Origin of the sequence: Shewanella aestuarii (genome assembly GCF_014647215.1) — a bacterium.
In the GTDB taxonomy this organism is placed as follows: Bacteria; Pseudomonadota; Gammaproteobacteria; order Enterobacterales; family Shewanellaceae; genus Shewanella; species Shewanella aestuarii.
Genome location: NZ_BMOT01000001.1, coordinates 575,862 through 691,204 on the forward strand (window position 1 = coordinate 575,862; position 115,343 = coordinate 691,204).

91 protein-coding genes and 4 tRNA genes (1 of these 95 only partly in view) are annotated in these 115,343 nt (G+C 41.1%); 48 read left to right on the plus strand and 47 right to left on the minus strand.

Features of this window, described 5'->3' with window-relative positions:
• The first annotated feature begins 35 nt into the window (after positions 1-35).
• The 12 genes from hyaA (at position 36) to IEY03_RS02595 (ending at position 12,215) form a co-directional block, all read left to right on the plus strand.
• The gene (hyaA, locus tag IEY03_RS02540) at positions 36-1,172 is read left to right on the plus strand and encodes a nickel-dependent hydrogenase small subunit (protein ID WP_188839756.1); all 1,137 of its coding nucleotides are present in this window, start codon (positions 36-38) and stop codon (positions 1,170-1,172) included.
• Between the two features lie 2 nt (positions 1,173-1,174).
• Positions 1,175-2,878 (plus strand): nickel-dependent hydrogenase large subunit, encoded by a 1,704-nt coding sequence (gene hyaB / locus IEY03_RS02545; RefSeq protein ID WP_188839757.1) that lies wholly within the window; start codon positions 1,175-1,177, stop codon positions 2,876-2,878.
• A gap of 31 nt (positions 2,879-2,909) precedes the next feature.
• On the plus strand, positions 2,910-3,575 hold the full coding sequence (gene cybH, locus IEY03_RS02550; protein ID WP_188839758.1) for a Ni/Fe-hydrogenase, b-type cytochrome subunit: 666 nt from the start codon (positions 2,910-2,912) through the stop codon (positions 3,573-3,575).
• A gap of 5 nt (positions 3,576-3,580) precedes the next feature.
• A complete protein-coding gene (locus IEY03_RS02555) occupies positions 3,581-4,147 on the plus strand; it encodes a HyaD/HybD family hydrogenase maturation endopeptidase (RefSeq protein ID WP_188839759.1) in 567 nt (188 codons plus the stop codon).
• Positions 4,125-6,008 (plus strand): NiFe hydrogenase, encoded by a 1,884-nt coding sequence (locus tag IEY03_RS02560; protein ID WP_188839760.1) that lies wholly within the window; start codon positions 4,125-4,127, stop codon positions 6,006-6,008. Before IEY03_RS02555 ends, IEY03_RS02560 begins: the two co-directional genes overlap by 23 nt.
• Positions 6,008-8,401 (plus strand): carbamoyltransferase HypF, encoded by a 2,394-nt coding sequence (gene hypF, locus IEY03_RS02565; protein WP_188839761.1) that lies wholly within the window; start codon positions 6,008-6,010, stop codon positions 8,399-8,401. The genes IEY03_RS02560 and hypF overlap by 1 nt, the downstream gene beginning before the upstream one ends.
• Positions 8,402-8,505: 104 nt before the next feature.
• On the plus strand, positions 8,506-9,255 hold the full coding sequence (hypB, locus tag IEY03_RS02570; protein ID WP_188839762.1) for a hydrogenase nickel incorporation protein HypB: 750 nt from the start codon (positions 8,506-8,508) through the stop codon (positions 9,253-9,255).
• A gap of 2 nt (positions 9,256-9,257) precedes the next feature.
• Positions 9,258-9,497 carry a HypC/HybG/HupF family hydrogenase formation chaperone gene (locus IEY03_RS02575; protein WP_188839763.1) on the plus strand — a complete coding sequence of 80 codons (240 nt, stop codon included), beginning with the start codon at positions 9,258-9,260 and terminating at the stop codon, positions 9,495-9,497.
• Between the two features lies 1 nt (position 9,498).
• Positions 9,499-10,620: a hydrogenase formation protein HypD gene (hypD, locus tag IEY03_RS02580; protein ID WP_188839764.1), complete on the plus strand. Its 1,122-nt coding sequence runs from the start codon at positions 9,499-9,501 to the stop codon at positions 10,618-10,620.
• Complete coding sequence (gene hypE / locus IEY03_RS02585; protein WP_188839765.1) at positions 10,613-11,623, plus strand: hydrogenase expression/formation protein HypE; 1,011 nt, start codon at positions 10,613-10,615, stop codon at positions 11,621-11,623. The genes hypD and hypE overlap by 8 nt, the downstream gene beginning before the upstream one ends.
• Positions 11,623-11,967, plus strand: a complete 345-nt coding sequence (locus tag IEY03_RS02590; protein WP_188839766.1) for a hydrogenase maturation nickel metallochaperone HypA/HybF — start codon at positions 11,623-11,625, stop codon at positions 11,965-11,967. Before hypE ends, IEY03_RS02590 begins: the two co-directional genes overlap by 1 nt.
• An 83-nt stretch (positions 11,968-12,050) precedes the next feature.
• Positions 12,051-12,215: a hypothetical protein gene (locus IEY03_RS02595; RefSeq protein WP_188839767.1), complete on the plus strand. Its 165-nt coding sequence runs from the start codon at positions 12,051-12,053 to the stop codon at positions 12,213-12,215.
• A gap of 352 nt (positions 12,216-12,567) precedes the next feature.
• Here IEY03_RS02595 and pgm read toward each other — a convergent pair whose 3' ends face one another.
• Entirely contained in the window at positions 12,568-14,211 is a 1,644-nt protein-coding gene (gene pgm / locus IEY03_RS02600; protein ID WP_188839768.1) for a phosphoglucomutase (alpha-D-glucose-1,6-bisphosphate-dependent), read from the minus strand.
• A 21-nt stretch (positions 14,212-14,232) separates the two neighbouring features.
• The gene (seqA, locus tag IEY03_RS02605; RefSeq protein ID WP_188839769.1) at positions 14,233-14,928 is read right to left on the minus strand and encodes a replication initiation negative regulator SeqA; all 696 of its coding nucleotides are present in this window, start codon (positions 14,926-14,928) and stop codon (positions 14,233-14,235) included.
• A 307-nt stretch (positions 14,929-15,235) separates the two neighbouring features.
• On the opposite strand from seqA, the gene IEY03_RS02610 reads away from it, so the two are divergent.
• The 9 genes from IEY03_RS02610 to IEY03_RS02650 all read left to right on the plus strand — a co-directional run bounded on the left by IEY03_RS02610 (position 15,236) and on the right by IEY03_RS02650 (position 22,893).
• Positions 15,236-16,000 (plus strand): alpha/beta fold hydrolase, encoded by a 765-nt coding sequence (locus IEY03_RS02610; protein WP_188839770.1) that lies wholly within the window; start codon positions 15,236-15,238, stop codon positions 15,998-16,000.
• A 111-nt stretch (positions 16,001-16,111) separates the two neighbouring features.
• Positions 16,112-16,333, plus strand: a complete 222-nt coding sequence (locus IEY03_RS02615) for a DUF2788 domain-containing protein (RefSeq protein WP_188839771.1) — start codon at positions 16,112-16,114, stop codon at positions 16,331-16,333.
• A gap of 8 nt (positions 16,334-16,341) precedes the next feature.
• The gene (gene ybfE / locus IEY03_RS02620) at positions 16,342-16,614 is read left to right on the plus strand and encodes a LexA regulated protein (protein ID WP_188839772.1); all 273 of its coding nucleotides are present in this window, start codon (positions 16,342-16,344) and stop codon (positions 16,612-16,614) included.
• Positions 16,615-16,665: 51 nt separating this feature from the next.
• A complete protein-coding gene (gene fldA, locus IEY03_RS02625) occupies positions 16,666-17,193 on the plus strand; it encodes a flavodoxin FldA (protein WP_188839773.1) in 528 nt (175 codons plus the stop codon).
• Between the two features lie 156 nt (positions 17,194-17,349).
• A complete protein-coding gene (earP, locus tag IEY03_RS02630; protein WP_283103306.1) occupies positions 17,350-18,537 on the plus strand; it encodes an elongation factor P maturation arginine rhamnosyltransferase EarP in 1,188 nt (395 codons plus the stop codon).
• A gap of 51 nt (positions 18,538-18,588) precedes the next feature.
• On the plus strand, positions 18,589-19,149 hold the full coding sequence (efp, locus tag IEY03_RS02635; RefSeq protein WP_188839774.1) for an elongation factor P: 561 nt from the start codon (positions 18,589-18,591) through the stop codon (positions 19,147-19,149).
• A gap of 237 nt (positions 19,150-19,386) precedes the next feature.
• Positions 19,387-20,601, plus strand: a complete 1,215-nt coding sequence (locus IEY03_RS02640) for a pyridoxal phosphate-dependent aminotransferase (protein WP_188839775.1) — start codon at positions 19,387-19,389, stop codon at positions 20,599-20,601.
• Between the two features lie 105 nt (positions 20,602-20,706).
• Complete coding sequence (gene yfbR / locus IEY03_RS02645; RefSeq protein WP_188839776.1) at positions 20,707-21,309, plus strand: 5'-deoxynucleotidase; 603 nt, start codon at positions 20,707-20,709, stop codon at positions 21,307-21,309.
• 171 nt (positions 21,310-21,480) lie between these two features.
• On the plus strand, positions 21,481-22,893 hold the full coding sequence (locus IEY03_RS02650) for a TonB-dependent receptor (protein ID WP_188839777.1): 1,413 nt from the start codon (positions 21,481-21,483) through the stop codon (positions 22,891-22,893).
• 180 nt (positions 22,894-23,073) lie between these two features.
• On the opposite strand, the gene IEY03_RS02655 is transcribed toward IEY03_RS02650, so the two are convergent.
• The 7 genes from IEY03_RS02655 to IEY03_RS02685 all read right to left on the minus strand — a co-directional run bounded on the left by IEY03_RS02655 (position 23,074) and on the right by IEY03_RS02685 (position 37,905).
• The gene (locus tag IEY03_RS02655) at positions 23,074-24,753 is read right to left on the minus strand and encodes a glycogen synthase (RefSeq protein ID WP_188839778.1); all 1,680 of its coding nucleotides are present in this window, start codon (positions 24,751-24,753) and stop codon (positions 23,074-23,076) included.
• Between the two features lie 9 nt (positions 24,754-24,762).
• Positions 24,763-26,028 (minus strand): glucose-1-phosphate adenylyltransferase, encoded by a 1,266-nt coding sequence (gene glgC / locus IEY03_RS02660; protein WP_188839779.1) that lies wholly within the window; start codon positions 26,026-26,028, stop codon positions 24,763-24,765.
• 66 nt (positions 26,029-26,094) lie between these two features.
• Entirely contained in the window at positions 26,095-28,641 is a 2,547-nt protein-coding gene (locus tag IEY03_RS02665; RefSeq protein ID WP_188839780.1) for a glycogen/starch/alpha-glucan phosphorylase, read from the minus strand.
• Entirely contained in the window at positions 28,628-30,793 is a 2,166-nt protein-coding gene (gene glgX, locus IEY03_RS02670; protein WP_229778174.1) for a glycogen debranching protein GlgX, read from the minus strand. The genes IEY03_RS02665 and glgX overlap by 14 nt, the downstream gene beginning before the upstream one ends.
• Before the next feature lie 40 nt (positions 30,794-30,833).
• Entirely contained in the window at positions 30,834-33,116 is a 2,283-nt protein-coding gene (glgB, locus tag IEY03_RS02675) for a 1,4-alpha-glucan branching protein GlgB (protein WP_188839782.1), read from the minus strand.
• 38 nt (positions 33,117-33,154) lie between these two features.
• Entirely contained in the window at positions 33,155-35,497 is a 2,343-nt protein-coding gene (gene malQ, locus IEY03_RS02680) for a 4-alpha-glucanotransferase (RefSeq protein WP_188839783.1), read from the minus strand.
• A 392-nt stretch (positions 35,498-35,889) separates the two neighbouring features.
• Entirely contained in the window at positions 35,890-37,905 is a 2,016-nt protein-coding gene (locus IEY03_RS02685) for an oxidoreductase (protein ID WP_188839784.1), read from the minus strand.
• A gap of 163 nt (positions 37,906-38,068) precedes the next feature.
• Here IEY03_RS02685 and sppA point away from each other — a divergent pair, with 163 nt between their 5' ends.
• Positions 38,069-39,913, plus strand: a complete 1,845-nt coding sequence (gene sppA, locus IEY03_RS02690) for a signal peptide peptidase SppA (RefSeq protein WP_188839785.1) — start codon at positions 38,069-38,071, stop codon at positions 39,911-39,913.
• 112 nt (positions 39,914-40,025) lie between these two features.
• Positions 40,026-41,039 carry an asparaginase gene (gene ansA, locus IEY03_RS02695; RefSeq protein ID WP_188839786.1) on the plus strand — a complete coding sequence of 338 codons (1,014 nt, stop codon included), beginning with the start codon at positions 40,026-40,028 and terminating at the stop codon, positions 41,037-41,039.
• An 851-nt stretch (positions 41,040-41,890) separates the two neighbouring features.
• Here ansA and IEY03_RS02700 read toward each other — a convergent pair.
• The 5 genes from IEY03_RS02700 to IEY03_RS02720 all read right to left on the minus strand — a co-directional run bounded on the left by IEY03_RS02700 (position 41,891) and on the right by IEY03_RS02720 (position 46,540).
• Positions 41,891-42,172, minus strand: a complete 282-nt coding sequence (locus tag IEY03_RS02700) for a YeaC family protein (RefSeq protein ID WP_188839787.1) — start codon at positions 42,170-42,172, stop codon at positions 41,891-41,893.
• A complete protein-coding gene (locus IEY03_RS02705; RefSeq protein ID WP_188839788.1) occupies positions 42,169-42,486 on the minus strand; it encodes a zinc ribbon domain-containing protein in 318 nt (105 codons plus the stop codon). Before IEY03_RS02705 ends, IEY03_RS02700 begins: the two co-directional genes overlap by 4 nt.
• A 23-nt stretch (positions 42,487-42,509) precedes the next feature.
• Positions 42,510-43,634: a M14 family metallopeptidase gene (locus IEY03_RS02710; RefSeq protein WP_188839789.1), complete on the minus strand. Its 1,125-nt coding sequence runs from the start codon at positions 43,632-43,634 to the stop codon at positions 42,510-42,512.
• Between the two features lie 115 nt (positions 43,635-43,749).
• Positions 43,750-44,412, minus strand: a complete 663-nt coding sequence (locus IEY03_RS02715) for a response regulator transcription factor (protein ID WP_188839790.1) — start codon at positions 44,410-44,412, stop codon at positions 43,750-43,752.
• Between the two features lie 343 nt (positions 44,413-44,755).
• Entirely contained in the window at positions 44,756-46,540 is a 1,785-nt protein-coding gene (locus IEY03_RS02720) for a DUF885 domain-containing protein (RefSeq protein WP_188839791.1), read from the minus strand.
• A gap of 774 nt (positions 46,541-47,314) precedes the next feature.
• On the opposite strand from IEY03_RS02720, the gene IEY03_RS02725 reads away from it, so the two are divergent.
• Positions 47,315-47,545 carry a hypothetical protein gene (locus IEY03_RS02725; protein WP_188839792.1) on the plus strand — a complete coding sequence of 77 codons (231 nt, stop codon included), beginning with the start codon at positions 47,315-47,317 and terminating at the stop codon, positions 47,543-47,545.
• A 77-nt stretch (positions 47,546-47,622) separates the two neighbouring features.
• Here IEY03_RS02725 and IEY03_RS02730 read toward each other — a convergent pair whose 3' ends face one another.
• The 3 genes from IEY03_RS02730 to IEY03_RS02740 all read right to left on the minus strand — a co-directional run bounded on the left by IEY03_RS02730 (position 47,623) and on the right by IEY03_RS02740 (position 49,901).
• Positions 47,623-48,981: a DEAD/DEAH box helicase gene (locus IEY03_RS02730; protein ID WP_188839793.1), complete on the minus strand. Its 1,359-nt coding sequence runs from the start codon at positions 48,979-48,981 to the stop codon at positions 47,623-47,625.
• Positions 48,982-49,066: 85 nt separating this feature from the next.
• Positions 49,067-49,154: transfer RNA gene (locus IEY03_RS02735), tRNA-Ser, on the minus strand.
• Between the two features lie 123 nt (positions 49,155-49,277).
• Positions 49,278-49,901 carry a YchE family NAAT transporter gene (locus IEY03_RS02740; protein WP_346055601.1) on the minus strand — a complete coding sequence of 208 codons (624 nt, stop codon included), beginning with the start codon at positions 49,899-49,901 and terminating at the stop codon, positions 49,278-49,280.
• 379 nt (positions 49,902-50,280) lie between these two features.
• On the opposite strand from IEY03_RS02740, the gene IEY03_RS02745 reads away from it, so the two are divergent.
• Positions 50,281-50,448 carry a hypothetical protein gene (locus IEY03_RS02745; protein ID WP_188839795.1) on the plus strand — a complete coding sequence of 56 codons (168 nt, stop codon included), beginning with the start codon at positions 50,281-50,283 and terminating at the stop codon, positions 50,446-50,448.
• Positions 50,449-50,508: 60 nt separating this feature from the next.
• Here IEY03_RS02745 and IEY03_RS02750 read toward each other — a convergent pair whose 3' ends face one another.
• Both IEY03_RS02750 and IEY03_RS02755 read right to left on the minus strand, forming a co-directional pair.
• Positions 50,509-52,554, minus strand: coding sequence for a S9 family peptidase (locus tag IEY03_RS02750; protein ID WP_188839796.1), 2,046 nt, complete (start codon positions 52,552-52,554; stop codon positions 50,509-50,511).
• 137 nt (positions 52,555-52,691) lie between these two features.
• Positions 52,692-54,239: a fumarate hydratase gene (locus IEY03_RS02755; RefSeq protein WP_188839797.1), complete on the minus strand. Its 1,548-nt coding sequence runs from the start codon at positions 54,237-54,239 to the stop codon at positions 52,692-52,694.
• A gap of 156 nt (positions 54,240-54,395) precedes the next feature.
• Here IEY03_RS02755 and pabB point away from each other — a divergent pair, with 156 nt between their 5' ends.
• Positions 54,396-55,835 carry an aminodeoxychorismate synthase component I gene (gene pabB / locus IEY03_RS02760; RefSeq protein WP_188839798.1) on the plus strand — a complete coding sequence of 480 codons (1,440 nt, stop codon included), beginning with the start codon at positions 54,396-54,398 and terminating at the stop codon, positions 55,833-55,835.
• Positions 55,836-55,954: 119 nt separating this feature from the next.
• Here the strand turns inward: pabB and IEY03_RS02765 are convergent, their stop codons facing one another.
• The 4 genes from IEY03_RS02765 to zwf are packed head-to-tail and all read right to left on the minus strand — an operon-like array spanning position 55,955 to position 60,632.
• Positions 55,955-56,596 carry a bifunctional 4-hydroxy-2-oxoglutarate aldolase/2-dehydro-3-deoxy-phosphogluconate aldolase gene (locus IEY03_RS02765; RefSeq protein ID WP_188839799.1) on the minus strand — a complete coding sequence of 214 codons (642 nt, stop codon included), beginning with the start codon at positions 56,594-56,596 and terminating at the stop codon, positions 55,955-55,957.
• 18 nt (positions 56,597-56,614) lie between these two features.
• The gene (gene edd / locus IEY03_RS02770) at positions 56,615-58,441 is read right to left on the minus strand and encodes a phosphogluconate dehydratase (RefSeq protein WP_188839800.1); all 1,827 of its coding nucleotides are present in this window, start codon (positions 58,439-58,441) and stop codon (positions 56,615-56,617) included.
• A 12-nt stretch (positions 58,442-58,453) separates the two neighbouring features.
• Positions 58,454-59,152, minus strand: coding sequence for a 6-phosphogluconolactonase (pgl, locus tag IEY03_RS02775; RefSeq protein ID WP_188839801.1), 699 nt, complete (start codon positions 59,150-59,152; stop codon positions 58,454-58,456).
• Between the two features lie 10 nt (positions 59,153-59,162).
• Positions 59,163-60,632: a glucose-6-phosphate dehydrogenase gene (gene zwf / locus IEY03_RS02780; RefSeq protein WP_188839802.1), complete on the minus strand. Its 1,470-nt coding sequence runs from the start codon at positions 60,630-60,632 to the stop codon at positions 59,163-59,165.
• A gap of 324 nt (positions 60,633-60,956) precedes the next feature.
• On the opposite strand from zwf, the gene IEY03_RS02785 reads away from it, so the two are divergent.
• Both IEY03_RS02785 and pyk read left to right on the plus strand, forming a co-directional pair.
• Positions 60,957-61,811: a MurR/RpiR family transcriptional regulator gene (locus IEY03_RS02785; protein WP_188839803.1), complete on the plus strand. Its 855-nt coding sequence runs from the start codon at positions 60,957-60,959 to the stop codon at positions 61,809-61,811.
• Between the two features lie 308 nt (positions 61,812-62,119).
• Positions 62,120-63,559 carry a pyruvate kinase gene (pyk, locus tag IEY03_RS02790; protein ID WP_188839804.1) on the plus strand — a complete coding sequence of 480 codons (1,440 nt, stop codon included), beginning with the start codon at positions 62,120-62,122 and terminating at the stop codon, positions 63,557-63,559.
• A gap of 495 nt (positions 63,560-64,054) precedes the next feature.
• On the opposite strand, the gene IEY03_RS02795 is transcribed toward pyk, so the two are convergent.
• Both IEY03_RS02795 and psrA read right to left on the minus strand, forming a co-directional pair.
• On the minus strand, positions 64,055-66,331 hold the full coding sequence (locus IEY03_RS02795; protein ID WP_188839805.1) for an acyl-CoA dehydrogenase: 2,277 nt from the start codon (positions 66,329-66,331) through the stop codon (positions 64,055-64,057).
• An 18-nt stretch (positions 66,332-66,349) separates the two neighbouring features.
• Positions 66,350-66,994 carry a TetR family transcriptional repressor PsrA gene (gene psrA, locus IEY03_RS02800; RefSeq protein ID WP_188839806.1) on the minus strand — a complete coding sequence of 215 codons (645 nt, stop codon included), beginning with the start codon at positions 66,992-66,994 and terminating at the stop codon, positions 66,350-66,352.
• Positions 66,995-67,185: 191 nt separating this feature from the next.
• Between psrA and IEY03_RS02805 the strand changes: the two genes are divergently transcribed.
• Positions 67,186-69,057, plus strand: coding sequence for a M2 family metallopeptidase (locus IEY03_RS02805; protein ID WP_188839807.1), 1,872 nt, complete (start codon positions 67,186-67,188; stop codon positions 69,055-69,057).
• A 77-nt stretch (positions 69,058-69,134) separates the two neighbouring features.
• On the opposite strand, the gene smrA is transcribed toward IEY03_RS02805, so the two are convergent.
• On the minus strand, positions 69,135-69,737 hold the full coding sequence (gene smrA / locus IEY03_RS02810) for a DNA endonuclease SmrA (RefSeq protein WP_229778175.1): 603 nt from the start codon (positions 69,735-69,737) through the stop codon (positions 69,135-69,137).
• Positions 69,738-69,848: 111 nt separating this feature from the next.
• On the opposite strand from smrA, the gene IEY03_RS02815 reads away from it, so the two are divergent.
• Positions 69,849-70,427, plus strand: coding sequence for a nuclear transport factor 2 family protein (locus IEY03_RS02815; protein WP_188839808.1), 579 nt, complete (start codon positions 69,849-69,851; stop codon positions 70,425-70,427).
• A complete protein-coding gene (locus tag IEY03_RS02820) occupies positions 70,424-70,933 on the plus strand; it encodes a YchJ family protein (protein WP_188839809.1) in 510 nt (169 codons plus the stop codon). The genes IEY03_RS02815 and IEY03_RS02820 overlap by 4 nt, the downstream gene beginning before the upstream one ends.
• Positions 70,934-70,976: 43 nt before the next feature.
• Here IEY03_RS02820 and IEY03_RS02825 read toward each other — a convergent pair whose 3' ends face one another.
• The 3 genes from IEY03_RS02825 to IEY03_RS02835 form a co-directional block, all read right to left on the minus strand.
• On the minus strand, positions 70,977-73,193 hold the full coding sequence (locus IEY03_RS02825) for a putative bifunctional diguanylate cyclase/phosphodiesterase (protein WP_188839810.1): 2,217 nt from the start codon (positions 73,191-73,193) through the stop codon (positions 70,977-70,979).
• Between the two features lie 195 nt (positions 73,194-73,388).
• On the minus strand, positions 73,389-73,676 hold the full coding sequence (locus tag IEY03_RS02830; RefSeq protein WP_188839811.1) for a DUF406 family protein: 288 nt from the start codon (positions 73,674-73,676) through the stop codon (positions 73,389-73,391).
• Positions 73,677-73,823: 147 nt separating this feature from the next.
• Positions 73,824-74,318, minus strand: a complete 495-nt coding sequence (locus IEY03_RS02835; protein ID WP_188839812.1) for a VC2046/SO_2500 family protein — start codon at positions 74,316-74,318, stop codon at positions 73,824-73,826.
• A 125-nt stretch (positions 74,319-74,443) separates the two neighbouring features.
• Between IEY03_RS02835 and IEY03_RS02840 the strand changes: the two genes are divergently transcribed.
• The 4 genes from IEY03_RS02840 (at position 74,444) to IEY03_RS02855 (ending at position 76,019) form a co-directional block, all read left to right on the plus strand.
• Positions 74,444-74,528, plus strand: a tRNA-Tyr gene (locus tag IEY03_RS02840).
• Between the two features lie 39 nt (positions 74,529-74,567).
• Positions 74,568-74,652 (plus strand) — tRNA-Tyr (locus IEY03_RS02845).
• Positions 74,653-74,680: 28 nt separating this feature from the next.
• Positions 74,681-74,765 (plus strand) — tRNA-Tyr (locus IEY03_RS02850).
• A 180-nt stretch (positions 74,766-74,945) separates the two neighbouring features.
• Positions 74,946-76,019, plus strand: coding sequence for a PLP-dependent cysteine synthase family protein (locus tag IEY03_RS02855; RefSeq protein ID WP_188839813.1), 1,074 nt, complete (start codon positions 74,946-74,948; stop codon positions 76,017-76,019).
• 179 nt (positions 76,020-76,198) lie between these two features.
• On the opposite strand, the gene queE is transcribed toward IEY03_RS02855, so the two are convergent.
• Positions 76,199-76,867, minus strand: coding sequence for a 7-carboxy-7-deazaguanine synthase QueE (gene queE / locus IEY03_RS02860; RefSeq protein ID WP_188839814.1), 669 nt, complete (start codon positions 76,865-76,867; stop codon positions 76,199-76,201).
• A 171-nt stretch (positions 76,868-77,038) separates the two neighbouring features.
• Here queE and queC point away from each other — a divergent pair, with 171 nt between their 5' ends.
• Complete coding sequence (gene queC / locus IEY03_RS02865) at positions 77,039-77,755, plus strand: 7-cyano-7-deazaguanine synthase QueC (RefSeq protein WP_188839815.1); 717 nt, start codon at positions 77,039-77,041, stop codon at positions 77,753-77,755.
• A gap of 9 nt (positions 77,756-77,764) precedes the next feature.
• Positions 77,765-78,388 (plus strand): rhombosortase, encoded by a 624-nt coding sequence (gene rrtA / locus IEY03_RS02870; protein WP_346055410.1) that lies wholly within the window; start codon positions 77,765-77,767, stop codon positions 78,386-78,388.
• A gap of 1 nt (position 78,389) precedes the next feature.
• Here rrtA and IEY03_RS02875 read toward each other — a convergent pair whose 3' ends face one another.
• A complete protein-coding gene (locus IEY03_RS02875) occupies positions 78,390-79,277 on the minus strand; it encodes a hypothetical protein (protein WP_188839816.1) in 888 nt (295 codons plus the stop codon).
• 261 nt (positions 79,278-79,538) lie between these two features.
• Here IEY03_RS02875 and trhA point away from each other — a divergent pair, with 261 nt between their 5' ends.
• The 3 genes from trhA (at position 79,539) to IEY03_RS02890 (ending at position 81,962) form a co-directional block, all read left to right on the plus strand.
• On the plus strand, positions 79,539-80,219 hold the full coding sequence (gene trhA / locus IEY03_RS02880) for a PAQR family membrane homeostasis protein TrhA (RefSeq protein ID WP_188839817.1): 681 nt from the start codon (positions 79,539-79,541) through the stop codon (positions 80,217-80,219).
• Positions 80,220-80,567: 348 nt separating this feature from the next.
• Complete coding sequence (locus tag IEY03_RS02885; RefSeq protein ID WP_188839818.1) at positions 80,568-80,921, plus strand: MGMT family protein; 354 nt, start codon at positions 80,568-80,570, stop codon at positions 80,919-80,921.
• Between the two features lie 27 nt (positions 80,922-80,948).
• Positions 80,949-81,962, plus strand: coding sequence for a DUF3108 domain-containing protein (locus IEY03_RS02890; protein WP_229778176.1), 1,014 nt, complete (start codon positions 80,949-80,951; stop codon positions 81,960-81,962).
• Between the two features lie 50 nt (positions 81,963-82,012).
• On the opposite strand, the gene IEY03_RS02895 is transcribed toward IEY03_RS02890, so the two are convergent.
• On the minus strand, positions 82,013-82,795 hold the full coding sequence (locus tag IEY03_RS02895; protein ID WP_188839819.1) for a class II glutamine amidotransferase: 783 nt from the start codon (positions 82,793-82,795) through the stop codon (positions 82,013-82,015).
• 248 nt (positions 82,796-83,043) lie between these two features.
• On the opposite strand from IEY03_RS02895, the gene fadE reads away from it, so the two are divergent.
• The gene (gene fadE, locus IEY03_RS02900; protein ID WP_188839820.1) at positions 83,044-85,491 is read left to right on the plus strand and encodes an acyl-CoA dehydrogenase FadE; all 2,448 of its coding nucleotides are present in this window, start codon (positions 83,044-83,046) and stop codon (positions 85,489-85,491) included.
• Between the two features lie 63 nt (positions 85,492-85,554).
• The gene (locus tag IEY03_RS02905; protein WP_188839821.1) at positions 85,555-85,986 is read left to right on the plus strand and encodes a PaaI family thioesterase; all 432 of its coding nucleotides are present in this window, start codon (positions 85,555-85,557) and stop codon (positions 85,984-85,986) included.
• Positions 85,987-86,346: 360 nt separating this feature from the next.
• Here IEY03_RS02905 and IEY03_RS02910 read toward each other — a convergent pair whose 3' ends face one another.
• The 4 genes from IEY03_RS02910 to dapA all read right to left on the minus strand — a co-directional run bounded on the left by IEY03_RS02910 (position 86,347) and on the right by dapA (position 92,834).
• Positions 86,347-89,439: an efflux RND transporter permease subunit gene (locus tag IEY03_RS02910; RefSeq protein ID WP_188839822.1), complete on the minus strand. Its 3,093-nt coding sequence runs from the start codon at positions 89,437-89,439 to the stop codon at positions 86,347-86,349.
• Positions 89,436-90,518: an efflux RND transporter periplasmic adaptor subunit gene (locus IEY03_RS02915; protein WP_188839823.1), complete on the minus strand. Its 1,083-nt coding sequence runs from the start codon at positions 90,516-90,518 to the stop codon at positions 89,436-89,438. Before IEY03_RS02915 ends, IEY03_RS02910 begins: the two co-directional genes overlap by 4 nt.
• Before the next feature lie 327 nt (positions 90,519-90,845).
• Positions 90,846-91,946: an NlpB/DapX family lipoprotein gene (gene bamC, locus IEY03_RS02920; RefSeq protein ID WP_188839824.1), complete on the minus strand. Its 1,101-nt coding sequence runs from the start codon at positions 91,944-91,946 to the stop codon at positions 90,846-90,848.
• A 3-nt stretch (positions 91,947-91,949) separates the two neighbouring features.
• On the minus strand, positions 91,950-92,834 hold the full coding sequence (dapA, locus tag IEY03_RS02925) for a 4-hydroxy-tetrahydrodipicolinate synthase (protein ID WP_188839825.1): 885 nt from the start codon (positions 92,832-92,834) through the stop codon (positions 91,950-91,952).
• 351 nt (positions 92,835-93,185) lie between these two features.
• Here dapA and IEY03_RS02930 point away from each other — a divergent pair, with 351 nt between their 5' ends.
• A complete protein-coding gene (locus IEY03_RS02930) occupies positions 93,186-93,725 on the plus strand; it encodes a glycine cleavage system transcriptional repressor (protein WP_188839826.1) in 540 nt (179 codons plus the stop codon).
• Between the two features lie 96 nt (positions 93,726-93,821).
• A complete protein-coding gene (gene bcp / locus IEY03_RS02935; protein WP_188839827.1) occupies positions 93,822-94,286 on the plus strand; it encodes a thioredoxin-dependent thiol peroxidase in 465 nt (154 codons plus the stop codon).
• Between the two features lie 75 nt (positions 94,287-94,361).
• On the opposite strand, the gene IEY03_RS02940 is transcribed toward bcp, so the two are convergent.
• From IEY03_RS02940 to IEY03_RS02965, 6 genes are all read right to left on the minus strand, one after another.
• Entirely contained in the window at positions 94,362-96,512 is a 2,151-nt protein-coding gene (locus IEY03_RS02940; RefSeq protein ID WP_188839828.1) for a cation:proton antiporter domain-containing protein, read from the minus strand.
• Positions 96,513-96,959: 447 nt separating this feature from the next.
• Positions 96,960-98,132: a 2-methylaconitate cis-trans isomerase PrpF gene (gene prpF, locus IEY03_RS02945; protein WP_188839829.1), complete on the minus strand. Its 1,173-nt coding sequence runs from the start codon at positions 98,130-98,132 to the stop codon at positions 96,960-96,962.
• A gap of 87 nt (positions 98,133-98,219) precedes the next feature.
• Complete coding sequence (gene acnD, locus IEY03_RS02950) at positions 98,220-100,814, minus strand: Fe/S-dependent 2-methylisocitrate dehydratase AcnD (RefSeq protein ID WP_188839830.1); 2,595 nt, start codon at positions 100,812-100,814, stop codon at positions 98,220-98,222.
• 73 nt (positions 100,815-100,887) lie between these two features.
• On the minus strand, positions 100,888-102,012 hold the full coding sequence (prpC, locus tag IEY03_RS02955) for a bifunctional 2-methylcitrate synthase/citrate synthase (RefSeq protein WP_188839831.1): 1,125 nt from the start codon (positions 102,010-102,012) through the stop codon (positions 100,888-100,890).
• 211 nt (positions 102,013-102,223) lie between these two features.
• Positions 102,224-103,102 (minus strand): methylisocitrate lyase, encoded by an 879-nt coding sequence (prpB, locus tag IEY03_RS02960; RefSeq protein WP_188839832.1) that lies wholly within the window; start codon positions 103,100-103,102, stop codon positions 102,224-102,226.
• A gap of 58 nt (positions 103,103-103,160) precedes the next feature.
• Positions 103,161-103,817: a GntR family transcriptional regulator gene (locus IEY03_RS02965; protein WP_188839833.1), complete on the minus strand. Its 657-nt coding sequence runs from the start codon at positions 103,815-103,817 to the stop codon at positions 103,161-103,163.
• 280 nt (positions 103,818-104,097) lie between these two features.
• Between IEY03_RS02965 and IEY03_RS02970 the strand changes: the two genes are divergently transcribed.
• Genes IEY03_RS02970 through IEY03_RS02980 form a run of 3 tightly spaced genes read left to right on the plus strand, consistent with a single transcriptional unit; the run spans position 104,098 to position 106,860 of the window.
• On the plus strand, positions 104,098-104,841 hold the full coding sequence (locus IEY03_RS02970) for a (Fe-S)-binding protein (protein WP_188840031.1): 744 nt from the start codon (positions 104,098-104,100) through the stop codon (positions 104,839-104,841).
• Positions 104,842-104,852: 11 nt separating this feature from the next.
• The gene (locus IEY03_RS02975) at positions 104,853-106,247 is read left to right on the plus strand and encodes a lactate utilization protein B (protein WP_188839834.1); all 1,395 of its coding nucleotides are present in this window, start codon (positions 104,853-104,855) and stop codon (positions 106,245-106,247) included.
• Positions 106,237-106,860 (plus strand): LutC/YkgG family protein, encoded by a 624-nt coding sequence (locus tag IEY03_RS02980; protein WP_188839835.1) that lies wholly within the window; start codon positions 106,237-106,239, stop codon positions 106,858-106,860. The genes IEY03_RS02975 and IEY03_RS02980 overlap by 11 nt, the downstream gene beginning before the upstream one ends.
• 55 nt (positions 106,861-106,915) lie before the next feature.
• On the opposite strand, the gene IEY03_RS02985 is transcribed toward IEY03_RS02980, so the two are convergent.
• Positions 106,916-107,812, minus strand: a complete 897-nt coding sequence (locus IEY03_RS02985) for a LysR family transcriptional regulator (protein ID WP_188839836.1) — start codon at positions 107,810-107,812, stop codon at positions 106,916-106,918.
• 193 nt (positions 107,813-108,005) lie between these two features.
• The gene (locus IEY03_RS02990; RefSeq protein WP_188839837.1) at positions 108,006-109,652 is read right to left on the minus strand and encodes a methyl-accepting chemotaxis protein; all 1,647 of its coding nucleotides are present in this window, start codon (positions 109,650-109,652) and stop codon (positions 108,006-108,008) included.
• Positions 109,653-109,936: 284 nt separating this feature from the next.
• Between IEY03_RS02990 and IEY03_RS02995 the strand changes: the two genes are divergently transcribed.
• A complete protein-coding gene (locus tag IEY03_RS02995) occupies positions 109,937-110,686 on the plus strand; it encodes an SDR family oxidoreductase (RefSeq protein ID WP_188839838.1) in 750 nt (249 codons plus the stop codon).
• A 114-nt stretch (positions 110,687-110,800) separates the two neighbouring features.
• Here IEY03_RS02995 and IEY03_RS03000 read toward each other — a convergent pair whose 3' ends face one another.
• The 3 genes from IEY03_RS03000 to IEY03_RS03010 form a co-directional block, all read right to left on the minus strand.
• Positions 110,801-111,334, minus strand: a complete 534-nt coding sequence (locus IEY03_RS03000; protein ID WP_188839839.1) for a cell division protein ZapC — start codon at positions 111,332-111,334, stop codon at positions 110,801-110,803.
• Between the two features lie 170 nt (positions 111,335-111,504).
• Positions 111,505-112,524, minus strand: coding sequence for a quinone-dependent dihydroorotate dehydrogenase (gene pyrD / locus IEY03_RS03005; RefSeq protein ID WP_188839840.1), 1,020 nt, complete (start codon positions 112,522-112,524; stop codon positions 111,505-111,507).
• A 62-nt stretch (positions 112,525-112,586) separates the two neighbouring features.
• On the minus strand, positions 112,587-115,343 hold the 3' portion of the coding sequence (locus tag IEY03_RS03010) for an NAD-glutamate dehydrogenase (RefSeq protein ID WP_188839841.1). 2,088 nt of this gene lie beyond the right edge of the window; only the last 2,757 of its 4,845 coding nucleotides appear in the window; the start codon falls outside the window, past its right edge; the stop codon is at positions 112,587-112,589.

Consider the following 115,343-nt stretch of genomic DNA (forward strand, 5'->3'; position numbering starts at 1 on the left):
TTATGCAAACCCGACAACAATAAGAAGGTTACGTTATGGATACTCATGCAGCCCTATATGCGCAAGGCCAGCAGCGTTTAGCTTATTTACGCGCTATTGCGCCAAGGCAATCAGTCAGTCTTGAACAGAAAATGGCTGATAACGGCATTACTCGCCGAGACTTTATAAAATGGAGTGCGGCCATGACAGCCATGCTCGCATTACCCCTTCCCTTTAGTAATTTGGTCGCAGAAGCTGCTGAACTTGCAGATCGTGTGCCGTTAATTTGGCTACACATGGCTGAATGTACCGGCTGTTCTGAATCCTTGATTCGAACTGACTCTCCGAATTTAGACACCCTGATTTTTGACCATATTTCATTGGAATACCATGAAACCCTAATGGCAGCCTCAGGTTGGCAAGCAGAAGAAAATCTTGAACATGCACTGGCACAATACAAAGGTCGCTATTTATTAGCCGTAGAAGGTGCAATTCCAACAGCCAATAATGGCGCTTTCTTAACCGTAGGTTGTAAAGGTCATACCGGACTTCAGATTGTAAAAGAAGCCGCAGAAGGCGCAGCCGCAATCATATCAGTCGGCACCTGTGCGGCTTTTGGCGGTGTTCAAGCTGCATACCCAAATCCTACAGGAGCTAAGGGTGTGCATGAAGTTGTCGATAAAACCGTGATTAACTTAGGCGGATGTCCGCCGAGCGAGAAAAATATTGTTGGCACGCTCATGTACTTCATCATGTTCGGTAAGTTACCTGCTCTAGACATGTTTAACCGCCCTAAATGGGCTTATGGCGCTCGGGTGCACGATAATTGTGAGCGTCGTGGTCGTTTTGATGCCGGTGAATTCGTTGAAACCTTCGGCGACCAAGGCGCAAAAGATGGCTACTGTTTATATAAAGTGGGTTGCAAAGGCCCATACACATATAACAACTGCCCAACAGAAAGGTTTAATCACCACACTAGTTGGCCTGTATTGGCAGGTCATGGCTGTATGGGCTGCTCTGAGCCTAACTTCTGGGATGATATGGCAGATTTTGAAAAACCACTCGGACGTCAACTTCTACATGGTATTGATGCCACAGCAGACACAATTGGCGCCGTCATACTCGGTGCAACTGTTGTTGGGATCGGCGCACATGCCGTTGCAAGTGTATTTGCTAAGCCATTGGAGGATTAATCATGAACAAACGCGTAGTTATCGACCCTATCACTCGTATCGAGGGTCACTTACGTATCGAAGTTGAAGTTGATGAGAATAATGTCATCACTAAGGCTTGGTCATCATCAACATTATGGCGTGGCATAGAAGTTATTCTTAAAGGCCGCACTCCTATGGATGTTGGTTTAATAGTTCAAAGAATTTGCGGAGTCTGTACTTATTCACATTACCGATGTGGTACTGAAGCTGTAGAAAATGCATTAGGTATGACAATTCCTGTTAATGCCAAGTATTTACGCAGTCTTATGCAGTCGTCATTATACATGCATGACCATATCGTACATTTCTATCATTTACATGGATTAGATTGGGTTGATGTCGTCTCAGCACTGGGTGCAGATCCCGCTAAAGCAGCTCAAGATTCACTAAAGTATACTGACAAACCGATTGCAACCGGCGAAGGCGAACTTCGAGCAGTACAAGAAAGGGTCAAAGGCTTAGTTGAAACAGGTAAGTTAGGTCCATTTGCCAATGCTTATTGGGGTAATGGTACTTATCGTTTTACCCCTGAACAAAATTTAATTGCCCTATCACATTATCTTAAAGCACTTGAAGTACAACGTGTAGCGGCTGAGATGTTAGCCATATTTGGTGGTAAATCACCTCACCCACAATCATTAGTTGTAGGGGGTGTTACATCAGTACGCGATATGTTGAGCCCTGCTCGTCTTCAAGAATGGAAGCAAAAACATGCCATAGTGCAAGACTTCATTGAAAGAGCTTATCAAGCTGATATCGTTATGGCAGCAGATGCATTTGGTACTGAAGCGAGTGTATTAGGTGGCGTCAATGTGAAGAGCTTTTTATGTACTAATGACTTCTTAATGGGCGATGGTCAATACCTGTTTGAACAGGGCGTCATCATGCACGGCGATCTCGCTAACGTGACTGACATTAATCCAGACTTTATCAAAGAAGATGTCACTCATGCATGGTACAAAGCCGATGGCGCTCAACACCCCTATGATGGCACAACCGTGCCCGACTATACCGGTTTTGTCGAACGCGACACTGTTTATGGCAAATTACCGACTCTAGATGGTGATGGCAAATACTCCTGGGTTAAATCACCCAGATATCAAGATGAACCTGTTGAAGTGGGTCCCTTATCTTGTTTGCTAGTTAACTACGCCAAAGGCAACCCAATTGTTGTTGATGCGGTTAACGGATTACTTGCCAGAACAGGTTTACCTATTGAAGCCTTATTCACTACATTAGGGCGAACCGCAGCACGTATGCTTCAAACCGTCCTTGTAGGCCAAGCCAGTTTAAAAACATTCGATGCTTTGATCACCAATCTCAAGAGTGATGAATCAACCTACATCACCCCAGAAATTGATTCAAACAAAGAATATGTTGGCCATGCGATGAATGAAGCGCCAAGAGGCATGTTAAGCCATTGGATACGGATTAAAAATGGCAAAGTAGAAAACTATCAAGCGGTTGTACCTACCACATGGAATGCTGGCCCAGTAGATGCTAATGGCAAAATGGGCCCTTACGAAGCTTCATTAATAGGTTTAACACTCGAAGACCCAACCAAACCATTAGAAGTGATCCGAATTATTCACTCATTCGACCCATGTATGGCGTGTTCGGTGCATGTGATGGATTATAAAAAGCAGACCTTAGGCCAATTTAAAATTGATCCCAACGGTTTTTAATGTGAGTGAACATATTCAGGAGGGATGACTTATGCAACATCAAGCAACCCATACCAGGCATTATATTTTTACCCCAGCAATCAGAATATTTCACTGGTTAAGGGCGTTATCAATCTTTGTCTTGATTATCACAGGGTTTTACTTAGCTTGGCCGTTTTTAGTCGCACCAAGCTCAACTGACGTGCTCGTTCAAGGCTGGCTGCGTTTTGCCCATATTATATTTGGTTTTGGATTAACTGCGGTCACTATTGCTCGATTCTATTTGTTCTTTTTCAGTAGACACGACATTGAAAGACGCTCTTTCAAAGACGTGATGAGTGTCTCTAGCTGGATAAGCCAATTAAAATCGTATCTTTGGGTAGGCCACCTTAATAAAGCTGGCGTTTATGGGCCATTGCAATTTGTTACTTACGTTGCGATTTCCATAGTGGCTTTGTTTATCTGTATCACAGGGCTCGTGTTATATGCCAATGTATATCACCAAGGTTTAGGCGGAGCATTGTGGGAAATATCGGCTTGGATCACAGCACAGATGGGTGGTTTAGCGTACGTTCGTGTTATACACCACTATTTAATGTGGGCATTTATCATCTTTGTCGTGATCCATGTTTATATGGCGGTGTGGTCAGGAATTCGCTTTAAGCATAATTCGGTTGACTCAATAGTATCCGGTTATGATTATCATAAGGATCATTAAACGCCGTGAAAAAAATACTCATATTGGGTATTGGCAATGTGTTGTACGCCGATGAAGGTATCGGCGTACATTTTGTCAATTACATCCAAGATAAATACCAGTTTAGCCATCCTAGCTATCAGTTAGACTTAATTGATGGTGGCACCTTAGCCCAAAGCTTAATTCCCTTAATTAGCCAATATGATCAGCTGATTGTTGTCGATACCGTTAACAGTAACCTTGCTTGTGCTGGTGATGTGTTCTTTTTTGATTTTGACCATGCTCCTGCGGAAATAGACTGGCAAGGAAGCGCGCATGAAGTTGAAATGCTGCAAACACTTACCATGATGGATATGGTTGGCGACCGCCCTGCCACTCAGGTTCTTGGGGTAATTCCCACGGTAATTGTACCTATGACTTTGGGGCTCACACCTGCGCTAATTAAAGCCATCCCAACGATGGAAAAAGCGTTAATCTCCTATTTATCAGCACTCGGTTTGATTGTAGAACAAAAAGCTTCAATTCAGATTGAGGATGTGATCCCAGATGCCTATAAGCGTGGAGTTAACCATGAAGCACTTTATTCAGTTTGAATTTATTTGCTTAAAGTCGGTACCGCTGTATGAACACCTGTGTCAGCAATATGCCCTCGACACCGCGTTATCCATTAACTTCGGTATCATTACCGATGAACAGCAGCATATTCATTATATTATTGAAGCGTGTGCCGAGCAGGCTGAATTAGAACAGCTTGCGGATAAAATTGCGGCCGATTTTTTACTCTCTGTGTGGTTAGTTGATACTAATATTCAGCGCATGTCTGAGCCACAATTCCCAATATCAGCGACACAGAGGAAAACTGATGCTGCGCCTTTGTTATTTTGCCAACATTGCCAACCCCTATTTGGCGATAATCAAAGTCCACAGTTCGGTAAAATCAACCTTGTTTGCCATCATTGTCATGGTGAAACAAAACTCACAGCGGCACAACAAGGTTTAACCCAGCATGATATTCATGCCTTGGTTGATACCTTATTACCCAAAGGAACATTAGCGCTTAACAGTGAAGCACTGATGCTTTCTATTAAAGAACCGCTACAACCAGTAATTAACCAGAATCAAGCAAGCTATGTTCGACCCCATATTCTGATTTGTAATCCAAACACCTTAAACGCACAATTAACCGTGAATGATTATCAAATTCTGGCATTATCAAGCATAGAGAAACCGATTCTGACTCTTGCAAGCTGCGATAAGCAGCATAGCCTAGAAAATTGTACCCATGCCGTGCGCTATGATGTGCAATTTGCCTATAACCGTTTGCTACAAGTAATATGCGAACGTTTACGTCAAAAAGGAATTAACTGGGTTTACTTAAGTCCATTAACAGACTTCTCAAATTCAAACCCAGAGTTACGTTTGGCCAGAGTCAATCAACAATGGATTGAAATCGGTAAAACCTCAACGACTGAAGTAGATATTGCCACTCCTTGTTTGCATCAACAATCAAGATTTTCCAATTCGACTAGACAGTATATTGCCGAAGATAAATCAACCTCAAATAGGCTGCCTCATCAAGTACACTTAAGCTGTGCACCCCAGCAACATACCGATTTTGAGTCATTGTCCAGTGAGCCAATTACGCATAAAAACATGGAACAGCATTTAGGTTATCGCGCCCTGCTTGGCAGTTTGTCTAATTATTCAGATAAACCTAAACATGCTGCCGTGTTATATTTTAGCCAGCAGCAAATCAGTGAAATTGCAACCATTGACGGCCAAAGCCAGTTTGAATGTTTTTTCAAATTTGCTGAAATACCGCAAAACGGTTATGAAATATGTCACCAGTTATTATCCAGTAAACAAGCGCCTTTACTGGTTAAATATAAACAACAATTTCCGAAAAGTTATCTGCGTTTACTTGATCTAAAACTGCATAATGAAACCGCTAATTTAAGCAGTTTATTAACGGTTGCCGCGATCATTATTGGCTGCCCGGTAAACGAAAACGCTCAACATGCTGTCCATCAACAATTATTAGATGGCATCATCAGCTCTGCTGAATGCTACCGAGGCAATAATGCGCCAAGAATTGATTTCCCTTTGATTAAAGGAGAAGCGGTAAGAAGTCTCAATTGGTGTAAAACACTGGGTACCTTGATGAGTTTTAAAATTGCTGGCGAAGAAGATAAAGCCAAACTCGCTTATGGTTTTTTTGACTCTTTCGCTGATTTTTTAAGTAATTGGTTAGAACATTTAGATCAGAATATTGGCATCAAACAAATCGTATTAGCGGGAACTGAATTTAGCTATCCCCCTTTAGCGAAACAAATACAGCTGAGAATAGGTAAAAACTTTCCATTAACCGTTAATCCTCAGTTAGATTTAGAGGGCGCCAATATTGCAATTGGCGGTTTATTACTGCCAATTCGTCGACGCGGAAACCACGCTTAATGAAGCAAAAATCAGCCTTGTTACTACAAAAACAAATCACCGCGAAAGGGATAGTTCAAGGCGTAGGATTTAGACCTTATGTTTACCGTTTAGCTGATGCGCTAAAACTTAAAGGCACAGTGTTGAATGACAGCAGAGGTGTTGAAGTTGTATTACAAGGCGCTAAGGAGCAAATTGATGCGTTCATCTTTGAGCTACAAACCACCCCACCACCGCTGGCTCGCATTGATGAACTAATCTGTATACAACAAGATATCATTGAAGTATTTGAACAATTCAATATTTTAAAAAGTGAAGCGAATGATATCCAGGCCATTGTTGCGGTTTCAGCCGATAAAAGTACCTGCCAAGATTGTCTGGATGAAATAAACAACCCGGCTAATAGACATTATCACTACCCTTTTACTAACTGCACTAATTGCGGACCCCGTTATACTATTATTAACCAATTGCCATACGACCGTCATTTAACTTCAATGGCAGCGTTTTCCATGTGTGATGACTGCGCTAAGGCCTATCATGATCCGCTAGATAGGCGTTATCATGCTCAACCCGTTAGCTGCCCTGTCTGTGGCCCACAATTACGCGTATATATCGATAACGAATTTGTAGATTGTCCATCACAGCATGTCATTGCCATTACGGTAAAATTATTAACCCAAGGCAAAATCATTGCCCTTAAAGGTTTAGGTGGATTTCATTTAATTTGTGATGCCACAAATGAACATGCAGTCTCTACATTAAGGCAACGTAAACACCGTCCAGCTAAACCCTTAGCCGTTATGGTGCCTAATATAAAGCAGGCTAAACAATTCGCGAAAGGCACTGATTTTGAATGGCAAGTGTTAACCAGTGCCGAGAAGCCGATTATATTATTAAACAAATTAACTCAAGATAAGGGTGAAACGCCTTTTCTGGCAGCGTCAGTTGCACCAGGCATAGATCGTATTGGATTGTTTTTGCCCTATACACCGTTACATCATTTATTACTTGAGGCATTTAACAAACCCATTGTGGCGACAAGTGCCAATCGCAGCGGTGAACCTATCATAGGAGATATAGCTGGAATTTTTGCATGTTTAGGTGACGTCGTTGATGCGGTTGTTGACCATAATCGCCCAATAGCCAATGCCTGTGACGACAGTGTGGTGCAAGTGATCAATGGCCAGCTGCAAGTGATCCGTCTTGCCAGAGGTTATGCTCCGTTGACACTTAGCCATGGTTTAACCACATCAAGTATTAAGCCAATACTTGCTGTTGGTGCGCAACAAAAAAATACCATCGCATTGGCATTTAACCGCAATATGATTTTATCACCGCATATTGGCGATTTATTTAGCATTGAAGCTGATCAATATTTTAAAGACAATTTAGCGACCTTTAAGCGGCTTTATCAATTTAGTCCTAGTGCCATTGTCAGTGATCATCATCCAGATTATTCCCCCAGTAAATGGGCTCAACAATTTGTTCAACATCATCACGGCGTCGATTTAGTGTCAATTCAGCATCATTATGCACATATTCTGGCAGTAATGGCCGCTAATCAGTATCAACACCAGGTGATTGGGTTTAGTTTTGACGGCACAGGTCTCGGAGAAGATGATGAGCTGTGGGGCAGCGAGGTAATGCTTGCCGATACCAGCCAATTTACAACTCTAGGCCATTTTAGTTCGTTTAAATTAATTGGTGGAGAGCAAGCCATTAAGCATCCTGTGCGGATATTGCTGTCATTGTTATTCGAAACATTTTCCCTAGAAGACATCAAAAAGTTACCCATTAAGGCTATCCAGCAATTAAGCGATACAAGTCTTAACAATCTACACAAGTTATGGCTCAGTCATCATCACTGTATGCCTTGCCGCTCTGTTGGTCGTCTGTTTGATGCATTAGCCGTAGCGTTAGGGCTGATTGACAGTAACCAATTTGAAGGACAGGCCGGCATGATGATTGAATCACAAGCGGCCAAGATGGATTTGAATGGCAATAATCCCTCGATTAATTTGCCTGAATTATCGATAACGTCAATATTGGTGGATAATAAAACCGTCTGGCAAAGCCATGACTTGTTTAAGCAAATAATTAACCTTATCTCCCAAGTTGAAACGCCAAACAAAACATTAGTTTCATACCTTTGCCATCAGTTTATCGAAACAATTGCTAATGCAGTTAATGATGTAGCTCAGCAACACCCTCAATATCCATTGGTATTTACTGGTGGCGTATTTCAAAACAAACGCTTATTACATCGCTGTTTAACCAATGCTGAATCCAACCAACATCAGGTTCTGCCATCTAAATATGTACCAGTGAATGATGGTGGCATTGCTTTAGGTCAACTTTGGTATGGGTTAAATAATCAGCAAAATGAGAACTGGGTCACAAACTCGAATTAACCTTTCATTAACAGTAAAACAATTCAATAAAACTGATTTTCATCAAGGTTTTAAACGCCAAATTATCGCAGACTGTGTTTATTGACATCTAGTTAGGAAAGATTATGTGCCAGGACTGCGGCTGTTCAATTACTCATGACCATCACGATCATTCATTGAAAACTAACCCCCAATTGAATGATAAAAAAACCTTGTCTGTTATTCATAAAATACTCAGTAAAAATGATCTCGAAGCACAACATAATCGCAATCATTTTAATCAGCACCAGGTGACAGCATTCAATATTATGAGTAGCCCAGGAAGTGGCAAAACCACACTTTTAGAGCATCTTTGCCAATACTCAAACTTACGTTATGCAGTGATTGAAGGTGATTTAGAAACATCACGAGATGCGGACCGATTAATTGCTAAAGGCATTCTTGCTTACCAAATACAAACAGGTTCAGCCTGCCATTTGGATGCGTTTATGGTGCACGGCGCCTTACATCACATCAAGTTAGATGAATTAGATATTTGTTTTGTTGAAAATGTCGGTAATCTTGTTTGCCCAGCCAGTTACGATGTGGGTACACATAAAAACATTGTCTTGCTATCAGTACCTGAAGGTGATGATAAAATTGAAAAATACCCTGTTATGTTCCGTAAAGCCGATGTGGTTGTGATCACTAAAACCGACTTACTGCCCTATTTTGATTTTAATCTTGAACACGCTAAAGCCGAGCTATATAAACTCAATCCCCATGTCGACTTAATTGAATTATCGGTTAAAGATGCAGCAACATTTAATCCATTGGTAAACTGGCTTGCCACTGCACACGACAATAACCTCACTGCAAATATTCAGGAGGCATAACTATGTGTTTATCTGTGCCTTCACAAGTTGTCAGTATTCATGATGACGCCAGTGTAACGGTTGACACCATGGGTGTGAAACGCCGTGTCAGTAGCCATTTAATGTCAGAACCATTAGCCATTGGTGATTACGTTCTCATCCATATTGGCTTTGTGATGAACAAAATTGATCATGACGATGCACAACAAAGCTTGGCGTTATACCAAGAAATTGTTGCATCAATGAATGAGCATGGTGAATAGCATGCAATTATCCTATCTTTACCAAGGTTTCAGAGATCCAGCAACGATTCATTCGTTGGCTACCGAAATTAAAAAACTGGCATCCGGATTAGACACTGATGTGAATATCATGGAAGTCTGCGGCGGTCATACTCATACCATAATGAAATATGGCTTACTGCAGTTATTACCAGAAAATATTAAATTTATTCATGGGCCTGGATGCCCAGTATGCGTAATGCCCAAAGAGCGTATCGATCACGCCATTGCGTTAGCTAATCAGCCTAATGTTATCTTAGTGAGTTTAGGTGACATGATCAGAGTGCCTGGTTCAACGGGGAGTTTGGCAAATCACCGTGCAAAAGGCTGTGATATCCGGCCAATTTATGATCCACTCGATACCCTCAAGATTGCTGAGGATAACCCAGATAAAACGGTGATATTTTTTGCGATCGGCTTTGAAACTTCCACCCCCATGACCGCGGCACTCATTGAGCAAGCTGAACAGCAAGGGGTTAATAATCTATTGTTTCACATTAACCATGTGCTAGTACCGCCGGCGATCGATGCCGTTATGGCAGAGAAACATGCCAAAGTGAATGCTTTTATTGGTCCTGCACATGTCAGTGTTATTTCTGGTGCAAAAATTTATCAGGCAGCGGTTGACCAATACTCAACCCCAGTCGTGGTATCAGGTTTTGAACCCGTCGATGTGATGCAATCAATTTTATCTATTGTTAAGCAAAAATCGGCCAATGAAGCCAAACTTGAAGTCCAATATACCCGTTCAGTCACTTTTGATGGCAATGTTCACGCCCAACAATTAGTTAATCGCTACTTTGAGCTAAGAGACGAATTTAGATGGCGCGGACTAGGGCCAATTGCTAAATCCGCGCTCAAGCTTAAAGATGAATTTATTCAAAGAGATGCAGAACATCATTTTAAATCAGTGTTACCTACAGAGCCAATTGATGATCACAAAGCATGTCAGTGCGGTGATATTTTACGCGGTCTTGCCAGCCCGAAAGAATGCAAAGTATTTGGCCGTGGTTGCAGTCCGCAAACACCACTAGGAAGTTGTATGGTGAGTTCTGAAGGCGCATGTAACGCTTATTATCGTTACGGAGAAATACCCCATGCTTGATGCTAATAAAACAATCCAACTCAGTCACGGTGGTGGTGGCAAAGAAATGGACCAATTAATTAAGTCGCTTTTTTTTAAAGCATTTGATAACCCCATTCTTCGTGCCGAAGAAGATGCTGCCAAATTACAGCTTTCTGGCCCTGTTGCGTTTACAACCGACTCTTTCACTGTATCACCCCTTTTCTTTGCCGGTGGCAATATTGGCAAATTGGCTATTGCTGGCACAGTTAACGATCTCGCCATGATGGGAGCACAGCCTGAGTACCTCAGTTGTAGTTTTATCATTGAAGAAGGATTTTCAATAGCCGAACTCAAAATCATAGTCGAAAGTATGGCTGAGGAATTACAACAATCGGGCGCACGTATTGTCTGTGGGGATACCAAAGTGGTTCCGCGGGGTTGTGCAGATGGCTTATTTATAAATACTACAGGCATTGGCAGAATCATCATGCCAAATATCTCCACCCAAAACCTATCAACAGATGATGTCATCATTGTTTCTCGGGATATTGGTCGACATGGCGCAGCAATACTCATGGCACGAGAAGGACTTGAACTTGAGTCTGATCTCACTAGTGATTGTGCCAGTCTATGGCCTATGGTTGAGCAATTAATTGCAGCAAACATCCCCATTCATGCTATGCGTGATGCAACCCGCGGTGGACTTGCCGCCGTGTTGAATGAGTGGGCTAAAGCTTCCAATGTGGGTATTAATTTAATTGAAAAAGCGATTCCCATTGCAGATGAAGTTAAGGGCTTATGTGAGCTATTTGGATTTGAAGCACATGATCTTGCCAATGAAGGTACTTTTGTCATTGCGCTCCCCCGTGAAGCCGCCGATGGTGCGGTAGAAATTTTACAGCGCTACGGCCACTGTGAAAAAGCCTGCATCATTGGCAATGTCGTCGAAACACATTTAGGCAAAGTGGTATTAACCACCCCGTGGGGAAGTCATCGCTATTTAGACTTACCCCAAGGTGAATTACTGCCAAGGATCTGTTAATGCACGAATACTCTATCGTTATGGCGCTCATCGAACAATGTGAAGCTTTAGCAAAGCAGCATCAAGCGATTGCGGTTGAACGCGTGGACATTAAAGTGGGCATATTAAGTGGTGTTGAACCAAGTCTATTAGCGCAAGCGTTCAATACGTTCAAATTGGACGGGATTTGCGCCAAGGCCAGTTTGGACATGCATATTCAACCATTAGTGTTGCAATGTAATCACTGTAATACACGCTCTGAGCAGATGCATCGTGTGGTGTTGTGTCCAGATTGCAATTCAGCAGATACCCGTGTTGTTGACGGTGAAGACATGATGTTAATGCAATTAGAAATGGATACTTAGATTTCAAGCAACAACGTCATCTTAGCGGTGATGTAATTATAAAAACAATGTTTTACTAATACATATAAATTAAGGAAATAGTAATGAATAAATTCATCTGGTCTCTCTCTTTAATGGCTATTTCTGGAGCAGCTTTAGCCCATGAAGGTCATGGTGCGCAGGGTTTGTTTCATCATTTTGAACAAATGGCACCAGCAATCATATTAGTGGCTGTTGTTGCAGGCATTATTTGGAAAATGAAAAAATAGCCAGCCAAAACAGTATGGCGGGATAAGCTATAAAGCGATATTGACTAACTCATTACATTCAAGATGTGATGCTGTACATATTTGCGAGTTAATTAACACTCGCTGCAAACAAAACGCACTCAACAGAGTGCGTTTTTGTATATAACATTAATGCTTTAGTGAACCTAAAACCAGGATATACGATGAGTCACAAAAGTATAAAACTATGCAATTCATTGGTCTGACAGTCAAACTTTAACCTTGTGCCGATAACTTTGTAAATTTACTCGCCAGTTGCGGGTCTATTGCAAGTCAACACCGCCAGCGGTGCAAACAGCGGTTTGATTTGCATTTGCCATAGCGCTAAAATTAGTTAGCCTTTCAGTGCTGCATCAATCATTTGCTGTGCTTGGGTAATAATGTCGTCTAAATGTTGTTGGCTGATAAAGCTTTCGGCATAAATTTTAAACAAAGCTTCTGTACCCGACGGGCGTGCAGCAAACCAGCCATTTTCAGTAGTCACCTTAATACCACCAATGGCCGCATTGTTCCCCGGCGCGTGTGTCAAAATAGCGCTAATAGATTCACCTGCAAGTGTTGTATCGGTAAAGCTTTGGCTATTTAATTGCTCAAATTTAGCTTTTTTCTTTAAGCTGATTGGGCTATCAATTCTGCTATAGAAGCTTTCGCCAAACTCAGCCGTTAACTCTTGATATCTTTGCGCGGGTGTTTTGCCTGTTACAGCCGTCATTTCAAGGGCGAGTAGCGCTAATATAAACCCATCTTTGTCAGTGCACCAAGTACTCCCATCACGTTTCAAAAATGCCGCACCGGCACTTTCTTCACCACCAAATGCAATTGTACTGTTCGCCAAACCATCCACAAACCATTTAAAGCCAACAGGCACTTCCAAACAAGCTCGATTCAAGCTCGCGCACACTCTATCTATCATGGCGCTCGATACCAGAGTTTTACCTATTGATAAAGTCTCGGCCCATTGTGGACGATGACGAATTAAATAATCTATCGCTACCGATAAATAGTGATTAGGATTCATTAAACCAAATCCAGGACAAACTATACCGTGGCGGTCATAGTCGGGATCGTTACCAACACATAAATCAAAACTTTCGCTGTGTTGCAATAAGCCGGCCATAGCATAAGGTGATGAGCAATCCATGCGAATTTTGCCATCTTTATCTAATGTCATAAATCCAAAAGTAGCATCGACCTTATTATTTACTAAAGTGATATCTAAACCATAGCGCTGGGCAATAGGTTGCCAGTAATAAATACCTGAGCCCCCTAAAGGATCGACACCCAAACGCAGATTCGCTTTTTTAATGGCGTCAAAATCAATCACCTCAGCCAAAGACTCAACATAAGGCGCAATAAAGTCGGTTTCTTGTACCCAACCAGAAGCCAGCGCAACGCCGTAGTTAACTTTTTTAACACCACTTAATTGCTGTGCTAAATACTCATTGGCTTTATCTTCAATTTGCTTGGTAATTTCGCCCTCGGCAGGTCCACCATGTGGTGGATTGTATTTAATCCCGCCATCTTGGGGAGGATTATGCGAAGGGGTAATAATGAGACCATCGGTTAAGGCAATAGGCTTGCTTTGGTTGGCACTAATAATGGTTTGTGACACAACGGGTGTCGGTGTATAGCCATCATTGGCTTGGATAAGCACTTTGACTTGATTCGCTGTCATGACTTCAACAACCGACATGAATGCCGCATAAGATAAAGCGTGCGTATCGTAGCCGACAACCATAGGACCTGTAATGTTAGCGGCTTTGCGATAATCAACCACCGCCTGAGCAATTGCCCAAATATGATTCTGATTAAAGCTAGACTTTAAAGCGCAACCACGATGACCCGAAGTGCCAAAAGTCACTTTTTGTTGAACATCTTCAACATTAGGGATCATTCGGTAGTAGTAACTCATTAACTTAGGAATATTCACTAAATCTTCTGCTAATGCTAACGTCCCTGCTCGCTCATGAATTGCCACGCCGCGTCTCCTTGTTATCGATTAAATGTATTTTGCAATAGTAGAAGCTTGTTGGGCATCACACCCAAGATGGATAAGTACTTCAGATAAAATGGTTTGTTTTTTTGCGGTGTTATTATTAGTAGTGACCCAATAACCGCTTTGGCCGATTTCTTTCGGATTTGCAGATTGGCTTGCATCTAATAGTGCTTGTTTAGAGCGGGCAAAATAAAGACGCCCTTTTCCTTGAATTTGTAATACCTGATCAAAATGACTACCAGCTTGGTTGGCCAATGCATCAAGCAAAAACATGAAACGACCTACCGCACCCTTTTGCTGACTGATTAAGTGCTCATTAATCACCGCTTTAAAGTCCATGGTTGCTGACACGGCATTAGCATCTTTAGCTTCTGCAGCTACAGGCGCAACAGGAGATGTCGGCATAGGTTCTGGGGTAACGGCTGCATTTACCTGAGTTGACGATTCAGCTTTCACTTGGGCGCGATGATTAACTAATTGCTCAACAATGGTCTTTGCTTTATTAAATAATGCATCTCTTGCATTCGCGTCAAGGGCATCAAGACCCGGTTGGCTAATAGATTCAGGTGTGTGATCGGCAACATATTCAACGGGAAGACCTAACAAACGACGTAAAATTTCTGAAGCACTCTCACCAATTCTTTCAGTCTTGCTTGCAATAAAACGGTAAAGTTCTTCATCAATTTCAATGTATTTCATTTCAATCATCCTTTTGTGTGTCGAAGATATAATCACAATAGTGGTAAAGACCAGCCCATAAGACCATACCTTGCGAATTCAATTTATTCTTTTAGATCGATTGCGATCGTTTATCGTGCCAGTTTAAGCTAAGCCTCGGGCAAGAATAAAGCCCCAAATTGATTAATTGATAGATAATCAACATTAACTGACAAGTTTATTTAAAAATCGCTGTCGTGTTGCAGATTAAATCAGCAACAAAACTTGATTTGCTCCCCGTCATAACGCAAAATTCGCCGCCATCAGAGTTAGATAGTTAGGCAAGTACATGCATTACGTCACCTCAGGCAATGGCGAACCCGTTATTTTAATCCACGGTTTGTTTGGTAACTTAGATAATTTAAAGTCATTAGGCATATCCCTTGAAGCTGATTTTCAAGTCATTCGTGTCGATGTACCTAATCATGGATTAAGTGAACATTGGCATACCATGGATTATCCTACCTTAGCCAAAGCCGTTTTAGACTTAATCGACCAACTTGGATTTGATTGCGTTAAACTTGTGGGTCACTCAATGGGCGGTAAAATCGCCATGGCTGCGGCTCTACTATATCCTGAGCGGATTAGCAGTTTAGTTGTTGCCGACATTGCCCCTGTTAGTTATCAACCTCGACACCAACTAGTATTTGCAGGGCTAACTTCTTTGCCTCTCAATCAACAAACAAGCCGTAAATCGGCGTTGACCCATCTTATTGATGCTGGAATTGATGAAGGTACGGCGCAATTTCTGTTGAAAAACCTACAACGCACTGAGTCAGGTTTCGAATGGAAAATGAATTTAGCAGGACTGATAGATTGTTATGATCGTATTATCGATTGGCAATTAACTGAAGATAATCGCTCGCTGCAATACAATAAACCTTGCCTGTTTATTCGTGGTGGAGAGTCGAACTATGTTACCGCTGATCATCGTGAAGCCATTATGCAACAATTTCCCAACGTCACGGCGAAAACACTTAACGGTACAGGTCATTGGTTACATGCACAAAAGCCTGAAATATTTAATCGAATTGTCGGTGATTTTTTACGCTAAACTGGCGACTATTTTTCAAGCATTTACACTACGACAGATAGCCGTTGCGAGTATGATGTGATATATTCGCGCCTCTTTTTTGCCGTAGAAGAAGTCTTTAAAAGGTAAAGTATGCTGAATCAATATATGGAACAAATAGAAAGCCTCAGTTTGGATTTCTTTTTTGCAGCAATTTTCTTTTTTATTGGTATGGCCATCAGGGATGTGCTCAAACAAGGTAATGTACCAAAATTCGGCCGAGTAATCGTCTGGGGTGTATTATTTTTAGGGTGTGCAGGTTTTGTGGCAAAAGGCATTATTCAAATGACCTGGGAAGGTTCAGGTATTGGTTAATAAGAGATATGGCAAAAGAAACAGCAGATAGAACGACCATTGACCTTTTTGACAGTGAAAAACGACGTGGAAGACCTAGAAGTAATCCACTCACTCGTGAACAACAATTAAAGATCAATAAACGTAACCAAATTCAGCGTGATCGCGCTAACGGTTTAAAGCGAATAGAGTTAAAGGTGTCACAAGATTTATACGACGCCTTGAATCAACAGGCTTTGGCCAGTAACATCAGTCGTAGCCAGTTAATCGAGCATATTCTGCAACAGCAAGTCGACAACTGATTCATTTTTCGAACATCGCACAAAGCGAAATTGATATTGAAAGGATACCCCATGGCAACTGTAGGTCTATTTTTCGGTAGCGACACTGGTAACACCGAAGCTGTCGCCAAGATGATCCAGAAGAAACTGGGCAAGCAAATGGTTGATGTAAAAGACATCGCCAAAAGCACTAAAGAACAAATCGCAGAATATGATTTATTATTATTCGGCATTCCAACTTGGTATTACGGTGAAGCTCAATGTGATTGGGATGACTTCTTCCCAGAACTTGAACAAATCGACTTTAACGACAAGTTAGTGGCCATTTTTGGCTGTGGTGATCAAGAAGATTACGCTGAATACTTCCTTGATGCTATGGGAATGGTGCGTGACATAGTTGAAGCTCGTGGCGGTATCATTATTGGTCACTGGCCTACCGAAAGCTACGATTTTGAAGCTTCTAAAGGCCTTGCTGATGCTGACCACTTTGTTGGTTTAGGCATTGATGAAGATCGTCAGCCTGAACTCACCGAAGAACGTGTTGACGCTTGGGTTAAACAAATTTACGAAGAAATGTGTTTAGCGGAACTAGAAGGTTAATTTCCTGACACGTTATCCAATTTAAAAGCGGCTGTTTGATAGCCGCTTTTTCGTTTTATTAATTTGAATAAACCCATTTACAAATAAACACCGACAAGGTTTAACTAAACTCGATTCATATCGAGCATGTATCTTGTATGGCTATAGGAGATAATTTTGGATTTAGACTCAACTCCTATCAATGCTAATCACTGGGACATTTTTTGCGTTGTTGTTGATAACTATGGTGACATTGGTGTTACCTGGCGTTTAGCTAAACAATTAGCAGCAGAATACGCAATTACGGTTAATTTATGGGTAGACGATCTCAACAGCTTCTCTCACATTTTACCTAAGCTCGACCCTTGCAGAACTTATCAAACATTCTATGACGTTAATATTATTCACTGGAATGAATCATCAACTGAAAAATATGTTTCAGGCTCTTGTTTAATTGAAGCTTTTGCCTGTGAAATCCCTTCATCGATAATTCAAAAACTGACTAAATTAAAACAAGACTCCCCCGCAAAGCTCCCCATTTGGTTAAATTTAGAATACTTATCTGCTGAAGATTGGGTTGAGGGTTGCCACGGTTTACCGTCATGTCAAACCAGTGGATTGCAGAAGTACTTTTATCTCCCAGGCTTTACAGACAAAACAGGTGGACTAATTTGCGAGCAAAACCTGTTTAGTTTACGTGATAGTTGGCAAAGTGATAAAGCCAACAAGTTGGCATTGTTTGCCGAGTTAGGCTTAAGCGGCATAGAGGCAGAACATCGGGTTATTTCAGTGTTTAGTTATGAAACACCATCATTGTTGGCATTAATTCAATCATGGCAAACACAGAATGACCCAATTCATGTTCTTATTCCAAAAGGAAGAAGTTTAAATAGCCTAACAAGCATTTTGCCATGCTCAGTAAATGAGGTTGTCGCGGGCCAACAAATAACCCTAGGCAATGTCACACTGCACATACTGCCCATGACAGATCAGCAAGGTTATGATCGATTATTATGGAGTTGCGATTTTAACATTGTTCGCGGTGAAGATTCCTTTTTGCGCGCCCAATGGGCAGCAAAACCTTTTATTTGGCACATTTATCCGCAAGAAGATGATTATCACCTAATAAAATTAGAAGCTTTTATGCAAATTTACTGCGATAATCTAGCGCCTGATTTAGCTAAGCCATGGTGTGAATTGAACCTGTCGTTCAACCAAGGTGATCAAATTGACACAGTCAATCATTGGCAAAAACTCGAATTTAATCATTTGCCATTGCTGCAACACGCAAAAAAATGGCCGATGACTGCATTAAATAGTGCAGATCTTGCTTCGCGACTAGTTCAATTTATGAAAAGTCGCTAAGATACTGCTCGAAATAGAAATCGACATCGATAAATTATAGGAAATAGTGTAATGAAAACTGCTCATGAAATCCGTCCTGGTAACGTGATCATGTTAGATGGCAGCCCATGGGTTGTGCAAAAAACTGAAACAACTCGTTCTGGCCGTAACGCTGCAATCGTTAAGTTAAAACTAAAAAACTTATTGCTTGATTCTGGTACTGAACAAACGTTCAAAGGTGAAGACAAGTTAGACGATATCATTCTAGAACGTCTTGACTGTACTTATTCTTACTTCGCAGATCCTATGTATGTATTTATGGATGAAGAATACAACCAATACGACGTTGAAGCTGATAACTTAGGTGATGCTGCTGCGTATATTGTTGATGGTATGGAAGATCAGTGTCAAGTGACTTTCTACAACAGCAAAGCAATTTCTGTTGAGTTACCTGTTCATATCGTTCGTGAAGTTATCTACACTGAGCCATCAGCTCGTGGCGATACTTCAGGTAAAGTTATGAAACCAGCTACCATTACAGGTGGTGGTACTGTGACTGTTGCTGATTTCGTTAAAGTTGGCGACAAGATTGAAATTGATACTCGTACCGGTGAATTTAAAAAGCGTGTTTAATCACATTTTGTAAATTAGCCAAAAGCCAGCTTAATCGCTGGCTTTTTTGTTATCGGGCAGCATAAAACACTAAATTGATTGCGTTTGCCCCCATTAAATAAGATTTAAACGCTATTTGTTCTTAACAAAACAGCGCAATCAACTAAAAACTAACCAAAATTTCATTATCAAACACTTCCACAAAGCCAATTAATTCGTTATGGTTCGCCCACTTAGTTGTATTTTAACGAGAGCGGTATGCGTCCAATCATCAAATCCAATAAATTAGATACTGTGTGTTACGACATTCGTGGACCAGTTCATAAAGAAGCACGTCGCTTAGAAGACGAAGGCCATCGAATTTTAAAGCTGAATATCGGTAACCCTGCACCGTTTGGATTTGAAGCCCCTGAAGAGATCGTTCGTGATGTGATTTTAAACTTACCGAGTGCACAAGGTTATTGTGAATCAAAGGGATTATTTTCAGCTCGCAAAGCCATTGTGCAACATTACCAATCACAGGGGATCTTCGGAGTCGATATTGAAGATATCTATATTGGCAATGGTGCTTCTGAGCTGATAGTGATGGCCATGCAGGGCTTACTAAACCCTGACGATGAGATGCTAATCCCCTCACCTGATTATCCACTTTGGACCGCGGCGGCAAATTTAGCGGGCGGTAAAGCTGTGCATTATCGCTGCGATGAAGAAGCCGATTGGTTTCCAGACATTGAAGATATCAAAAGTAAAATCAGTCCTCGTACCCGTGGCATTGTATTAATTAACCCTAATAACCCAACAGGCGCGGTATATTCAAAAGAATTAATCTTGCAGGTGATTGAGCTTTGCCGTCAGCATGATTTGATTTTATTTTCAGATGAAATTTACGATAAAATTTTATATGACGAAGCGCAACATGTGCCAGCAGCCCTGCTTTCTGATGACATTTTAACTGTTACATTTAATGGACTTTCTAAAGCCTACAGAGCGGCTGGATTTAGAGTGGGTTGGATGATGCTAACCGGCAACTTAAAAGCGGCAAAAAGCTATATTGAAGGCTTAGAAATGCTCGCTTCTATGCGTTTGTGCTCTAATGTACCCAATCAACATGCGATCCAAACCGCACTGGGTGGTTATCAATCGATTAATGAGCTGATCTTACCCAATGGCAGACTGACAGTACAACGTGATGCCTGTTATGAAATATTGAACTCTATCCCTGGCGTGAGTTGCAAAAAACCCAAAGGCGCTTTATACGCGTTCCCGAAACTCGACATGAAAAAGTTCAATTTACGTGACGACGAGCGTCTGGTGTTCGAACTGCTTAAACAAAAGAAGATTTTGTTAGTGCAAGGCAGCGCGTTTAATTGGCCTGAACCCGATCATTTAAGAGTGGTTTTCTTGCCGCATAAGGAAGATTTGACTAAAGCATTGCATGAATTTGGCAATTTCCTAGAAGATTACCGCCAGTAAACAGCGGCGATAATGTAAATCTGAAAAATGGGCTGATTGATTCAGCCCATTTTGCTTTCTAAGGTATGATAAATTATTAATTAGCAATAATAGATAAGGAAAACAATGAAACAAAGTACATTTATGGCCTGGATAACCCGATTGCCATTGCTAAAACGATGGGCATTAATGCACTGCTTTCAAGAGGAAAATGTTTCTGAGCATTGTCATCAAGTTGCCGTAATTGCCCATTTATTGGTAGTGATTAAAAACACCCGCTTTGGTGGCACCTTAAATCCTGAAAAAGCCGCAACTTTAGCTCTTTATCATGAAGTATCAGAAACCAAACTACAGGACATCAACTCAAATACTAAATACCATAATCCAGAGTTCACTAAAGCGTTTAAGCGATTAGAAGACTTAGCTGAAAAAGAGTGTCTAGCGACCCTACCAGAAGACTTACGCGCAGCAATGGAGCCATTAATAGTACAAGCTGAAGTCGATCCTGAATACAAAGCCATTGTGAAAGCGGCTGATATATTACAAGCCTATGTGAAAACTAAAAATGAACTCAGATTTCACAACAATGAATTTGAACATGTGAAGCAGAATTTAGACCGTAAACTGGCAGAGCTTGAAGCCAGCATGCCGGAGGTAAAATGCTTTATCGAAATTTTTCTCGATAGCTGTACCACTACCTTAGATAAATTAAGCGAAGTGCAGTATTAATCAGCAATCAATACTCTGCCTGTTTCATCGATAGCGCCAACACGGATAGCAATTGCCGTTTATAGCGAGTAATCAGGGTTTAATTTAGTGAACACGTATTCAAAGCATTTAAAAAACTTGTTATTTACACTATGATTAGCCAGCAAATTTATTATTCAGATCGGAAGTAATATGGACAAGCAAGTAAGCTCTCGCAGTACCAAAGAAAAAGCCCTTAGACTTAATTTGGATGACAAAAAATACGGCACAATTGTAGAGATTGGTGCAGGCCAAGAAGTGGCGCGTAATTTTTTCGTAGCTGGAGCTGCCGCTGGAACGATTGCTAAAACCATGTCCGCATACGACATGAAGTTTTCCGATGCGATTTATGGTGTGCAGCAAAACGGCCGTTATGTCAGTAAAGGTCGGGTACTTGCCATGATGGAGCAAGAATACGACTTAGTGGTTGAACGGGTTGCCGATGTGCGCTCTCGCTCGTCGCGCTACTTTAGTTATGCTGCCACAGTTGCGGCTAAAAGTTTCAATCGTGACAATGAGTGTCACGCCTGGTGTGGTGTGAGAGTACAAATGTATCCAGGTGCAGAGCCATCAAATATTGTGGTTCATGTACGCATGTTTGATGACAACGCTGAGGCTCAGCAGCATGCACTAGGCATTCTTGGTGTGAATTTAATTTATGGCAGTTACTATTATTTCGAAGATCCTAAAAAATTAATCGATTCGCTTACCGATAACATGAAAGCCAATCGTATTGAGATTGACTCGATTGAGTTTCAGGGTCCCTATTTTGAAGATATAGATAATAAAGCCAAGAACATCCATTTAATCCGCAGTTGGAAAACCCGCGCTGTAATGTTTAAACCCGATGGCAGCATTGGTGTGCCAGCAGAAATGCTATACAAGAAAAACGTGCTGACTATTCGTGGATCATTTAAGCCCGTCACCAAGTTAAATGTAGACATGATTGAACAAGGTCAAAAGGCGTTTTCGGAATTAGAAGGTGTTGATATTGATAACACCATTTTAATCGCCGAAATATCCTTAAATGACTTGCAAGGCCATGATGCCAATATGTCTGAAAAAGACATTCTTGAACGTGTACGCTTACTGAACTTGCTAGGCTATAACGTATTAGTGTCGGATTACACCCGTTACTTCTCATTACGCGCCTACTTCCGTCAGTTTACCAATCATCAAATCGGTATTGTTGTGGGAATGATCAACATTAAACAAATTTTTGATGTTGAGTTTTATCGCGGTCTTGAAGGCGGAATTCTAGAAGGTTTTGGTAAGTTATTCCCCGATAATACCCGCTTATTTGTCTACCCTGAACTGGATGATAAAGGCGTATTAAACGACTTATCTAATGTGACTGTGCCTTCAAATCTGCGGTACTTGTACCGTCATCTGGTTGAAAACGATTTCATTAAAGGCATTGAAACCAGTAATATTGATCTATTCAGTATCTATTCACGCGAAATTCTTAAGCAGCTTGCCCGCGGCTCGGACGAATGGCAGCAAGCATTACCCGACACTGTGGTTGCAGAAATTATTAAGCACAAGTTATTTGGATACCGTGGTTAGCAATGAGTATTGGGTTGTGTATTAGCCCATCGCATTGAGGCTCTACACCATGTAAATTTAACAAGGCCATTTACTTAAGGTAAATGGCCTTGTTGTTTGTGGTTCAAATGGCCCCCACTTTGCTTCCAATTGAACTTGTATTGTGTTGATAACAAAGTGAATTACGCGGCATTATCTGGCCTATATTCGATAAAGCTGCTCATCATAACATTGCGCTACCCTAGCCCATTCAAAGCGAGCCTCGGATGCCGCAAGCTTAATACTTGCTAAGGTCTCAGAATCGTATGCAAGACAAAGGTTAAACTGCTCAACAAAGTGTTTAGCTTGCTGCGCTGCATCAGTTCCAGCAAATAACCAACCATTTTGTTGATGCTTCACAGTATCCTTTAATCCACCTACCGCATGCACCAAACATGGCTGTCCGTGTTTCATGGCCAACATTTGGCTGATCCCACAGGGCTCAAAACTGCTTGGCATCAAAAACAAATCACCTTGCTGATACAAATCTTCAGACAGGGCTTCATCATAACCGTTTAAGAAAAGGCAATTAGGATGTTGCGCAGCAATGATTTTAATTTGGTTCGATAAATGCTCATCGCCACTGCCAAGAATGACCATTATGGCATGAGGTTCATGGGCATATAAATCCAAGAGTATTTGCGTCAATGCTGCCTTGCCGTTGGCCAGTTTTTGTAAAAACAACATCACTTTTTGCGAGGTTAAACGGCCAACGGATGTAATCAGTAAGCTCGCATTGGCTGTTTTACGCGCGGATGATAACTGGGTAATGTATTGTTGTAATCTTTGGCTGGCAACAAAATCAGCAGCACTGACAGATGTTTTATGCGCCTGCCATTTAATCAAAGCATGCTGCGCGTTATTAAGCAGAGACAACCTTTGTTTAATTTGAATAGATTTACCATTAAAAGCCTTTACCTCAGGGTAATTACAACCATTGATAATTCCGACAAGTTGATTCAGCTCAGCTTTAGCTTGTAAATCCAGCTCTAAGCCCTCACCACCAATAAAACCTGTTTGTGGATCTGATGTGCGTAATACCTCTTTTGCATAGCTAGGTGATACCACATGCACCATATCACTCAACACTATGCCCATCCGCATCGGATTAACGCAGCTGGTGTAACGCGGATCCAAAATCGCTTTGGATAACGATTGATTTTGAAGTAATGAATCATTCGAGAACCATTGTGCAAACCAATGGCAAAAAGAGGATTGATCACCGCAGAAAGGTCTTATGCCCTGTAAGGCAAGATTGTGGATCGTAAATACACATTTTATGGCTTTTAACGGGGAGAACTGGGCTACAGACTCCCTTAACATGGCAATCATCGCACTATGCCAATCATGTAAGTGGATGACCTGATAATCATCCAACTTGCCCTCTAACAATGCCTGAGCGACGGCTAAACTAAACAAGGCAAACTTATTAGCATCATCAGCAAACGGTCTGTCTGCGCTTCCCTGTGTGTAAATACTGCCATCGTCTTGGTTAAACAATGGATGAGCAAACAAGTACACCCAATTTTGCTGCTGAAACGAGTTATCCTGATTTTCTGTAATCGATTGATTAGCCTCAATCACAGTGTATTTTGTTGCTGGCCGCAACATTTTATAAATCTTCACACTCTCAGTTCTATTACCATAAGGTATTAAGACTTCAGCCGTTTTTTTTGCAGCGTAATAATCTTTTAAAAAGCCGTATTCTGGCATCGCCACATCCGCAAGGATAGAACAGCTATTCAACGCCAAGGGCAGATCGCGAATGACATCGCCCATTCCGCCCACTTTGGCATTAATAAGCGCATCATTTTCGGCGGCAACTAATAACACTTTTTTCATTCACAATCCTTATTCATAGCCAACAGCCAGCCCGAGCATTTTGCGCGTTACCAAAGTGATGCCTTTTTCTGACACCCTAAAACCTCTAGCGATATCATGTTCATGGTTATAACCAATCTCCATGCCCTCTGGAATAATACAGCCGCGATCGAGTATCGCATTTTTGATTTTGCAGTTTTTCAGTACCACAACATCAGGCAATAACACCGAGTCTTTAACCAATGAATATGAGCAAATACGCACTTCATCAAATAACACACTGCGTTTGACTTTAGCGCCGGAAATAATGCAGCCTCCCGAAACGATGGAATCAACAGCCATACCGCGACGGTCTTCATCATCAAATACAAACTTCGCCGGAGGTAATTGTTCCTGATAGGTCCATATTGGCCATTTAGCATCATAAAGATTTAATGCGGGCGTAGGTGACAATAGCTCCATGTTGGCCTGAAAAAATGAATCTAACGTCCCTACATCTCGCCAATATGCAGGCTCATCCTCAATGGCACTAACAAATGGAAATGCATACACATTATGTTCTTTAATGATCTTGGGAATAATATCTTTACCAAAATCACGCTCAGAACCTTCACTCACGGCATCTTTTTTCAATTGGTCAAATAAAAACTTAGTGTTAAAGACATAGTTGCCCATCGAGGCTAAACATTTATCAGGCTTGCCTGGAATAGGCTTAGGATGCAGCGGTTTTTCTTCAAATCCGATAATACGATTGTTCTCATCAACTTCCATAACCCCAAAAGCGCCTGCGGCTTCTTCTAAAGGGACTTCTAGGCAACACACTGTCATATCAGCTTTAGATTCTGAATGTTCAGCCAATAAGCCGGCGTAATCCATTCGATAAACATGATCGCCTGATAAAATCATTACATACTTCGGAATTTCATGGCGAATAATGTCAATGTTTTGAAAAACAGCATCGGCAGTGCCTTCATACCAGTTTCCTGAGGTTTGTTGTGATGCAGGTAATATCTCAACCGACTCGCCTAATTCCTTTTTAAAATGTCCCCAACCTCGAGTCACATGGCGGATCAATGAGTGTGATTTGTATTGGGTTACCACACCCACTCGCCTGATCCCTGAGTTAATGCAATTCGATAAGGGAAAATCGATAATTCTAAATTTACCCCCGAAATACAATGCCGGTTTTGCACGCCAATCGGTTAATTCATGTAAACGTGATCCTCGGCCACCAGCTAAAATGATTGCATAAGTATCACGCGTTAAATTACTAATATAACGAACACTTTTATTCATATACTCTCTCCGTGAAAATCATTGTTAAATTGGGTGTTTACGTCCCTGTGTTATGCAATGTCCAGTCTACTCTTGGCCATAATTCGCTTGAGTTGTCGATACTGGGTTGAATGAATCCTTAAACCAGATATGTTGTTGATATCCTTCGATAGTTTTATCACTTGAAAACCTGCCACTGGCCGCGGTGTTGCGTATACTGGTTTTTTGCCATTGGCTTGGTTTGGCATAAAGCGCGCAAACCTCAGCTTGGGCTCGACAATAATCATCAAAATCTGCGGCTAGCATCCATTGATCGTGGGGATCACAAATCGCATTAATGATGTTGTCGAAAATACCTGGCTCAACTAAGTTAAAATGCCCTCCGCGCAGCATATTTAATACACTTTGTAATGCCGGTGATTTATCGATATAGGTTTGAGGGTTGTACGTGGCTTTTAGCTGCTGAACTTCGGTGGTGGTCAATCCAAATAAGAAGAAATGCTCTTTACCGACTTCTTCTATCATTTCCACGTTAGCGCCATCTAAAGTGCCTATGGTGAGTGCGCCGTTCATCATAAATTTCATATTGCCAGTGCCTGAGGCTTCTTTACCCGCTGTTGAAATTTGTTCCGATAAATCGGTACCCGGACAGATTTTTTCCATCGCACTGACGTTATAATTGGGCAAAAATGCCAATCTAAGATAAGGCGTGACTAAGGGATCGTTATTGACCATATGTGCAACGTTGTTGATTAATTTGATGATTTGTTTCGCCATGGCATAACCCGGCGCGGCTTTCCCGCCAATTAATACACAGCGCGGCGTCATGTTGGCGGTATCACCATTAAGGATCCTTTGATACAAATGGATCACGTGCATCACATTGAGCAGTTGGCGCTTGTATTCATGAATGCGCTTAACTTGGACATCGAACATCATGCTCGGGTCAAAACTTACGCCGCTTTGCTCTAATACAAAATCAGCTAACACTTGCTTATTCGCTTGTTTAACTTGGGCCCATTTTTTAACAAAGGCTTTATCTGCGGTAAACGCATTCAGTGCCGTTAGGTGCGATAAGTCATGGATCCAATCGGTGCCTAAATGTCGGGTAATGAGTTCGGTTAATTGCGGATTACAATTCACTAACCAGCGTCTTGGGGTAACGCCATTGGTACGGTTATTAAACTTATGTGGCCATAACTGGTAGAAATCACTAAACAGCCCAGCTTTCAGTAACTGAGTATGTAGCCCTGCAACACCATTGACCGAAAAACTGGCAACAATAGCCAGATAAGCCATTCTCACCTGTTGCTGCTGGCCCTCTTCAATAATCGACATTGCCGCTAACTTGTTGATATCTCCTGGCCATTTATAGGCGACTTGCTCCAAAAATCGCGCGTTGATCTCATAAATGATCTGCATAATGCGTGGCAACATGTGCTGTATTAACGACACAGGCCAACGCTCAAGCGCCTCGGGCAGCAAGGTATGATTTGTGTAAGCCAAACATTGCGAGGTAATTTGCCACGCGTTATCCCAACCTAAACCATAAACATCCATCAACAAGCGCATCAATTCAGGTACCGCAATGCTGGGATGAGTATCGTTAAGCTGAATAGCGTTTTTAGCGCTAAATTGACTAAAGTCATCACCATTTACAGCCACATATCGAGCAAGTAAATCTTGTAAGCTTGCAGAGCTTAAAAAGTATTGTTGGCGTAATCGCAATTCTTTGCCATTTTCACTGGCATCATTGGGATACAGCACCATGGTAATTTGTTCAGCAAGGTTTTTATCTGCAACCGCTTCGGCATAATCACCATCATTAAATTCAGCGAGGTCAAAGTCATCATTGGCCTCAGCTTTCCATAGCCGTAAGGTATTAATGCGCCCATTTCGGTATCCGGGAACGGGCATATCATAGGGTACGGCTAATACATACTGACAATCCTGCCAAACATGCTGAGTGTGACCCGCTTTATCTTGGTAACTGGTGCATTGACCAAAAAAAGGTACAGATACAATGCGATGCGGCATTCTCACTTCCCAAGGGTTACCTTGACGAAGCCAGCGATCGGGCTTTTCCACCTGATACCCATTAACAATTTTCTGGGCAAACATGCCGTATTGATATCGAATACCATATCCGGTCACCGCGAGATCTAAACTGGCGCAACTATCAAGAAAACACGCGGCTAAACGTCCTAAGCCTCCATTACCTAAACCTGCATCATGCTCAAACTCTTCAATCGTTTCTAAATCAACCGCATAGTCAGTTAATAGTTTTTTGGTGTCTTGGGTTAAATCTAAATTCAACAGAGCGTTGCCTAAAGTTCGGCCCATTAAAAACTCTAACGACAAATAGGCAACTTGCTTTTGTCCATATTGATTGTCTTTAAGACGCGTATCCCGCCATTGATCTAGCATTTGCTCTTTAACCCCAAATGCTACGGCATCAAATATTGCCGAGTTGGCCTGTTCGTTATGACACAATCCATAGCGAATTTGTCGGGCAACGCTGGCGGATAATGTGTCACACGGCTCGCAGGGTTGTGTTCGAGTATCAACAGGGTCACTTTTTTTAGGTGTTGGTTTAACGGGCTTGTTTGCACTAGCACTTTTAGTGGCTGTCATGTTCAACTCCTTGAAAATTGCTATGAAATATCATTAAACTGCGAGACGGTAAGCGATATTGGTCATCTGGGTTATCCGCCATCGATTGTTCATCAATATGGGTTTGGGTGTGCAACAGGCACACCCAAGTTTGAAAGTGAGTTAACTCAGGCAAATTAAAGGTGTGCTGAGTGTCATCGGCATTAAAGAGCAGTAATAAGGCCTGGGTATTTTCTGGCACCGCGCCGATGTCACTCTCAAGTAAATTGCCCGTCACAATCACACTTAAGGTTTTGCAGTGAAACTCGCCCCATAACACCTTGGTCATCGGCTCACCCAATTTATTGAACCAAGCAATGCCGTTATCAAATAACGCCTCAGGTTGATGAATAAATTGCTTATGACACAGCAGCGGAAATTGCTTTCTTAGCTTGATTAATTGACGCGTAAAGCTCACCAGCTGCCAATCTATTTTTTGCCAGTTAAACCAGTTATTAGGCGTATCCTGACAATAAGCATTGTTGTTGCCCTGCTGGCTGTGACCCGCTTCATCTCCCGCCAATAACATAGGCACGCCTTGAGACAGTAATAATGTCGCCAGAAAATTGCGCTTTTGCCTTGAACGCAGGGTGTTGATAGCCGCATTATGGGTTTCACCTTCAACCCCATAATGGCAACTAAAATTCTCTTGATGACCATCGCGATTATCTTCGCCATTGACCTCGTTATGTTTTGCTTGATATGTCACCAAATCATGTAAGGAGTAACCATCATGGCTGGTGATAAAATTGATACTTGCTGAAGGCCCGCGGCCGTTATGTTCAAATACGTCACTGGAACCATGAAATCGTTTGGCAAACTCAGATAGCATGGCATCGTCTCCGCGCCAGAACTTCCGCATTGTGTCGCGGTAACGGTCATTCCACTCACTAAACACCACTGGGTAGTTACCTAATTGATATCCTCCAGGGCCAATATCCCAAGGTTCTGCGATTAATTTCACTTGGCATAACACTGGATCTTGCATCAGGGCATCAAAAAAACCACTACAGGGATCAAAACCATAGTTTTCTCGACCTAAGCAACTGGCTAGATCAAATCGAAAACCGTCAACCCCCATCACTTCAACCCAGTAGCGTAACGAGTCCATTACCAACATCAGCACTTGAGGGTGATTTATATTAAGTGTGTTACCGCAACCCGTATCATTAATGTAATAACGCGCCTCATTAGGCATTAGACGGTAATAGCTTGCATTATCTATGCTTCTGAAGTGATAACTTGGGCCAAGATGATTGCCCTCGGCGGTATGGTTATAAACCACATCTAAAATCACTTCGATACCAGCCTGGTGCAGACTTGATACCATGTGCCGAAACTCGCGAATATCATTTGAGGTGAGATAACTAGGATGAGGAGCAAAAAAGCCAACCGTATTATAGCCCCAGTAATTGGTGAGCTTTTTTTCTATCAAGAAAGGTTCATCAACAAAAGCATGCACAGGTAATAGCTCTATGGCGGTTACGCCTAGTTGGCTAAGATAATCAATCACCTCAGGACTGGCTAGCCCAGCAAATTTACCGCGGTTTTGCTCACACACCTGGGGATGCAATTGTGTAAAACCTTTGACGTGCGTTTCATAAACAATGCTGTGGTTAAGCTCGCGCTTTATCGGTGCAATCTTTATCGCGGCAATGGATTTAGTGTCAACCACTACAGATTTAGGGACAAAAGGTGCGTTATCTTTGATACAAAGGCTCAAATCAGCATTCGCATCATCAATATTGTAGGCATAAATGGCTTTATCGTATTTAAGCTCCCCCACTAGCTGTTTGGCATAGGGATCCATAGCCAGCTTATGGTGGTTAAATCTGTGGCCTAATTCTGGCTGATAAGGGCCAAACACCCGATATCCGTAAATTAACCCCGCCTTTGCGCCGACCAACTTAGCATGCCAAATATGATGGGTTTTGTGAGTCAATATGTACTGGGCAACTTCAACATGGTTATATTGATCGAACACACATAACACCACCTTAGTGGCATTTGCCGAAAATAATGAGAAATTGACCCCATCAGCGGTAATTGTGGCGCCAAGGGGATAAGGCTCACCCGCCGTCAGCCGTAGATCGCTAATTACCGCAGGTTGTGATCCAGTTGTTTGTATACTCATCGCCATCACTCCCTTTGCCTAAAACCGATTAATGATTTCACTATTTTGCTAAATCATCAGTCAAGACAATGTCCACAGGCAAAACAGTGTTAACATCCATTGGTGTCAAAAACAGACAAGCCAATGGCGGCACAGTGATAAGCGCGCTACAAGGCTGGCCTTGCCAAGGAAGAGCTTGAGGCTTGATAGGGTTGTCATTAACCACATTAGAGCCGTTATAGCAGGCTTTATCGCTGTTTAATGACTCTTCATAGATAACATCTTCAGGTAAGCCAATACGAAAGCCGTGATGAACTTCAGGAGTCATATTCACCACAACCACGACATGTTGATCAGCAGCTTGAGCGAATCGAGCCAACACCAACACGCTGTTGGCATCGTTATGGCAATCTAACCAACTAAAACCTGTGTGTTGATGGTCTAAAGCAAATAAAGCGGGAGTCGCTTGATAGAAATGATTCAAATCACGCACCCAATCTTGAATGCCTTGATGTGGACTATATTCAAGTAAGTGCCAATCTAAACTTTGATTATGATCCCACTCGTTACGCTGAGCGAACTCACTGCCCATAAAGAGCAGCTTTTTACCCGGATGCGCCCACATGAATCCAAAATATGCACGTAAAGTGGCAAATTTCTGCCAATCATCACCAGGGATCTTAGCAATTAACGCCCCTTTGCCATGCACCACTTCATCATGGCTAAGTGACAAGATAAATTGCTCGGTAAAAGCATAAACCAGTCCAAAGGTCAGCTCGTTATGATGGTATCGACGATATAAAGGATCGCGGCGCAGATAAGTTAATGTGTCGTTCATCCAGCCCATATTCCATTTATAGCCAAAACCTAAGCCATGATGCTCAGTACTTTGGGTGACACCGCTCCAGGCTGTAGATTCTTCAGCGATCATATCGATACCCGGAAATGCTGCGTACATGGCGCGGTTTAAACGTTTCAGAAAGGCAATGGCGGCTAAGTTTTCACGCCCACCCTGTTCATTAGGCAGCCATTGATCATGGGCGCGGGAATAATCTAAATACAGCATCGAAGACACCGCATCTAGCCTTAAACCATCAAAGTGAAACTCACTTAACCAATAATGGGCATTACTGAGCAGAAAGCTTTGCACTTCTGCTCGGCCATAATTAAAAATTAACGTATCCCAATCTGGATGCTCACCCAATCGGGGATCGGCATGTTCATATAAACAGGTACCATCAAAATGGGCTAAACCATGAGGATCTTTGGGGAAATGTGCTGGCACCCAATCTAAAAGCACCGCCAGCCCCTGTTGATGACACTGATCAATAAAGGCTTTAAGTCCACTAGGTTGGCCAAAACGATACGTCGGTGCATATAAACCTACTGGCTGATATCCCCACGAGCCATCAAACGGGTATTCGCTTATCGGCATTAACTGCAGATGAGTAAAGCCCATTTCTAATACATAGGGAATGAGCTCATTAATGAGTTGTTGATAATCATAGTAATCTTGACCTAACTCCCCACACCGACGCCATGACGCTAACTGCACCTCATAGATGGACATAGGTTGTTGATGGCTTTGACTGGTGAGGTGATTATTTTTAGTCTTTCGCTGGGTTAACCACAAGTCGTCTTGCCACTGATAAACCTCTTTTTCAGCAATCACCGATGCGTTACCCGGCGCGGCTTGCATCATAGTGGCATAGGGATCTGATTTTTCAATTCGATGTCCGTTAGCTAATTCAATACTGAATTTATAGTGCATCAGCGGTTTGGCATCAGGGATGAAAATATCCCATAAGCCACTGGCGGGATGACGACGAAGCCGGTGCCGACGCGCGTCCCAATGGTTCATGTCGCCTACTAACGAAACCTGTTTTGCATTGGGCGCCCATAGACAAAAATGGACTCCTTCAATTCCCTGATGGCTTGCCCAGTTAGCGCCTTGAAATTGATAGCCACTCAGTTGATTACCTTCATTAAATAAATACACATCCTTGTCGTTTAACAATGAAGCAAACTGATAAGGGTCAATAATTTCTTCAACGCTCAACGGATAAGTCACCCGAAGTAGGTAAATAAACGGCTTTTTACGTCTGGGAATAGCTGCTGAGTAAAACCCATTTGAGTTAAGTTGTTCTAAACTGGCAAGCTTACGATTAGTTTTTAAATCAATAACATCAACACTTATAGCTTGAGGTAAAAAACAACTTACCACTAAGGTTGTTGAATCTGCTTGACGATGCATTCCTAGTACAGAAAAAATATCAATATATTGTCCATGACTTATCGCATCTGCTATTGCAGCGTTAATTTTAGGGGCATTCGTGGTCATCATATTGGCTTCCATAAAATGAACTTTTGATGTTGAACGGGTTAAACAACTTTGTTGAAACATGCCGTTTTATGCCGCACAGCAGTAATTAACTGGCATCGTTGAGTAACTTGTTTATCTTGCTTTAAATGATCAATTGTTTTGGCTAAGCGTCGCTGCCAATTGGGAAATGACTTCCAGGTGCCAGGAATGTTGATACAGTGTTTATCAGCCATCAAATCGCTAAGTTGTACGCAAAACAGGCTCGCTTCACTTGTTGCCGCCACCATTAACCAAGCATCTAACAGTTGATCAAAGGGTAAGTCTTCCAACATCTTCATTGCTAAGGCATTATCTGGGCTTAACGCAACTAGGCTGGCTATTTGGGCAGATAACGCATTAAGTTCTGAGGGGATGGCAAAATCCGCGGCCATGAATGTTTTAAACCCCATATCAATCCATTGCAGTAATTGATAGCGCTCTTTTTCACGCAGGCGCAGCTCATCTTGGTATTGCTGCGGATGGGGGTATAACGTAAGGCGATCTCTGATATGTAAATCTTCGCCCTGCCACCAGCCTTTTAAAGGGGCGACATCGTGGTTGGCCAGCATCATCAAACTGTGTGACTTATGCTGCTGCGGAGCAATAAAGCCATCATGGTTTTGACTGAAGTAAAACAACTGGTTGGATAACAAGCGACTTTGTTGCATTGCTGCACTGATTTCAGGCGGGACAATCCCCAAATCTTCACCAATGACAATGCATTTAGCACGTTGACTCTCTAAACAGACAATTGCCAATAAGATGTCTAATGGATAATAAACATAAGCACCATTGCCTAAGGTTTTATCGAGCGGCCACCACCACAAACGCAGTAAGCCCATAACATGATCGATGCGTAAAGCCCCATACAACTGCATATTGCAACGCATCAGATCAATAAAATGACTAAAGTTATGTTGTTTAAGCTTGATTGGGTCAAGTGGTGTTAAGCCCCAGTTTTGGCCGGATGGAGAAAACCTATCTGCAGGCGCGCCGATACTGGCATGCGTACAAAACTGATCAGCGTGACTTTGTACCTCATTACCCTGCAAGATGGCACCAATAGCCAAATCACCAATCAGGCCAATCTTCATTCCTAACGACAAACAATATTGTTGGCAGTCTCTCAGTTGCGCTTCCGCAATAAATTGCAAATAGGCATAAAAATCAGCAGGCATAGCTAGCCATTCAGGCGCCTGTTTAATTTGGTCTTGACAAAAAGCACTTAACGAATGGCCCTGTTGGGCTTTAAAGGCAATAAATGAGGCATATCGTGCAGTCGAGTTAGCCTGCTCTTTTGAGCAAAATAATTCATACAACTTTACAAAAATCTTATATTTACACTCAAAAACTCTCTTATAATTGATTAATTTTGCATGATTTAAATTCATATCAAAACCAGCCAACTTATTATCTCTATCATCAACATCGTGTAGCTCATCTATATTGATATACAAGGGATTAAGGCGACGTCTGTCACTAGGACTATAAGGACTACAGTTATCAGGATTAGCGATATCAAGGGCGTGCAATGGGTTGAGCATGATAAAATCTGCTCCCTGCTGTGCACTATATTCAATCAGTTGCTTTAACGCTTTGAAGTCACCCATTCCATCATGGGTATCAACCGCACTTTTTAAACTGTAAAGTTGAATGCTTATTCCCCACGGCTTGTTATTGGCAGACTGGGTATTGGCAGGCTCTGCATTATCATTAGCTGGTTTTATTAGGCTTTGTCTGTTATCCATAATCTCGCCTTGATAACAGCTCTTAGGCGCAACCATTAATATACCCGCAGCGGGTTCAGGCTCATTGACGGCCAAATTGTGATTGAATTTTTTCGCAGAAACCTGATGGTAGCCTATTGGCAATGTCTCACTAATATAATCAGTTAAGGTAACTTGATAACGGCAATAGCGGATATTGTTATGGTGATAATCGCCAATAATTTGCAAGTTTTGAGTATGACATATCCACTGAAATGCTGTTTGCCCCGATGAAGTGACCGCGCCCTCTTCTAAAGTTAGCGTAAAGGCAATTTCTACAGACTGTTCGGGTAAATAAATTAAGATGACCGGGTGAGTTAAATGACAAAATTGAAATGAGGGTAATAAGGATAACCAGGGAGCCACATCAAGAGAAAATGTTTTGTCATTAAGGCTCGACTCAGTGATATCCAAAGCGGCTGATGGAGCAAGAGGGTTTAACGGCTCGGCATTTAAATTGGGCTTGGCCAACATAGAGGCTAAAATACCCAACCTGTCACTTGAGGCTATTTGAGCATGATGACCATGACAGTCAATATACTCTGCCCCTACACCTTGTAGATATAGTAACTTCTCCAGCCCCATATTTGTCTCCATGCCAATCACTCTCCAGTATGAGAGCAGTTACCATGCCAGCATTAAATAACAGTAAGAAGACAGATTAATGACAGTTATAAGACAATATTTATGACCTATTACAATAGGTTATAGCTTTACCATCATTTATGGCGACAACTGTTAAGTTGTAAGCTATGGCTGATTTGCACAATTTCAATGCAATAAATGCGCGATAAACGAGCATGAGAGTTGAACCTTGAATCTTGAATCTTGAATCTTGAATCTGTAGATAAGATCTGTAGATCAAAAAATAAAAAACCGCCTAACATATCAATGCTAGGCGGTTTTTATGAGACAGAGTTAACACCAACGCTCAATTTTATCTAAATGATTTAGGTTTACTCAGCGTCACTGGTGTCAAACAACAAAGGTTAAATTGACATAGCCAGTTCTGCACCTTGTCTGATAGCCCTTTTGGCATCTAACTCAGCAGCAACATCAACGCCACCAATTAAGTGAACGGGTAAACCCGTGGCTTTCATCTCATCCACTAAGCTACGATTTGACTCTTGTCCGGCACATAACACCACATTATCAACAGCAAGCACTTGAGATTCCTCGCCCACTTTGATGTGCAGCCCTTCATTGTCAAATTTTTCATAACTGACACCGGTCATCATATTCACTTCATGCTGCTTTAATACTGAACGGTGGATCCAGCCTGTGGTTTTACCTAAGCCTTTGCCCATTTTTGACGTTTTGCGTTGGAGCAGATAAATTTCACGGCTTGGGTGATGCTCGGCTTCGTCAGTCAGTCCACCCGCTTGTTGATATTCTTTATCTATGCCCCATTGCTTTAACCACTTATCAGGTTGCAAGGTTGAAGATTCTTTCTCACATAAAAAATGCGCCATATCAAAACCAATACCGCCTGCGCCAATTAACGCAACCTTTTGACCGATTTCAACTTCACGATTTAACACCTGTTGGTAATTCACAACTCGTGGATCATCAAAACCAGCTAACTTAAGATCACGGGGAACCACACCCGAAGAGATGACCACTTCATCAAATTTTTCTTGCTTTAACACTGCGGCATCTAACTTAGTGTTTAAACGTAAATCAACCTTGTGAAGCTTAATCTGATTGGTAAAGTAACGGATAGTTTCATTAAACTCTTCTTTACCTGGGATCTTACGTGCAAGGTTAAACTGGCCACCTACTTCGCTTTTGGCTTCAAATAACACCACTTCATGCCCGCGTGAAGCTGCATAAACTGAAAACGCCATGCCCGCAGGGCCAGCGCCCATTACAGCAATGCGTTTTTTATTGGTGGTAGGAACAAAATTAATCTCTGTTTCATAACAAGCACGAGGATTGACCAAACAGGTAGCGCGCTTCATTGAAAAAGTATGATCAAGACATGCCTGATTACAGCCAATACAGGTATTAATTAATTCACTTTGGTTAGCCGCAGCTTTATTAACAAATTCAGCGTCTGCTAAGAATGGACGCGCCATTGACACCATATCGGCTTGACCTGAGGCAATGATATGTTCAGCAATTTCTGGCGTGTTAATACGGTTAGTTGCCACTAAAGGCACCTTAACTTCTGTTTTCAGTCTTTGTGTTACCCAGGCAAACGCGCCTCTTGGTACGCTGGTCGCAATCGTTGGTACACGCGCTTCATGCCAACCAATACCCGTATTGATAATACTCACACCAGCCGCTTCTAACGATTTAGCTAATTCAACCACTTCATCCCATGTTGAGCCATTATCGACCAAATCCAACATAGATAAGCGGAAAACAATAATGAAGTCTTTACCCACTTTGTCACGAATGGCTTTTACAATCGCTAACGGAAACTTAACTCTATTTTGATAACTTCCGCCCCATTCATCGGTACGCTTATTGGTACGCGAGCTGATAAATTGATTAATCAGGTAGCCTTCAGAACCCATCACTTCTACACCGTCATAGCCGGCTTTACGGGCCAAGTTTGCACTGCTGGCGTAATCTTTAATGGTGTTATTGACTTGCCTTGCAGACATGGCTGAAGGAGTAAAAGGCGTGATAGGCGATTTAACTTTACTGGGTGCTAAGCTAAAAGGATGGTAACTGTAACGACCTGCATGCAAAATTTGCATACAGATTTTACCGCCAGCCTCGTGCACGGCATCGGTAACGATTTTATGTTTACTGACTTGCCACGGAAAACTCAATTGGCATGCATGTGGCGCAAGACGCCCGCGCATATTAGGTGCGATACCACCGGTAACAATTAAACCGACTCCGCCTGCAGCTCGCTCTTTATAAAACGCTGCCAGTTTCTCAAATCCGCCTTTTTCTTCTTCTAAGCCAGTGTGCATTGAGCCCATTAACACACGGTTTTTCAACTGTGTGAAGCCTAGATCTAAAGGTTCTAGTAGGTGTGGAAACGACATTCAAACATCCTTTTTAAACAAGTGATTGAAACCAGCATAACCTTAACGTTGTAAAAGCTCAATCTCTGAACGAGTAGATTGTCAAAATCGTTTACAATTCAATTTACCATTTGTTTGCATTTTCAGTTAGGATGACATCATTAGAATGTTAAAGGAGTGGCTGATGTCCGCTAAACCCCCGTTTTTACAAAGATTATTCACCTTACTTTGGAATATAATTAATACCACACGTAAGTTGATCATTAATTTCATTTTTTTCACTGTATTAGCAGTAATTATTATTGCCTTAGCCACATCAGAGGATGAAATTGTCGTCGAAAATGAAACAGCATTAGTGCTCGACCTCGCGGGTAATATTGTTGATCAAAAACGCTTTGTCGATCCTTTCGAAGCGATTTTGTCTCAAAGCAATAATGACAATCCCGATGCAGAAATACTGCTAGCTGACATTCTTTATGTTATTCAAAATGCCACTCAAGATACCCGCATCAGCACCATAGTACTGAATTTAAGTAACTTACGTTCAGCCGGTGTGAGCAAAATGACCGCTATCGGCAATGCCTTAAATGAATTTAAAGCCGCAGGTAAACAGGTTATTGCCATGGAAAATGGTTATAGCCAAAATCAGTATTTTTTAGCCAGCTATGCCGACACGGTTTTTTTAAACACCAAAGGCATGGTCAGTTTAGACGGATTAAGTCGCTACCGCCTATTTTATAAATCAGCATTAGAAAAACTGAAAATTAATACCCACGTTTTTCGTGTCGGCACCTTTAAATCGGCTGTTGAGCCATTTATCCGTGATGACATGTCGGACGCCGATAAAGAAGCCAGCAACCAGCTATTGGCCGATATCTGGGAAAGTTATTCAAGTATTGTTGCCAAAAACCGTGGCATCAGCCCTGATCAACTGGTGCTTGATACCGATGCTTATTTAGCACAGTTAGATAAAGCCGAAGGCGACAGCGCCCAAATGGCCATGAACATGCACTGGGTAGACAAATTAGTGTCGGCTGAACAATTCCGTCTAGCCATGATAGAACAAGTTGGCGCGAATAAAGACGGTGACTCATTCCGTCAAATTGGCTTTAATGATTATTTGTCGCTAACCGCGCCATTACCGCAATTTGTTGAAAAAGACTCTGTGGGTATTGTTGTCGCAAAAGGCAACATTCTTAATGGCGCCCAACCTGCGGGTCAAATTGGTGGTGAAACCACTTCAGAGTTTTTACGTAAAGCGCGTTTGAATGACAAGGTTAAAGCTGTTGTTTTACGTGTAGACAGCCCTGGTGGCAGCGCATTCGCATCTGAACAAATTCGTCAGGAAGTATTAGCCCTTAAAAATGCAGGTAAGCCAGTCGTTGTTAGTATGGGCAGTTTAGCGGCATCAGGTGGATATTGGATATCAGCAAGTGCCGATTATATTTATGCCACCCCGACCACATTGACAGGTTCTATCGGTATTTTTGGCATGTTCGCCACATTTGAAGATGCCCTAACCCATTTTGGGGTGAACTCTGATGGCGTAGCAACGTCAGATTGGGCCGGATTATCGCCAGTCCGCAGTTTGAACCCTAATGTTAAAGCCGTTATTCAGCGCCATATTGAGCGTGGTTATCATGAGTTTATCTCTCTGGTTGCCACCGAGCGTAATATGTCACTTGAGCAGGTAGACAGTATTGCTCAGGGACGTGTTTGGACGGGTACGCGGGCGCTTGAGTTGGGTCTTGTTGATGAAATTGGTGATATGAAGCAAGCAATAGCAAAAGCGGCTGAGTTAGCTGAAATGGACCAATTTGATACTAAGCTCATTGAACAGGAATTAACCACTGAGCAGCAATTTATTCAACAGCTTGTGGGGGCTTCTGCAGCCTATATTCCACAATCGGTACATAAATCTTCCATCCTTGAAACCATGTTAATGCAGTGGAGTGAAGTCATAGCAGACTTTGCTAAGTTTGATGATCCACAGGGAATGTACTTATATTGTGAGCAGTGTGATTTCTAAACCATAAATTAAACATTTGATAAAAAAAGCCTGCATTGCAGGCTTTTTTATATCGATTAATCAATATAACTCGTATAATTTACACAATTCGTAAAACTTCATGAGTAACACAATGACTAAGCGCGCAATTTACGTCGCCTATACAGGCGGTACCATAGGCATGCAAAAAACCGCTAATGGTTTTGCCCCTGTTTCAGGTTTCTTAACGGATTGCGTTCAATCAATGCCAGAGTTTTATCATGAAGAGATGCCCAGTTTCGTTATTCACGAATATAGCCCGTTAATCGACTCATCAAATATGGCCCCAACCGATTGGCAATTAATAGCTGACGACATTAAAGCCAATTACGAAAAATACGACGGCTTTGTGATCTTGCATGGTACAGACACCATGGCCTACACAGCATCGGCACTATCTTTTATGCTACAAGGGTTATCAAAACCTGTTATCGTCACCGGTTCACAAATCCCGCTGGCGCAGCTTCGTTCTGATGGCCAAACCAATTTATTAAACTCTTTGTATATTGCAGCCAACTACCCTGTTGCTGAAGTGTGTTTATTCTTTAACAATAAATTGTTCAGGGGCAATCGCTCAACCAAGGCCCATGCCGATGGTTTTGATGCGTTCGCATCGCCTAACTTCCCTTTGCTACTTGAAGCAGGGATTAAAATTAATATAAAAGCTGGCAAGATATCTGAGCCAACCAATTACCCATTAGACGTAGTAAGAATTAAACCCCAGCCAATTGGGGTGGTGACTTTATACCCAGGTATTTCCACTCAAATTTTTGAAAACATGCTCCAGCAACCGGTAAAAGCACTCATTTTACTCACCTTTGGTGTCGGCAATGCACCGCAAGATCCACAACTATTACAAGCCTTAAAAAAAGCAGATGAACGCGGTATCGTGCTAGTTAACCTCACCCAATGTTTTCAAGGTAAGGTGAATATGGGCGGATATGCAACGGGTAACTCACTGGCAAAAGCCGGAGTCATCAGCGGTATGGATATGACCATAGAAGCCGCCTTAGCAAAATTACACTATTTATTATCAAAAAATTTAACACCAGAAGAAATTAAAAAATCGATGCAATTAAACCTAATAGGCGAGCTATCCATCGATTAATAAATCACTTAATACTTTATATCAATTCATTGCTAAAATAATCAGCTCATCACTTGATGGGCTTTATTTTTGCTATCAATTTAATTGCTGTCAAAAACATCAGCTAAACTAACCTCCAACCTACCCACCTCAAAATTAACCTTTGCTCATATCTTGGAATGGATTCTGCCAAACGCATTCCAACCGAGACGGTTTTTCAAAATTGGATTGTAAGTCAATCACAAACCGAGCATTGATCTAGATTGCCTGCACTTGTTTTTTACAATGGCGCCTATTAGCGCGTATGCATTAATCACATTAACACAGTCGTTTACACCTTAAAATGCCTGCATCTCACTGTGCAAAAGCGCCTCTGACTTGAATAGTGCCATCTTAGTGTTAACCGATAAATGTTTTGCCGTGGGCATCCGCCTCACCTGCATTTGATGGCGCCTAAACACATTGAGTCGAAGTGCCCTGACATTTCAAAACAATGAAAATGTCAGGCAGCATTGTGATTTTTAGAAAGTTAGAACTCAGTTAGTACTAAGTAAGCCGCAACATATCTTCGTATGCTTTGAGATAACAACACTCTGGTTTTACTGCTAAATGACAGACGCAGCCGATGAAATTGTTGCTTGATTTAAATTTGACTACAAAAGCAGTCAACTTCCTAATACTTAACAAAATGACCCGCCTATTGATAGGTTCGAATTGAACCTAGATATATAATGTAAGACATTGAATTCAAGATATTTAAAACAATGAATTGTGAGTGAATCAATCGAGTATTGATTCATTAGACGTAAAAAAAGCGAGCCATTGGCTCGCTTTTATCAAATTGACACTATCATCAACAAGTCAGTAAATGACTAAATGTCAGCTTCTTTAAACTCAGCGATAGCTTCGCCTTTAAACTGCTTTTTTAATTCAGTTTTTGATAGTTCATTTATACCGCCACCCGCTGCAATGGTGAAATGGTCGGTCTGTTGCAGTTTGCGGGCTTGGTAAAGCATGATCACTTGCAATGTATGCTCGCGTTGGGCTTCAGACAACACAGTACCATCTTCCCATTTACCTAGCTCTGTGGCTGACACGAGTCTGAGATAAACTTCCTCTGGCATTTCATCAATGACTTTGTTGATATCATTCATACCGATTTCCGCTTATGTAGTACGAGTCTGACTCGTGTGATTAAATAACCTACAAAACCAATCACAAAACATGACACAGCTGCAATGGCTTGTATGCCTTGTGCTTGCTCTCCGCCCCAAAACCAGGCAACGGCTCCACCTATAAACAGTGTTAAACAAAACAAGCTATGGTTCATCAGCTTATTCGAATGTTGAATATGGCTGATTTTAGATAATGTTTCGGTATTTCCCGCCAAACTCACTTTGCAATGACTGCATTCTTTTGCTTGACTGGAAATCCGTTTTTGACACTTAGGACATTCAATTAACGCCATTAATGAAAACCCTTCTTAACTCATTATAAATCGTCAACTACGGCTAACATTGCCAGTAAAGACGCTTCACCTAGATAGATACTGCGCTCAGGTGACCAACCCACAAATGGATCTGATAAATTAGCGTTATCTTTAAATGGCATCTCTAGGGTGTTAGATAAACATTTAAAGGTATTGGCAACCCAATTAGAACCTACAGTTAAATTGGCTTTGCCTGGCTCATCTTTGTCGTAGCCATACTGAGTTTGAAAATCAGCACTGGCTAATTGTAATGAAGCAACAAATTTAGTTTGCAACTGCGCCATTTTATCTGTGTAGTTTGGTACACCTTCACAGCCAGCTAAGAATACGTAAGGTAAGCCTTCATCACCATGCACGTCATAAAATAAATCTACGCCGGTTTCTTTCATCTTATTAACGACGTAATACACTTCAGGGCTTTTTTCTAAACTTGGCGTTTGCCACTCGCGGTTTAAGTTAGTGCCTACAGCATTAGTACGAAGATGACCACGAACACTACCATCCGGGTTCATGTTGGGTACAACATAAAAGTTGGCTTTATCCAGTAAAGATTTTGACGTTGGGTTATCACCATCTAGCAGTTGGCTTAATAAACCTTCGACTAACCATTCTGCCATGGTTTCCCCCGGGTGCTGTCTTGCTGTGATCCAGATGTTTTTCTTGTCTTCGTCACCATCACCGATTTTCAATAATGTCATGTCACGGCCATCTAAGGTTAAACCAAGATGTTCTAGGCTAACCGATGGGTGTAATTGCACTTCGCTGATTAAATCTAAATGACGTTCATAGCTGTACGGTGCAAAATAGGCTATTTGAATTGCTTCGCAGTCTAGTTCAACTTCAATGGTTAACTTGCCATCTTGATAAGATGTAGGCACGCGAAACCACTGTTGGCGGTCGTAACTTGCTACCGCTTGGTAATCTTGCCAACCTTTAGGATAAGATGCGCTGCCAGCGTTATTAATATGCATGGTGTAGGTTTGGCCTACTGCACCTTCTAAACGAAAATTAAACCACTGATAAAACTCACCACCAAAATCAGGTTTGATCGCAAGTTGAATATCATCGTGTTTGTCGATATTAATGACTTCAATATTGCCGCCATCAAAATTTGCACTGATCCGCATAGATAATCCTTTAGTAAGTTGTACCGCTTATGCCGACACCTGATTGCAATTATTGCTGTTGTGTTGGCTATTTTTATCGGCATAGCTTACCAAATACGGTTATTTGTGTGAACTGTTAAAAGTTAAAGCTGTAACCTTGCCCTCTTACGGTGTTGATCAAATCACGCGATAAATTACGATCCGCTAATTTTTTACGTGTATTACTAATGTGCATATCCAGATTACGGTCAAATTTACCGAGTTTTTTATGTAATACCCGTTGTTGCAATTCTTCTTTGGTTACCACTTCGCCCTGACGTTCATAAAGGTATTTAAACAGTCGGTACTCGGTATTAGTTAAAGTAATTTTATGGCCGCTGCACGTTAATGAATACTCGGTATCATCAAATTCGATAATGGTTTGCCTAATCGCATTTTCGGTTAACTTACCGCGGCGTTTAATGACATTCATCCGCAGTTGTAGCTCTCGTATATTAAAGGGCTTAGATAAATAGTCGTCGGCGCCCATTTCAAAGGCATTTAACTTTTCTAGCACATCATTGGTATTGGCTAATGTGATAACCGGAGTGTGGCACTTACGGGCAACAAGCAGCCAAAAAGAATCCATTTTGGGAATGGCCAAATCGACTAATACTAAGTCAAATAATTGCGACTCTAAATGAACTAATGCTTGAAATGCATCATTAACAATGCAAATCTCATAACCTAAATCATTCAGTTTTTTACCAAAATCAAAGCCTGATTCAATTTTTTGTTCGATTAATAGTATTCTTCTCACAACACACCACAAATGATAACGATTTGCATTTAGATTACCATGTGATTGATGGGTTTTCTAGTTTTTGAATCAAAAAATCCCCCCTCTTGGTAGAGGCTTTTGATGATATTGCTAATTTTGTGATCAATATGCCCATTCCAGAAGGGTTAGCAAGCCTGACTTTATGCTTTGTTTACTGCACTTATTGGCTGTGATCATAATAAAAATTATCAGCTTATTTTAACTATGGATATTTATCGTTTTGGTTTTGGTTTTGGTTTTGGTATGAGAAAAATAAACCCTAGTAGAATTAAAAAAGCCTGAATATTCAGGCTTTTTTGAGGATAGATTAACTAACTAAATCTTACTTCATTAATTGACGGATATATTTAACCGGTGCACTGCCATAACTTAAAAAGGTTTCATGGAACTGTTTTAGGTCAAAAGCTTCACCCTGCTCAGTTTTCAGCTCTTCTCTGAAATCATAAATTTCACGGTAACCTGAATAGTAACTGGTTAATTGTACTTGGCTTAATGTAGCACGACGCCATTTGCCTTCCGCTTCAGCGCGTTGTTGAAACGCTTCATTTTCCATCAAGGCAATGGCTTCTTCTTCGCCCATTCCCTTAACTTGAATGCTGTAATCTAGAATAGTGTTGGCAATAACGCGTAAATTCCACTTGTAATACATTAGCCACATTTCAGGTTCAAAGTTACCGTAACCTTCTTCTAGCATCATACGCTCTGTGTATACTGCCCAACCTTCAACCATAGCACCGTTACCGAATAAGCTTTTAACTAGGCTTGGTGATTCATTCGAATACACTAACTGAGTGTAATGGCCAGGGATCGCTTCATGGATATTCAGTACTTGTAAAATCCAGTGATTGTATTCACGCAGGTAACTTTCGGCAGACTCATCACTCATGCCATCTAACGGAGTCACGTTATAGTATGTGTTACTGCTCTTTTCATATGGGCCAGGGGCACTAATGGATGCGCCAGCAAAACCACGCATATATTCAGGGGTTTCGCGAACCACTAACGGCTTATTTGGGTCAAGGGTAATGAGTTTCTTATCATTGACGAATTTCACCAATTCAGGAATTTGCTGACGCACATCATCAACAAAGTTTTCACGCTTAACATGGTTAGCCGATAACACATCAATCAACTGACGAATAGCCAACTTATCATCTTCAGGCTTAGGCGTTGCAATATGCTTAGACCAAATATCAGCGGTAATTTTAGCCATTTCTGCTTGCACACGATTTTTATCAGCTACCGCTTTTTCAAAAAGCTGTTTAGCCGTCATGCCAGCTTGAATATCTAAGGCAAACTTTTGCTCGTACAGTGCTTCACCAATTCTAAAGTCGCGTGCGCCCTCGGTTTGCAGTGTTGCTTCTAATGCAGTTAACCACTCAATGTGCTGGGTAATGGCCGCTTTAGCTGCCGAAAAACGCATGTCGAATAATTGCTTTTGCTCTGCCGTTAATCCAGAGGCCGACACTTTAGCGGCAAGTTCATCACTTAATACTGAAAATGCACCTTGGTTTTGCTGAATCGCTAGTTGGGTATGCGGTAAAGTCGGATTAGCAATGTTATCGCGTGCTGCTTGATAATATGCAGGCACATGTTCTAATCGGGCAACAACTGAGGTTAAACGTTCATCAAGAGGTGCAAAATCCTCATTGATGATTTGAGCAAATCCACCGGCCACATTGTAACTGGATGGATCCCATTGCCATGATTTAAAAGTATTGATATCCCACTCAAAGTTATTGACTAAGTTTTCAAGTAACTTGTAATCAATTAGCTCATTTGGCGTTAATGTCTTTTGATCAAATGTGGCTAGTTGCGCTTTATGTTTTGCCACAAAAGCTAATGTTTTATCTCTGCTAGCTTGGTTTGGCACTTCAAGGTAGCCATCATTAACATGTTTGCCGTTATACATTGCCCATGTTGGCGATAACTGCCATAAATCATCAATAAATGCCTGTGAAAAATCTGCAAATGACAATGTCATAGCTTGTTGAGTATTGGCAGCAGTTGTAGTGGTTGTTGTAGAAACGGCATTTGCCGAGTCATTACAACCGGCTAAGCCAGTTAGAGCAAATGCTACAGAAAGTGAGATTAACGCCTTTTTCATAACCAACCTTTATTGTTTTAGTTAATGTAACCAAACAGCCATAGTGTATAAAACTCAGTTGGCTATTTAGATAAAAATGTTTGCCAATAGTTAACCATCTTTTTTAACTTTTTGCATAAGTATTTGAACATTTGAAATGTCTTGTCACACAATTAAATCTCAATCAATACTCGATGAAATTGTGTCAATTTAACAATAATGTGGCTAAATGTATTTTGATAACCGCTTTGCATTTATACCCAAACAACTTGAAGATACGTGTTTCAGAGCTTCACCGTGTTTTCAATACTAGGCGCGTTAATGCGGCAATGTAGCTACCTTATAAATTAGCGCAACAACGCTCTTGATTTAAAAATCAGGGGAACACGGTGAAACTCCCTGAGGGCAAGTTTTACACGCGTTTATGCTGCGTTATTGATTTTGAAAAGGGAATAACCATTACCCGCAATCAATGCCTTGCCTAAACGCGTGTAAATTCTTGCTGAAATCGAGCATCTTCAAGTTGTTTGGGTATTTAACGAGGATTCGTCTTTAATTTATGATTAGCAAGTCAATACCAATGCCTGTTGACTTTAATAGATGATTTTTGCTGGTCGAAAATTTCAGCATAGATCAACAACCGTTTAGTTATGATCAAATCAGTTTGCTGGCAATTTTAAATCATCAAATTTAGCTTGAGGTTAGTGAGCTGATGACAAATGTCACTGGCAATCCAGTACTGAAAAATACATAGTATCAACACCATTACTGAATTTATTGATAGAAGGAATGAATATGAACGCGGCGACTTTGGCACTGCTTATCCCTATTTTAGCCATCATAGGGAGTTTTGTGATCAGCATAATGAAGTTAAGAGAAAAGCAATTATATGCTGCAAATGAATACCGTAATCAGTCAAAATCCGTTAATGAAGAATTACAAGCATTACGCGATAGAGTCGAAGTGCTTGAACGTTTGGTCACAGACGATGGATATGACTTATCACACAAAATTAACAATGCTTGATATTGATAATAGTATGTTCATTTGAAGCCATTATTCCCCTTACGCAGTGAACACAATAAGGGGAATGACATTTCTAATTACTTTTTAGGTGCGCCCCACGGATTTGGCGGTAAAGGTTTATCGCTATCATTTTTATCACGAGTGACTGACTTTTGTGCATCTTGCCGAGTGCCAGCGTGATTAATGTTTCCCCTCACCGCAGTTTTGCCCTTGTTTAAGGATAACGTGGCCTGGCTATTTTTACTGTCATTGGGTTTATGTCTGGCCTTAGGCACAAAATTTAACACCGAGATCGGGATCGGTTTTTTCGGTTCAAAACCTTCTATCACTCTGCGCTCAATCAGTTCACCTAAGCGACTTTCAATCATACACAGGTTTTTAAAATCATCTTTCGACACAAGCGATATCGCTAAGCCACTTGCACCCGCACGGCCTGTTCGGCCAATTCGATGAATATAATCATCGGCAGGAAACGGTAAGTCATAGTTAACCACCACAGGTAAATCATCGATATCAATACCCCTTGCGGCTACGCCTGTGGCAATAAGGTATTGAATATTACCTTGCTTAAAATCGGCTAATAGCTGCTCACGGATCACCTGACTTCTGCCACCATGAATACATTCGGCAATGATGTCGCGTTTAGCTAACTGAGTCACTAACTTCGCCGCGCCCGCTTTGGTTTCAATAAATATCAATGCCTGCTGCCATTGATGTTGTTGTATAAGATGACTGAGTAACGCAGACTTTTTATCTTTATCAACCGTGGTTAGCCATTGTTCGATTTTAGGTTTAGTCGCCACTTCTTTATTAAGCGTAATTTCAACAGCATTGCGTACGGCTGTTTTGGCAAGTACCCTAACCTGATTAGATAAGGTGGCTGAAAACAATAAGTTTTGTCTGTCTTCAGGTAACTTTTCTAATATTTTATTGATATCTTCAATAAAGCCCATGTCTAGCATGCGATCGGCTTCATCTAACACCAACACTTCAAGCTCATCAAAATGCAAAGCGCGTTGTGTGTATAAATCTAACAGCCTGCCCGGCGTTGCTACAACAATATCGACACCATCAATTAATGCCGCCTTTTGCTCTTTGAGATCAACACCGCCATACATCGCCATCGATCGCAAAGGCAAGCCCTTCGCGTAGCGTTCAATATTTTGATGTACTTGAGAAACTAGCTCTCGTGTCGGCGCTAAAATCAACGCACGCATTCTTTTCTTGCGTACCGTTTCCGCTTTTGCCAACTGATCTAAAATAGGTAACACAAAACTGGCGGTTTTACCTGTACCCGTTTGTGCTGCTGCAATTACATTTTTACCTTTAAGGATTTCAGGGATCGCTTTTTGTTGAATAGCGGTCGGAGTCTCGTAACCTAAAGCTATTAGGTTATCGACAATTGTGGGGTTTAACCCGAGAGATAAAAATGTCATAGAGGCGCTCAAACAAGGTGAATGGCAATAATAGGCAGTCATTATAAACAAAAAAGACGTCCGAAGACGTCTTTCTTTTAGAATATGGCGGTGACGGAGAGATTCGAACTCTCGAAAGGTTGCCCTTTACACACTTTCCAGGCGTGCTCCTTCAGCCACTCGGACACGTCACCTTTAGATTGTTTTAAAGAGCCAATCAGCTCTGCGGGCGCTACTTTACGCAAATGGTGCTGGTGGGTCAAGCGAAAATACCCAACGCCTTAGTGTTTGCACAAATGCTGTGCAACATTAAGTATTTAGCCCATCAACTGAGGAAATAGCCCTTTCACACCCGCTGCAATGACTTCAATACCCAGTGACAGCATTAATAAACCCATTAAACGAGTAATAACGTTAATACCTGTTTTACCTAATAGTTTAAATATGGCTGGTGCCATGTTAAATAATGACCAACTCAGTAATCCAAAAACAAGCACGGTACTAAACATACCAATGAAGTCGATAAATGAATTATGCTCTGCGGCAAAAACAATCACCGAGCTAATTGCACCTGGGCCAGCCATTAATGGCAAGGCTAATGGGACAACGGCTACCGATTCCATCCCTGATGATTCTCGATCTTCTTCTTGGTTACGTTTTACTTCACTGATCTTACCTTGCAACATTGACATCGCAATGATGCAAATCAAGCTACCACCAGCAATACGAAAGGCCGACAATGAAATGCTGAACATATTCAAAATATGTTGGCCGGCGATAATGGTGACAAATAGAATCACCACCACGGCAAAGTTAGCCACTTTGTTGGTGTGCTTTCTTTCTAAATCGGTTTGATGACTGGTTAAACTCACAAAAACCGGCAACAGTCCGACGGGATTGATAATGGCCAAAAGTCCTAAAAAGAACTTAATGTAGAGCATGTAATCCAATGAGGGATCCTCTAAATAGATTGTATTTATAGCGAACAAAAAGGAGCGCTACTTTAATGTAACTTTTTACTTTATAGAAGTGATATTTTCTATAAAAACGGCCTATTTCACATTAGAAATTTTGATATAACATTACTGGCTTAAGTCACCGTTCGCAAAGTAATAATGTAATTAAGCTACGACTGATGTTAAGTAGATATCAAAGCTCCGATAAATAACAGCTATTATTGCTGATACTTTAACCACAACGGCCTCTGCAATGTAATTTGACCAAAACAAATGACCAATTTATGTAATTGACCACTTTATTACTGTACAATGACAGGTAACAAAAAATTTCTGCTTAATAAAAATGTTAACAAGGATTTTTATGGCGCTGCGTAATAAAGTTTGCCTAAAGAATAATAGCCGTAAATTCAGTAGTTCGCGCAGAAGAATGACCTATTATTTGTGGATAACTAAGCCTAATCAAGCCCGAGTTATTGAACCCGTTGACATGAATCTACCGCATAATTTACCCCATAAAGAATCTGCATAAAGCAAAAAAAATGTGATGCCATTTCTGACATCACATTTTAGTGTAAATCACGATTTGACGTTATTTAGCCGTCCAGCGATCCATCCAACCAAAGACATTTTTATACCACTGTTGCAAGTTATCTTGATTTAAAATCCAATGATTTTCGTCTGGGAACATTAGCAATTCCGATGGGATCCCTTTACGTTGCATAAAGCTGAATGCTGCTAAACCTTGGCCATAAGGTACACGGAAGTCTTTCTCGCCATGAATCACTAGCATTGGGGTTTTCCAGTTTTCAACATAGTTAACTGGGTTAAATTTTTCATACAGATCTTTGTTATCTTGATATGTGCCACCAAATTCATATTCAGGGAACCACAACTCTTCTGTCACATAGTACATAGAGCGCATATCAAATAAACCAGCATGATTGATCAAACACTTAAAACCATCGTTCCAATGTCCCTGGATCCAGTTCATCATGTAACCGCCATAGGAACCACCCAGCGCACAGGCATTGTTGGCATCTAACCAAGGTTGCTGCTCAGTGACTGCCGCCATGCCTTTTTTCAAGTCTTCTAATGGCTTACCGCCCCAATCTTGACTGATTGAGTCAGTGAATGCTTGTCCATAACCGGTTGAACCGTGGAAATCGACCATAACCACACCATAGCCCGCTCCCGCCCATAATTGGGCATTCCAGCGACCACTGAATGAATTACCAAATGAACCTTGCGGCCCACCATGGACTAAATACGCGATAGGATATTTTTCACCTTCTTTATAATTTGCAGGTTTAATCCAATATCCGTGAACCGTTTCATCATTCCAACCTTTAAACTTGAATTGTTCAAATTCACCGAATTGGATTTTAGCGACTTTGGCTTTGTTCACTTCAGTTAAGCGACGTAGGTTTTCACCTTCTAAGCTTATAGTGTACAAATCACCCGGTTCAACCAATGAGGCATTTTTGAAAATGATTTTATTGTTAGTCACCGCAACTATGCTGTTGCTACCATCATTGTAGATTGGACGAACATCACCAAACTGCGGATTAACTTCAAATATGGATACTTGGCCAACATCTTGAGCGGTAACATAAAGAGTACGACCGTCTTTGCTGAAGTTGATTGAACTTGGGCTTCTATCCCATAAAGGCGCAACTTCTTTTTCTTGACCGGTTACGGTATCAAGTAACATTAGACGGTAACGATCTGCTTCAAAGCCGGGTTTACTCATCGCAAGATATGCCATGTAACGACCATCTGCTGAATAGGTAGGTTGTGCATCCCACGCTTTATTGGCTTCTGTTAGATTAACCGTTTCACCGCCATTAACCGGTACTTGCCATAAATCATAGTTGGTGGTCCATGATTGATCGCGACTCGGTGCTTTAGCGCTATAAACGATATACTTACCATCAGGGGAGAAAGTCACTTCTTCCATACCAGAAAATGGCTTTGGCGGAGTTTCAGTGTCACGGCCTTGAGTGACGTTAACCGCATCGGTAATTTTTTTGCCATTAATGTTGGCAACAAATAAATGATTACGGGCGTGGTCTTCCCATGTATCCCAATGACGAACCATTAACTGCTTATATTCACGGCCCGTGGTTTTACGATCTTTTTCTGCTGCAAATTTTTCTTTTGAGCAGGCTAAATCTTTACACTCTGGAAACACGCGCATTGTCATCACAACCTGCGTGCCATCTTGAGATAATTTATAGCCATTAACATCAAGCGCTAAGTCAGTTACTTGTAGAGCTTCACCGCCATTAAGTGGTAATTGAAAAAGCTGACTACTGCCACTGCGATCGGCTAAAAAGTAAATACTTTTATTGTCGGGGGCAAAACTTACATCATGCTCTGTGCCTGCAGCGGATGTTAACTGTTTTGGTGTGGCTGATTTATTGGTTAAATCTAATGCGTAAAGATCAGAACTTGCCTCACCTTTATCATCAATCACTTTAACACCATAAACTAGGGTGTTACCGTCGTTGGAAACCGCATATGAATGGATTTTATTCATATTAACCAAATGCTGAACTGTGAAAGGTTCAGCTGAATACACTGACGTTGCCATTCCTGCAGCAACCAATGCCAAAAGCACTGAAGAAGTTTTCATGTTATTGATTATCTCTTGTGATGGTTTGTTATGTTTATTTGTTGGCAGATTAACGAAAGCAAAACGCTCAAGCAACCCTTAACGAATAAAGATCCTTGAGCGTTTAAGTCACATTACTTTACAGTGACAAGCTTAAATTAAGCTTTACTGTTGGCAATATTCACTTTCCAAATTGCCGGCCCGGTTTCATGGGCATTAACCCCATTAGAATCAACCGCCACGGTTACTGGCATATCTTGTACTTCAAACTCGTAAATCGCTTCCATACCTAAGTCTTCAAATGCAACCACACGAGATTTCTTAATTGCTTTAGAAACCAGGTATGCTGCACCGCCAACCGCCATAAGGTAAACAGCTTTGTGTTTCTTAATCGACTCAACAGTTTGCGCACCACGTTCAGATTTACCAATCATGCCCATTAAGCCTGTTTTATCCAGCATCATGTCAGTAAATTTGTCCATTCGGGTTGCCGTTGTAGGGCCTGCTGGGCCGACCACTTCATCACCGACTGGATCAACCGGACCCACGTAGTAAATAAACTTACCGGTAAAATCAACACCCGCTGGTAAACCTTCACCAGAATCTAGCAGTGTTTGAATACGCTTATGCGCCGCATCACGCCCAGTTAGCATTTTGCCGTTAAGCAGTAAGGTGTCACCGCTTTTCCAGGTTTCGATTTCAGCTTGCGTCACTGTGTCTAGATTAACACGGTGGGTATTCTCACCCGCTTCACGGGTAATTTCTGGCCAATCTTCAAGTGATGGCGGCACTAAATCTGCTGGGCCTGTTCCGTCTAAGTGGAAATGTACATGGCGAGTTGCAGCACAATTAGGGATCATCACCACGGGCTTAGACGCTGCGTGGGTAGGGGCTGATTTAATTTTAATATCTAAAACCGTGGTTAAACCGCCTAAACCTTGTGCACCTATACCAAGGTTGTTAGCACGTTCAAATATATCTAAACGCAGCTTTTCTTCGGTAGTTTCAGCACCTTTAGCGATTAATTCATGAATATCAACAGGGTCCATTAAAGACTCTTTTGCCATGACAGCCGCTTTTTCAGCCGTGCCACCAATACCTATTCCTAACATACCTGGAGGACACCAACCCGCACCCATAGTCGGCAAGGTTTTTTCTACCCATGCTGCAATATCATCAGATGGATTTAACATTGCCATTTTTGATTTGTTTTCTGATCCGCCGCCTTTGGCTGCAATCATCACTTCTACTTGATTGCCAGCAACCATATCAATATGAACGACAGATGGCGTGTTATCGCGAGTGTTTTTACGGGCACCGGCTGGATCGGCAACAATTGATGCACGCAATGGATTATCTGGGTTTGTGTAAGCACGGCGTACACCTTCATCCACCATTTCTTGCACTGTCATGTCGGTTTTGTCCCAACTGACATTCATACCAATTTTTACAAACGTGGTAACAATACCAGTGTCTTGGCAAAGAGGACGTTTCCCTTCTGCAGACATACGAGAGTTAATTAAAATTTGTGCTATAGCATCTTTTGCCGCAACGCTTTGTTCGCGTTGGTATGCTGCGTACATAGCATCGACAAAATCTTTAGGATGGTAATATGAGATGTATTGTAAAGAATCTGCAATACTTTCAATGAAATCAGCCTGTTTAATCATAACAGGTGTAGCAGACGATCCAGTGTTTATAGACATATAGGGGCGCTCCAGCAGCCATGCGGCCTAACTTGTTTATCGTTTTTATGTTCAGTTGATTTAATCAACATTATTTAGGTATTAATCCTTTTATGGCCAATATGATACTCTTTCCATCCTTTTTGGGCTACAGCACTTTTTAGATAAGGTAAATTGATGAAACAGCGTGGGGATAAAACATTAACGATTACACCATTAATGTGGGCAGGTTCCACCCAAAGCTTATTTGAATACGTCAGTCATTTACCTTGGGCTATGCTTTTAGATTCCGCTAATGCTCAACACCAAGATGCGCGTTTTGACATCATTACTTTTAACCCCATTGCGACATTAGTAAGCCGTAATGGCAAAGTCATATTTGAAGCAAAAGACCGTGCTAATAAAACTTTACAGCCTATTTTCGAGACCATCGCCGATCATCTTCAAACCACATCACTTGACCCATTAGCAGCATTAAAATACTGCCAACAGCAATTATATCCTGTTAAACAAGCTTGCCAATATCCATTCAGTGGCGGCGCTATGGGTGCATTTAGCTATGATTTAGGCCGTTCAATTGAACAACTGCCAAATACTGCAGCTAAAGATATCGACTTTAATGAACTGAATATTGGCTTTTATGATCAATGCTTAGTTTATGATTATCAGCAACAAAATTGGTCTTTGATCAGTTATGACAATATTGACCATAACAACCCGTTGGTTAATGTTATAAACAAGCGTTCCCCTCTTCTCAACCTGAGCGACAAGCCTGCATTTTGTTTAACTTCTGAATGGCGTAATCAAACGCCGAAACAGACTTATCTAAATCATTTTGAACGCGTTCAAGACTATTTGCTCAGTGGCGACTGTTATCAAATTAACTTAACCCAAAGATTTGAGGCCGATTATCAAGGCGATGAATGGCAAGCTTACAAGCAATTAACTCAAGCGAATAAAGCGCCCTTTTCTGCTTTTATTCGATTGCCAAACCATAGCGTTTTGTCGATTTCCCCAGAACGCTTTATACAACTGGCTGGCGACAATATTGAAACCAAACCGATAAAAGGCACCTTACCTAGGTTAAACGATGCAGCACTCGATGTATTGCAAGCAGACAAATTGCGCTGTTCAGAAAAAGATCGTGCCGAAAATGTGATGATTGTTGATTTACTTCGAAATGATATCGGCAAAGTTGCTACATCAGGCAGCGTTAAGGTGCCAAAACTTTTTAACATTGAAAGCTTCCCAGCTGTGCATCACTTAGTCAGTACCGTTACCGCCAAATTAGCAGCACAATATGATGCAAGTGATCTTCTTAAAGCGTGTTTTCCCGGAGGTTCAATTACCGGCGCCCCTAAAATACGTGCAATGCAGATTATCGAAGAATTAGAGCCTTCGAGACGCAGTATGTATTGCGGTAGTATCGGCTATCTCAGTCAAGATGGCACCATGGACACAAGCATTACTATTCGCACCTTGGTGACTGAAAATAGCCGCATTTATTGTTGGGCGGGTGGCGGAGTCGTTGCAGACTCAAACGCTGAAGCGGAATATCAGGAATGTTTCGATAAAGTTAGCAAAATCTTACCGTTACTGCAAAGCACTAAGCGATAATAATGTTTTAGAATAGGATGTTTATTGATATATCTCGGGTTAATAACACCCTGATAATCGACTTAACTATCGCAATAAAAAAGCCAGCAAATTTGCTGGCTTTTATTTTTTCAAACGAGTTAAAGACCGTTTAAAGCTTCTTTACACAGCTGGGTAATGCGCGCCCAATCTTCAGAGTCCACTGCATCACTCGGTGCAATCCAGCTACCACCAATACAATCAACATTGTCTAGGGCAAGATAGTCTTTGTACGTAGCAGGGCTGATCCCGCCTGTAGGACAAAAACGAATGTTGGCTAATGGGCCTGAAAATGATTTAAGTGCATTAACACCACCAGAGGCTTCAGCTGGGAAGAATTTAAAATGGGTGTAACCCAATTCCATGCCCACCATGACTTCTGAAATGCTCGCTACGCCTGGAATTAACGGTACATTGCCTTTTTTAGCTGCTTTAAGTAAATCAACGGTCGCACCTGGAGTAATAATAAACTGAGAGCCAGCATCTACAGCTTGCTGAAGTTGCGCTTCATTTAAAATCGTGCCAGCACCGATTAATGCTTCAGGGACTTCTTTGGCAATTTTAGCAATGGCTTCAAGAGCACATGGAGTACGTAAAGTCACCTCTAAAACACTAATGCCACCGGCAACTAAGGCTTTTGCTAACGGTACAGCATGTTCAATCTTGTTGATCACCATGACAGGGACAATCGGACTACGCTTAAATACATCTTGTGGTTGAAGTGACCAGTTATTGTCAGACATTCGTTACTCTTCCTTTAATTAGTAAATTTCGTCAAGTGCACTGGTGCTTCTTGCACCGGTTTCAGGGCTACTTAAGTTGCTGCGTAACGCACCAAATAATTCACGCCCCATGCCGTAACTTGAATGATGTAAATCAACTAGACTGGCTTCACGTGCATTTAATACTGATTCATCAACCAATAAGGTTAATTCACCGGTTGCTGCATTGACGCGAATTAAGTCACCATTTTGAACTTTGGCAATCATTCCACCGTCAAGCGCTTCAGGGGTTAAATGAATTGCTGCAGGTACTTTTCCTGATGCGCCAGACATACGGCCATCGGTGACCAATGCCACACTGAAACCTTTATCTTGTAAGCTGCCCAAGAAAGGCGTTAATTTGTGCAGTTCAGGCATACCATTGGCTTTAGGCCCCTGACCTTTGACGACAACCACGCAGTCGCGGTCAAGTGCACCGTCTTTAAATAGCGCATCAATTTCATTTTGATCGTTAATAACAATCGCAGGCGCTTCCACAATGCGGTTTTTCTCTGGCACGGCAGACACTTTGATCACCGCACGGCCTAAGTTACCTTTTAACAGTTTCAAACCACCATTTTTTTGGAACGGTGTTGCCAAATGGGTCAATACTTCTTTATCTAGAGATTCAGTCACACCGTCGACCCAACGTAATTCGCCATCAATTAATTTAGGCTCTTGGGTATATTTACGTAAACCAAATCCAGCAACGGTATTAACATCTTCGTGTAATAAGCCGCCATCAAGCAATTCTTTGATTAACAAAGCCATACCGCCTGCTGCATGGAAGTGGTTAATATCAGCATGACCGTTCGGATAAACGCGCGCTAATAATGGTGTCGCATCAGATAAATCAGAAAAATCATCCCAGTTCACTATAATGCCAGCTGCGCGAGCGGCTGCCACAATGTGCATCGTCAGGTTAGTTGAGCCGCCTGTTGCTAATAGAGCAACAATGCCGTTAACTACAGACTTTTCACATACTACTTCACCAATTGGCGTGTACTGTGTACCTAATTGAGTTAAACGACACACCTGCTTGGCGGCCATTTTATTCAGTGCATCACGCAATGGATCATCAGGATTAACAAAAGATGAACCGGGTAACTGTAAGCCCATTACTTCAAGCATTAACTGGTTAGAGTTTGCTGTGCCGTAGAAAGTACAAGTACCAGCACTGTGATAAGACGCAGACTCTGCGGCTAATAACTCCTCACGGCCAATTAAGCCTTGAGCAAACTTTTGACGAACTCGGGCTTTTTCTTTGTTTGGAATACCAGACTTCATTGGGCCTGCTGGCACGAATAACATAGGTAAATGGCCAAAGCTTAATGCACCGATTAATAAACCTGGTACGATTTTGTCACATATACCCAGTAGTAAAGCACCATCAAACATATTATGTGATAGGCCAACGGCTGTTGCCATCGCAATCACTTCACGACTAAGGAGACTTAGCTCCATACCTGGTTGGCCTTGAGTTACACCGTCACACATTGCTGGTACACCAGCGGCAACTTGAGCAACACTGCCGACATCTTCACAGGCTTGTTTTAATAGTTTTGGATAATCTTCATAAGGCTGGTGAGCAGAAAGCATGTCGTTAAATGAGGTGACAATACCAATGTTTGCTTTAGTAAACTGACGCAGTGAATCTTTCTCTGCGGGTTTACATGCAGCAAAACCATGGGCTAAGTTGCCACAACTTAACGCGCTGCGATGAACGCCTTTAGCTTTAGCATCATTCAATGCAGCCAAATACCCTTTACGAGAATTTTTACTGCGTTCGATAATACGATCTGTTACTGCCTGAACTACTGAGTGCATGTTTAGACTCCTTTATGCGCTATAGAACACATCAACGGGCGTTTTACGCTGCGCTAATACGGCTCTGATAGGCATTTTTGTTACGTCATCATTTTCTAATGCATGATGATAAACTGTTAATTTAGCTTCACCGACAAGGTGTAAATAAATTTGACGGCTATTTAAAATGGCATCTTTTGATAATGTGATTCTGGCATGAGGTGCGGTTGTTGGATTGACAGCTGCACACATATCTTGAGTGGTTAACGCATGATCTAATTCTTTGCTACAAGGAAACCATGAACAGGTATGTCCATCGGTTCCCATGCCCAATACCACCACATCAAAAGGACGAGGAAAATTGGCAAGTGATTCACCTGCCATTGCAGCGCCCGCTTCGGGGCTTGCAAACATATTTTTTAAACCACGAAACTTAGCGTTAGCTGCGCGATTTTGTAGAAGATGCTCTCTAACTAATCTTTCATTTGAATCTTTTTCATCAGCTTCAACCCAACGTTCATCAGCTAGTGTGATATAAACCTCACTCCACTCTAATGTTTTTTGGCTAAGCAATTGAAAAAGTTTCAACGGTGTAGAGCCGCCTGAAACCACCAGGCTAGCTTTGCCGCGACTATCAATAGCATGTTGCAATTGATTGGCGATTTTATCGGCCAATGTTGATTCAAGACTGGCTGGTGAATCAAAAGATTTAAATACGGATTCTTTAATCATGTTAGTTTCCTTATTCATCCCAAGAGCGGCCGTCTTTAGTAATTAACGCAACTGACGCTACTGGGCCCCAGGTTCCTGCTGGGTAAGATTTAGGACGCTCACCACTTTGTTCCCAAGCTTGAATGATCCCGTCAACCCATTTCCATGCTTGCTCAACTTCGTCGCGACGCACAAACAAGGCTTGATTACCAAGCATAGCTTCAAGTAACAAACGTTCATATGCATCTGCAATACGTTCATTTTTGAATGTGTCAGAGAAACTTAAATCGAGTTTAGTGGTTTGCAGGCGTTGTTTTTGCTCAAGTCCTGGTACCTTATTCATCATCTGAATTTCAACACCTTCATGGGGTTGCAGACGAATGGTCAACTTGTTTGGTGGCAAATTGCGGTAGCTTGAACGATATAAGTTGTGCGGTGGGTTTTTAAAGTAAACCACAATTTCACTGCTCTTAAATGGCATACGCTTGCCACTACGCAAATAAAACGGCACACCAGCCCAACGCCAGTTATCAATATCAACACGCAGTGCTACAAACGTTTCAGTATTAGATTTGAGATTAGCGCCCTCTTCTTCGAGGTAACCTGGAACAGGTGAGCCTTTTAAGAAACCTGCACTATATTGACCGCGAACGGTATTTTCATAAACGTTATCTTGATTGATTGGGCGAAGTGATTTCAGCACTTTCACTTTTTCATCACGAATATTATCGGCATCAAGCGTCACGGGAGGATCCATAGCAACTAAGCTAAGTACTTGTAATAAGTGATTCTGGATCATGTCACGCATTTGACCTGCGCCATCAAAGTAGCCCCAACGCCCTTCAATACCCACTTCTTCTGCAACCGTGATCTGTACATGATCAATCGTGCGGTTATCCCACTTAGAGGCGAATAGTGAGTTAGCAAAACGCAGTGCAATAAGGTTTTGAACCGTTTCTTTACCTAAATAATGGTCAATACGATAAACCTGGTTCTCATTGAAGAACTCTGCAACTTGATCGTTGATCACATGGGAAGATTCTAAATCGGTACCAATCGGTTTTTCGAGTACAACGCGCGTATCAGGATGGATCAGTTTTTGTGCATTAAGACAACGACAGATGGCGCCGAAAATAGAAGGAGGCGTGGCGAAATAATTTACCATGACACGCTTTTTCGGTTCTAATAAATCATGGAAAGCTTGGTAACCTTCAGGCTGAGTAAAATCAGTGCCGATATAATGACAACGGGCGAGGAAACGCTCAAGTGTTGTTGGACAAATTTCATCCTTCACAAATGTGTTTAATGCCTTGCTTACAAGTTCAATGAACTCTTCTTGAGTAAAGGCATCTTTTGCAACACCAATAACTTTGGTGTCCTTATCCAATAACTCAGCTTTATCTAATTGGTAGAGTGAAGGTAAAAGTTTACGTCTTGCTAGGTCCCCTTTGGTACCGAACAACACAAAATCACACGCCTTTGCACCTGATGATTTGCCCATTGCTGAAAGCTCTCCTTTATTATCTTGTGTTCACATCGTCTTAAACGATGAATAAAAACACACTTTTGTTGTAATATAACAACAGAATTTAAAATATGCATCAATATTTTGAAATTAATCTCTTGTTTAGCATATAGTCATTTTGGTACGTTATCTGCTATGATTTTCAACACTCATAGACAGTAACAGAAGTTTCGCAGTTGAAAGAACAATTGAAAATTTACTACAGTTGACTTTCAGAAGGTATAAAAACAACTTAATTCCCTCGATTGCACTGACTTCTGATATAAAATTACATTACCCAATATTTGCGGATGCATGATTATGAATACACTTGAAAAGGTTCAAAACAACCTGGCAAAATTTAGTAAGTCTGAACGTAAAGTAGCCGAAGTTATTTTAGCCTCGCCGCAAACAGCCATTCACTCTAGTATTGCCACATTAGCAAAAATGGCCGATGTGAGTGAACCGACAGTAAACCGCTTTTGTCGTCGTTTAGACACAAAGGGCTTCCCTGATTTTAAGTTACATTTGGCACAAAGTCTTGCTAATGGCACACCTTATGTTAGTCGCCATGTAGAAGAAGATGATAGCCCAGAGTCTTACACCACAAAAATCTTCGAATCTTCAATGGCATCGCTTGATACAGCCCGTCAAAGCCTCGATATTGCAGCGGTAAATAAAGCGGTAGATATCCTAACCCAGGCTAAAACAATTTCATTTTTTGGTTTAGGTGCTTCATCTTCTGTTGCCCATGATGCGCAAAACAAATTCTTTCGCTTTAACGTTCCTGTTATCTGTTTTGATGACGTACTCATGCAGCGCATGAGTTGCATTAACTCAAATGAAGGTGACGTAGTCGTATTGATTTCGCACACAGGCCGAACAAAATCGTTAATTGAAATCGCGAGAATCGCCCGCGAAAATGGTGCAGCCGTTATTGGTATCACAGCACGTAATTCTCCCTTATCACTTGAGTGCACTTTGCCAGTGACAATGGAAGTACCAGAAGATACCGACCTCTACTTACCAATGGCATCACGCTTAGCACAGCTAGTGACTATAGACGTACTGGCCACAGGCTTTACACTGCGCCGCGGCCCACGCTTTAGAGACAATCTAAAACGCGTTAAAGAAGTACTAAAAGAATCACGCGTGAACAAAGATATGACGATTTAATCAACAATTACGCCCTTTTTGACTGTGAGTTACAACAAAATTATCTTTCAGGCTGTTGTACACTGGCGAGCAAAAAATTTAAATCAAAGGCTGATCACTTAGGTGTTTTAGCCTTTTTTTATGAAAAACCTTTTCTCTGTCACAAAATATACACATTAAATACTGACTTTTTGTTTGTAACTTTACTACATTTGACATAAATCTCTGCTACTATATATCCATCATTTTTAGTACCAGAATCGAAGCGTACTTTTAATAGCCAATTTTATTCAACTTTAATCTTTCCTTTAAATTTAACGGAGTATGTCATGTTCCGCAGAACAAAAATCGTTACCACTCTAGGCCCAGCAACTGACCGCGATGATAATTTACGTAAAATTATTAAAGCCGGTGCCAACGTTGTTCGTATGAACTTCTCTCATGGTTCTCCTGAAGACCATTTGAAACGCGCTAACGAAGTACGTGCTATTGCTAAAGAGTTAGGCAAACATGTCGCTATCTTAGGTGACTTACAAGGTCCAAAAATTCGTGTGTCGACATTTAAAGACAACATGAAAATTAAACTGACACTGGGTGATAAATTCATTCTTGATGCAGATTTAGGTAAAGGGCTGGGCGATCAACAGCAAGTAGGTATCGACTACAAAGAATTGCCAAGAGACGTCGTCATTGGTGATATTTTGATGTTAGACGATGGACGTGTGCAATTGCGCGTAGACAGCGTTGAAGGTAACAAGGTATTTACTAGCGTGACTGTTGCAGGTCCTTTATCAAACAACAAAGGTATCAACAAGCAAGGTGGTGGTTTAACTGCGCCGGCATTAACTGAAAAAGATATGGCTGACATTAAAACAGCTGCATTAATTGATGTTGATTACCTAGCAGTTTCATTCCCTCGTACAGGTGCTGATTTAGACCTAGCACGTAAATTAGCGGTAGAAGCTGGTAGCAATGCTCTTATCGTTGCAAAAGTTGAACGTGCTGAAGCGGTTGCCACTGATGAAGCAATGGATGATGTTATTCGAGCATCTGATGTTGTTATGGTTGCCCGTGGTGACTTAGGTGTTGAAATTGGTGATGCCGCATTGGTTGCGGTTCAGAAACGTTTAATTCAGCGTTCACGTCAATTGAACAAAGCTGTTATTACAGCGACTCAAATGATGGAATCAATGATTTCAAGCCCAATGCCAACGCGCGCTGAAGTGATGGACGTTGCTAACGCAGTATTAGACGGTACTGATGCAGTTATGTTATCTGCCGAAACGGCTGCGGGTGACTTCCCTGAAGAAACCGTAAAAGCAATGGCAAACGTCTGCGTTGGAGCTGAATCACACCCTAGCGTGAAAGTTTCTAAGCATCGTTTAGAGCAAAGCTTCACCTCTATTGAAGAAACCATTGCTCTATCAACTATGTATGCGGCAAATCACCTTGAAGGTGTTAAAGCCATTATTTCGTTAACCGAATCAGGTGCTACGGCGAAACTAATGTCTCGTATCAGCTCTTCATTACCGATTTTTGCGCTATCACGTCATCAGAAAACACTTGCGAAAATGGCATTATACCGTGGTGTACAACCTATGTATTTTGATTCAACAGCCTATGGTGCTGATGAGTTAGCGCGTGAAGCATTAAACACTATGGTTGCAGCAGGCTACTTAAGCAGCGGTGACATGGTATTAATGACCAAGGGCGATGCTATGGAAACCGTAGGTGGCACCAATACCTGTAAAGTACTGGTTGTGGCTTAAGCTATTCGTGGCTAAATCTCGTCACTAGGCCCAAGTGCTATAGTTAATTAAAAACGCCAATCATATGATTGGCGTTTTTGTTTTTTGCAATTCTCATATTCAGCTGATTAATACATTTCAAACGGCACTTTGCTTCTCAAGCTGTCATAACTGAATTTTAAAGCGACAAAGGGTTTTCTGTGACGTATACCCCCGCCTTAAATGCCCTGCTCAATTTAAGTTTGTCATGAGTAAGATAAATACTTTTCTTTAGACTCGTTTTTCTTTTACAGGTTTTTATGCGTTTTATAATATGATTTACGGCTCGACTCGACTCAACTTAATTTACCCTATCATCATATTTCGGTTATTAAACTAAACTTCAATGCCAACTGGATTAGCTAAGTTTTGATTCAGTTTTGCAGATATCATTCACTTATTTCATGCCATAAAAAAACGCTGAACAATGTCAGCGTTTTTGCATGTAATCCCTAACCTTATTATTTGGCCAGTAGGTTATAGCTTTTCAAAATCATTAACGTTGATAGCAGCTAAACGCTTCTTATCCGCTTCAAGTAATTGTTGATATTCAGCATCAGTAATGATGTCTTTTTCTAAGGCCACCTCAAACAACTCCAGCATAGGTAGTTTTGATTTAATATGACCACTGCGCTGTGCTTTTTTCAGTTTCTTATACAATTCTCTTGCGGCATATTTAGCAAGGAATGCATCTTCTACTTCCGCAATGCCACCAGTGTCACCGTCAAACTCGCCACACAAGAAGGTAATACGATCACGTGCTGGACTAGGTTTAAGCATAGCTTTTACTAATTCAACTGCCGCTTTATCACTTGGCGCGGTAAAGTGGTTACCTAATGGGAAGATTAATACTTTCAGTAATACTCCCGCAATTTTGCTTGGGAAATTACGGATGGCATCTTCAAGTGCTTTAGCTGCTAAGTGAAGACGTTCAGTCATCACATAATGCACACTCGGTAAATCATCATGCTGACGACCATTGTCTTCATAAAATTTCAATGTTGCAGATGCAAGATACAATTGACTTAACACATCACCCATTCTGGCTGAAATCATTTCTTTACGTTTAAGATCACCGCCCATAATTAACATAGATAAGTCAGTCATAATTGCCAATGAAGACGAAATACGATTCATATCACGATAGTACTTTTGGGTTGGGCCACTTACAGGTGATGATGACAAACGGCTTCCTGTTAGAGCATTTGCAAAAGAACTCAACGCATTACGAGTGGCATAACCAATATGACCCAATAATAACTGGTCGAAACGATCTACTGCCGCAGTTTCATCTTCCATTCCTGCCGCTTCCATTTCTGCAAGCACATAAGGATGGCAACGAGTGGCACCTTGACCGAAAATCATCAATGAACGGGTTAAAATGTTCGCACCTTCAACGGTAATTGAAATTGGGTTCGCCATAAATGCGTGACCTAAATAGTTTTTAGGTCCTAACTGAATCCCTTTACCTGATTGAATATCCATTGCATCTTCTAACACATCACGACCTAACTCAGTCATGTGGTATTTAGCGATGGCAGTGACCACAGATGGCTTAACGTTAGCATCGATACCTGTTGTTGTTAGACGACGCGCGGCTTCTAACTGATAGGTATTAGCTATAATTCGTGCCAGCGCTTCTTGTACACCTTCAAAGTTTCCAATTGGCATACCAAACTGCTGACGGACGTAACTATAGGCCGTTGTAGTTTTGGTAGTAACGTGGCCAGATGCTGTCGCTAATGCAGGTAGCGAAATGCCACGACCTGCTGATAGACACTCGACCAACATTCTCCAACCTTTACCCGCATATTGTGGACCACCAATGATCCAATCCAATGGAATGAATACATCTTTACCGCTGGTGGTGCCGTTCATAAATGCCATCATTAATGGATTATGGCGACGACCAATTTCAACACCCGCATGATCGGTTGGGATCAACGCACAGGTAATACCCAGGTTTTTCTTGTCACCCAACAACTTATCAGGATCGCGCATTTGGAACGCTAAACCCAGTACAGTAGCAACTGGTGCTAAGGTAATGTAACGTTTGTTCCAAGTTAAACTGATCCCTAAGGTTTCTTCGCCTTCAAATTCTTGACGACAAACAATACCGATATCAGGAATGGCCCCCGCATCAGAACCCGCTTCAGGACCTGTTAACGCAAAGCACGGTAATTCTTTACCCACAGCTAAAGAGGGTAACCAGCGATCTTTTTGCTCTTGAGTACCATAGTGAGTCAATAGCTCACCAGGGCCTAACGAGTTAGGCACCATAACCGTCACAGCCGCACTGACACTGCGTGTTGCGATTTTAGCTACGATAGTAGAGTTGGCATAAGCAGAAAACTCGCGGCCACCGTATTTCTTAGGAATAATGAGGGCAAAGAAGCCTTCTTTTTTGAAGTATTCCCACAATTCAGGAGGCAAATCTTTACGGTTATGAACAATGTCAAAATCATCGATCATAGTTAACGCGGTTTGAACTTGATTGTCTAAGAAGCTCTGCTCGTCAGGGGTTAAAGTTGGTTTTGCATAACCATGGAGCTTATTCCAATCAGGCTTACCACGGAATAACTCCCCTTCCCACCATACATCGCCTGCTTCCATGGCTTCTTTTTCTGTGCTCGATAATGGCGGCAGAACTTTTTTGAAAAATGTAAATGCAGGACGTGTGATAACTTGCATTCTGACACTGCGCACGCCAAAGAGCACAGCAACAGCAATAATCAGTAATATAAGAATACTCATTTTTAACCTTCTTAAGTTTTACTCGTTAGATATAACTGGCACAGCAACACCCGCTGCCATGTAGGGAATAACTTTGCGGATAATGGCTTCGGTATTGTTGTGTTCACCATAATCTGAAGCGGCAATTTCATTTAATGCATCGGCTGACGCCATAGTGAATACAATGGTGCCAAGGGTGAAATGCAAACGCCAAAACATTTCAGCCGGTGGTATATGAGGCGCACTTGCCGATACGGCTTGCACAAATGTACTCAAGTGTTGGCCGTAATGGGTTGTGATAAACCAACGTAGATGCCCTTGGCTTTCAATATAGCCACGACCTAGCAGTTGTAAAAATATAATCGTACCGCCATTACGTACTTTGTTAAGTTCTAATAATGGTTTAATTAATGCCGAAAATATTTCATTTAATGACGCATGCTCTGGTGCTAAGTGTAGTCTTTTTATTTCACTAGCAGCCGTTGGCATAAATACATCAAGATATCTTGCTAACACTGCTCGAATTAATTCTTTTTTCGAACCGAAATGATAATTAACCGATGCTAAGTTCACTTCAGCTTTACTGGTGATTAAACGCAAAGACGTTTCTGAAAATCCTCGTTCCGCAAACAGTTTTTCTGCTGCGTCTAGAATTCTTGTTTTGGTATCAGTACGACCTGCCATCCTCTAACTCACTCTCAATTTAAACACCCGTTTAAATTAATCATTGAGCGAACAGATGTCAATTTAAATTTAGCTTATTTAGCTATCAAATTCGCTACAAACCCTAGCTGTACGTTAACAACTTTAACTTGTATGCAATATACAAAAATTTTAGGTACACTGTGGCACAAATAACAACAAGGAAAAATAAAATGAATTTGCCTTTAAAACGACCGTCTAAAACTGCGTTACTCATTGCTATGGCGCTGGGCACTGCTGCCTGTGGTGAAAGTGACCAGCTTAACCACAATAATCCAGCGCAAAACACAGCGGTAACGCAACAAGCTAAGGTAATTGATACTCGCTCAGCAATTGCATTTATTGAGCAAGCTGAGGCCGATTTAGCTCAACTATCAATAGAAGCCAATCGTGCGGAATGGATATATTCTAATTTCATTACTGAAGATACCGCCGCGCTTTCTGCTGCAATGGGTGAAAAGGTAATCTCAACATCGGTTCGCTACGCTACTGAAACGGCGAAATTTGCCAATGTCGACTTGGATCCTATTAACGCGCGTAAGCTCAACAGTTTACGTAGCAGTTTAGTGTTACCTGCCCCCCTTGATCCGGCTAAGAATGCTGAACTTGCTAAAATAAGCTCTGAATTAAATGGACTATATGGTAAAGGCAAATATTGTTTTGCCGATGGTAAATGTTTAACTCAACCAGAATTATCAAATCTGATGGCAGAATCAAGTGATCCAGCGCTGCTATTAGAAGCATGGCAAGGCTGGCGTGAAATAGCGAAGCCGATGCGCCCTTTATTTCAACGTGAGGTAGAACTCGCGAATGAAGGTGCTCGCGATTTAGGCTATCGAGATTTATCTGAATTATGGCGAAGTCAATATGACATGGAACCCGCAGCATTTTCTGCCGAATTAGACCGACTTTGGGGACAAATTAAGCCGCTATATGATTCTCTTCACTGTTATGTCCGTGGCGAGTTAAATGAAAAATACGGTGATGATGTCGCCCCTAAAACGGGCCCCATTCCAGCACATTTGTTGGGCAACATGTGGGCACAACAATGGGGGACAATCTATCATTCAGTTGCCCCTGACAATGCCGATCCTGGATATAATGTTACCGCCCTCCTAGCTGAAAATGGTTATGATGAAGTGAAAATGGTAAAACAAGCTGAAGGGTTCTTTACTTCACTCGGCTTTGACAAACTACCGGATTCATTTTGGAGCCGTTCTATGTTTGTTCAACCACAGGATCGTGATGTTGTCTGTCATGCTTCTGCTTGGGATTTAGATAACCTTGATGATATTCGTATTAAGATGTGTATCCAAAAGACTGCTGAAGATTTTACAGTGATTCACCATGAACTTGGGCATAACTTTTATCAACGCGCCTATAAAGAACAACCATTTATCTTTAAAAATTCTGCTAATGATGGCTTCCATGAAGCCATTGGTGACACGATAGCCTTATCTATCACGCCAAAGTATCTCCAGCAAATAGGCTTACTGGACACAGTACCTGATGCCGACAAAGATATTGGTTTATTGCTTAAACAAGCATTAGATAAAATTGCCTTTATGCCATTTGGATTAATGATCGATCAGTGGCGTTGGCAGGTATTTAACGGCACGATAAAACCAGAGCAATACAACCAAGCATGGTGGGATTTACGTGAAAAATACCAAGGTGTCAAAGCACCAATAGCCCGTTCTGAAATGGATTTTGATCCAGGCGCTAAATACCATGTACCAGGCAATGTCCCTTACACCCGCTACTTCCTTGCTCACGTGTTACAGTTCCAGTTCCATAAGGCCTTATGTGATATCGCCGGCGATACAGGACCCGTTCACCGCTGCAGTATTTATGGTAATAAAGATGCTGGTGCAAAATTAAATGAAATGCTTGAAATGGGTGCGAGTCAGCCATGGCCGGAAGCATTGAATGTTGTTACCGGCACTAAGCAAATGGATGCAAAAGCGGTACTCGATTATTTTGCTCCATTACAAGTGTGGTTAGATGAACAAAACACTCAGGCTAGCCGCCAATGTGGTTGGTAATAAATTAATATTTATCAAAAAATATATGCTTTGATTAAATTTCAATAAAAACGCCAATCTCATTTGGCGTTTTTTATTTACCTAAAACCACCTCCCTTTCTATTTAGCTCGCTGTTCTCAACTCTTTGCTGTGATGATTTTTTAAGCACAACAAATAAAGCCCCCGTACCACCTTGCTCACGCGTTGCACTATGAAAAGCCGCGACCTGTTCAATAACCGACAACCAGTGACAAACAGCACTTTTCATCAATCCAGGATAAGGTTTACTGTGATAACCTTTACCATGAATGAGTAAAATATTACGCTCACCACGCTCTATTGCTGCAAAAATACAACTGACTAGGCTTAACCGGGCCTGTTGTAAGCTGTATTCGTGTAAATCTAATATCGTCTTGATGTCATATTTGCCCAGTCTCAGCCTTTTATAAACCGCTTCTTGCATACCATCATGTTTAACAGCAACTATTTCATCTGGCGATACAACTGCAAACTCAAAAGGAATTATGGGTAACATGGCTAATAGCTCATGTTCATTTAATGCGGCTTGTTTAGTTAATTGCCCTACTGTCGGAATAAGTTGCACACCTACTCGATTGAATTGTGTTTTGTGGCTTTCTTTTAAGGGCTTAACATCTGCCATCTCTTGAAAAAATGAAGCCTTGTCATCGAGTCGTTCCACAATTACCTCCTACACAATTTGTAATAATTATGTGCTATTGCGATGCTGCATAATAATTTATAGTACACGCAAAGCTGTGAAACAGATCAACCAAACGAGAAAAACGCTTTAATGAATTTTTTAAAACTGTCACTTATCCCTGTGTTATTCAGCTTCCTTATTTTGGCAAGCGCCTCTTTTTGTTTTGCAAGTACCCAAGTGGATAACGATAAACTCAATCAAAATTACCAGCTGATTGCGCAAGGGTTTGAGCAGTTAAACATGGATGCTGTCAATAATATTTATGTTGATCAAGCTGTATATATTTCTGAAACGCAAGACAAAGACATTGTTTTTGGTCGAAAAAATATTATTGATTTATACCAAAAATTCTTTAATAAAATCCGTCACAAAAAAGCAAAAATTGAAATTGATTTTCGAGTTGTGATGCGACAACTTTCTGAAAATCAGTCAACTGATGTGGGTTATTATCTGGTTAAATTCCATCCAGGAGAAGACTCTGGTGAGCCAATAAGTGAATTTGCGGGTAAATTTGTTACCGTGTCCACCCGTACGTCAGATGATGAATGGAAAATAAGTGTCGACTCTAACACTCGCTCTAAACCAGAGTTTTACTATAGCGCCAAACCCATGCCAAATTGGTATTATGGACGTCAATTTATACAACAAATTACAACACAATCAGAATGATAGCATTTACAGCATCCAACCTCTGCCCTTGTAACAGTAAGCTAACTTACCAAGATTGTTGCCACGGATTTCACACCAATACCAAACTAGCGGAAAGTGCTGAGCAATTAATGCGTTCACGCTATTGTGCATTTGTGGTTAATGCCTTTGATTATCTCATTCACACTCACCATCAAACATATCTCAATGGCTTAACGGCAACACAACTAGCACAAGGTGACACACAGTGGTTAGGATTAACTGTGTTAGAACATGGGTTGATTGAAAATCATCATTCAGATTTTGTTGAAAATTTAGTCGGAAGTCTACAAGCATTTGTCACCTTTAAAGCATGGTATAAACACGGTAAAAGTGTTGATGCAATTTTTGAACGTTCTCATTTTGTGCAACAAAATGGTCAATGGTTTTACACCCAGGGGGTTCAAATGGAAGCGGCTTTGCCCAAGCGTAATGACGCTTGTGTTTGTCATAGCGGAAAAAAATTTAAGCAGTGTTGTGGCAAGTAAAAGGTTGATTATTAACCTATATGATTATTTTAGACTACATACATTATTGCAGTTTAGCTAGAATTAAGTTGTTGAAATCATTAACACGTATCGCAGGGCTGTATAAGAAGCCCTGAGCATGTTCACAAGCCATTTTCTCAAGAAACTCTTCTTGTTCTTTTGTTTCAACACCTTCAGCTGTAATCGATATATTAAGTGCTTTTGCCATAGCAATAATTGCACTGACAATTTCACGGCTTTGCTTGCTAGATGAAATGTCCATGATAAATGAGCGATCAATTTTCAGCTTGGTTATAGGAAACTGTTTTAAATATTTCATCGAACTGTAACCGGTACCGAAATCATCGATGGCTATACCGACCCCTAAATCAGCTAATTCTTGGCATAAATTGGTCGCATAACGAATATCACCCATTAACTCAGTCTCGGTAATTTCGAGAATTAAACTCTTAGGTTTAATGCGATAGCGATTTAATAAATCCCATACTTGTTCGAAAAGATCACCACTGAAAAACTGCCTTGCCGCGACGTTAACATGCATAGTGATATTAACATTTTTATGCTGCCAAAGGTTAAGTTGCTTGCAAGCATTTTCTAACACCCAAGTACCTAAGGCATTGATCATCCCAGATTGTTCTGCAATGTCGATAAATGCACCAGGATACAACACACCTTTTTTAGGATGGTTCCAACGTATTAACGCTTCAGCACCAATGTAACAATGATTTTGAAGGTCCATTAATGGTTGATAATACAACTCAAATTGACGACCTTTGATGGCATACTGCAGGTCTTTTTCAATGTCAGCGTTATTTTTAAATTGTTGCAATAAATCTTGATTGAAAAACTGATAGTGTTCTAAAGACTTTTTCTTGGCATATTGTAAAGCAATATCTGCACACGATAAGGGAGAAAAATAATTAACTACTGATGCAATATCAACAACGGCAATAGCGGGTTTAGGCTCTACTTTTTCACGGTTTATTACGGCAAAAGCCGATAAGTTGGCCATCAATTTACTAACAAGTTCATCTAGCCCAATTCCATCTGGCACTTTAGGAAGTAAAATACAAAACTCGTCGCTTCCTATACGGGCGACTTCGACAGCATCATGATTTTTACTAAAATGTTTAATACGTCTAGCAACTTCTATCAGTAATGAGTCGCCTTGCTCATGTCCATGGGAATCATTAAAACGTTTAAACCCCAATAAATCGACCAGCAGTAATATGCCATCTGTTGCCCTGTCTAACACAGGGGTGAAAAATGAGCGATTATGTAATCCAGTTAAACTGCAATGCCATGCTAAGTGCTCTAAGTCAGCTTTATGTTGAAACTCAGAAGAAATATCATAACTTGATACCAATGCGTAACTATTACCCAATTGGGTGGTAAAACCTGTTACATGGTAATGTAGCCAATATGCTTTATTATCAATGCGTTTAAGCTTGATATCGCCAATAACACTTTCATTGTTGGCAAGTTTATCAAGCACATATTGTAGTACGTCAGGTTTGTTTCTAAAAATATCCAGATTCATCACACTGTGATGTTCGATATCACTGCGTAATAGCCCAGTCATTTTTTGATGTGCAAAATTGACATAATCGACCATCAAAGTATCAAGGTTCACAATCATTACCACATGATCTGAATGTTCTGCGGCATTACGAAGTAAATTTATCTGTTCCGACTTATCGTAAGAATATCGAGTTGCTAATGTCAGAGCCAACTGATCGGCGCACTGGATCACTATTTGAATTTGATCATGTAGCCATTCAAATGCTTGTTTAAATTCAATGGTTAACACACCCTCAATATGGCCATTGATCCGTATTGCCACATTCAACGTACTGAGAATTGAGTGCTGTTGATAATACTCGAATGAATGGATTAGCTGTGTTTCTGCGCTGATATTATCAGCAGCAATAAAACGGTGACGCCTTAACTCATCAAAAAAACTAAATTGAATTTCTGATTGTTGAGTATCAAAAGCAGGCTTTGATTGATTTAAATCGATTTGGCAATAATGGGCGATAAGTCTTTTAGAACAGGAATTAAATGACGTTTGTTGATTTTCAGCGACCGCTTGTTCACTTTCAAATTTTTCGTCGAACAGCCAAATAGAGACAGATGAAGCAACAAAATGCTCCTGCAAAAGTCTACTAACCAGTTCAGAGGTTTTAGTAAAATTCCCCTGCTGTTTTGCACTAGAGTTTACAATTAACTCTAACAGGTGCCTGTTCTGTTCTTGTGTCATTATTTTCCCGAAAAGACATCGTGCATTGCTGGTCTGCTGAATTATTGGTCTAGTTACTCATTGGTAACTTGCAGATAATCAATTACACCCCATTGGGAGCTTAACAATAAGCTTGTCATTAACTCTTTAAATTAAAAGGTTTATTAAAAATGTTTTCGCTAGATTATACCGAAAACAGTTTACTGTAACGAAAATTTAAAATTTATTTTCCATTTGAAATAACATCTTTTCAACCGTTACCGCAAAAGTGAGCGTCAACTGGATGTTATTATCCATCATGGCCATATCAACAACGACATGGTCAAAGCGTTGTATAGCTTTATTGGCAATCGCTTGTGCGTCATTTTTTGCAGATTCGCCAGTAAACATTAACATTAACTCTGTATCGTGCTCATCAATTACTGCACCGATATCAACAAAACTACCACAATCTGTGCAGGTATCATTTACATTTTGCTGTTGCTCACGAATTTTCTTAACCATCTGGTTCACCGCACTTTATTACTGCAAAATTTACAGTTCATCGAATCAATTGAATGCATCATAAGCTAACCGATATCAAATTGCTTTTGCTTGGCTCACATAATTTCAGAGTAACTTTCCTGCAAACATAAATACAACTGCTGGTGTTTAAGCGCATATTTGCATGGTTTGGCTTATTTGACGCTGCCGTTCTAATTGTTCAACAAAATGCATATCTTCTAATAGTTCTGGAGAAACCTGATTATTTTCGTATTTTGATTTAATGAGTACACTGGTGTTACTCAGCACTTGAGCTATTCCATCTTGATGTTTGCCACGAATAACCATGGCTTCTGGAGATAAATTTTGTTGCAAGTGAAATTGACGTAAACCATGTGAGTGAAATACTAAAGAATTATCCTTGTGTTGGCTGCTTGTAGAGAGATCGTCTACTAGTGCTTGCGGCTGTGGTAACTCAAATTTTTTATACAGTTTTTGATTAATTGTCAGATCTTTATCAAATTGAAATTGTGCCATGTCACTGCTATCGGCAGAAAGTAGCGCTAACAACAAGGCAAATTCACCCCGACGTTGGTGCTCAACCGCAGCATTCAAACGACTGCCTAGCTGTAATTCATTTATCAGCAGTGACTCAATTTGCATATAAAAACAACACTATTACGACTCAATGCTATTTTATCGACCAATCGCACTATAACTTTAATAAAATTTTCATTTTTTGGCTTTACATATAATAGGATTCTGTCTACTATGGCGGCCGCAATTGAGGAGGGGTTCCCGAGTGGCCAAAGGGATCAGACTGTAAATCTGACGGCTCAGCCTTCGAAGGTTCGAATCCTTCTCCCTCCACCATTTGCGATGTAAATTTAGATAGACGAAAAAGAAATTCGTGGAGGGGTTCCCGAGTGGCCAAAGGGATCAGACTGTAAATCTGACGGCTCAGCCTTCGAAGGTTCGAATCCTTCTCCCTCCACCATCTTTCTTGCTTATTTATCTATCTCAGTGGAGGGGTTCCCGAGTGGCCAAAGGGATCAGACTGTAAATCTGACGGCTCAGCCTTCGAAGGTTCGAATCCTTCTCCCTCCACCACTTTACATCTTAATTTGTACTTCATTTCTCCCTATCTGTTATTTTCATTTTTATTCAGTTTTGTTTATCACCCTTTTGAGTTAAAACTCACTCATCTTATGTTGCTGTTTATTTGTCGCTAGGTTTCATTGGCTTTTTTCTTTAATATTAAGTTATTAATAATCAAAATGAGAAAATACCATGCCGTCGAATTGGGTTAACCTGGCCATTGCCAAAATTGATGCCGATTATCAGCGTTCTGCTGACACTCACCTTATTAAGCTCGATTTACCAAACCTTCGCGGCATTGATATTTATCTTAAAGATGAAAGCACTCATCCAACGGGCAGTTTGAAACATAGATTAGCCCGTTCACTTTTCCTTTATGCTTTATGTAACGGCTGGATTAATGAAACCACCACCATTATTGAATCATCCTCTGGCAGTACTGCGGTTTCTGAAGCCTACTTTGCACGGTTAATTGGCCTGCCCTTTATTGCGGTTATGCCAAAATCAACCGCAAAAAAGAAGATTCAACAAATCGAGTTTTACGGGGGAAAATGTCATTTTGTCGACAGTAGCAATCAAATATATGCAGAGTCAGAACGCCTTGCAAAAGAGCTAAATGGCCATTATATGGATCAATTTACTTTTGCAGAAAGAGCCACTGACTGGCGCGGTAACAACAATATTGCCGATTCGATTTTCATCCAAATGCAGCGCGAGCCACACCCTATTCCACATTGGATTGTAATGAGTCCTGGTACAGGCGGCACATCTGCCACTATTGGACGCTATATTCGCTATCAACAACTTTCAACTCAACTATGTGTTGTCGACCCAGAAAACTCGGTTTTTTATGATTATTTTCATAGTGGCGATAAGTCGTTAACGGGCACATCAGGCAGTAAAATAGAAGGTATTGGCCGGCCAAGAGTAGAACCTTCATTTATTGCAGGGGTTGTTGATGAAATGCAAAAAGTTCCGGATGCGGCATCTATAGCAACGATTCAATGGCTAGAATGCTTAATTGGCCGCAAAACGGGTGCCTCTACAGGAACCAATCTTTATGGCGCATTGCAATTAGCCACACGAATGCAAGATGAGGGTCAAGAAGGATCTATTGTTACTTTGATTTGCGATGCTGGGGAGAGGTATTTAGACACCTATTACAATTCGCAGTGGATTGACGATAACATTGGCTGCTTCAAGCAGTTTGAAGCCCAATTAGGTGAATTCAATCAAACCGGTCGACTGAGCAAATTTGATTGTTAGTCTTAGGTAAGCAGTTATTTTTATAAGAAAAGACCATATTTGTTTCAATAAGGTCCAAATAACATTATAAATCGGCATTAGCCTAACAAATAGGCTAATGCATTATGTATGTTATTGACTATTTTGAAGTTAAAAAGCGGTGTGATATTTGTTCAGATGCTGATTGCGAATAAAGGATGTTAATCAATATTCAAATATTTGTGGGTTTGAATCGATAAACGCCAATTTCTGGCTATACAGACTTTCATTGCCAGTTCAGTTGCCCTAGGTTTTTGACTAATAGGCTGCAAACAGATGGTTTTAGCGGTTAAGTCTACGCCACTAAGCAGCAAATCCAATTCTTCAATGTGTTTATCTGTTGCAATAGGATGCTTAATTTCATTCGCACGTTCAAGTGCTTGAGGCAATACTTTGTAACCGCCCTTCATGTTGATTTTTGGCGATACCGTGACCCAAGCATCGACATGACATTTGACTTCAAATGTACCCGAGGTTTCAATCTGCACACTGTAATGAGCCTCAATTAATTGCTCAGTTAATTCGGTTAAATCATATAGGCAAGGCTCGCCACCAGTAATAACCACATGTTTCGCTGTAAAACCTTTACTATTAAATGCCGCAATTAAGCTTTTTCCATCATGATCAGCCCAGCGACCAATAGTGCCATCAACGGTAATCACTTGTTCTGGTGACACTTTGTTTTCAATTAATACATCCCATGTTTGTTTTGTATCACACCAAGAGCAGCCAACCGGGCAGCTTTGTAAACGAACAAAAAGTGCCGGTACGCCAGTAAAAATGCCTTCACCTTGGATCGTTTCAAATACTTCATTTACGGGATAATTCATTGTTCACCAGCTTTCATTTATTGGGGCGGCATTTATAGTGTATTTCAAGTTCAGTATCAAGGAAACTGCTCGATAAAGGCGCATTAATTTTGCTATTACTGGAAACACTGCGATAAAATAGTCATTCATGGCACCAATCATTCTCGTTAGTTTCTCATTAGGTTAATACTCATGTCACAAGCATCTTCATCGCCTACCAAAGCATTAGTCGTTTTTAGCGGCGGACAAGACTCAACTACCTGCCTTATTCAGGCCCTTGCTGAATATGATGAAGTGCATGGGATCACCTTTGACTACGGTCAGCGACACAGGCAAGAAATTGATGTGGCAAAAAAATTAGCCGCGCAGCTTAAACTTGCAAGCCACAAGGTCTTAGACACCACCTTGTTAAATGAATTAGCAATATCGGCACTGACACGAGATTCAATACCGGTATCCCATGAGTTAATGAACAATGGGTTACCCAATACTTTTGTCCCAGGTAGAAATATTTTATTTCTCACTTTAGCTGGTGTTTACGCCTATCAGTTAGGATGTGATGCGATTATTACTGGTGTGTGTGAAACCGACTTTTCTGGTTATCCTGATTGTCGCAATGAGTTTGTACAATCAATGCAGCATAGTTTAGCCTTGGGTATGGATAAGCCGGTAAAAATCATTACGCCATTAATGTGGCTAAATAAAGCCGAAACCTGGGCTTTAGCCGATAAATATCAACATTTAGACTTAATAAAACAACAAACATTGACCTGTTATAACGGAATAGTTGGCGATGGGTGTAAAGATTGTCCGTCATGTTTGTTACGTCAACGCGGTTTAGATGATTATTTACAAAACGCTGACCAGGTTATGCAATCTTTAAACGCAAAAGTGCATTCAGTAAAATAGAGGTTTTTGATGGCTAAAGCACCAGTATCGACCATAAAGCCAAGTCATTTTTCGCTGATTATTAGTTTAATTAGTATGGTGCTGTTCGCATTAGCTATGACCTCCCCAATGATTATCGATACCTACTCGATATTCAAATTCGAGCATGACGCCATCACTAACGGACAAGTTTGGCGTATTTTTACTGGTAATTTTTTACATACCAATGCTTGGCATTTAACTATGAATTTGGCGGGTTTATGGGTCATAGTGTTATTACATGAATTGCATTACAAAAGGCACACTCCAAAACTGGCTTTGCTGTTTATTAGCCTTTGTATATTCGAAGGCGTTGGCCTTTATATATTTTATCCTGAGTTAAAGTCTTATGTAGGTTTAAGTGGTGTACTACATGGGTTATTTACTTTTGGGGCAATTATGGATATTCGCAAAGGCTTGTTCTCAGGGTACCTATTGCTTCTGGGCGTGATCGCTAAAGTCGCTTATGAGCAATATTTTGGCGCAAGTAATGGGATGACTGAACTGATCAATGCCAGAGTAGCAACTGAATCGCATCTTGTTGGTGTTATTGCTGGGTTAATTTGTGCTTTGTTTTGGAGTTTTGTTGCTTATCGCTTCAGATATAGAAAATAATTTATTTCAGTCTAGCTAAGCGAGCACTGATTGCTTGCTGCAGCGCTATTTTTTGTTCATCAGTTCCACAATACTCAGCAAAACCTAGTCCTTCACCATAGGGATTCACTTGAGTGGCCAAATTAACTACACGGTAACAGTAATCACCTTGCTTAACGATTCTATTAGGATCTAATCTGTGATTGTAACTATGGGGTTGGCTCAAATCTTGGTTTTGCTGTATTTCAATAAAGTCGATATCGTGATCCATCTCGCTCATAGAACCTACCTTATTTATTGAAGCTGTTTGCTGCCCCACCAGAGCAGCAAATTCCTGTTCATTCATCTGCTGTAAAAATTGCCTTGATGCACTTCTAATATCTTCTGATGTTAGGTTTGATGGCGCCCCAGAGCTTTTATCAACCTGGGGCAATGTATTAGATTGCTCCTCCTTGAGTTCAGTTTGCGGTGCTTTATTCTGCGGTATAGCTTTATCGGTTACCTCAGCCTCATTGGGCATAATATTCTTTTTTACTGGCTCTGTTGTCGTTGGAAAACTTGGTGTCGGCTCAATTAAGTCAGGTTGAGTATTCAATTGCTGCACAGCAATATCACTTAACGGCTTATCTGGGATCTCGTTAGCCTTTTCTTTAATCGGCTTGGCAGCATTCACCATGGCTTCATATTGTTCAGTGGTAATGATGTAACTGTTAATTTTTACACCATCTGTTTTTATTGTTAATCCCTGTTTTCGTTGTTGATGGCTTTGTTGCCAAAACAGCCCCAAAATTCCGAACAATATAATGTGGATAATAATGGCCACTGTAATAGGTTTAACTAACCCGCCATGGCCTCTGGTGATGACGACATAGGTTCCATCGTTATTTTTAAGCTTTTTATCTTTATCCATAATCGCGGTTATCTAAAAATATCCTTATAGGTCAGTCATCTCATATCTAAATATATGACAAGACTATCCAATTCTGCAAAAACAATAATGCCAATAAATTTGAATATTAAACGGGTATAAAGTTCAGCTCGATTAAAAAATTTTGATGCTGATGGCAATTCAACACAGATTCAGCTTACACCTGTACGCTAACTGTGGTTTTTTATTTCATCCCCTGTTAGACTGGCAACGTATTTTACGCGATTAATAAGTAATAACACTATGGCAATAGTTTCAGACACAATAATCAACGACTCAAGTTCCAAAAACATTTCCGATTACAGCCTGAAAGAGGAACTGGCTAATGCAGTTTCCCATGGAGTTGGGGTGTTAGCTGGAATTATGGGATTAGTATTCATGCTAACTCATGCAAGGGATGATCTAAATTTCGCTCAGTTAAGCGGTATAATTATTTATGGCGCCAGTATTATTGTGTTGTTTTTAGCCTCTACTTTATATCACTCGAGCCGTACACTTGTATGGCGAAAACGTTTTAAAATGGCTGATCACTGCGCAATTTATACATTAATTGCAGGTACCTATACGCCATTAATGTTGATTACGCTACAAGATGACAATGCATTAACCATTTTAACCGCAATATGGTGTTTAGCCCTAGGTGGCATTGTCTTCAAAACCCTGTTTATCGGCCGTTTTAAAGTATTCAGTTTAGTTTTGTATTTACTTATGGGCTGGCTTTGCGTCACGGTAATGCAAGATCTTATTGCCAATATGAGTAAAACCAGTTTTAACTTACTGATAAGTGGTGGCTTGTCATATAGTTTAGGGGTATTTTTTTACGCAAATAAAAAAATTCCTTACAATCATGCTATCTGGCATTTATTTGTACTTGGTGGTGCTTTCGCACACTTTTTTTGCATCTACCTAATTGTGACTCATTAAGTCTTTTGAACTAGGCAGGTTGAATTTTGAGCTAGTTAAAAACGTTTAAATTGAGGCGAATGAATTGATGGCTTATTCATCTTAATAAAAGCTATTCTACAAAGATTAAATCGATTTAGCTGCTTTATTAATGTACATCAACCCCTTACGAATAAGAACTGCACCACAATGCCTCTTATGGTGAGCTGGCAACAGAGTATTTACTGCAAAACAAGCTGGCTATTTCAATTTATCTAGCTTTAATCTTGTCAAACTCATCCGCTGTTTAGCTATTAAGCTCGCTTATCTGCTAGGCAAGTTTCTTTTTTTAATGCAAAATCAATCATCCGTTTCCAAACATACAATAATATGTATTCTGATCATAAATGGACCGCTGTAGAAAAAATCTCATTCGTGGTGAATATCATTCCTGTAGGAAAGGTTTTACCTTACGGTAAAGTAGCTGATTTAGCAGGATTGCCTGGTCGTGCTAGATTTGTGTCGAGGGCACTTAAGCTTGCCCCTTCTGAGGCCAATTTACCCTGGCATAGAGTGATCAATTCAGCGGGTAAAATATCATTTCCCAAAAATAGTGATTTGTTCCAACAACAAACCGAATTATTACGATTAGAAGATATTGAAGTGAACCAGGGCAATATTTCATTGTCGAAATATTTATGGCGACCTGACATCGCAACATTAGTCATGACACTTCCTTTTTAGGAATTGTATTTTTTAGGATGAAACACATTGCAAAATATTTATTTAAAAACAATGCATAATGCCTTTTTATTACCATCATTCATAGCGGGCATTATTGCACTGTCTCCTGCGGTATCGGCAAATAGTGCCCCTTTGGATGCGATTCAAACCAAAGAGCCCCTAATCCCACAAGCTGACGTCACAAACATCATTGACAACAAGGTATTGTTGGCACCATTAATTCCGCAGACTGCACATTATAAGGCTTATTACGGCAGCTTTGAATTAGGTGATGCTAAATTTACTCTGCCAGCTACCGACAGCAGCTATTACAATTATTTTTTTGAAAGTGAAGTCGGATTATTGATGTTGTCGGATGAACGAAAATTAAAAAGTGATTTCACCCTAGAAAATGGCAAATTAGTACCGTTTCGCTATGTCCATGAACGCACAGGAACTGGCAGTGAATACTCAGAGCAAACTGCATTTGCACGTTCACAAAATTTCATTCATACCATTTATAAACTCGATGCCCTAAAACTGGATTATCAAGAGACGATCTTCGATCCTCTGATGGTACAGTTACAATTCAGAATGGATGTCATTAGTAACAAAAGACCATTGAATTATAAAATGGTCAAAGAAAAAGAAGTCGATGAATATGATTTTAAAATTATCGGTAATGAGACTATTAAAGTTGCAGGCGGCACCTTCGACACAGTGAAATTTGAGGTAGTAAGAAATAGCACTAAAAGACAAACTTTTTTCTGGATGGCACCTAAACTTGCTTATTTACCGGTGCGATTAAGCCATTTCTCAAAAGGCAGTAAACAATTAGATATTCAATTAGCGGATTATAGCTTTGAGCATCCCATACCTGAAATTCCAAGCTTAGATCTGGCACATGAGCAAGCTTTATTCGCAGCTTATATGGCTGAAAAGGCTTTGTTGATAGAAACTGAAACCCAAGATGATCCAGATACTGATGTTAACCACCACGTCAGTCCAGATAAGTTTAGCGAAGAAGAGGTAGCAGACTTAAAAGATATGGTCATCAACTAATACATCTGAGACAGTAATAACAAAGCCAGCAACTGCTGGCTTTTTTGTTATCAAACATTGGCTGATTTTATATCGCCTTTGTGAAATAAACGCCAATCGCCTGGAGAGAGCACTTGCCATTGCTCATTGTTGGTTAAAGGTCTTGTTGCTATCACTGTTACCACATCGTTTGGCGTTGTTTCTTTTTGAAAATCAATCACGACATCGGTATCAATCAACTTGGCCTGACCAAAAGGTGCTCTACGAGTGATATGGCATAAATTGTTGGTACAATATGCCATTAAATCAATGCCATCACTTAAGATCATATTAAATACACCTAGTGTACGAATTTCATCAGCAAGTGATGCGATATACTCAAAAACAGGTTTCATATCAGCGGGAGCGGTTTCACCAAATTGCTGCACTACTTTTTCAAGTATCCAGCAAAAAGCCATTTCGCTATCCGTGTCACCTACCGCTTGAAAACGACTGAGATGAAATTTGCTTTCGTAATCAGTTAACTGACCATTATGGGCATAGGTCCAATAGCGGCCCCATAACTCGCGCGTGAAAGGATGTGTGTTTTCTAGAGATACACAACCGCGATTAGCTTGGCGAATATGACTGACAACTATCTCGCTTTTAATCGGATAGGATTTTATTAATTGCGCGATATGAGATTGGCTGCTTGGGCAAGCATCTTTGAATGTGCGGCTGCCCTTACCTTCATAAAATGTGATTCCCCAACCATCGACATGGGGACCAGTAACACCGCCTCTCTCAGCCAACCCTGTGAAACTAAATACAATATCTGTGGGGATATTGGCACTCATGGCAAGTAATTCGCACATTTATTAAGCCTTTTACGTTACTAAATGATCAAAACTTTATAGATATGCATATTGTATCTTTACTGGCAAATCAGTGGAACTAGATTGACACAATAAAATTTAAACAATTGTTTGAAAAATACTTGTATTCATTGCGGCATAAGGTTAAATTTTATGTGGCACAGGTCTGACCACGGTCTATACTTGTGATTAAGATCAATAAAAATTAGCCTTTCACACAATGGAACTGGCTTTAAGGAGAGAGTAAAGTGACCACCCTACTACTGATCATCGCGATGATCTTTGTGCTCGGCACAATGTCTTACCTCAGGGTATCGCTTGTCACCACCACAATAGCTGCGGCTGTTGTTCTGGGTGTTGGTAGCGCAATGGACATCGTAGGCTCTGCGGCTTGGATAGTATTCCTAGTATTAGCATTGCCTTTTAACATCAAATCATTCAGACAGAATTTTATCAGCCGTCCGCTGCTTAAAGTGTATCGCGGTATCATGCCTGAAATGTCTTCTACTGAAAAAGAAGCCATTGAAGCGGGTACAACCTGGTGGGAAGCGGATCTATTCGCTGGTAACCCTAACTGGAGCAAGTTACACAACTATCCTCAATCTCGCCTTACCGCAGAAGAACAGGCTTTCATAGATGGTCCAGTTGAAGAAGTCTGTAAAATGGTTAATCAACATCAAGTCTCCCATGAGCTTGGTGACTTGCCACAAGAAGTATGGCAATACCTAAAAGACCATGGTTTCTTTGCGATGATTATCAAAAAGAAATATGGCGGTTTAGAATATTCTGCTTATGCCCAATCTCGTGTATTACAAAAATTGGCAGGCTTGAGCAGTGAACTTGCCTCTACTGTTGGCGTGCCTAACTCATTAGGACCTGGTGAGTTATTACAACACTATGGTACAACCGAACAACAAGATCATTACCTGCCACGCTTAGCCAAAGGTTTAGAAGTTCCTTGTTTTGCATTAACTAGCCCTGAAGCGGGAAGTGATGCGGGTTCTATTCCTGATTTTGGTATTGTCTGTAAAGGTGAATTCCAAGGCGAAGAAGTACTTGGAATGAAGTTAACCTGGAACAAGCGTTATATTACCCTAGCGCCAGTGGCAACCGTACTCGGTTTAGCTTTTAAACTGCGCGACCCTGACCGTCTTTTAGGTGGCGACGAAGAACTAGGTATTACCTGTGCCCTTATTCCAACCGATATTCCAGGTGTTGAAACAGGCCGCCGTCACTTCCCACTTAACTGTATGTTCCAAAATGGACCTACACGCGGTAATGAAGTATTCGTGCCATTAAGCTTTATTATTGGTGGCCCAGAAATGGCTGGCCAAGGCTGGCGTATGCTGGTTGAGTGTTTATCTGTTGGCCGTGGTATCACTCTTCCGTCAAACTCAGCTGGTGGAGTCAAAACTGCAGCTATCGCAACCGGCGCTTATGCTCGTATTCGTCGTCAGTTTAAATTACCTATCGGTAAGTTAGAAGGTATCGAAGAACCGATGGCACGTATTGGTGGTAACGCATACCTTATGGATGCGGTTACAAGCTTAACCACGACGGCAATTGATTTAGGTGAAAAACCTTCAGTAATTTCTGCCATTGTAAAATTCCACCTCACTGACAGAATGCAAAAATGTGTTATTGATGCGATGGATATCCATGGTGGTAAAGGGGTATGTTTAGGCCCTAATAACTACCTAGGCCGTGGTTATCAGGCGGCACCTATTGCTATTACAGTTGAAGGGGCAAATATTTTAACCCGCTCGATGATCATTTATGGTCAAGGTGCAATTCGTTGTCATCCATATGTATTGGCTGAAATGGAATCGGCATTCGACACCGATGCTAGCCGTGGTTTAATGAACTTTGACGATGCTATTTTTGGTCATATTGGTTTCGCAATCTCTAACTTCACGCGTAGCTTCTGGATGGGATTAACCGGTGCACGTTTCTCAAATTCGCCCTACTCTGATAAGACTAAGCGCTACTACCAACAAATGAACCGTTTCAGTGCTAACTTAGCGTTATTATCTGACTTAGCAATGGGTACATTAGGTGGCAACCTGAAACGTAAAGAACGTATTTCTGCTCGTTTAGGAGACTTACTTAGCCAGTTATACCTTGTATCTGCAACGTTAAAGCGTTATCAGGATGAAGGTCGATTAACTGAAGATTTACCTTTAGTTCAATGGGCTGTTGAAGATTCATTGTATAAATTACAAGATTCTTTAGATGATTTACTTAACAACTTCCCTATGGGATTAGGTCACGCATTGCGTTGGGTTATCTTCCCATTTGGTCGCCCTGTTAAGCGCCCTACTGATACGCTTGATCATAAAGTGGCTCAAATCATGCAAACCCCTTGTGCCAGCCGTGATCGTTTAGGTAAAGGACAATTCTTTACTAATAGCGAGCACAACGCAGTGGGTATTCAAGAGCAAACATTTATTGATATTCTTGCCTGCGAGCCTTTATACGACAAAGTCTGTAAAGCAGCAGGAAAGCGTTTACCGTTTATGTGGTTAGATAAAATAGCTGCAGAAGGTAAAGCGTTAGGTATTCTAAGTGAAGCTGAAATTGCCTTACTTGAACGTGCTGAAATTGGCCGTATGAAGTCTATTAATGTTGATGATTTTGATACTGAAGAACTTCGCGCCAATATTAAAGGCCCTGTTAAGCAAGAAAAAGCGGCTTAATAAGCGTATTTAATGATAAAAGGGTAAAGCATTGCTTTACCCTTTTTTATTTAAGGACAAAAAATGAATCTACGCGAAATGACCGGATTACAGATTATGCAGGCCATGCTTGATGGCCACATCCCAGCGCCCTCAATTACCCAAACAATGCCAATGAAAGCCATTAAAGTGTCTGAGGGTGAGATAACATTTGAAGCCCAAGCGGATGAAAGACATCTTAATCCAATGGGGGGTGTGCATGGTGGTTTTGCCGCTACGGTATTAGATTCTGCAACGGCGTGTGCGGTTCATTCTGCCCTACCTGCTGGTGCCAGTTATGCCACTATAGATTTAAACGTTAAAATGGTGCGACCCGTACCTAAAAACCAAGCGGTTTTTGCCACTGGAAAACTTATCAATCTATCAACCAGTTTAGCCATTGCAGATGCCACATTAACCGACAAACAAGGTCGATTACTCGCAACCGCGTGTGCAAGCTGTATGGTGAGTAGGTAAAGCCTTTATACCAATCAAACAACTGATTAGATTTATCTACAATACAGCTAATCAACAAGCGTTTATTAACGCCAATTCAGCTATTCTGACTTAAGTAATTAATAAAAATTTTATTATGAAAGTATAAAAAAAGCCCGTCATTGACGGGCTTTTTTGTATCCACAACACTGAACCACAACTCAAGGTGATAAATACATGTTAAACAGATCTTTACAGCGCTAACTGTGCTGAATTTACTTTAATCGCCTAACTATTGACGCGTAAATTTATTTTGTTATTGGCACAAAGTTCCTCTTTGACTGTAAGTAGCTAATCTTAGTTGTTTTAATCAGGTTTATTTATCTCTTATCAAAGTTGCAGTTATTGATTGAGTTCTATAGCTAACTGTTTCGCTACGGCATCGGGTGAATGGCTATTTTTGGCAAATAAGCTGTAAGCAACCGGTACAACAACCAAGGTAAAGAAGGTCGCCAGCGTGATACCTGATAGCACAACAACACCGATCACATAGCGCGTTTCTGAACCCGCACCTTCTGCCATCACTAAAGGTAATGCCCCTGCTGCAGTAGTAATACCTGTCATAAGAATTGGACGTAATCGTTGCACAGAAGCCTGTAAAATTGCCTCATTAAACTCCGTGCCTCTATCACGTAATTGGTTGGCGAATTCGACGATCAAAATACCGTTTTTCGCCGCTAAACCAACCAGCATAATTATGCCAATCTGACTGTAAATATTGATACTTTGTCCTGTGAACCATAGACCAAGCAATGCACCCAAAGTCGCCAAGGGTACCGTCAGCATGATGATCATCGGATGGACATAACTTTCAAATTGCGCCGCAAGTACCAAGAATACAATCCCAAGTGCGAGCACAAACACAAAGTTCATTGAATTACCTGATTCTTGATAATCTAATGACGGCCCTTTATAACTGATTACAGCTTCTGCAGGTAAGTACGTCAAAGTTAAATCATTCAAGTAATCAAGCGCTTCGCCTAAACTATATCCATCAGCAAGGTTAGCCTCAAGGGTAATTGAACGCATTCGGTTATAGCGGTTCAGTGAACTGGCATCGGCAAACTCTTCAATGGTGACCAAGTTTGATAGCGGGATCAGTTCATTGGTTCGTGCCGACCGCACATAGAGGTTTTCCATGTCACTGGCGGTACTTTGATTTTCACGGTTACCTTCAATGATCACGTCATATTCTTCGCCATCGCGCATGAAAGTGGTCGCTAATTTTGACCCTAACATAGTCTCCAATGTACGGCCTATATGCGAAATCGACACACCTAGATCGGCCGCGCGTACTCTGTCAATCACGACTCGTAATTGAGGCTTGGTTTCTTGATAATCATGGTCTAAACCGACAAGATTTGGATTTTCCTTTGCCTTTTCAATGATGATGTCTCGCCATTGAGCAAGCTCCTCATAACTTGGTCCGCCTAAAACAAATTGCACAGGTTTACCAACCCCTCGTCCAAATGCTTGACGCATAATAGGAAACGCACGAATACCCGCTAAATCAGATAAACGGTTGCGTATATCTACGATGATCTCATTTGCACTCCGACGCTGCCCCCAATCTTCAAGCACAATAATTGCCATGCCATTAGAAAAGTCAGTTGCGGTACCAAATCCGCGCGGAGCACGAATAAGCAAACGTTTAATGTCACCACTGTCGACTAATGGCATTAAACGACCTTCAACTTCGTCCATGTATTTTTCTATATATTCAAAACTGGCACCCTGTGGACCATTGACCATCAAGAACATTGAACCACGGTCTTCCTGAGGCGCAAACTCTTGTGGCACCTTTTGTAATAAATAGCCACTCAATGCGAAGGCAATCAATACCAGTAAACTGACTAATAACGGCTGTTTAAAGGCCTTTTTCAACGAACCTTGATAATGATTTGATAACTTAAGCATCAACTTATCAATTTGCTTAACTAACCATGAGTCTTGCTCGGCAGGTTTGAGTAACTTTGAGCACATCATGGGGCTTAATGTTAGCGCAACAATACTTGAGAAAATCACAGCCGCACTCATGGTGACCGCAAATTCTTTAAACAATTTACCCAAGTCGCCTTCTAAAAAGGTGATGGGCATAAACACCGCGACCAAAACCAAAGTGGTGGCAACAACCGCAAATGCCACTTCTCGACTGCCTAAAAATGCAGCTTTAAGTGGTGAGTCACCGTCTTCTATTCGTCGATGAATATTCTCGAGCATCACAATAGCATCATCAACCACCATACCAATTGCTAGGATCATCGCTAACAGGGTTAACAAGTTAATGGTATACCCAAGTGCATATAACACGGTGAATGTTGCCAACAATGATACAGGAACCGTAATAGCTGGGATCAACATTGCTCTTACGCTACCTAAGAACAAATAAATCACAATGGTCACAAGTATCATGGCAATAAAGAGTGTTTGATACACCTCTTCAATGGAGCGCTCAATAAATACTGAACTGTCGTAGGAGCGTTTAATTTCCATACCCGCGGGTAAAGTTGGATTGATTTTATCCACCAAGGCATTGGCGGCACGGGCCACTTCAAGTGTATTCGCCGTTGATTGTTTACTGACCCCAAGACCGATCATGGCTTCTTTATTGCCACGGAACACAATACGTTCTTCTTCGCTGCCAATTTCAACTTTGGCGACATCACCTAATTTAACTAAATAACCATCTTCACCTTGGGTAATGACCAGATTTGAAAAGTCTTCCGCTGTGCGGTAGACCCGCTCTAAACGCACGGTAAAATGACGATCTTTTGATTCAATTGAACCTGCAGGTAGCTCGACGTTTTCAGAACGTAATGCCGTCTCAATATCTGTCACCGTTAGGTTTCTGGCAGCAAGCGCTTGTCTGTCAATCCAAATCCGCATCGCATACACTTTACCTCCACCTAAGCGCAGTGTAGACACACCATCAATCACAGAAAATCGGTCGACTAAGTAGCGATTTGCGTAATCAGTAAGCTGCAAAATATCCATTTGATCAGAGACTAAGTTAAGCCACATGATCACTTCATCACTGCCATTTGCTTTATAAATGGATGGCGAATCCGCTTCTTCAGGAAGCTGCTCTAACAGACCTGAAATACGGTCACGCACATCGTTAGTTGCGGCTTCAATATCTCGGCCGATATCAAATTCAATGGTAACACTTGAACGTCCATCGGAACTTGATGAACTGATATGGCGAATGCCTTCAACTCCACTAATTTGATCTTCAATTAGCTGTGTGATCCGACTTTCGACTACCGAGCTACTTGCACCACGGTAACTGGTTTCAATTGAAACAATAGGCGGATCTATGTTGGGGTATTCACGTAGGGGTAATTTTCCGAATGAAACCAAGCCAAGCACAATAAGCAAAATACTGATGACCGAGGCTAATACCGGACGCTTTACTGATAAATCCGTTAAGATCATGCTGCTGTCTCCGCCTGACCCGTTTGTGCAAAATGGAAGTTCTCGGCTTCTTGTAGCTTCACTTTATCGCCAGGGCGTACTTTTAAAATCCCACGAATGATAACCTGTTGATTAACTTCTAAACCTTCAACAATCTCCACCCAACCACGGCTACGGACACCTAGCTTAACTGGAATTTGTATAATTTCATCGTCAGCATTTGTGCTATAAACATAATGCTTATCTTGAATTGGAATAATTGCAGATTCTGGTAATAACAAGCCTTCTCTACTTTGCTTGATTAATTTCACCTTCATTAACATTCCTGGTAACAAGGCGAAATCTTCATTTGCCAAAACAGCGCGGACCACTACGGCTCTGGTATCTGGGTTTACGCGGCTATCAATCGACGTCACTGTGCCGTTAAATACTCGGTCTGGGAATGCAACAGCACGTGCCTCAACCTGTTTACCCTCTTGTAACTCTTGAATAAAACGCTCAGGGATGGAGAAGTCTAATTTGATTTTACTGACATCATCCAGAGTGGTAATTTGTTCCCCCGTAGTCACTAAGCTACCCAAACTAACCTGACGTAAACCTAAACGTCCCGAAAAAGGTGCGCTGATCCGTCGTTCAGTTAATGCCGATGTCGCTTGTTCTATTTCTGCCCGAGCCAAATCAATTAAGCTTTGCAATCTGTCACGCTCTAACTCAGCAACGGTTTTACTGGTAACCAAAGAGCTAATTCGCTCATATTCTCTTAAATGCTCTGTTAGTTTGACCTTTGCAACTTTCACTTTAGCTTGCTGTTCAGCATCTTGAAGTTGAATGAGTAAGTCATCCTTTTTAACTAAATCACCATCTTTAAAATTCACTTTAGTGATGACTTCAGTAATTTTTGAGGTCACTGTAATAGACTCATATGCCTTACCGGTACCGATGGCTTCAACTTCATCACGGATTGACATCAGTTTTGTATTTGCAAATACCACATTGGTAATGGGTTTAGCACGTTGCACTTGAGCCTGTTTAGGCTGCATTTGAACATAACTAAATGCAGCTATGCCGCAAACTGCGATTATTAGTATAATTTTTTTCATCGGTGTCCATTCCCTTTAGGGATATTATAATCATGCTTTTATTGACTAAATAAATATGCGATTTTATTTAGTCGTAATAGGGTTTAGGTTAGTTATAGTGAAAAGAAATATGTTTAGATCACTATTTTTTCGAACGTATTAAAAAAGTTGGAAAGAAAACCTCATTGCACTGCATGTGCAATTGATTACCATTGATTTTACTCAGCACCAACCTGTCTGCAAGGCGTTTTACCTTTGCTTACAAATTATTAAACCAGTAGTGATGTGTTTTTAATCTGCAGGCAAAAAAAAAGAGATGCTCTGCATCTCTTTTTTCACTCATTGGAGTTATCGTACTTTACGATCTTCTCTCATTTGTGTTGCTATACGATTATAAACTTCAGCAATCGCTTCATTCTTAAGCGGCTGGTCTGTTACATCATGCAATAAAATTTTGGTTTCTTCTTTATTATCAGTATTTTTCAACAATAATCGATAGTTACCTTTTTGCAGTGATAATTTCTCTTCACCCCATAAAGAACTCCAGAAACCACCACTTTCTTCTAAGTTGATGTAGAACAACCCTTTGCTAGTGTCCATGTCGACAACATCAAAACCGAGTTCAGGAAGCACTAAACGTAAACGATCCCAGGTTTTCTTGAAGTCCGCTTTTGCTAACCAGTAAGACTCGGTACCTTCACCAGGTGCCACTAAATCGATGTCAATACCAAGACTTTGTTCAATACGTGCTGCACGGATCGTGCGCTCACGCTCAATACTCATATATGCTACGGTATTGTTCAGCATATCGATGGTGTAACGACGCTTATCTTCACCCGTTAAGAATATTTCCTGTTGATCTTCATCATAATACTCTTCATGTTCAATCAAGTTGATGGTGACATCACCTGTACGGCCATGGGGCTTAACGTTAATATCAAAACGGTAGCGTTGACGCAGTAAATACACTTTATCGTCACCAAACCAGCTAGTATCCAATACTTCTTGGCTATCAATCCAATCAGTTTCAACCACGCCAGATGCGAAATCCTCTGAGCGTTTTACAATACTATTTTTGGTTAAATAACCATTAATAACATTGAAAATCTCTTGTTTAAGATCGGTATTATTATCAATAGACTCAATGATAACTTTAATACTATCACTGCTTTCTTCAACATGAGTGCCTTCAGCCATGGCAATAACTTGCAATGGCGGACGAATGTCTAACCGTTTACCAATCACATTTAAATCAACCTGACTTCCTACAGGGGGAATATCGTATTCCTTACTGTAACTAGGTTGTTTTAACGACGCAGGAATTTTTAATAAAGCAACTGTCTCGGCCTGAGTATATTCATCATTACCGTTGGCTTGTCGACGATCAATCGGTGTACTGCAAGCCGTTAACGCAGTAATAATTAATATAGGGGTGACTTTTTTAAACATGTATTATTGCACCTCAATTTGCGCATTTTTCATTGTATCTATTAACAGACCATGAAATTGTTCAGAAAGTTCAGTCAATGGCAAACGAATATGTCCATCGCTTATTAAACCCATACGATGAACAGCCCATTTAACAGGGATCGGATTCGCTTCACAAAATAATGAACTGTATAAACCACGCAAAGGCTCATCAATTTCTGCAGCACGTTGTGCTTCACCCGCTAACGCAGCATCACACATGGCTTTAAAAGCATGCGGCACAATATTGTTAGCTACAGAGATAACACCGTTACCGCCAGCAAGAAGGAACTCACGAGCAGTAGCATCATCACCACTGTAAAGTAAAAAATCATTACCACATAGCTCACGTAATCTGGCGACACGACTAACATCACCGGTTGCTTCTTTCACGCCAATAATGTTACTCACATGACAAAGCTCTGCAACGGTTTCGGGTTTCATATCAACCGCGGTGCGACCTGGCACATTATATAAAATCTGTGGAATGTCAGTGCTTGCTGCCACAGCTTTGTAGTGGGCAATTAATCCTTTAGGCGTTGGCTTGTTGTAATATGGGGTGACGCCTAACATGGCACTGATACCTGAATCTTGCATGCCTTTGGTTAACTCAATGGCCTCAGCTGTTGCATTTGCGCCATTTCCACCAATAATGGGTACTCTACCGGCGGCAAAACTTACGGTTTGTTTAACGACTGCGATATGTTCTTTAATCGGTAAAGTGGCCGACTCACCTGTCGTCCCAACTGCAACAATGGCATCGGTACCTTGATTAATATGAAAATCTACCAGTCTTTCAAGACTTGCATAGTCTATTGTGCCATCACTATTCATTGGTGTGATTAAGGCTACGATGCTTCCGTTTATCATCTATTTTCCCCAAGTTTTCAGGACTCGCTATGTTACTGATGCTATCAAGTAATGACAAGCTTTAGCAGTGCTCAAATCAAAATTACCCAAAAAAGCCAGATCATGCTAACTGGCTGCAACCCCATAGCATTTTATGCTTTCTCATGGTGAGATTACATCTAAAAGGCCATTTTATTGATTAACTTTTGTTGTAGTGTTGTAAATTTAACCAATTACCCTCTGCATTGATTTAATTCTGCAGAATTAGGGTGGTTTATAGCCATCATATGATAATATTATCCTCTTTACAGATGCATCATTTTGCCGTTGTAAATTGATATACGCCATTCACTCGAACAATGAGGAAAATCCATGACCAACTATCTGGTCGTTACCGCAATGGGTGCAGATCGCCCTGGCTTAGTAAGTCGTTTAGCTAGACTAGCCAGTGATTGTGATTGCGACATCGTTGATAGCCGTATGGCTTTATTTGGTAATGAATTTACCCTGATTATGATGATTTCTGGTTCGTGGTCAGCTATCACAAAAATCGAAACGTTATTACCGAGTCTCAGTGTTGAATTGGAACTGATGACAGTAATGAAACGTACCTCAAAACATGTTCCAAAAAACTTCGTTTCACGTATTGAAGTTATCTTTACTGGCGAAGATCAGCGTGGAACTATGAAGTCGATTACCCAATTTTTAGCCGATCGCTCACTTGATCTTGCTGCAGTGCGTTCCCACGCCGAAGATAATGAAGGTCTGCAAACTCAATCGATATTTTTAGCCATTAATATTCCTGAAAAAGTCGATTTGGCCAAACTGGAATCGACCATATATCAATTGGCAGAAGACATGAATCTTGAATGCAGCATTAAATTGATGCAAGGTACAACCTCGCCTCAATAACGATTTTTTTAGTTCGTACTAATCTAGTTTCGATTAGTTTTCGTATATTATTCAAGGGCCCTTGTGCCCTTTTTTTATTTTTAATAAGGAATGAATATGAACACCTTAACTGCCGGTGATATTGCCCCTACTTTCACTTTACAGAATCAATTTGATGAAGCGATTTCATTACAAGACTGTTTAAAAAAAGGACCTGTGTTGGTTTACTTTTATCCTAAAGCTTCGACTCCTGGCTGCACTGTGCAAGCACAAGGTTTACGTGATATTAAAGATGCCTTAGATGGACTAAATGTCACTGTATTAGGCATTAGTCCAGATCCTGTAGCCAAACTTCAGCGCTTTTCTGATAAGCAGGAATTAAACTTCCATTTACTCAGTGATGAAGACCATGCCATTGCCGATGCTTTTGGTGTTTGGGGCGAAAAGAAATTTATGGGTAAAATCTATGATGGTATTCATCGTTTAAGTTTTATCGTAGGCACAGATGGTAAAATCAGCCATTTCATCAATAAGTTCAAAACTAAAGATCATCACGAAGTGGTGCTTAATTTGCTGAAATAATTGTCCTGCAATAAAAAATGGCTTAGTTTTCACTAAGCCATTTTTGTTTAAGCAAGTTTGTAAATCAAACTAAGATTATTGCTTATCGGATTTTACAGTGGCATCGCCTGTATCAGGTTCTTCAGGCTCAAGATCTGCAACCACTTGTTCACTTTGTTGCGCTAATTTGGCTTTTATTGCTTCAGCTTCTTTTTCAACTCTCGCTTCCTCAATCAAAGCAGCCTGCTCTTCTTCAAGCAATCTAAGTTTTTCATCCGCTTCAAATTTTGCCAACTCTTCTTCTTTACGGCGTGCTTTTTCAATAGCTCTTTGCTCAGCCTCTTCCGCTTCACGTATCGCTCTGGCTTCTGCTGCTGCTTTAGCTTCTTCTTCAGCTTTAATTTTAGCTAAACGAGCTGCTTCTTCATCTAGCTCACGCTGAATAATGGCTTGTTCCTGAGCTTCTTGAGGTAATAAACTGATTAACTCAATACCCACAGGCAACTTTTCGGTTTCGCCTGTGATGATTTTTAGCTTAGCTTCTTTAGTGATATACACTAATGGCATTGCCGTTTCACCATAACGTTGGCGGAACTTTTCATAGCTGAAGTTTTCTGTAATGTTAGTCACTTTCAACACAGCGCCTTTTGCCATCAAGCTAGCAATTTTGGCATAACTGATACTTTCACCAAACAAGCATAAGCGCTTTAAATAAGACTCTGACAACTGATGTCTTCCGCTACCCACGTTGGCTTCATTATTGTTTAAGCCGAATACCTTTTCAGTGCCATATAAGTCTTGGAAATGGAAACTCACTAAAGGGTTTAACTGGCGGTATGGAGACATGACTAACACACGGCCAATGCCACTTAAATCCATATAGTTTGCAGCATGTTCTGATGCAGGATTACCGAAATATACAGGTATGTTTTCCATACGTGCTTGACGAATACTATCCCAGTTACTGTCTGCCAAAATAACCTTAATGTTTTTAGCCAGTAATTGTGAAGCCAATTCCCGCGAAAACTTCGACGCGCCAAAGATAAGTAAACCTTGATTTGAACCTTCTTTAACACCTAAAAATTTAGCCCATGGTCCTGCGGTTAAACTTTGAATAACCACTGTGCCAATAATAATAAAGAACACTAACGGCACGATGGAGCTAGCACCATGGACACCTAACTCTTCAAGTTTAATCGCAAATAATGAAGAAATTGCCGCGGCGACAATCCCTCGAGGAGCGACCCAACTAAGGAACCACTTGTCCTTTGAGGTCAAACTTGTTCCTAGTGCCGACGTCCAAATACTGAGTGGACGAGCGATGAACATGACCACAAATAGTACACCAAAAGCACCTATGCCTAGCCCAAGCATAGCGTTAGAATCTAGACGTGCAGCAAGTAAAATAAATAGTGCTGAAATGAGAAGAACGGTAAGGGTTTCTTTAAATTCGAGGATATCGGCGATGTCTACACCACGCATGTTAGCAAGCCAAATACCCATTACGGTAACAGTTAATAATCCTGATTCATGTTGTAATAGGTTAGAGCCAACAAATACCCCCAACATTATCGTTAACACCGCAGTGTTACGCAGATAATGCGGGAAGACGTTATTTCTTAGTGCTACACCAATAAAATAACCTGCTGCGGCACCAATGCCAAAACCAATCACTAACGTGAGGCCTAATGCATAAAGTACGTGTGTGGTTGGGTCTGCTGTAACAGCAACATATTCGTAAACTAAAACCGCAAACAATGCACCAATGGGATCAATAACAATACCTTCCCAACGTAAAATACTCGCCAGTTTAGCTTTAGGCTGAACCGTACGAAGCATAGGTACAATTACCGTCGGTCCAGTGACGACGACTAATGCGCCAAATAGAAATGCCACAGGCCAATCAAATCCCATTAGATAATGTGCAGCAGGTGTTATACATCCCCAAGTAATGACAGCACCTATAGTCACCAGATTTGTCACCATGCGGCTATGATCTTTAATCTCTTTGAAATTGAGTGTCAACGCCCCCTCAAAAAGAATGACTGCTACACCCAATGAAATGATAGGAAACAATAAATCACCAAAAATTTCATCTGGGTTAAGAATATTCAATCCAGGTCCGAGTAACAATCCACATAGCAGCAACGGTAAAATGGCAGGTAATCTAAATTTCCACCCTGCCCATTGACACAAAAGCGATAGCACACCAATTAACGCCAGCATGCCTGTGATGTGTTCAACCATATTCATTTCCTTTTTGTATTTTCAACGTTAATTATCAACGCCAAATCATCTTTGCTCTTAATACAGCTTAAATCTGTTTCTGCCAAATCATCATGACAATGAAACCCACATAAATCTATCAAGCTGCTAGTCTAATCGATAAACACTTAATGTCGTAACATGAAAAAGGCTTAGTTTATCGTTAAACATCCAATATCTAAAAATACTTAAAGCATTGATATTAAACAACTAAACGTCAAATTTAGTCAATTAAAATGTCCGCTGAAATTTGTGCATATAGAATACTAATTTCACAGCCGGATCAAGCTGTATTTTTTAACTAATCGCTGATTATATTTCATTGAAATTAAAGCAGCAAATTACTGATAGATAACATTTAAAATAAAAAAGCCTAAGAGGCATCTTAGGCTTAATAATAATGTTCAAATTATAAACACGATATGGTTATCAATCTTGCGGAACGCGGACCTTACCTTCCATTAAGACTCTAGCACTGCGGCTCATTACAGCTTTAGTGACTCGCCAACTACCTTGTAACATTTTAGCTTCAGCGCCGACACGTAAAGTACCTGATGGGTGACCAAACACAACAGATTGACGTTCTACGCCACCAGCGGCAAGATTAACCAAAGTACCTGGAATTGCTGCCGCTGTGCCGATTGCTACCGCCGCGGTTCCCATCATTGCATGGTGAAGTTTACCCATTGATAGTGCCCTAACTGATAAATCAATTTCTGAAGCAATAATTGCTTTACCACTAGCACTAACATAATCTGCGGCCGGCGCTACAAAGGCGATTTTTGGGGTATGCTGACGGACTTTGGCTTGTTCTAAATCTGTAATTAAGCCCATTTTTAGCGCACCATAAGCGCGGATCGTTTCAAAGCGAGCCAAAGCAGTATCATCATTGTTAATCGCGTCTTGTAACTCTACGCCGGAGTAACCGATATCAGCAGCATTTAAAAATATCGTTGGGATACCCGCATTAATCATAGTTACAGTAAATTTACCTATGTTAGGTACGTCTAATTCATCAACTACATTTCCACTTGGAAACATCGCCCCCTCACCGTCAGCGGGATCCATAAATTCAACTTGCACTTCTGCGGCAGGAAAAGTCACGCCATCTAATTCAAAATCGCCAGTTTCCTGTACCTCGCCATCAGTCATTGGTACATGGGCAATAATGGTTTTTTTAATATTGGCTTGCCAAATTCGTACCACGGTAACACCGTTAGCCACGACTCGACTTGGATCTATTAACCCATTGCTGATTGCAAATGAGCCCACAGCTGCAGTTAAATTGCCACAATTACCACTCCAATCGATAAAAGGTTTATCAATAGCGACCTGACCAAACAAATAGTCTACGTCATGATCGGCTTGACTGCTTTTAGATAACAACACTGTCTTACTGGTGCTGGATGTTGCTCCGCCCATTCCATCGGTGTGTTTGCCATACGGATCTGGGCTACCAATTACGCGTACTAATAATTTATCGCGTGCAGGCCCGGGGGTTTGTGCTGCTAAGGGTAAATCAGTGACATTAAAAAACACCCCTTTGCTGGTACCACCGCGCATATAAGTCGCAGGAATTTTTAACTGTGGTTTAAAGGTCATGGTCTGTCCTTAAAGCTATTACTTAAAAAAGGCGACGTTGGATAATCCATACATCGCCTATTTGCTAAATAATTGTATCGGGATAAATTACTTAGTCGCACTAGACTCTAAAAAGTCCTGCGCAAAACGCTGTAATACACCACCCGCTTCATAAATAGAGACTTCTTCGGCGGTATCTAAGCGGCATTTGACTGCAACATTCACTTGTTCACCATTTGCTCTGTGGATAATAAGTGTCAGTTGAGCACCTGGAATGCGATCACCAATCACATCAAAGGTTTCTGTACCGTCAATGGCATAAGTATGACGATTTTCTCCTTTGATAAATTCAAGCGGCAATACGCCCATACCCACTAAGTTAGTACGATGAATACGTTCAAAGCCTTCAGCAACAATCACTTCAACCCCGGCAAGACGCACACCTTTTGCAGCCCAATCACGTGAGGAACCTTGACCGTAGTCGGCTCCAGCAATAATGATTAACGGCTGTTTACGCTCCATGTAAGTTTCAATCGCTTCCCACATGCGACTAACTTTACCCTCAGGTTGAATTCGCGCTAATGAGCCTTGCTTAACCTTGCCATCTTCTTTCACCATTTCGTTAAACAATTTTGGGTTAGCAAATGTCGCGCGCTGTGCAGTCAAATGGTCGCCACGATGGGTTGCGTAAGAATTAAAATCTTCCTCAGGCAAGCCCATTTTGTCTAAATAAGCCCCTGCAGCACTGTCTAACATGATTGCATTCGATGGCGACAAATGATCTGTGGTAATGTTGTCTCCGAGTACCGCTAATGGACGCATACCTTTCATAGTACGTTCCCCAGCTAATGCGCCTTCCCAATAGGGTGGGCGACGAATATAAGTGCTTTGTGGTCGCCAATCGTATTGCGGGTTGATGTGTGAACCGTATTCAACTTTAATATCAAACATGGGGTTATACACTTGTCTAAACTGCTCAGGCTTTACACTACTGGCAACAATGGCGTTAATTTCTTCATCCGTTGGCCAAATATCTTTAAGGCGAACTTCATTGCCTTGTTGATCTAAGCCTAAAACATCTTTTTCGATATCAAAACGAATCGTTCCCGCTATAGCATAAGCCACAACTAAAGGTGGTGATGCTAAAAACGCTTGATTGGCATGGGGATGAATACGGCCGTCAAAGTTGCGGTTACCGGATAATACCGCGGTGGTGTAGAGTTTTCGCTCGAGCACTTCTTGCTGAATAACAGGATCAAGTGCGCCACTCATTCCATTACAAGTGGTACAAGCAAACGCAACGATACCAAAGCCAAGCTGTTCAAGTTCAGGCAGCAAATTTGCCTGCTCTAAATACATTTGTACGGCTTTAGACCCTGGGGCTAAAGATGATTTTACCCAAGATTTTCGTAATAAGCCTTTAGCATTAGCATTACGCGCAATTAAACCTGCAGCTATCATATTGCGGGGGTTACTGGTGTTAGTACAGCTAGTAATCGCAGCAATAATCACCGCGCCATCAGGAATTTTACCGGGTTCATTTTCGACAACACCACTGATCCCTCTAGCGGCTAATTCAGAGGTTGGTACTCTGCTATGGGGATTCGACGGGCCTGCAATATTACGGGTCACACTCGATAAATCAAAGCGTAATACGCGATCATATTGCGCATCTTTAAGGCTATCCGACCACAAACCTGTGGTTTTAGCGTAATTTTCAACTAGGGCGACTTGTTCATCTTCACGACCCGTTAAGCGTAAATAATCAATCGTTTGCTCATCTATCGAGAACATGGCCGCTGTGGCGCCATATTCTGGCGTCATGTTCGATATTGTTGCACGATCGCCTAAAGTCAGGTGCTTAGTGCCTTCACCATAAAACTCTAGGTAGGATGAAACGACTTTTTCTGCACGTAAATATTCCGTTAATGCCAATACGATATCGGTCGCGGTAATACCTGGGTGCGGTTTACCGACCACCTCAACACCAAATATGTCGGGTAGACGCATATATGAAGCACGGCCTAACATTACGCTTTCTGCTTCTAAACCGCCGACGCCAATCGCAATAACACCAAGGGCATCCACCATTGGAGTATGGCTATCGGTCCCCACTAAGGTGTCTGGAAACGCTACACCATCTCGCGCTTGGATGACTGGCGACATACGCTCTAAGTTAATCTGATGCATGATGCCGTTACCAGGCGGGATCACATCCACGTTTTTAAAGGCCGTTTTCGTCCAGTTAATAAAGTGAAAACGATCATCATTACGGCGATCTTCAATAGCACGGTTTTTTGCAAATGCATCTTTTTCAAAGCCAGCATGTTCAACGGCTAAAGAGTGATCAACAATTAACTGTGTCGGCACAACTGGGTTTACTTTTGATGGGTCGCCACCTTTATCAGCGATGGCATCACGTAATCCAGCCAAGTCAACCAGCGCCGTTTGCCCAAGAATATCATGGCAAACCACCCGAGCTGGGAACCATGGAAAGTCGAGATCGCGTTTACGCTCGATAATCTGTTTTAATGAATCGGTTAATTGATCTGCAGGACAACGACGCACTAAGTTTTCTGCTAGCACTCTGGACGTATACGGTAATTTGGCATAGCTGCCAGGAGCAATTGCTTCGACAGCTTCACGGGTATCAAAGTAATCTAAAGAGGTTCCAGCAAGGGATTTACGATATTGCTTATTCATAACTTCATCCAAACCTTGTTTAACCAACAGCAAAGTGTGCTTGCTGTCGGTTTTGTAATTGGCTTTGTGTTAATTAACGCTGATTAATTGGCATCACTTTACGTGGTTCGCTGCCAATGTAATCCGCACTTGGACGGATAATACGGTTATTTGAACGTTGCTCCATGACATGAGCGGCCCATCCAGTTAAGCGTGAACACACAAATATAGGCGTGAACAATTTAGTTGGAATGCCCATAAAATGATAAGCCGAAGCATGGAAAAAATCCGCATTACAAAAGAGTTTTTTGCTGTCCCACATGTATTCTTCACAAGCAACTGAAATATCATAAAGTGACGTATCACCATGTTCTTTGGCTAATTTTTCTGACCAAGCTTTAATGATCACATTGCGAGGATCAGATTCACGGTAGATTGCATGGCCAAAGCCCATGATTTTTTCTTTACGTTCTAACATGCCAGCCATTTGTACCTTGGCATCCTCAGGCGATTTGAACTTTTGGATCATATCCATTGCCGCTTCATTCGCACCACCGTGAAGTGGACCACGTAATGAACCAATCGCGCCAGTAATACATGAATACATATCAGACAGTGTTGAAGCACATACACGAGCGGTAAACGTTGAGGCGTTAAATTCATGTTCAGCATAAAGGATCAGTGAAACATCAATGACTCGACGGTGCTGTTCTGAAGGCGTTTCACCATTAAGCAGTTTAAGAAAATGGCCTCCGAGAGAATCTTCATCTGTCACGCAATCAATTTCAACACCATCATGGCTGTAGCGATACCAAAAACACATAATGGCAGGAAAAGCAGCTAATAATCGGTTAGCGGCTTGTTGTTGCTTTGAGAAATCGGTTTCAGGCTCAAGGTTACCTAAAAATGAGCAACCCGTTCGCATTACATCCATTGGATGCGCATCGGCAGGAATTAACTTAAGCACTTCTTTCAATGCTTGGGGTAAATCGCGCAGTGTTAATAACGTTGCCTTATAAGCCTGCAACTGTGCAGTATTGGGTAATTCACCGTTAAACAGTAAATAAGCGACTTCTTCGAAGGTCGCATTGTCAGCTAAATCTTTTACATCGTATCCGCAATAAGTTAAACCTGAACCTGTTTTACCTACTGTACATAACGCTGTTTCGCCTGCACTTTGGCCACGTAATCCTGCACCTGCTAATTTTTTATCTACCATGATCGTCTTCCTATTTTTTAAGGCCGCATCTTTTTTATTGTCGGCTGTAGGGTTTGTCATCTCTCTGGCACATCAAGCTTGTAAACACATTGTTGTAGTCAGAGTTAATTGAAAACTGTTACTTTTTTTAGCCTTAACTCGGAATAACTGAGATGAACCAAACCATCAATTGGATTATTTATCTCAGTGATTAAACCGAATTATGTCGAATTTATTTGTTTTTACCTTCGGCAAATAAACTATCTAATTTTTGCTCGTAATCGTGATAGCCAAGGTAATCGTACAAATCCATCCGCGTTTGCATCATATCCACCACAGCTTTTTGATCGCCTTGTTCTAAAATCGAGGTATAAACCGTTTCAGCCGCTTTGTTCATCGCACGGAATGCACTCAGTGGATACAACACCATCGCAGCGCCCCACTCACCTAATTGTTGTTTATTCCACAATTCTGTTTGGCCAAATTCAGTAATATTAGCCAAAATTGGCACATTGAGTGCTGCAGCGAAAGCACGATAATGCGCTTCGGTTTTCACCGCCTCAGCAAAAATGCCATCAGCACCAGCAGCAACATAGGCTTTAGCACGTTCAATTGCGGCTTCTAAGCCTTCTTGTGCAAATGAATCTGTACGCGCCATAATAAAAAAATCAGGATCGGTACGGGCATCAACAGCCGCTTTGATACGATCAACCATTTCTTCTACAGACACGATCTCTTTATTAGGGCGATGACCGCAACGTTTTTGTGCCACTTGATCTTCCATGTGCACAGCTGCAGCACCGGCTTTTTCCATATCGCGAATCGTTTTGGCAATATTAAATGCTCCGCCCCAACCTGTGTCGATATCCACTAACAAAGGTAAATCACAAGCTGAGGTAATACGCTGAACATCCACTAACACATCATTTAACGAAGTCATGCCAAGATCTGGCAAACCATATGAGGCGTTTGCGACACCACCACCTGACAAATAAATGGCTTGATGGCCAATTTGTTTTGCCATCATTGCTGAGTAAGCATTGATAGTACCGACGATTTGCAATGGTTTATTAGCCATTAGTGCTTGGCGAAATTTTTTACCTGCGCTCATATTCTTTCCTTGTGTTAACAATGTTCAATTGATTATCGGTCATCAAATTTCTCGATGACTAACTTAACTTGGCTTCAATACTATTTTTTGAATACATAATATGGCGACGCATTAGCATTTCGGCTAATTCTGCATCACGATTAGCAATGGCTTTTACGATATGTTTATGCTCATCATAGGCGGTGGTGACTCTAGGTCCTGCCATACCAAGCTGCACTCTGTACATGCGCACTAAGTGATAAATGCCGTCGAATAACATACTGATTAAATGCTTATTTTTACTACCGAGTATGATTCGATAATGAAAATCGACATCACCCGCTTCTTGGTAATAAGACTGACCATCTTTGACTTCATCAAAATGGCGTTGGAGTAATCCCATCAAATCATCAATTTCTTCATGGGTCATATTCACAGCCGCTAGCCTTGCAGCCATACCTTCTAATGACTCACGCACTTGATAAAGTTCTATCAAGCCTTGAGGACTCAGTGCCACCACTCTAGCCCCAACATTTGCCTTACGTTCGACTATGTGACAAGCCTCTAGACGATTGATCGCTTCACGGATAATGGCGCGACTGACAGCATATTTTGTCGACAATTCGGTTTCACTGAGTTTTGAACCCGCAACAATTCTGCCTTCAACAATATCGTCTCTTAGCAAAATAAAGGTTTTATCTGCCGCGGTTACGGGCTTTTCATTGCCGAGGAGCATGCTTATCAACTCAATTAACAATTAGTATGTCGACAATATAGCAGCATATGAGTAATAGACAACCCAAAAAACCACACATTGTCGACAAAAGTGTTTTTTAATTGCTAATTACGACTAATTGATAAGGATATAGCGCCATATTGATTAAGTTTAGTCGACAATCTCATGGATAAGTTTCAAAAATGAAAATATCCGCAGAGTTCATTACGCTTTTGTCTGTATCACTCAAGGGTATTGACGAGTAAATTAACAATATCCGTGGTTATTGAAGTTAATGAATATGAAAATTGCACTGTTTATTCCTTGTTTGGTTAATCAAATGATGCCTGATGTGGCGATTGCAACTTTGTCGTTGCTGGAAAAATTAGGTCACCAAGTGATATTTCCACAAGGTCAAACCTGCTGTGGTCAACCTATGACAAACTCTGGCTGTTTTAATGAAGCCCGCAATACTACGCTCAAATTATTAAATGCGTTTAAAGGCGTAGAATGTGATGCCATCGTTTGCCCTGCAGCGTCTTGTTTAGTGGCCGCCAAAGAAAATTTTCATGAATTTGATCAAAGCCAAGAAGCGCTAGATGTGATTAATAAATTGTATGAACTTACGGAATTCTTACACGACATAGCGCCAATCTCAGGGTTTAAAAATAAATTTGAACACACTATCAGCCTACAAATGAGTTGTCATGGCTTGCGTATGCTGAGTTTAGCCACCCCGAGTGAGTCTATGGGACCACAGTTCAATAAAGTTGAAGCTGTGCTACAAAGTATTCCAGGTATCAAGATAGTATATCCCGCGCCGCGCGATGAATGTTGTGGATTCGGCGGTACCTTTGCCGTTGATGAAGGCGCCGTATCTGCCAAAATGGGCAAAGATAAAGCCCACGCTCATGCCGCCACGCATGCTCAATATGTGGTCGGTTTTGACCCTTCATGTTTACTGCATCTTGATGGCATGATCCGCAGACAGCTGCTGCCGATTCAAACCCGCCATATTGCTCAAATCATTGATGCGGCTTTATAAGGAGACTTTACATGTATCAATCTAAAAGTCATGCCGACAATGCCACTATTTTCTGCCGTGATGAGAATCGTGTCGATTGGCACTCTAAAGCCTTGTGGAATTTACGTGAAAAACGTGACAGAGCCGCGGCAAGCGTGCCTGAATGGGAACAGCTTCGCCAACTCGGCTCAGAAATTAAATTACATACATTGAGCCACCTTGGCGACTATCTTTGCCAGTTTGAGCAAAAATGTATTGAAAATGGCATTCAAGTTCACTGGGCTACAGATGCCAGTGAACACAATCAAATTGCATTAGATATTTTATCTACACATTCGGTTAAGAAGTTAGTGAAATCTAAGTCGATGTTGACTGAAGAATGTCATTTGAATCCTTTTCTCGAAAAGCATGGCATTGAAGTAATCGATACTGATTTAGGTGAGCGAATTATTCAACTAAACCATCAACCCCCTTCGCATATTGTGGTGCCTGCCATCCATATGAAAAAAGAAGAAGTGGGTGAATTGTTTCATCAAAAGCTTAATACTCCAAAAGGCGAATCTGATCCTACTCGCCTGACCCGAGCTGCGCGTAAACACTTACGCGATCAGTTTTTAAGTGCCGATGCTGCCATGACCGGCGTGAACATGGCCATCGCCGATTTAGGTGCAGTTGTGGTATGTACCAATGAAGGAAATGCCGATATGGGAGTGAATCTCCCCAAACTGCAAATTCACTCCATGGGCATAGACAAAATAGTACCAGATGTTGACAGTGCCATGGTGCTACTGCGTATGTTAGCCAGAAATGCCATTGGCCAACCCATTACCACTTACTCGTCTTTCTATCGCGGCAGTAAAGTCAACGGCGAAATGCACATTATCATTGTCGATAATGGTCGTACTGACATCATGCAAGATAAAATCCTTGCCGAGTCGTTAAAATGTATTCGTTGTGGTGGTTGTTTGAACACATGTCCGGTTTATCGTCGCTCCGGTGGCTTCAGCTATAACTACACCATTCCAGGTCCGATAGGTATTGCCGTTGGAGCACAGCATGATGACAGCAACACGATCCCCTGGGCCTGCACACTTTGTGGCAGCTGCAGTTATGTTTGCCCGACAAAAGTCCCACTGGATAAAATCATTGCTCACCACCGTCGTTTAAAAGCGCAACAGGGAAAACTGCCATTTGGTAAGAAATACTATATGCCTGCGGTGGGAAAATTAATGAGCTCACCAACTTTATTAAACTGTGCAATGGCAAGTGCGCGATTGGCATTAAACGTCATTCCTCACCGTCTTATCAAACCTTTATCAGGCGCTTGGGGGCAGTATCGAGAGTTGCCCGTTTCGCCAACATCCAGCTTTGATACTTGGTATAAACAACACAGAGCATCAAACAAGGGGCAAAATAATGTCTCATAATACGGCAAGCAAACATGCTATTTTGGCTGCTTTAGGTCAGTCTTCTATTAACCAGTTAAATCAAAAACCTGATTTATCAAGTTTAAAAAGTACCAGCATTTTACCATCCGAATTGATTAATCGATTTGAAAAAGGCCTGACATCAGTCACAGGTGAATTAATTTACCCTGACAATGGTAATAGCATCGACTTGCTAAAAGACAATGTAGCAAAGCTGATACACCAAGGGATGCAAGTGATATCATTAGTGGACGGCATCAAAGGCAATCAACTGATGACAACGCACCCCCATGAACTTAAACACATTGACTACGCAATTATGCCAGCAAGGTTTGCGGTGGCGGAAAATGGCGCGATTTGGGTAGACAGTGAACAATTAAATGGCTTAAACGCCAAGACTCACAGAGTACTGCCTTTTATTTGCGAGAATCTTGTTCTGGTTCTGAATAAAGACAATATTGTTGCCACCATGCATGATGCGCCAGCAAAAATGCGATTACATGTCGGTGACTTTGGGACATTTATTGCGGGTCCGAGTAAAACTGCCGATATTGAACAAGCCTTAGTCGTCGGTGCCCATGGAGCGTTTAGTTTGAAGGTATATTTGATTTAAGCCTAAAGTCATACAGCAGCAGTTCGCAATGGATGACCCCAAACTCGTTTGGTCATTAATCCATTGCGAAAATAGCTTCTCCACGACTGAGCATAAATTCGATAAATAGTTGAACTTTTCGAGGCTGCTGTTTGCGTTGATGATACAACAAACAAATTCGTCGGCTTTCTCCCTGCCATTGTGGTAACACCCTAATCAAATCACCTTGGTGTAATTGCTGTTTCACAAATAATGATGGCCCATACATTATCCCGCCATCATCAACACAGGCCTTAATTGCCCCGTGTAAATCCGCTAAGGTTATTTTGGCCTCACCTTGGTAATAATATTCTTGGCCGCCATGTTTTAATGTCCAATTAAATAATGGCCACACCTTAATTAAGCGGTGCTGATGCAGTTGGCTGGGATGAATGATTGCATCAGATTGTTGAAGATACTTGGTTGAAGCATATAAGCCATAATTTAATACCCCCAAAGATTGAGACACCCAAGACGAATCAGGCTGGGCACCGCCAACAATCGCCACATCAACCCCTTCATCAATTAAATCTACCGTTTGATTATTTTGGCTAATATGCAGATTAATATCAGGATATAACTTTGAAAAGTCATTCAAGGTCTGCATCAATATCATCGAGGTAATTGAAATCGGCGTAGCAATTCTTAAGGTACCACTGGGTGTAGAAACCCTGTGCTGGTTCAAATCATCAAACTGGTTAATCAGCTGATAATATCGTTCAAATAACTCGGCCCCCTCTTCAGTTAAACGCAGCTTACGGGTACTGCGCATGATCAACTGAGTATTTAAACTGGCTTCGAGTTTGGCAATTTTGCGACTGACCGTTGCCACAGGCATATTTTGTAACTGACTAACCTGTGAAAAGCCGCCGGCACTGACCAAATGGACAAATAAATAGATCAGTTGTAAATCACTAGGGCAATCTGGGTTCATTAGCTTTCATCGAAAAATATTTAATGAGTGACTATATCATTTTGCATTATAGCCAGTACACCGTTGGCGTAAAGACACAATAATTAAGGCCTTATATTCATCATAGAAGGCCTTAATTAACAGAATTACAATGAATTGACTATCTTTGTGTCGCTTATAGCCACTGCAGCTTATTCGTAAAATATGGTATGAATTAGACTTTAAAATGTGCCACCAATTTAGCAAGCTTTTCAGATCCTTGCTCAATTTGGTTGCTACTTTGATTAATGTCCTGATTGTATTCTCTGTTTTCAACTGACATGTCATTAATTCGAGTAATATTCATATTTAACTCGGCAATAACCGAACTTTGCTCTTCTGTTGCCGCAGCAATTTGAATATTCATTTGTGAAATCTGTTCAATTGAATTTTTAATCACATCCAGCGCGCCAACAACTTGGCCAGTTTCTGAAACCGTTTCATTAGATTTAATTTTAGCTCTTTCAACTGAAGCATTAACACTGTCAATAGCGTGACGAATGGCATCGATAATGCCGTTAATTTCTCGGGTTGAATCTTGCGTTCTGCTTGCCAGGGTTCGGACTTCATCTGCAACAACAGCAAACCCACGCCCGGCTTCACCCGCTCTAGCAGCCTCAATCGCAGCATTGAGCGCCAACAAATTAGTTTGCTCTGCTATACTGACAATCACATCTAAAATTTGACCAATTTTACTGGAACTAATTTGCAGCCCTTTAGCCACTTCCTCTGTTTGTATAAGCTCACTTGAAAGCTCATTAATTTTCCCCATGGCGTTATCAACCACTTTAGCGGTTTTGTCCGCTTCAGCATCTGCAGCATGCGCACTTTGTGCTGCAAGTTGTGCATTAGAAGCCACTTCTGAGGCCGTCATTGACATTTCATTGATAGCGGTTGCTACGTTCTCGGTTTCCATTTGTACATTGGTTGAAACCTGATTGGCTTTTTCAGCAATTTCAGACATTCCACCCGCTAACTCGGTACTGTGTTGAATTGACTGTCCAACTGATGCAATCACATTCTGAATTTTGGAAGTAAACATATTAAAGTGAGTAGCAATCTCTTTTAACTCATCTCCGCCTTCTTCTGATAATCGCAGAGTGAGATCACCTTCACCTTTCGCCACATTTTCAAACGCAACTATGGTAGCGCGCATTGGCACAGACACACTCTGAATAATAATATAAAGAAAAATAAGTACTGGTAACCAAACTAAAGCCAGCAACAAGATGTAACTGTATATAAATTCTCGTTCTTGGGCGTGAATGTCATCAACATAAATACCGGTTCCGACAATCCAATTCCATGGGGTAAATTTTTTCACCACCGACATTTTCGGACTTGGATTTTCCTGATTAGGCTTATTCCACATGTAATCAACTCTGGCTGAATCCTGAGTTTGTGTTCTATCAATCATCAATTGGAACAACTTAATTCCGTCAGGATCTTTCATTCCTAGCACACTGGTATTAACCAGTTTTTTAGCAAATGCATGTTGAATCATCATGCCTTGGGTATTAATCGTAAAATAGTATTCTTGCCCAGCGTAGCGTAAATGATCTAGCGCGGCGAGAGCCGACATTTGTGCCTGTTCTTCTGTTAACTCACCTTGCTCACTGCGCTGGTAATATTGGTCTACAACAGCGACGGCAGAATCAACTAAAGCATGTAATTTGGCCTCTTTTTCGGCAATTAATACATTATCAATACGGTTAAGTGCAAATAAGAACATCAAAATGGTGGCTAGGATACTGAGTACCAGCATTCCAAGTAATCGTTTCGAAATGCTCATTTTTCGCAGTTGAAGGTTTATTGCGTTCATATAACCACCTGACAGTATTTAAAATAAACTATTTTTACATCTTAAAAAGTTGTGACACTCTAGATACTATAATGCCAAAATTAAACTCACCTTTAGTCGGATGTGATGTTTTTTATACTTATCATTAGCTATCTAAATTTGGGCCAATAATTGCGTTTTGTCAAATTTAAGCGACCATAAATCAGTAAGTTAGTTAACCCTAAAGTAGTAACACTAGCTCATATGAAAACGTCTTCATCTGTCGTTATCATCACATGTAAACTAAAATCAATTAAGGATTTTTCATGCACAGAACCAACATCCTCATTACAGGGGCAAGCTCCGGACTTGGGCTTGGAATGGCGAAACAATTTGCCCTTAAAAATCATAATCTGGCTTTATGTGCACGTCGAATAGAATTACTAACTTTACTAAAAGATGAACTTGTATCAATCAATCCAAATATTAAAGTGCATATTTATCAGCTGGATGTAAATGACCATGCGGCAGTGTTTGCTGTCTTCAAGCAATGCCAAAAAGATATGGGAACCATTGATAGAATTATTGTCAACGCAGGCATGGGCAAAGGCGCTTCTATTGGAACAGGGTTTTTCAAAGCGAACTTAGCCACAGCTCAAACCAATTTTATTGCTGCAATTGCTCAGTGCGAAGCGGCGATGGAAATATTTAGACAACAAAATATTGGCCATTTAGTAACGATATCGTCAATCAGTGCCGTTAGAGGATTTAGGCGAGCAATGACTGTTTATGCCGCAACCAAAGCGGGCCTAACCTCGCTTGCAGAAGGGATCAGAATTGATGTGATGCACACGCCAATCAAAGTGACCTGCGTTCACCCAGGTTTTATTCGAACTGAGATAAACGAAAAAGTGAAAACTGTACCCTTTAGAGTAGATTTAGAAACAGGCTGTAAAGCTATTGTTAAGGCTATCGACAAAGAAAAAGCTAACGTATATGTGCCTGGCTATCCTTGGGCTTTTTTGCATTGGATAATTCGTATTGCCCCTTCAAGCCTGATCAGAAAAATGAGTTAACGACTATCTTTGATGATGCAATAATCGCAAAAAGCCAAACATTTCTGTTTGGCTTTTGTGGGATTAATTCGCTTATTTAAGACATTATCAATTTGAAGGAAACATAAGCTAAATCTAAGCGGCTACAACCTGCTTGGCCTTGCGTAATGGATGCAAGCGATTATGCATCACTTTAATGGTATCAAATTGATTAAGTGTCTTGGTGTCTGATAAAGCACAAGACTTAGATAGAAGCATCACAGTAGCAGCTTGAAGGCTGTCTTCAACCACTAAAACTAACACTCCTACACCATTACAATTAAGTTGAAACAATTTACCCGTACTGCAAAACACACATTCATCACTGGCACTGAAAAACCAAGACTTTGGCATTTGTGGCTTAAGGAGGAAATGAGCAGCTGTGGCATTGAGTGCAGTTTGAACGACACCTGCATCAGAAATATGTAAGACCTTAGGTAAAATTTCAAGCATGCGAATATAATATTTAGCGTGTTCAACACTAAATTCTGTCATTCCTAGCGCATCCGGAATAAGTAGCTTTGTCTTATATGGGGTTAAGAACTCCATCTCGGAACCTAACGATATACTTAGCTGCTGATATCTTGTGTTAAATTCCCAATGCCAGTCCTTATTTGGCATTAATAACATGATGCAATTTCACCTAAAAATTGAATACTTTTTGATAATAGATGATATTTCGTTCAATATCAAAATTATTTTAAAAATTTTTATCGATATTTCATCATGTTAGAATCAACTGCGATCGCACTGATGCGATCGCGGCATGATTTTTTATCACTTAGCTGACAAATCAGTCGTTATTTTGAACGATATGCAGAAACGATCTCTGAGACTAATTTTGGTCCTTGATAGATAAAGCCGCTGTATATCTGTACTAGCGTTGATCCTGCTGCAAATTTGTCATTTGCATCTTGTGCAGAATTGATCCCACCAACACCAATGATCGGGATCTGACCATTCAAATATCCAGCTAAGGTCTTGATCACTTGAGTAGAAAGATCAGTTAAAGGCTTACCACTCAACCCACCCATTTCATCAGCATGTTCAAGTCCAGCTACCGCATCACGGCTTAAAGTGGTATTGGTCGCAATCACACCATCAAATTGATTTTTAATCAGTGAATCGGCAATCGATTTAATTTCTTCATCAGTTAAATCAGGGGCAATTTTCAATGCAACAGGCACATAGTTACCATGCTTTGCGGCTAATTCTGTTTGCTTGGCTTTAATCGAGCCCAACAAATCATCCAGTAATTCACCATACTGTAAGGTACGTAAACCAGGTGTGTTAGGTGATGAAATGTTGACGGTAATATATGCACTGTATTGATAAACCTTATCCATACAAATCAAGTAATCATCTTTACCCTGCTCTACGGGAGTATCTTTATTCTTGCCAATATTGACACCCACTAAAATATCAGATTTTTTTGCCATCAAATTACGTACTAAATTATCAACACCCTTATTGTTGAACCCCATACGATTGATTATGCCTTGTGCAGGCTTTAAACGAAATAATCTTGGTTGGTCATTGCCAGGCTGTGGACGAGGTGTCACTGTACCGACTTCAACATGACCAAACCCCATTGCATGAAAAGCATCAATAGACTCGCCGTCTTTATCTAATCCTGCCGCTAAACCTACGGGGTTTGGAAAGGTAATCCCCATACATTCTACCGGTACTTGAGCAACATTTTGACGATAAAAACAATTAAGCGGCGTATTGCCGGTCATTTTCAAACTGCCAATAGCGACGTTATGAGCCAGCTCAGGGTCAATCTGAAACATGACTTTTTGTGCGAGTTTATAAAACATGTTTTCTCCTTGGCCTAAAAAAAGCCCCGGCAATCGCCAGGGCTAGTTCATATTATAAAGAATTACTTCTGACCTTCGCAATGCAAAATCAGCAAGTTAAGTTCACGTAAGGCGACTGAGAACTTAGCAAATTCATGAGTTTGAGACACTTTAAAGTCAGCTAACATGTGATACCAGCGCTGGAGTAAGGTTTTGTTACTCTTAATCCATTCATTGATCACAGTGTCTGCATCACAGGTATCACTACATGTACGCAGTACCGCAGAACTTAAAGCACGTTGTTGCCAATCCAATTCTTCACGGAAAGCTGCACGGGCTAGTGCTTGCCAATGGTTAGCGACAGGTTGAGCACTAATTTGCTCTAAGAACCAATGTAGCTCAACTTTAGCACCTAATTTAAAGTAAGTTTCAGAGACTAAATCTACTGATTTATTCTCAATTTCAGCAATTTGAGCAATGTCTAACGCCGAGAATAATGTACTCATTTTAGCAACAATTTTAGCCACTGCCATAGGTACATTTTCTTTGGTTAAAGAACTAATCTCTGCAGAAATAGCTTTAACTTCAGCATCAATCATATATTGATCAACGTTATCTTTTAGCTTTTCAAAAACAGGCTTAAAGAATTCAACCGTCTGTTCAATGTTATGAGTACGGTTGCGATGACGAATAAACCAACGACAAGCACGACGCATATTACGGCGTAATTGATGTAGCATTTCGCCTTGAACAATAGCAGGAATAACACCGTTCAAATCAGTTATTGATTTAGTTAACTCATCTAAACCAAATACTTCGCGAGCCATAGTGTAACAAATGGCGGCTTCAGCAACTGAGGCACCTGTCTCATCTTGCATACGTTGAACAAAATTAAAGCCCATGTCATTAACTAATTCATTAGCCAGTGAGGTTGCAATAATTTCACCACGCAGCGGATGGTTGACCATCTTATCAGCATATTTTGCTTGTAACTTTTTAGGGAAGTAAGCTACCAATAATTTACTTAAGAAACTGTCTTCAGTAATTTCTGGTGTCACTAACTGTTCTTTCAATACCATTTTAGCGTAAGCCACTAACACCGATAACTCAGGACGTGTTAATGCGCGGCCATTTACAAGACGTTCCGCTAAATCATCATCAGTTGGCAAGAATTCTAAAGCACGATCTAACTTGCCGTCTTTTTCGAGGTAATGAATAAAACGAATTTGTTCTTTTAACTGAGAAACACCATGCACTTGAGTGACCGAAATAGTGCGCGTTTGGTCTTTACAGTCTTGAAGTACAATTTCACTCACTTCATCAGTCATTTCTTCAAGAACACGGTTACGTTGTTTAACGGTTAACTCACCGGCAGCAACTAAAGTGTTTAAGAAAATCTTAATGTTTACTTCATTATCTGAACAGTCAACACCACCAACGTTATCAACGAAATCCGTATTCATACGACCGCCATTAGCAGCATATTCTATACGACCAAGTTGGGTACAACCTAAGTTACCACCCTCGCCAATAATTTTTGCACGAACTTCGCTACCGTTCACACGTAGTGCATCGTTGGCACGATCACCTACTTCAACATGCGATTCTTTACTTGATTTAACGTAAGTACCAATACCACCGTTCCATAATAGATCGACAGGCATTTTTAAGAGTTCTTTTAACAACTCAATCGGGTTCATGGTGTCTTTATCTGTCGACAACATGGCTTTGATTTCAGGTGTTAATTTTAACGACTTAGCTGAACGTAAGAAAATCCCACCGCCTTTAGATATTAACTTGGCGTTATAATCTTCCCAGCTTGAACGTGGTAATTCGAATAAACGCTTACGTTCAATGTAGCTTTCTGCAACATTTGGGTTTGGATCGATAAAGATATGCATGTGGTTGAATGCAGCAACTAGCTTAGTGTGTTCAGATAACAGCATGCCGTTTCCGAATACGTCACCCGCCATATCACCTATACCTAAACAGGTAAAATCTGTGGTTTGACAATCAACACCAATTTCGCGGAAATGACGTTTAACCGATTCCCAGCCACCTTTAGCAGTAATACCCATTTTCTTGTGGTCATAACCGTTACTACCACCAGAAGCGAACGCATCCCCTAACCAGAAATCATATTCAATGGCGATTGAGTTAGCGATATCAGAGAAGGTCGCAGTTCCTTTGTCCGCAGCAACCACTAGGTATGGATCATCTTCATCGTGACGAACAACATCAACAGGTGGCACAACTTCGCCATTTTTAATGTTGTCAGAAATGTCTAACAAACCACGAATGAATAAACGGTAACATTCTTGACCTTCGGTAAAGAATGCTTCACGTCCGCCCTCGGTCGGCAGCTGCTTACACACAAAGCCACCTTTTGCCCCTACTGGGACAATAACGGTGTTTTTAACTTGCTGTGCTTTCACTAAACCCAATACTTCGGTACGGAAATCTTCACGTCTATCAGACCAACGTAATCCACCACGAGCAACTTTACCGCCACGTAAATGAACACCTTCCACTCTTGGAGAGTAAACAAAGATCTCAAACTTAGGCAGTGGCTTTGGCATTTCCGGAATTAAATTCGGTGCGAATTTAAATGAGGTATAAGCCTTATGCTCACCTTTGGCGTCAGTTTGATAGAAGTTTGTCCGCAAAGTTGCGTTAATTAAGTCTAAATAACGGCGAATAATACGGTCATCATCAAGACTTGAAACATCATCAAGTAGCTTATTTACTTGCTCTAAAAACTTGCTTAAGGTGCGAGTTTTTAGTTTTGGATTAAACTTGCGAATAAACATTTTCACAAGTAAATCGGCAATTTTTGGATA

What these genes read in the sequence shown, in the direction of transcription:
- hyaA (WP_188839756.1), top strand. Translation starts at nt 36, where the DNA reads ATGGATACTCATGCAGCCCTATATGCGCAAGGCCAGCAGCGTTTAGCT.
- hyaB (WP_188839757.1), top strand. Translation starts at nt 1,175, where the DNA reads ATGAACAAACGCGTAGTTATCGACCCTATCACTCGTATCGAGGGTCAC.
- cybH (WP_188839758.1), top strand. Translation starts at nt 2,910, where the DNA reads ATGCAACATCAAGCAACCCATACCAGGCATTATATTTTTACCCCAGCA.
- IEY03_RS02560 (WP_188839760.1), top strand. Translation starts at nt 4,125, where the DNA reads ATGAAGCACTTTATTCAGTTTGAATTTATTTGCTTAAAGTCGGTACCG.
- hypF (WP_188839761.1), top strand. Translation starts at nt 6,008, where the DNA reads ATGAAGCAAAAATCAGCCTTGTTACTACAAAAACAAATCACCGCGAAA.
- hypB (WP_188839762.1), top strand. Translation starts at nt 8,506, where the DNA reads ATGTGCCAGGACTGCGGCTGTTCAATTACTCATGACCATCACGATCAT.
- IEY03_RS02575 (WP_188839763.1), top strand. Translation starts at nt 9,258, where the DNA reads ATGTGTTTATCTGTGCCTTCACAAGTTGTCAGTATTCATGATGACGCC.
- hypD (WP_188839764.1), top strand. Translation starts at nt 9,499, where the DNA reads ATGCAATTATCCTATCTTTACCAAGGTTTCAGAGATCCAGCAACGATT.
- hypE (WP_188839765.1), top strand. Translation starts at nt 10,613, where the DNA reads ATGCTTGATGCTAATAAAACAATCCAACTCAGTCACGGTGGTGGTGGC.
- IEY03_RS02590 (WP_188839766.1), top strand. Translation starts at nt 11,623, where the DNA reads ATGCACGAATACTCTATCGTTATGGCGCTCATCGAACAATGTGAAGCT.
- IEY03_RS02595 (WP_188839767.1), top strand. Translation starts at nt 12,051, where the DNA reads ATGAATAAATTCATCTGGTCTCTCTCTTTAATGGCTATTTCTGGAGCA.
- seqA (WP_188839769.1), bottom strand. Translation starts at nt 14,928, where the DNA reads ATGAAATACATTGAAATTGATGAAGAACTTTACCGTTTTATTGCAAGC.
- IEY03_RS02610 (WP_188839770.1), top strand. Translation starts at nt 15,236, where the DNA reads ATGCATTACGTCACCTCAGGCAATGGCGAACCCGTTATTTTAATCCAC.
- IEY03_RS02615 (WP_188839771.1), top strand. Translation starts at nt 16,112, where the DNA reads ATGCTGAATCAATATATGGAACAAATAGAAAGCCTCAGTTTGGATTTC.
- ybfE (WP_188839772.1), top strand. Translation starts at nt 16,342, where the DNA reads ATGGCAAAAGAAACAGCAGATAGAACGACCATTGACCTTTTTGACAGT.
- fldA (WP_188839773.1), top strand. Translation starts at nt 16,666, where the DNA reads ATGGCAACTGTAGGTCTATTTTTCGGTAGCGACACTGGTAACACCGAA.
- efp (WP_188839774.1), top strand. Translation starts at nt 18,589, where the DNA reads ATGAAAACTGCTCATGAAATCCGTCCTGGTAACGTGATCATGTTAGAT.
- IEY03_RS02640 (WP_188839775.1), top strand. Translation starts at nt 19,387, where the DNA reads ATGCGTCCAATCATCAAATCCAATAAATTAGATACTGTGTGTTACGAC.
- yfbR (WP_188839776.1), top strand. Translation starts at nt 20,707, where the DNA reads ATGAAACAAAGTACATTTATGGCCTGGATAACCCGATTGCCATTGCTA.
- IEY03_RS02650 (WP_188839777.1), top strand. Translation starts at nt 21,481, where the DNA reads ATGGACAAGCAAGTAAGCTCTCGCAGTACCAAAGAAAAAGCCCTTAGA.
- IEY03_RS02655 (WP_188839778.1), bottom strand. Translation starts at nt 24,753, where the DNA reads ATGAAAAAAGTGTTATTAGTTGCCGCCGAAAATGATGCGCTTATTAAT.
- glgC (WP_188839779.1), bottom strand. Translation starts at nt 26,028, where the DNA reads ATGAATAAAAGTGTTCGTTATATTAGTAATTTAACGCGTGATACTTAT.
- IEY03_RS02665 (WP_188839780.1), bottom strand. Translation starts at nt 28,641, where the DNA reads ATGACAGCCACTAAAAGTGCTAGTGCAAACAAGCCCGTTAAACCAACA.
- glgX (WP_229778174.1), bottom strand. Translation starts at nt 30,793, where the DNA reads ATGAGTATACAAACAACTGGATCACAACCTGCGGTAATTAGCGATCTA.
- glgB (WP_188839782.1), bottom strand. Translation starts at nt 33,116, where the DNA reads ATGATGACCACGAATGCCCCTAAAATTAACGCTGCAATAGCAGATGCG.
- malQ (WP_188839783.1), bottom strand. Translation starts at nt 35,497, where the DNA reads ATGGAGACAAATATGGGGCTGGAGAAGTTACTATATCTACAAGGTGTA.
- IEY03_RS02685 (WP_188839784.1), bottom strand. Translation starts at nt 37,905, where the DNA reads ATGTCGTTTCCACACCTACTAGAACCTTTAGATCTAGGCTTCACACAG.
- sppA (WP_188839785.1), top strand. Translation starts at nt 38,069, where the DNA reads ATGTCCGCTAAACCCCCGTTTTTACAAAGATTATTCACCTTACTTTGG.
- ansA (WP_188839786.1), top strand. Translation starts at nt 40,026, where the DNA reads ATGACTAAGCGCGCAATTTACGTCGCCTATACAGGCGGTACCATAGGC.
- IEY03_RS02700 (WP_188839787.1), bottom strand. Translation starts at nt 42,172, where the DNA reads ATGAATGATATCAACAAAGTCATTGATGAAATGCCAGAGGAAGTTTAT.
- IEY03_RS02705 (WP_188839788.1), bottom strand. Translation starts at nt 42,486, where the DNA reads ATGGCGTTAATTGAATGTCCTAAGTGTCAAAAACGGATTTCCAGTCAA.
- IEY03_RS02710 (WP_188839789.1), bottom strand. Translation starts at nt 43,634, where the DNA reads ATGCGGATCAGTGCAAATTTTGATGGCGGCAATATTGAAGTCATTAAT.
- IEY03_RS02720 (WP_188839791.1), bottom strand. Translation starts at nt 46,540, where the DNA reads ATGAAAAAGGCGTTAATCTCACTTTCTGTAGCATTTGCTCTAACTGGC.
- IEY03_RS02725 (WP_188839792.1), top strand. Translation starts at nt 47,315, where the DNA reads ATGAACGCGGCGACTTTGGCACTGCTTATCCCTATTTTAGCCATCATA.
- IEY03_RS02730 (WP_188839793.1), bottom strand. Translation starts at nt 48,981, where the DNA reads ATGACATTTTTATCTCTCGGGTTAAACCCCACAATTGTCGATAACCTA.
- IEY03_RS02740 (WP_346055601.1), bottom strand. Translation starts at nt 49,901, where the DNA reads ATGCTCTACATTAAGTTCTTTTTAGGACTTTTGGCCATTATCAATCCC.
- IEY03_RS02745 (WP_188839795.1), top strand. Translation starts at nt 50,281, where the DNA reads ATGGCGCTGCGTAATAAAGTTTGCCTAAAGAATAATAGCCGTAAATTC.
- IEY03_RS02750 (WP_188839796.1), bottom strand. Translation starts at nt 52,554, where the DNA reads ATGAAAACTTCTTCAGTGCTTTTGGCATTGGTTGCTGCAGGAATGGCA.
- IEY03_RS02755 (WP_188839797.1), bottom strand. Translation starts at nt 54,239, where the DNA reads ATGTCTATAAACACTGGATCGTCTGCTACACCTGTTATGATTAAACAG.
- pabB (WP_188839798.1), top strand. Translation starts at nt 54,396, where the DNA reads ATGAAACAGCGTGGGGATAAAACATTAACGATTACACCATTAATGTGG.
- IEY03_RS02765 (WP_188839799.1), bottom strand. Translation starts at nt 56,596, where the DNA reads ATGTCTGACAATAACTGGTCACTTCAACCACAAGATGTATTTAAGCGT.
- edd (WP_188839800.1), bottom strand. Translation starts at nt 58,441, where the DNA reads ATGCACTCAGTAGTTCAGGCAGTAACAGATCGTATTATCGAACGCAGT.
- pgl (WP_188839801.1), bottom strand. Translation starts at nt 59,152, where the DNA reads ATGATTAAAGAATCCGTATTTAAATCTTTTGATTCACCAGCCAGTCTT.
- zwf (WP_188839802.1), bottom strand. Translation starts at nt 60,632, where the DNA reads ATGGGCAAATCATCAGGTGCAAAGGCGTGTGATTTTGTGTTGTTCGGT.
- IEY03_RS02785 (WP_188839803.1), top strand. Translation starts at nt 60,957, where the DNA reads ATGAATACACTTGAAAAGGTTCAAAACAACCTGGCAAAATTTAGTAAG.
- pyk (WP_188839804.1), top strand. Translation starts at nt 62,120, where the DNA reads ATGTTCCGCAGAACAAAAATCGTTACCACTCTAGGCCCAGCAACTGAC.
- IEY03_RS02795 (WP_188839805.1), bottom strand. Translation starts at nt 66,331, where the DNA reads ATGAGTATTCTTATATTACTGATTATTGCTGTTGCTGTGCTCTTTGGC.
- psrA (WP_188839806.1), bottom strand. Translation starts at nt 66,994, where the DNA reads ATGGCAGGTCGTACTGATACCAAAACAAGAATTCTAGACGCAGCAGAA.
- IEY03_RS02805 (WP_188839807.1), top strand. Translation starts at nt 67,186, where the DNA reads ATGAATTTGCCTTTAAAACGACCGTCTAAAACTGCGTTACTCATTGCT.
- IEY03_RS02815 (WP_188839808.1), top strand. Translation starts at nt 69,849, where the DNA reads ATGAATTTTTTAAAACTGTCACTTATCCCTGTGTTATTCAGCTTCCTT.
- IEY03_RS02820 (WP_188839809.1), top strand. Translation starts at nt 70,424, where the DNA reads ATGATAGCATTTACAGCATCCAACCTCTGCCCTTGTAACAGTAAGCTA.
- IEY03_RS02825 (WP_188839810.1), bottom strand. Translation starts at nt 73,193, where the DNA reads ATGACACAAGAACAGAACAGGCACCTGTTAGAGTTAATTGTAAACTCT.
- IEY03_RS02830 (WP_188839811.1), bottom strand. Translation starts at nt 73,676, where the DNA reads ATGGTTAAGAAAATTCGTGAGCAACAGCAAAATGTAAATGATACCTGC.
- IEY03_RS02835 (WP_188839812.1), bottom strand. Translation starts at nt 74,318, where the DNA reads ATGCAAATTGAGTCACTGCTGATAAATGAATTACAGCTAGGCAGTCGT.
- IEY03_RS02855 (WP_188839813.1), top strand. Translation starts at nt 74,946, where the DNA reads ATGCCGTCGAATTGGGTTAACCTGGCCATTGCCAAAATTGATGCCGAT.
- queE (WP_188839814.1), bottom strand. Translation starts at nt 76,867, where the DNA reads ATGAATTATCCCGTAAATGAAGTATTTGAAACGATCCAAGGTGAAGGC.
- queC (WP_188839815.1), top strand. Translation starts at nt 77,039, where the DNA reads ATGTCACAAGCATCTTCATCGCCTACCAAAGCATTAGTCGTTTTTAGC.
- rrtA (WP_346055410.1), top strand. Translation starts at nt 77,765, where the DNA reads ATGGCTAAAGCACCAGTATCGACCATAAAGCCAAGTCATTTTTCGCTG.
- IEY03_RS02875 (WP_188839816.1), bottom strand. Translation starts at nt 79,277, where the DNA reads ATGGATAAAGATAAAAAGCTTAAAAATAACGATGGAACCTATGTCGTC.
- trhA (WP_188839817.1), top strand. Translation starts at nt 79,539, where the DNA reads ATGGCAATAGTTTCAGACACAATAATCAACGACTCAAGTTCCAAAAAC.
- IEY03_RS02885 (WP_188839818.1), top strand. Translation starts at nt 80,568, where the DNA reads ATGTATTCTGATCATAAATGGACCGCTGTAGAAAAAATCTCATTCGTG.
- IEY03_RS02895 (WP_188839819.1), bottom strand. Translation starts at nt 82,795, where the DNA reads ATGTGCGAATTACTTGCCATGAGTGCCAATATCCCCACAGATATTGTA.
- IEY03_RS02905 (WP_188839821.1), top strand. Translation starts at nt 85,555, where the DNA reads ATGAATCTACGCGAAATGACCGGATTACAGATTATGCAGGCCATGCTT.
- IEY03_RS02910 (WP_188839822.1), bottom strand. Translation starts at nt 89,439, where the DNA reads ATGATCTTAACGGATTTATCAGTAAAGCGTCCGGTATTAGCCTCGGTC.
- IEY03_RS02915 (WP_188839823.1), bottom strand. Translation starts at nt 90,518, where the DNA reads ATGAAAAAAATTATACTAATAATCGCAGTTTGCGGCATAGCTGCATTT.
- bamC (WP_188839824.1), bottom strand. Translation starts at nt 91,946, where the DNA reads ATGTTTAAAAAAGTCACCCCTATATTAATTATTACTGCGTTAACGGCT.
- dapA (WP_188839825.1), bottom strand. Translation starts at nt 92,834, where the DNA reads ATGATAAACGGAAGCATCGTAGCCTTAATCACACCAATGAATAGTGAT.
- IEY03_RS02930 (WP_188839826.1), top strand. Translation starts at nt 93,186, where the DNA reads ATGACCAACTATCTGGTCGTTACCGCAATGGGTGCAGATCGCCCTGGC.
- bcp (WP_188839827.1), top strand. Translation starts at nt 93,822, where the DNA reads ATGAACACCTTAACTGCCGGTGATATTGCCCCTACTTTCACTTTACAG.
- IEY03_RS02940 (WP_188839828.1), bottom strand. Translation starts at nt 96,512, where the DNA reads ATGGTTGAACACATCACAGGCATGCTGGCGTTAATTGGTGTGCTATCG.
- prpF (WP_188839829.1), bottom strand. Translation starts at nt 98,132, where the DNA reads ATGACCTTTAAACCACAGTTAAAAATTCCTGCGACTTATATGCGCGGT.
- acnD (WP_188839830.1), bottom strand. Translation starts at nt 100,814, where the DNA reads ATGAATAAGCAATATCGTAAATCCCTTGCTGGAACCTCTTTAGATTAC.
- prpC (WP_188839831.1), bottom strand. Translation starts at nt 102,012, where the DNA reads ATGGTAGATAAAAAATTAGCAGGTGCAGGATTACGTGGCCAAAGTGCA.
- prpB (WP_188839832.1), bottom strand. Translation starts at nt 103,102, where the DNA reads ATGAGCGCAGGTAAAAAATTTCGCCAAGCACTAATGGCTAATAAACCA.
- IEY03_RS02965 (WP_188839833.1), bottom strand. Translation starts at nt 103,817, where the DNA reads ATGCTCCTCGGCAATGAAAAGCCCGTAACCGCGGCAGATAAAACCTTT.
- IEY03_RS02970 (WP_188840031.1), top strand. Translation starts at nt 104,098, where the DNA reads ATGAAAATTGCACTGTTTATTCCTTGTTTGGTTAATCAAATGATGCCT.
- IEY03_RS02975 (WP_188839834.1), top strand. Translation starts at nt 104,853, where the DNA reads ATGTATCAATCTAAAAGTCATGCCGACAATGCCACTATTTTCTGCCGT.
- IEY03_RS02980 (WP_188839835.1), top strand. Translation starts at nt 106,237, where the DNA reads ATGTCTCATAATACGGCAAGCAAACATGCTATTTTGGCTGCTTTAGGT.
- IEY03_RS02985 (WP_188839836.1), bottom strand. Translation starts at nt 107,812, where the DNA reads ATGAACCCAGATTGCCCTAGTGATTTACAACTGATCTATTTATTTGTC.
- IEY03_RS02990 (WP_188839837.1), bottom strand. Translation starts at nt 109,652, where the DNA reads ATGAACGCAATAAACCTTCAACTGCGAAAAATGAGCATTTCGAAACGA.
- IEY03_RS02995 (WP_188839838.1), top strand. Translation starts at nt 109,937, where the DNA reads ATGCACAGAACCAACATCCTCATTACAGGGGCAAGCTCCGGACTTGGG.
- IEY03_RS03000 (WP_188839839.1), bottom strand. Translation starts at nt 111,334, where the DNA reads ATGTTATTAATGCCAAATAAGGACTGGCATTGGGAATTTAACACAAGA.
- pyrD (WP_188839840.1), bottom strand. Translation starts at nt 112,524, where the DNA reads ATGTTTTATAAACTCGCACAAAAAGTCATGTTTCAGATTGACCCTGAG.